The organism is Shimia marina (genome assembly GCF_001458175.1).
GTDB classification, from domain to species: domain Bacteria; phylum Pseudomonadota; class Alphaproteobacteria; order Rhodobacterales; family Rhodobacteraceae; genus Shimia; species Shimia marina.
Genome location: NZ_CYPW01000006.1, coordinates 1 through 111,147, shown reverse-complemented (window position 1 = coordinate 111,147; position 111,147 = coordinate 1). Strand labels below are relative to the sequence as shown.

Below are 111,147 nucleotides of genomic sequence, written 5' to 3'. Positions count from 1 at the left end.
GTCACACCTTTGCCCCAACCCGCGTCTTCGGCAAAATCGATGGTGGTGTCGATGGCCTCTTGGCCGGTGGCCTCGTCTAGACCGGCAAAATGGTTCACCCATTTCACCTTTTCCTCCTTGCCGGGCACAAAGGCGGTGTTTTCCACCGGCACCTCATTGCCAAGCGCAAAGAAGGTGTCTGTGACGGGCAGATCATATTTGCGGCAGAAATCCAAATCGCGCTGGTCATGCGCCGGGCAGGCAAAAATCGCGCCGGTGCCGTAATCCATCAGAATGAAGTTCGCGATCCAGACCGGCAGCTCCCACTCCGGGTTCAGCGGATGTTTCACCTTGATACCCGTGTCAAAGCCAAGCTTTTCGCCGGTTTCAATCGCTTCTTCGGTGGTGCCGCCCTTACGGCACTCCGCCACAAAAGCTGCAACCTCGGGGTTTGAGGCTTCCAGCTCTTTGGCAATCGGGTGATCTGGCGAGATGCCAACAAAAGACGCGCCCATCAGCGTGTCGGGGCGGGTGGTGTAAACGGTGATCGCCTCGCCGCCATCCACACGCTCAAAGCCGAATTCAAGCCCGCGCGACTTGCCGATCCAGTTCTCCTGCATCAGACGCACTTTGGCAGGCCAGTTCTCCAGCCCGTCGAGCGCGGTCAGCAGCTCATCGGAATAGTCGGAAATCTTGAAGAACCACTGAGTCAGCTCGCGCCGCTCCACCAGCGCACCAGAGCGCCAGCCACGGCCGTTTTCCACCTGCTCATTGGCCAGAACGGTCATGTCGACCGGATCCCAGTTCACCACAGCGTTCTTACGGTAGACGAGACCTTTCTCAAGGAAATCCAAGAACAGCGCCTGCTGCTGGCCGTAATAATCCTCATCACAGGTGGCAAACATGCGCGACCAATCCAGCGACAGGCCCAGCGGCTTCATCTGCTCGACCATCGTGTCGATGTTGGCATAGGTCCAGTCTTTGGGGTGGCCACCACTCGCCATCGCCGCGTTTTCCGCAGGCATGCCAAAGGCGTCAAAGCCCATCGGGTGCAACACATTGTGCCCGGTGGAGATTTTGTAGCGCGCGATCACATCCCCCATGGTGTAGTTGCGCACATGCCCCATATGCAGCTTGCCCGACGGGTAGGGGAACATCTCAAGCACATAGTACTTGGGTTTGCTGGTGTCCCGAACGGCCTTGAAGGTTTCGGTCTTGGCCCAGGCATCCTGCCAGCGGGCTTCAATCTCTGCGGGGCTATAGCGCGACATGCTCTGGCACCTTTTTGTTGCTGGTCTCGGCCACCCAATGCGTGGCGCAGTTTGCGCAAGGTGATAGGCCGACAGGCCCCCGTGGTCCAGTGAGAAGCGTCTCAATTTGACCTATGCACCGGCTTAACACGGCCAATTTCTGCGCTATACAGATCAAAAGAGCAGTTTTTACAGGTGCATTGGCGTGAAGATCCTATTCATACACCAGAATTTCCCCGGTCAGTTCAAACATCTTGCCCCCGCTTTGGTCGCGCGTGGCCATGATGTGCGCTCCATCACGCTGCGCGTCAAAGAGGCTGGTGACTGGAAAGGGGTGAAGCTCTACCCATATGCGATCAAGCGCAAGCCGGCGCAGGGGCTGCATCCTTGGCTGGTGGATTTTGAGACCAAGATGCTGCGGGCCGAATCCTGTTATGCGGCGGCGCGTCAGCTGCGTGATCAAGAAGGTTACACGCCAGATGTGATTGTCGCGCATCCGGGCTGGGGGGAGTCGATGTTCCTGCGCGATCTCTGGCCAACGGCGCGCATCGGCCTTTATGCGGAACTTTACTACACGCTCAATGACACGGATACCGGTTTTGATCCGGAGTTTCCCAAGCCCAACGCAGATACCGAATCCATCCGGCTGCGCCTGAAGAACATCAACAATATGATGCACCGGCAGAGCGCGGATCTGGCGATCAGCCCGACCCGCTTTCAGGCGGAGACGTTTCCCGATGATTATCAAGACATCATCAGCGTGATTCACGATGGTATCGATACCGCGCAGGTCGCGCCCAATGCAGACGCCAACCTGACACTGCCTGACGGTACGATTCTTACACGTGAGGATGAAGTCATCACATTTGTTAATCGCAATCTGGAGCCCTATCGCGGCTATCATGTGTTCATGCGCGCGCTGCCGGATTTGTTAAAGGCGCGGCCCAATGCACGTGTGCTCATGGTCGGCGGCGATGACGTGAGCTATGGCGCGCCGCCGCCACAGGGCAAAACCTGGAAACAGATATACATCGACGAAGTGCGCGGCAAAATCCCGACCCCCAACTGGGAGCGTGTGCATTTCCTCGGCAAAGTGCCGTATGATCAGTTCCTCTCAATGCTACAGATCAGTCGCGCTCACGTCTATCTGACCTATCCCTTCGTGCTCAGCTGGTCCCTGCTTGAAGCCATGGCCATTGGCGCGCCCATCATCGCCAGCGATACCGCCCCGGTAAAAGAGGTGATCACGCATGGCGAAACCGGCCGCCTGTTTCCCTTCTTTGATGGCGCGCGCATGGTTGAGGAAATCTGCACCGTGCTTGAGTCACCAAAGATGCGTGAAGACATGGCCACCGCCTCCCGTAACTTTGCGGTCACGCATTATGATCTGGAAACCGTGTGTTTGCCCAAACAACTCGAATGGATTGACCGGCTGTTTGACATGGCACCGGGGGCCCTGCGCAGTTAGGTCCACGGTCTCCAGCATGCAGAGACAGCGCAAAAGAAAAGCCGCGACATTTCTGGCGCGGCTGAAGCAAAGTCAAAACCTGTTTAGATCAGAATTTGCGATCTTCAATCCGCAACTGACGCGCGCGTGTCATAATGGCGTCTTCCACAGCGCGGGCTGTGCTCTCCGGAACAGCCCGTCCGCCATTTGATTGCAGCGCCACATTCAAAGAGCGCGCATCAAGCGCCGTGTCACGGATGTAAATCGTCGCGCGATAAGACCGCCCGCCACCCGGTGGTGTGCCATATCCGGTTGAGATCACCCCGCTGAAAGGATCCACAGTCTGAACCGGTAGGAAATCGAGAACTTCAAGAGAGGCCGCCCAAAGATATTTGTTCACCCGCACCGTTTCATCAGACTTGTCGGGGGCAAAGGCGTCCCAGATGGTCTCTCTTTCCTGGCTGAATTCGGTTGTGCGGCCATCCACGAGCAACCCGGTCGGGTTCTTATCGCGGTTTCCGCAGGCCGTGAGCGTAAGCGCAGCCAAGAGAGCGGCCAGCATGACAGGGCGACGTAGAAGTTCCATAAAACTGCCTCAAGACGTGGTTTGTAACCGTCCTAGCCAAGCCGGGCCTGTTGAGCAAGGCCCTTGCAAACCTGCGTGATCAAAGGTGAACGCGGCCTGCCGTGCAATAAGGGGGCATTATGTGCAGCGGATCGGCAGTAATCTGACGCCGAAATCAAACTGTGGCATGTCTGCACCATGTCTGGGTCACTTTCTCTTAAAGCTTTTCGCTGCGCTTGCCAAAACACCCCCAAAAGAGCGAGAGACTACGGCATACCCAATTTCGGATTCTCCGGATTGGGCGCATGAATTGGAAATCCGAGGGAAAAATCATGAAAAAGATTCTCATCGCGACAACTGCACTGGCGGCAACTGCTTCCATGGCTGCAGCTGAAGTAAACTTCGGCGGTTACGCCCGCTTCGGCCTGCTGTACAACGAAGGTGCTGCAGAAGAAACACGCATCGAACAGCGTTTCCGTCTGAACATCTCCGCATCCACCGAAACCGATGGTGGCGTGGAGTTCGGCGGTCGTATCCGTATCGAAACCGAAGACAACGCTGACGGCACTGCACGTGGCGAAGGCCCAGGTTCCGCAGAATTCAACGTAAGCACCGGCGGTTTCCGTCTGGACGTTGGTAACACCTCCGACGCTCTGGATTCCGGCGACGTAGTTGACTTCTACGGCTACGGTCTGGGTCTGACTGCATTCCTGGAGCACGACGCATCTTTCGACTCCGGCTTCACCGCAGACGGCTTTGGTGCACATGACGGCAACGCACAGCAGCGTGTGAAAGCACGTTACAACATCGAAAACTTCACTGTGAACGCATCTTACGCTCCAGAAGTGGACGGCGGCGCTGATGAAGTTGCTCAGATCGGTCTGGGCTACGCCATCGGCGACCACAATGTTGGTGTGGTATACGGCGACAACCAAACCACCGAGAATGACTTCTGGGTCGTCGGCGTAAACGGTTCCTTCGCTGATTTCTCCTACTCCGTGATCGTGGGTGAAGGCGAAGATGACTCCGCAGACACTTCCTGGGGTCTGTCCGGTGCATATGCTGTTTCCGCAGCGACCGAGATCCGCGCACTCGTAACCGGTGGTGGTCTTGCTGACAACGAAGCATACGGTATCGGCTTCCGTCACTCCCTGGGCGGCGGCGTGTCCCTGCGCGGTGGTGTTGGTCAAGACACAGCTGAAGACACCGTTGGTGATCTGGGTGTGATCTTCAGCTTCTAATAGCTGAAAGACATCATGTCTTTTGGGGCGGGCTCGCAAGAGCCTGCCCCTTTCTTTTTGTGCAAATCCATGGTTTCTGCGGGACAGTTCCAAAAGAAGGTCTGCACATGTCGCTCTCCGAGATTCAAAGCCACATCGCCAAAGCAGAAGTCGCCGCCGGTCGCCCTGCCGGGGCCACGCAGTTGATCGCCGTCAGCAAACGCCAACCAGATGATCGTGTTCTGGAGGTTCTGGAGCAGGGGCAACAGCTTTTTGGGGAAAATCAGGTACAGGAAGCTGCGGGGAAATGGCCCGCGTTTCGCGCACGCTATCCTGAGGCCAAGGTCCACCTCCTAGGACCACTCCAAACTAACAAAGCCCGACAAGCCATGGGCCTGTTTGACGCCATTCATTCGCTGGATCGCCCAAAGCTTGCCAACACGCTGGCCCGTCTGGCACAGGAAGAGGGCCATTGCCCCGATCTCTTTGTGCAAGTGAACACCGGCGAAGAAGAGCAGAAATCCGGCATCTTGCCTGCAGACGCCGATGCTTTTGTGGCGGAGTGCCGCGCGCTTGATCTGCCAATTGTGGGGCTGATGTGCATCCCCCCTGTTGATGAAGAGCCCAGCCTGCATTTTGCATTGCTGGCCAAAATCGCCGCACGTAATGGGCTGGAAGGTATCTCCATGGGAATGAGTGGCGATTATGAGCGTGCCGTGGCTCTGGGCGCGACCCATGTGCGCGTCGGCTCCGCCATCTTTGGCGCGCGCGCCAGCTAGCGCTATATCGTAGAAGATAAAACTTATGAAGAACCAGCTCTTGAGGGAGTGAGGCAAGCTATCTTTGCTGCGCCTAAACGCCCTTTTCGGGCACAGATGAGCGACATATGTTCAATGAGTCCGTTGGATTATGATGTCATTACATACGATTCTGTCTTGGAGATTTAGATGCGCTTTGTTTCGATGATTGCTTGTATGCTGTGCTTTGCGGCTCCCGTTTCTGCTGAGTTCCGGCTCGCATTCAAAGGTTGGGGGGATATCCCCTCGTGCACGTCCGGTCGCCCCAACGTCGTCGGAAACCCGGAATTTTCCCTCACAGGTGTGCCATCAGGCACTACGACTATTCAGTTCAAGATCAAAGATCTGGATGTTCCCAATTACAATCATGGCGGCAGCAAGAAGTTAAAGATCAACACGGATGGCCAGGTCGCTGCAGGGACATTTAAATATAAAAGCCCTTGTCCTCCGAATGGGGCGCATACCTATCAATGGACTGCCACGGCACGCAAAGGTGGTAAGATTTTGGCTCGGGCCACAGCTGCACGTAAATATCCAGAGTAACGCGCTTAAGCGACAATCAGCCGTGTGCCCGGAGCGGCACGTGCGGCGAGCCAAAGCAGGTCTTGCCGCGCGAAAGCGATGCAGCCCTCTGTCGGGTAGCCGCGTCGACGCCATTGATGCAGAAAAATGGCAGATCCAGCGCCGGGCTGTGCCTTTGGCCAATTCCAGTCGGTCAGCAGGATCAGATCATAAAGCGGATCTGCGCGGCGCAGCTTTTCATGGCTGGGCGCATAGGGCGCTGTGACCCATTGATTATAGTCGGCATCCGCACTGTCATCAGACCATAGATCATCTTTGCCAATGGGCAGGGCCCATGGCGCAGGCTGTGCCATGCGATCAGCCCGATAAAGCGTGCCAACGATGTGATGCACCCCATAAGGTGTGGCGCCATCCCCTTCACGTTTGTCATGGCTGAGACCGCCCTTGCCAATGCTACAGGGCAGGCAGCGCCCGCCGAAGCGCAGGCCGCGCGGTGTCAGCACAAGGTCACAAGGCGTTGCGGCACTCATAGCATATGGCCGGATTTGCGGGCCTTTGTTGCCAGATAGGCCTGATTGTGGGCGTTTTCCCCAACTTTCAGGGCAACCCGTTCAGACACGGAAACCCCCGCGTTTTCCATCATGTCAATCTTGCGCGGATTGTTGGTCAGCAGGCGCACCTGCGAGAATCCCATTTCCTGAAGGATTTTGGCACCGATGCGGAAATCCCGCTCATCATCCTCAAAGCCCAGCCGGTGATTGGCCTCCACCGTGTCAAAGCCCTGATCCTGAAGCGCATAGGCGCGCATTTTATTGGCCAGTCCGATGCCCCGTCCTTCCTGATTGAGGTAGAGCAGGATGCCTTCGCCCTCTGTGCCCATCTGCCCCAAAGCCGCATCTAGTTGCGGGCCGCAGTCACATTTCAGGCTGCCCAGCACATCCCCGGTGAAACAGGCGGAATGCAGACGTGTCAGCACCGGCACATCGCGCGACGGGCGGCCGATTTCGATCGCGTAATGTTCCGCGCCGCCATCTTCGGGGCGGAAGATATGCAGGCGACCGGCATCCGCCGCCGCCATGGGCAGGCGGGCATGCACCACGGAATGCAGCGGGCTTGTGGCGCTCAGATGCGGCGTAGCCAGCTCTGCAGGAATAACGGTCAACCCATGTTCCAGCGCAAATACGGCTGCGTCCGTGGGGGTGGCTGTGACCGCAGCGGGCAGCAATTGCGCAGACTTCACAATCTGCGTGGCCATACGGTGCAGGCGCGCATCGCCATCACGTTCCGTGTGCAGAGGACCTTTCATCGGGTTGCGCAGATCATCCTCGGGGGCGGCAATGCTATGGATCCAGCGCAGCCCGGCGTCGCCTGGAAGACGCACACGGGCGACATCGCCATCATAGGCCCGCGCCTTCAGCGTTTCCGCCCGCCGCCCGGTGATCACCAGAATCGGCGTGTCCTGTTGCTGGCGCAGCGCGCTCAACCGGTTCTGCGTGAGGGTCTCCACGGCCAGCACCAAAAGCGGTGCCATACCCTCTGCGGTCAGCACAATTGGCACCCCCATGCGCAGATCGGCACGGGCGCGGGCAAGACGTTCAAGGATATCTGGCGCAAAACTCATGAGATTTTAGTCGATCCTCAACCATTGGGCTGCTCACATGTAGCCTCGATTGCAGCAATATGAAACATTTGACCATGCTGAAACACGAGGGCGTGAGACTTTTGCAGCAAATCTTGTCGCAGACGCGAGACCACCTCAAATGGATGACAAGCAACCAAGACGCGGAGAGGACGAATGGCACAATTGAAGAAAATCTTGCTGGTAGATGACGACGAAGACCTGCGTGAGGCTTTGTCTGAACAATTGGTCATGACCGAAGACTTCGACGTCTTTGAGGCGGGCAACGGCTCTGAGGCCATGGCACGGGTCAAAGAGGGGCTCTACGACATCATCATCCTTGATGTGGGCCTACCAGACACGGATGGCCGCGAGCTGTGCCGATTGATGCGCAAACAGGGGGTGAAGAGCCCGATCCTGATGCTGACTGGGCATGACAGCGACGCAGACACAATTCTGGGCCTGGATTCAGGCGCAAATGACTATGTCACCAAGCCGTTTAAGTTCCCGGTTCTGCTGGCGCGGATTCGTGCTCAGCTGCGCCAGCATGAGCAATCTGAAGACGCAGTATTTCAGCTTGGGCCATATACGTTCAAACCCTCGATGAAACTTCTGACCACGGAAGATGATCGCAAGATCCGCCTAACGGAGAAAGAGACCAACATTCTGAAGTTCCTCTATCGCGCCACGGAAGGTGTTGTGGCGCGCGATGTACTGCTCCACGAGGTCTGGGGGTATAACGCGGGCGTAACCACCCATACGCTGGAGACGCATATCTACCGCCTGCGGCAGAAAATTGAGCCTGATCCCTCCAATGCGCGTCTGCTGATCACCGAAAGTGGCGGCTACCGGTTGGTGGCATGATTTCGCCGATCTGTCGCAGAAACACTTCTGAAACAGATTGTGGATAAGAAATGTGATAAGGCTGTGTGATTGAAAGTCTTTCAGACACACACCATTTGCAAAGATCTAAGTGTTCCCGTGCATGTCCGGGTTATGACATGAACCTCCCTGTTGGACTGGCCCGGGCTTCGGCTCGGGCCTTTTTTCATGCGCTTTCATGTCCGCCTCAGTTCTGGCGTTGCTGCTCAAGCTGCCTCTTTGGCCAAATCGCGGGTTTTCGCATTGGCAGGGGCGGGCCCCAAAGGTAGGGTCGCTCCCAGACCAATTTGGGCCAAATCGGGAGCGTCTCATGTCCTTCACCCTCGCCACCTGGAATATCAACTCCGTGCGTTTGCGTGAGCCGATTGTACAACAGCTCATGCAGGAAGAAGCCCCGGATGTTCTGTGCCTGCAGGAATGTAAAAGCCCTGTGGATAAGATCCCAACCGAGGGGTTTGCTGCGCTTGGCTATACCCACATGGTGGCGCGCGGTCAGAAGGGCTACAACGGTGTCGCGATTTTCTCCAAAATCCCGATGGTCGAAGCGGGCAGTGAAGATTTTGCCGATCTCGGCCATGCCCGCCATATCGCAGGCACATTGGAAAATGGCGTGACCATTCACAATTTCTATGTGCCCGCCGGGGGAGATGTGCCGGATCGCGAGAAAAACGAAAAATTCGGTCAGAAACTCGACTACCTTGCCGATATGCGGGATTTCTTCCGCCGCGAGGCGCTCACGAAATCCATCATGGTGGGAGATCTCAATATTGCGCCACGCGAAGATGACGTCTGGGATCACAAGAAACTTCTGAAAGTGGTGAGCCACACGCCGATTGAAGTGGAGAAACTGGCCGAAACGCAGGATGCAGGCAACTGGGTGGATATCACCCGTCAGGACATTCCCGAAGGCAATCTCTACAGCTGGTGGTCTTATCGCGCCCGCGATTGGGACGCGGCGGACAAAGGGCGTCGGCTTGATCATATCTGGGCCACCTCTGATATTTCCAATGCGGGCCATTCCAGCCGGGTGCTGCGCGCGGCGCGGGGCTGGGAGAAACCGTCAGATCACGCCCCTGTTTTTGCCAGTTTCGATCTCTGAGCAGAGAAAACAAACGCTCCCGCCCCCAAAGACCCCATCAAAGATGCGGCTTTGCGGTTGGGCCCGGCGCCGCGCGATGCGCGGCGCGGTGGCGTATCACGCAGGCGCTGTGCGATACCCCTTGGTTTCTGAGCCCGGCCCCGCCATATAGAGGGCAACGTCCAGACGGAGACCAAAATGATGGATATTCTTGGCCAAGGTGCCGCAACCGCGTCGGCAGCAGATGATGTGATCAAAGACGTGTCAGAGGCCACTTTCATGGCTGATGTTGTGGATGCTTCCATGACCGTACCGGTGATTGTGGATTTCTGGGCCCCCTGGTGTGGCCCCTGCAAAACCCTGGGCCCGGCGCTTGAGGCGGCGGTGACCGCTGCTGGCGGTGCCGTGAAAATGGCCAAGGTCAATGTTGATGAAAACCAGATGATTGCCGGCCAGATGCGTGTCCAGTCCATTCCGACGGTCTATGCCTTCTGGCAGGGGCAGCCAGTGGATGGCTTCCAGGGCGCGCTGCCGCCAAGTGAAATCGAGGCTTTTGTGGCCCGTGTGGTGGAAGCCGGTGGCGGCGCCATGCCCGATGGTGGGCTCGCCGATGCGCTGATTGCTGCGGAAGAGATGCTGGCGGAAGGAGATGCGGCCTCCGCTGTTGAGACTTTTGCCGCCATCGCAGAGCAGGATCCAGAGAATGCCGAAGCCTTTGGCGGGCTGGCACGCTCTTATCTGGCGTTGGCGCAGGTGGATCAGGCCGAAGCGGTGATCAATGGCGTGCCGGAGGCGATTTCGGCAGCCGCAGAGATCGAGGCCGTGCGTGCGCAGATTGAGCTGGCGCGTCAGGCGGAAAACGCCGGGCCGGTGGCCGAGCTGCGCGCCGCCGTTGAGGCAGACCCTGACAATCATCAGGCGCGTCTTGATTTGGCGCAGGCCCTGCATGGGGCGGATCAGCTCGAAGAGGCGGTCAATGAACTGTTGGAGCTGTTCCGTCGCGATCGCGAATGGAACGAGGGCGCGGCCAAGACCCAGCTGTTCACCATCTTTGAGGCCCTCAAGCCCAATGATCCGGTGGTGCTCAATGGGCGGCGCAAGCTCAGCTCTATGATCTTTGCCTGATTGGGGCCTGATCTGGCTTTGCCCGACATGGAAAGCAGAGTAGGCTGGTGGCCATGATCAAAGCTGCTGATTTGCCGGAGACCCTTTCGGTGTTTCCTTTGCCCGGGGCGCTCTTGCTGCCCCGTGCGCGCCTGCCTCTGCATATTTTTGAGCCGCGCTATCTGGCGATGCTGGATGACGCGCTCAAGACACCGGAGCGATTGATCGGCATGGTGGCGCCCAATGAGGTGCCCGGCCGCGAAGGGCCGGGGCTGCATGTGATTGGCTGCGCGGGGCGGATCACGCAGTTTTCTGAAACCGATGACAACCGCTATCTGATCACCTTGTCCGGCGTGTCGCGCTTTCGCATCCTGAGCGAAGTGGAGGGGTTTACCCCCTACCGGCGCTGTCATGTGAGCTGGGACGGGTTTGACCGGGATCTGGGGCGCGGCGAAAAAGACAGCGCCTTTCAGCGTCCGGCATTTATGGATCTGCTGCGCCGCTACTTTGAACAGCTGGAGCTCTCCACCGATTGGGAGACGCTGAAAGAAGCGGATGATGAGCTGTTGATCAATTCGCTGTCGATGCTGCTGGACTTTACCGCCGAAGACAAGCAAGCCCTGCTGGAGGCCCCGTCGCTCAGCACGCGTCGGGAGACCTTGGTTACATTGCTGGAATTTGCGCTGCGCGGCGGCACAGGAGAGGATTTGATTCAATGACGCAAGCCACACCAGAAACGGGCGCAGCGGGCCCGGTGTTTGATCGGCGCATGTTGGAAGCGCTGATCTGTCCTCAGACCCGCGGGCGTCTGGAGTATGACGCTGCGGCGCAAGAGCTGATTTCACGCGCGGCCAATCTGGCCTTTCCAATCCGCGCCGGGATCCCTGTGATGCTGATTGACGAGGCACGCAGTCTGGACTGACCTCTGGTTTTGGAAACCGAAGGGGAGGGGCCAGCCCCTTTTGGCCTGTCGGCCAATTCACGCTGGGATATTTTCAGTCAAATGAAGCGGAGGTGCGCGCCGTGAAAGCGTCGGCGCGCGTGCTCTAGCGCTATTTCATCAACTGCGGCAATTCCCCGTTGAGGCCAGCCGCTTCGCGCATGAAGCCCCGGCGCAGGGCCGGCATGCTGCCCACCAGTCCCATGCCCAGATCGCGCGCGGCGCGCAGCAGAGGGTTGTCGTTGGAAAAGAGCTTGTTTGTCAGGTCTGTCGCCGCCACCAGCGTGGCCGTGTCAAAGCGCCGCCACTCCTGATAGCGCCCGAGCACCAGAGGGGAGGCAATGTCTTCACCACGTTGCCGCGCATTCTGTAGCACCTGCGTGAGGGCGGCAACATCGCGCAGCCCGGCGTTCAGCCCCTGACCGGCAATTGGGTGCATGCCATGGGCGGCATCCCCCACCAGAGCCACGCGCTCCGCGACAAAATCATTGGCTACCGAGAGGCTCAGCGGATAGGTGAAGCGGTTGCCCGCGAGAGTGATCTCGCCAAGAAAATCCCCGAAGCGTGGCCGCAGCACAGCCATGTAATCCTCATCAGAAAGCGCCTGAATGGCCGCCGCTGTATCGTCTCTTTCTGACCAGACAATCGAACACATATTGCCGGGCAGCGGCAGGATGGCCAGCGGACCCGGAGGCATGAAAAACTGATGGGCAATGCCATTGTGGGGATGTTCATGCGCAATCGCGCAGACCAGAGCAGTTTGCCCATAGCCCCAGCCTGTACGTGAAATGCCAGCCCGTTTGGCCACGCCACTCTGGCGCCCGTCACAGCCCACCAAAAGCCGTGCGCGGCAGGTGTCGCCGGTGCTTAATGTGGTTGTGACACCGCCGGCATCGATGGACTGATCACGTACTTCAGTGCCTGAGATCAATGTGATGTTGGGCGCGTCTTCCATCGCAGACAAAAAGGCGCGGTACAAAAAACGATCTTCAAGCATGAAGCCCATCGGGCCTTCTTCGATTTCACGATGATCAAAATGCAGGAAAAACGGCGCTGGCCCTTCGCCTGCGCGCCCATCAGAGACTTTGATCTCCCGCATGGGTTCGGCATGTTCGGCCACGCTCTCCCAGATGCCGATATTGTCCAGCAGCCGTTTGGAAGCCAGCGCAAGCGCATAGCCACGCCCGTCGAAGTTGCCTGCGGCGCGGGCAGGGGCGGGGCGGGCATCCACCACGGTCACGGAAAAGCCGGAATGTGCCAGTGCCAAGGCCAGAGCAGGCCCGTTGAGCCCGCCGCCTGCAATCAGAATATCGGTGTCATAGGTCATGGCGCCAATATGGGGTGTGCTTCGGGATTGTCCATGCGCGATTGCGCCGCTACCGTCTGGCGAAAGTAAAAGCGGAGACCAAGATGCTGAATTGGCAGGAAATGAGCGCGGCGGCGCTGGGGCGGGGCATCGAGCGTGGGGAAATTGATCCCGTGGCGCTGACGCAGGCCTATCTGGGGGCGATTGAGAGCCACGACGCCAAAGATCGTATCTATTCGGCGGTCACCAAAGAGCGTGCCCTTGCAGAGGCGCAGGCGGCAGCAGAGCGTGCCCGAGCGGATCAGCGCCTGTCGTTGTTGGATGGGGTGCCGATCAGCTGGAAAGACCTGTTTGACAGCGCGCATGTGGCCACTGAAGCGGGCTCAGAACTTTTGAAGGGGCGTGTGCCCACTCAGGATGCAGAGGTGCTGGCCAATGCAACCGCGCTGGGGCTGGTCTGTCTGGGCAAGACTCACATGAGCGAGCTGGCGTTTTCCGGGTTGGGGCTAAACCCAATCACGGCCACGCCGCCCTGTGTCAATGACCCGGATGCCGTGCCGGGAGGGTCTTCGTCGGGCGCCGGCGCCTCGGTGGCCTTCGGCCTTGCGGCCGCAGGGATTGGCTCTGACACCGGCGGGTCCGTGCGCATCCCGGCCGCGTGGAATGACCTTGTAGGTTTGAAAACCACCGCGGGGCGCATCTCCACCAAAGGTGTGGTGCCGCTGTGCCGCAGTTTTGATACGGTCGGTCCGCTGACCCGAACGGTGGAAGACGCGGCGCTGTTTCTGGCGGTTCTGGAAGGGGGGCGCCCGGTGGATTTGCGCGGCGCGTCTCTCAAGGGGGCGCGGTTTGCGGTGCTGGAAACAATGGCGCTGGATCAGGTGCGTGAAGCGCCCATGGCGGCATTTGAGCGTGCGTTGCACCGTTTGCAGGATGCGGGGGCCACGCTGGAGTTTCTGCGCGCGGATGAGGTGGTGGAGGCAATGGACCTCGCCGGGCCGCTTTACACGGTCGAAGCTTATGGAGAATGGGAGGCCACGATTGAGGCCGCGCCTGACAAAATGTTTGATCAGATTCTGGAGCGTTTCCGCGCAGGTGCAGGCGTCACGGGCCCGCAGTTTACACAGGCCTGGACCAAATTGCACGCGCTGCGCGCAACCTGGGAGGCTCGGATTGCGGGCTATGATGCGGTGCTGATGCCCACAACCCCAATCCTGCCGCCCAATCTGGAGCGTTTGATGACGGATCAGGAGTATTACGTCACCGAAAACCTTCTGGGTTTGCGCAACACGCGTATTGGCAACCTCATGGGCAGCGCCGCCATTACCCTGCCCACCGGGGTGCCCTCCTGTGGGTTGATGATGTTGGGGCAGGCAGGCAGTGAAGAACGCCTGTTGCGTCTGGCTGCAGCGGCAGAGTTTCTTCTGCCTTGACCTGATTTGATCTGCCCAGTGCACATGCCAGCCACCCGGGTCTGCGATTGTCTCTCGCCGCTGCCGCTTAGACAGTTTAAAGAGCCCGCATGGAACACAGCGCAAAAAAGTTTGAGATCTTCGTGGTCACCGCGCCGGGGCTGGAAAAGCCTCTGGCCGCTGAAATGACAGAGGCGGGCTTCAAAAAGCCTAAGATGATGCCCGGCGGCGTGCGCTTTCGCGGCAATTGGCAGGATGTCTGGCGTGCCAACCTGAGCCTGCGGGGCGCGGTGCGTGTGTTGGCGCGGGTCGACAGTTTTCAGGCCATGCATCTCGATCAACTGGAACGTCTGATCGCCGATATGCCATGGAGGGGTTATCTGCGCACGGATGTGCCGCTGAAGGTGGATGTGACCACCCAGAAATCCAAGATCTACCACGCAGGCGCAGCCAAGGAGCGCATTGAGCGTGGTCTGGCAACCGCTGTCGGCGCGCCTATCTCTTCAGAGGCTGACGTGGTGGTGAAGGCGCGGATCGACAACAACATGATGACGCTGTCGCTCGACACCTCGGGAGAAAGCCTGCACAAGCGGGGCCACAAATCCGCCGTCGCCAAGGCCCCCATGCGCGAAAACATGGCCGCCATGTTCCTGCGCCAGCTTGGTTTTGATGGCAGTCAACCGGTTTATGATCCCATGTGTGGCTCCGGCACCTTTGTGATCGAAGCGGCCGAGATCGCCGCAGGGCTTTTGCCGGGCCGCTCCCGCAGTTTTGCCTTTCAGCAGTTCGCCAATTTTGATGCCGCCGCGTTTGATGCGCTGCGCGCTGCGGAGGCAACAGCTCCCAGCACGCTTTATTATGGTTCTGACAAAGACGCCGGTGCGATTCGCATGGCAGGTGAAAACGCCAGCCGCGCAGGGGTGGCGGACTGGGCAAGCTTCAACCAGAAAAGCGCAGGCGACATCACTCCGCCCTCTGACGTACCGGGCATCGTGGTGGTTAATCCACCGTACGGCGCGCGGATTGGTGACAAAAAGGGGTTGTTTGCGCTCTATGCAAGTTTTGGCAAAGCGCTCTCGCAGCATTTCTCCGGCTGGACCGTGGGGATTGTCACCACTGACACGGGGCTCGCCCGCGCCACGGGCTTGCCGCTGGAAGCCCCCTTTGCCACCGTGGCGCATGGCGGGCTGAAGGTGCAGCTTTACACCTGTGAGGTGCCCTAGGCTCAGGTCCACTGAGCGCGCAGGCGGGGACATGTTCTGGCTTTCTGCTGGCAGCAAGAGCCGGAACACGCCCGCCAACTTGCGGAGGAGTTGCGTGGGTATTGAACTGTGAAATCCGCGCAACGCCCGTTGTATTAACATTTTTTCCGGCCGAAATTTCACACCGACGCGATACAGCCGCAATACAGACGCGATACCGACGTCGCATTTCATGGTTAACGCAGCTTTTGGCTTGCGCAACACAGGTGAAGACCGTGTGAAAAAGTGCTTTGAAATTTCACCAACCTGAGGCAACGTGAAATTTCAGGAAAAAATTTCACGACAGGAATCACGCTTTATGCTGCACGACGTGCTCCAGAACCCTCAGACGCTTGGCGCGGATCTGCGCGCTCTGCGTAAGGCGCGCGGGTTGACGTTGACAGATATGGCTGAAGCACTGGAACGTTCTGTCGGGTGGTTGAGCCAAGTGGAACGCGACAAATCAGAGCCCACGATTTCTGATTTGCGCCGGATCGCCAAAGTGTTGGAAGTGCCCATGTCGATGCTGTTTGGGCATTCTGCGGCGCCGGAGGATGAGCAGGGGTACATCGTGCGCGCAGGCGCCCGCCGCCAGATCGGTGCGAGCGAAGGGGGATTGATTGAAGAGCTGCTGTCTCCAGATCTCACAGATGATTTTGAGGTCGTGCATTCTACCTTCGCGCCCGGCGCAACCATCCAGGAAATCACCACGCGACCAACACAAGAGGTCGCTTATATTGTGTCGGGGCGATTGGATCTGCGGATTGGAGAGCAGGCGTTTTCTGTAGGACCAGGTGACAGCTTTCGTATTCGCGGAGAGGCGCATCATTGGGCCAACCCTTATGATGAACCTTGTGTGGCAATCTGGGTGATTGCCCCGCCGGTTTATTGAGGAGATGGACATGCTTGAAGGATCATGTCTCTGCGGAGATATTACATTTCAAACGTCGGCAGCACCTCAAGGAGCTTCGATGTGCCATTGCACTCAATGCCGCAAGCAATCTGGTGGAATATGGGCCTCTGCCTATGTTGAAGATCATGCGCTTCATATCTCAGGGGCTGTTCACTGGTTTGAAGCCAGCCCAGTGGCCAAGCGCGGGATATGTGCCACATGTGGCTCATTCCTTTTTTGGAAAGCCCATGATGAGTCCACCACGAGCTTTGCATTAGGTGCTTTGGATGGTCCTACGGGCCTCATGATCGAAAAGCACATCTTCGTAGCGAACAAAGGTGATTATTACGACATCGCCGACAGTTTGCCGCAGAAGGACTGATGATGTTCGAGACTTTTATGCAGATGGACAGCGTCACGCTCTGGGCTTTTATGGCTGCATCATTGGTGATGTACCTCACGCCTGGTGCGGACATGATGTTCACGATCGCCAGTGGTATTTCCGGAGGTCCTAAAGCAGGATTCGCGGCGACTGTGGGCGTAACGCTTGGACTTGTGGTTCACATAACCTTGGCAGCTGCAGGGCTGGCTGTTTTGGTCGCCGCGTCGCCCACAGCGCTTATGGTGATCCGATATGCAGGGGCAGCCTATCTTGCTGTGCTTGCTTATCAAGCTTGGACAGCCAAACCGATGTCAGAGAATGCTGAGGGGCGTTCCGACGTGCTGCGTGCGGTTCGACGGGGGTTTCTCACCAATATGCTCAACCCCAAAATTATTCTGTTTATCCTGGCCTTCTTGCCACAATTCACCACCCCGGAGGTCGGCCCGATTTGGCAGCAGATTGCCATATTGGGAGCGATGTTTGCTTCCGGCGGATTTGTGGTGGTTTCAGTGATCGGCATTTCAGCCGGTGTCGTTGGCGCAAAGCTGGCACAGGCCACGGGTATTCTCAACAAAATCGCTGCTACGCTCTTTGGGGGACTGGCAGCCAAACTTGTACTCGACTGAGGGAGACGCTGATGTCTGATTTTCCAACCAAGGCCCGCGTGGTCATTATCGGCGGTGGTGTCGTTGGCACCTCCAGTCTGTATCACCTTGCCAAGAAGGGCTGGACCGATTGTGTTCTGCTGGAAAAGAATGAGCTGACCGCAGGATCCACATGGCATGCCGCCGGAAATGTGCCCACGTTTTCAAATTCTTGGGCGATCATGAATATGCAGCGCTACTCCACCGAGTTGTACGCCCGTCTGGGGGAAGAGGTGGATTACCCGATGAACTATCATCAGTCCGGCTCGATCCGGCTGGCGCACACTAAAGAGCGAGTGCAGGAGTTTGAACGCGCCATGTCCATGGCCCGCTATCAGGGTATTCCAATGGAGATGTGGACCGCGGAAGAGGCCAAGGAACGCTATCCTTTCCTTGAGACCCATGATCTCATGGGGGTGCTCTATGATCCCACCGATGGCGACATTGACCCGGCCCAGCTGACTCAGGCACTTGCCAAAGGCGCGCGGGACATGGGCCAAAAGATCATTCGCTTCTGTCCTGCCACCGGCGTGACCCAGCAGGAAGACAAAAGCTGGGTTGTGCACACGGAAAAAGGCGACATCGCCTGTGATTATGTCGTGAATGCAGCGGGTTACTATGCGCAGCGTGTGGGAGAATGGTTCAAGCCCTATGGTGGTCGCTCCGTGCCGATGATGGTGATGAGCCACCAGTATCTGCTGACCGAAGAAATCCCTGAGGTCGAGGAATGGTCCAAAGCCAACGGTGGTGTGAAGCTGCCGCTGCTGCGCGACGTGGATATCTCCTACTACCTGCGCCAAGAGAAACACGGCTACAACCTCGGCCCTTATGAGCCCAACTGTAAGGCCCATTGGGACACAGACGCCGACCCGATGCCCGATGATTTCTCCTTCCAGCTCTGGTCTGACGATCTGGACCGGATCGAGGACATCGTGACCGACGCCATGGAGCGGGTGCCGCTGATGGCCACCTCCGGCATCAGCCGTGTAATCAACGGCCCAATCCCCTATGCGCCAGACGGTTTGCCTCTGATTGGCCCGATGCCCGGTGTGGAAAATGCGTTTGAAAACTGCGTGTTCACCTTTGGCATCGCGCAGGGCGGCGGCGCCGGTAAGGTGCTGGCAGAGTGGATCGTGGATGGCCATACCGAGTGGGACATGTGGGCTGTCGATCCACGCCGCTACACTGACTACACCGATCATGATTACTGCGTGAAGAAAGGCATGGAGGTTTACGGCAACGAATACGCCATGCATTTCCCGCATCATGAATGGCCCGCCGCGCGCGACAAGAAGCTCTCCCCCGTCCATGACCGGGTGGTTGCACAAGGCGGCGTTATGGGGGCCTACAACGGCTGGGAGAGGGCCAACTGGTTCGCCAAAGACGGCGATGACACCTCGCTCGCTGCTACCCACACCTGGGGGCGTTCCGGCCCTTGGGAGCAGCGCATCAAAGAAGAGTGCGAAGCTGTGCGTGATCACTGTGGTGTACTTGATTTGCCTGGCTTTTCTCGCTTCATGGTCAAAGGCACGGGCGCGGCAGAGGCGCTGCGTGGCCTGGTCACAGGCGGCCTTCCAAAAGTTGGCAGAATGAACCTTGTTTATGTGTCCGATGACCGGGGCCGTATCCTGACAGAGATGTCCTGTATCCGTTTGGGTGAGGATGAATTTGTGATGATCACAGCGGCCACCGCACAATGGCATGACCGCGACATTCTGATGAAAGTCATGCCAACAGGTGTGACCGTTGAAGATGTCACCACCACCCATGACACGTTGATTGTCACGGGGCCAAAATCCCGTGAGATTCTGGCGAGCCTGACAGATGCGGATCTGGAAAGCGGTTGGCTCACCCACCAGGGTGCTACCGTCGCAGGGCAACCGGCGCATCTGATCCGGGTGTCCTTTGCGGGTGAGCTGGGTTGGGAAGTGCATGCGCTGAATGCGGATATGCCTGCCATTTATGACGCCATTATCGCCGCTGGCGCGACGCCATTTGGCATGTATGCGCTGAATTCCCTGCGTCTTGAAAAAGGTTACCGCGCGTGGAAAGGTGATCTCTCCACGGACTACTCTTTGCTAGAAGGTGGCCTTGGCCGCTTTGTGAAGCTCGACAAACCGCAGGCGTTCCCCGGTAAGGCAGCGATCCAGAGCGAGTTGCAACAAGGCGTCAAAAAGTCTTTTGTGACCTTGGTGGTAGACGCGGATGACGCTGATGCGCCTTACATGTCTTGCATCTGGCATGGCGATCAGATTGTGGGGGAAACCACATCTGGCGGCTGGGGGCATCGTGTGAATGCTTCTATCGCGCTGGGTATGGTGCAGGCGGATCTGGCGAAGCCCGGTACAGAGCTTGAGGTTGAGATCTACGGCGAGAAATACCGCGCCGTGGTGCAAGAGGATCAACCTCTCTGGGATCCTGCCAACGAACGCCTGCGCGCATGAGCGAAGTGATTTTAAAAGATGGCGGCGCGGGGCAGGAACTCCTGTCCCGATCCGCAATGCCTGCTCATCCGCTTTGGTCCACCAAAGTGATGATGGAAGAGCCGGAGATCGTGCAGGCGGTGCATGCAGATTTCATACGGGCCGGGGCGCGTCTGATCACGCTCAATACCTATTCCGCCACGCCAGAGCGGCTTGCGCGGGAAGGTGTCGGCGACATGTTTCAGCCTCTCCAGCAACAGGCGATTGATCTTGCCAATGCTGCACGGGATGAGGTGGGTGAGGATGGCGTCAAACTGGCCGCTTGCTTGCCACCTCTGCACGGGTCTTACCGCCCGGATATGTCGCGCAGCCATGCGGATCTGTTGCCAGCCTATCAGGAGATTGCGCAGGCGCAGGCAGCGGCCTGTGATGTGATCCTGTGTGAGACACTCTCCAGTGTTGCAGAAGCCACAGCCGCAACTCAGGCGGGTATTGAAACGGGCAAGCCAACTTGGGTGTTTGTCACGCTGAAGGATGACAGCAGCACAGAGCTGCGCTCTGGCGAGACTCTCTCCGCTGCGCTGGAAGCGCTTACGGATTTTGAGGTTGCAGGTATCGGATTGAATTGTTCCAAACCTGAGGTGGTTTCCCAAGGGTTGCCGATGCTCCTGTCAACGGGCCGCCCGACCGGAGCCTATGCAAACGGGTTTGAGGGTATTGATGCGTTGGATATTGGTGGCACAGTAGATGGGCTGCGGGCGCGCACCGATGTCACACCCGGAAATTACGCCGATTTTGCAATGCAATGGGTTGCTGGTGGGGCAAGATTTGTTGGCGGCTGCTGTGAGGTTGGCCCTGCCCATATCGCGGAACTTGCAACGCGCCTGAAAGAGGCCGGCCACAGCCTGGTGGGGGCCTGAGGCCTGCGTTTCATTATTCTTGGGGGCAGAGGAAAGCCCTCCTGACAGACGCAGGCTGTGTCTGCGCAACACCTGAAAGGACATCATGATGGCTGATCTTCCAAACAAAGCACGCGTGGTGATTATTGGCGGCGGCGTTGTGGGATGCTCTGTTGCTTATCACCTCACCAAACTTGGCTGGAAAGATGTTGTGCTGCTGGAGCGCAAACAGCTCACATCAGGCACCACATGGCACGCCGCTGGCCTGATTGCACAGCTACGGGCAACCGCAAATATGACCAAGCTCGCCAAGTATTCCCAAGAGCTTTATGGCAATCTTGAAGCGGAAACCGGTGTGGCCACAGGCTTTAAGCGGTGCGGCTCAATCACGGTGGCTTTGACCGAAGAGCGCAAAGAAGAGATCTATCGTCAGGCGGCCATGGCACGGGCCTTTGGGGTTGAGGTCGAAGAGATTTCGCCTTCCGAGGTAAAAGCGCGCTATGAGCACCTCAACATCGAAGACGTGAAAGCGGGCGTCTGGTTGCCGCTGGATGGTCAGGGCGATCCGGCCAATATCGCGCTGGCCTTGGCCAAAGGCGCGCGACAGGGCGGTGCGATCGTTAAAGAGCGCATCAAAGTCACCAATATCGCCAAATCCGGCCGCAAGGTGACGGGGGTGGATTGGGTCTCTGATGATGGCAATTCACAAGGTCACATTGCCTGTGATATGATCGTCAACTGTGCGGGGATGTGGGGCCATGAAGTGGGGCGCATGGCGGGCGTGAATGTGCCGCTGCATGCCTGCGAGCACTTCTATATCGTGACAGAGGGCATTCAGGGGCTGACACAGATGCCGGTGCTGCGCGTGCCAGATGAATGCGCCTACTATAAGGAAGACGCAGGGAAAATCCTGTTGGGCGCCTTTGAGCCCAACGCCAAGCCATGGGCGATGAACGGCATTCCCGACAGCTTTGAGTTTGATCAGCTGCCAGAGGATTTTGACCACTTTGAACCGATTCTGGAGGCGGCGTGCAATCGGGTGCCGATGCTCGCGGAAGCGGGCATTCACACCTTCTTCAATGGGCCGGAAAGCTTCTCGCCGGATGATGCCTATCATCTGGGATTGGCCCCGGAGATGGACAATGTCTGGGTGGCGGCGGGCTTCAACTCGATTGGCATTCAGTCCGCGGGCGGGGCCGGCATGGCGCTGGCGCAATGGATGACGGATGGGGAAAGACCGTTTGATCTGGGCGATGTGGACATCAGTCGTATGCAGCCGTTTCAGGGCAACAAAACCTACCTGTTTGAGCGCTCCAAAGAAACGCTGGGCCTGCTTTATGCAGATCACTTCCCTTATCGTCAGAAGGCCACCGCGCGCGGCGTGCGGCGCACACCGTTCCATCATCACCTGAAAGAACAAGGCGCAGTCTTTGGGGAACTTGCAGGCTGGGAGCGGGCCAACTGGTTTGCCAATGAAGGTCAGGAGCGCGAATACCAGTACACTTGGAAGCGCCAGAATTGGTTTGAAAACTCCGCTGCTGAACACCGCGCTGTGCGTGAAAATGTCGGCATGTATGACATGTCGTCTTTTGGCAAAATTCGCGTAGAAGGCCCGGATGCCGAAGCCTTTATGAACTATGTTGGCGGTGGCGATTATTCGGTGCCCAATGGCAAGATCGTTTATACGCAATTCCTCAACCGCAATGGCGGTATTGAGGCGGATGTAACGGTGACGCGGCTGACAGAAACCGCATATCTCGTGGTTACCCCTGCTGCGACGCGACTTGCGGATCAGACATGGATGCAGCGCCACAGAGGCAATTTCAATGTGGTGATCACCGATGTCACCGCGGGTGAGGGTGTTCTGGCCATCATGGGGCCAAACGCGCGCAAGCTTCTTGAAAAAGCGTCTCCGGCGGATTTCTCCAATGCGGTCAACCCGTTTGGTACGGCGCAGGAGATTGAGTTGGGCATGGGCCTCGCGCGGGCACATCGTGTGACCTATGTGGGGGAGCTTGGTTGGGAAATCTATGTGTCCTCGGACATGGCTGGGCATGCTTTTGAAACGCTCTGGGACGCAGGTCAGGACATGGGGCTGAAGCTTTGTGGCATGCATATGATGGACAGCTGCCGGATTGAAAAAGGCTTCCGCCATTTCGGGCACGACATTACCAGCGAAGATCACGTTGTGGATGCAGGGCTTGGCTTTGCTGTGAAAACCCAGAAGGACGACTTCATCGGCAAAGAAGCGGTTTTGAAGCGGAAAGAAACAGGCCCGCAAAGTCGGCTACTGCAATTTAAGCTGACGGATCCAGAGCCGCTTTTGTTTCACAATGAACCGATCCTGCGAGACGGTGAGTATGTTGGATATCTGTGTTCAGGAAACTATGGGCACACTCTGGGGGCTGCCATCGGCATGGGCTATGTGCCTTGCGCAAATGAGAGCGCAGCGGATGTGCTAAACTCAACCTATGAGATTGATGTGATGGGAACGCGCGTTCGCGCAGAAGCATCTTTGCGTCCCCTGTACGACCCTAAGTCGGAACGCGTTAAAGTGTGATCCATTCAATGCGGTCAGGCATCACAAATCGTGATGGCTGACCGCACGATTTACTGTGTTTCCTTCCATGGGTCCCACCGCTAACAAGAAGCGTCGTGGTGGAGGAGAGACAGATGGCAGATGCGGCACGCACATCAGAAAATGTAGACACGCCAAAGGGGCTTGCCTTCGCAATGACCGCCTATCTCCTGTGGGGGTTTTTGCCGCTTTACATGAAAGCTGTGTCTCATATGCCAGCACTTGAGGTGGTTGCGCATCGCGTGATTTGGTCTGTGCCGGTTGCGGGTGTGGTTTTGATGTACCTCGGTCGCACGGGCGACCTGTTCGCCGCGGTGCGCAGCCCGCGTACACTTTTGATGGGATGTCTCACGGCCGCGCTTATCACTGTAAACTGGGGCGTCTATGTCTGGTCGATTGCTACGGACCGCGCGCTCGATGCGGCTTTGGGGTACTATATCAATCCCCTGTTTAGCATTGCCCTGGCTGCTGTTTTGCTGGGTGAGAAATTGTCCAGGCTGCAATGGGTCGCTGTGGGCCTTGCTGCCGCGGCGGTTGGGGTTCTCTGGATTGATGCAGGCGCACTGCCATGGCCTGCGTTGACGCTTACGATCTCTTGGGGGTTTTATGCGTTCTTCAAGAAATCCTTGCCGGTTGGGCCCAATCAGGGGTTTCTCCTTGAAGTGCTGATCCTGACCATCCCGGCCACCGGCTTTCTGATCTGGCAAGCCGTCAATGGAGGATCTCACTTTGGAAGTGAGGTGAGTGATACGCTGCTTCTGTTGGGATGTGGGATCGTGACAGCCGTGCCTTTGCTGTTTTATGCCAATGGGGCCAAGCTTATGCGTCTGTCGACAATCGGTATCATGCAATATATTGCGCCAACTTTGATTTTCCTGATGGCTGTGCTGGTGTTTGATGAACCTTTCGGCAAAGCGCGTATGATCGCCTTCCCGATGATTTGGTCGGCCTTGATTGTCTATTCAATTCCTATGATCCAAGACGTTCGAAATGCGCGAAAATAGGCGTATTCTATAGATGTTTGCGTATGTGCTCTGTGAGCAGAGTTGCCCAAAGAGCGTAAGCTTCTTCTGATGGGTGATAGCCATCGGAGGCCTGATAGCGGGGCTCAAACGGGACATCGAGCGGCATATGCGACAAGATCGGATGTTTGGCGCAGAGTGCGGCAAGCCCCTGATCCAGGCGGTTGGCCTGTTGTCCCAGGATCCAGCGCAGGGGCTGTGGTAACTTCGGGTACATGCCCATAGGCGGAAGACCGGAGGCAACAATCAGATGGGCATTGAAGCGGGTTGCAAGCACCTGTGCCAGACGGTCTTGATTGTGCGTCCATCTCGCGCGGCTGAACCCACGCGTGACATCATTCACACCAAGCGCAGACACGACGATGTCTGCGGGCTGCGTGTCGATGTGTTCCAGCTTTTGCAGGATGGTTTTGGTGGTTGCCCCAGTTTCCGCAATCAGACGCCAGTGCACTTGAAAGTGTTCAGAAAGTCTTGCAGTCAACTGGCCTGATAGCGCCTGTGATTGTGTGCCTGCTCCGACGCCAGCTGCAGAGCTGTCACCGATAATCAGAAGGTTGAGCTCTGGCCCTGTACCACAAGTTCCGGAGCGGTTTCCTGGAGGTTCCGGGAGTTGATTGGCCCTTTTGCGCACTCCAAGAGCTTGCACCAAGAGCAATGGTGCAAGCGGGATACGCAAGAGTTGATCAATTCCGTAGGGCATAGGCGTGTCAGCTCATGGCGTCTTTGAATTTGAGGAAGCGTGCATCGGTCATCACACGTTGCATAATGGCATCGCGCAGCGCTCCCACGGTTTTATAGGGGCGCATGACCACTTCGAAATGCTGAATTTCATCCGCGTCGTTCAAGGTGATCAAATCAACGCCGACGCAATCGAGATCTCCGACCTTGCATTGAAATTCCAGAGCCCAGTCCTTGCCGTCACCCATGATGCGGCGGTAGCGAAAATCCGTGAAGATTTGACCAACATGCCCCAACACGGCTGCCACGGGTTCACGCCCGGTCCATGTGGCCCAATACGTCGGCGGCTGAAAGGTAACGTCTTCTGCCAGAAGGGATTTGATATCGTCTTCATTGCCCTTGGCAACGACTTCCTGCATTCTCTTAATGGTTGCGTGCATGTGGTGTGTCCTCCCTCAAAATTGGTGTGTAGCCTGCGCATTTGAGCGCCTGACTCAAGGCTGACGTTGGGTTGCTCGGCAGGCACAGAGGGCTTATGTGCGAGGCATGACAGAAATCACGCCCTATGACCCGCCCAATGATCCTCTCGTAATTCTGCATGAGGACATTGATATTGTCGTGGTGGATAAGCCTTCGGGGCTTCTCTCTGTTCCCGGACGTGGTGCCCATCTTGCAGACTGCTTGCTGCATCGGGTGCAGGCTGCTTTTCCTACGGCACTTCTTGTGCACCGTCTGGATCGGGATACTTCAGGGGTGATGGTGTTTGCATTGACCCCCCATGCGCAGCGCAACCTTTCCATGCAGTTTGAAAAGCGGAAAACCAAAAAGACCTATGTCGCGCGGGTTTGGGGGAAAGTATCTGAGAAAACAGGGACTGTGGATCTTCCCTTGATGGTAGATTGGCCCAATCGCCCACGCCAGATGGTAGATCATGAAAATGGCAAACCGGCGGTTACGGATTGGCGCGCTTTGAAGGTTGGAGAGAGTGAAACACGGGTCCGGCTCTTTCCCAAAACGGGCCGAAGTCACCAATTGCGCGTGCATATGCTGGCGCTGGGTCACGTGATTTTGGGGGATCCGTTATATGCAGAAGGCGCAGCCTTAGCATTCCCTCGGCTGATGCTGCATTCAGAGGAATTGCGCATCAGCCATCCGGAAAGCGGCAAAGGCATGGCTTTTCGGGCAAAAGCCCCTTTCTGAAGGTCAGGCCGCGTCTTTGAAGGTCACGGCCAGAATAGCCCCCAGTTGCTCAGCGTCCTCTTGGGTGAAGGCATTGGGTTGGTCGCTGTCGATGTCAAAAACGCCAAGCAGCACCCCTTTGCCGTTCCAGACAGGCAGGACGAGCTCTGAACGTGTGCTGCTGGCACAGGCGATGTGGCCGGGGAAAGCATCCACATCGGCGACGAGTTGTGTTTCACCTGTGCGGGCCGCTGCACCGCATACACCGCGCGCAAACGGGATCACCAGACATCCATGCCCTCCCTGGTACGGGCCGATTTTCAAAAGCTCCGGGCCGACCACCCGGTAGAAACCTGTCCAATCGAAGCGCGCGTCAGCATGGTGAACCTCGCAGGCGAGTGTGGCCATTAGCGAAACTGTGTCGGTCTCACCTTCTGTCAGGGAGGCGACGGTGGTTGCGAGTGTTTTATAGTCCAGCGACATAGGAGATCCTGAAAGAAACGCCGCGCCTGACCGAGGTAAGGCGCGGCTTTGGTTGGTGATCAGATGCCAGCGTCAACGATGGCTTGTGCCAGGATTGGAACCGAATTTTTGTTCAGGCCGGCAATGTTCATGCGACTGTCGCCAACCATGTAGATCGCATTGTCCACGCGCAGTTTTTCAACCATGTCTGGCGTGGTGCCGAGCTGGCTGAACATGCCGCGGTGCTGTGCAAGGAATCCAAACCGATCTGATCCAGAAAGCCGTTGAAGTTCGCTTGCGAGCTGCTCACGCAGGGCGAGCATGCCCAAACGGGTTTCTTCCAGTTCTGCCATCCAATCTGCTTTCAGCGTGTCATCTGTCAAGATCGTGGCGACAACACGTGCGCCATGATCAGGCGGGAAAGAAAAGTTCTGACGGTTGAGGTGGTTCAGGTTGCCCTGCGCGATGGCGGTGTTTTCCGCTTTTTCGCTCATCGCAATCAGCAGCCCTGTGCGCTCCCGGTAGATGCCAAAGTTCTTAGAACAAGACGCCGCAATCAGGAGTTCTGGCACGGAGGATGCAACAAGACGGGTTGCCGCGGCATCTTCTTCAAGACCGTCACCAAAGCCTTGGTAGGCGATGTCGATCATAGGCAGGCAGGCTTTATCGTTGATCAGGTCAATCACGCTCTGCCACTGGGTCAAGTTCAGGTTGGCACCGGTGGGGTTGTGACAGCAGCCGTGCAGCAAAACCACGTCGTCGCCGGTCACTTCGGCGAGATCTTCCATCATGCCGTCAAAGTTCACACCACGGGTTTCTGCATCAAAGTAGCGATACTTTACCATCTCAATGCCAAGATGATTCAGGATGCTGACGTGGTTGGGCCAGGTTGGATCAGAGACAAACACACGGGCTTTGGGGTTGGCTGTTTTGATCAGCTCAAATGCTTGGCGAATGGCACCCGTGCCGCCCGGAGTGGCCACAGCTGCGAGTCGTGCCTTGTCCACGCTTTGAGCCAAAAGCATGTCGATCATGGCTTCAGAATAAACCGGATCACCGGCCAGCCCTGTATAGGCCTTGGTGATTTGCTCTTCGACAATCTTGCGTTCTGCAGTTTTCACGGCCCGCATCACGGGGGTAACGCCTTCTGCATTCTTGTATACGCCCACGCCAAGGTCCACTTTGGTCTGGCGGGGATCCTCGCGATACATGGCCATGAGGCCGAGGATTTTGTCTTTAGGCTGCTCTTTGAGATTGGTGAGCATCAAGCTTCTCCGGTTGCTACGGGCAATGTGGGAAAGGCCCCCCATTCTGCCCATGATCCATCATAAAGGGAGTGGTCGGTCTTGCCGAACCGTTCCATGGCGAGGCACAGCACTGCTGCGGTCACACCGGATCCGCAGGAGGTGATGGCTGGCTTGGAGAGATCCACGCCGGCGGCCTCAAAAACTTGGCGCAAGGCGTCGGGTGATTTCATTGTGCCGTCTTTATTCAGCACGCTGGTATAGGGCACGTTCTTGGACCCTGGAATATGTCCTGCGCGTAGCCCGGCGCGCGGTTCATCTGCTTCGCCACGAAAACGGGCGGCGGCGCGGGCGTCGATGATTTCATGATCTCCAAGCTTTGCCGCATGCGAAACCTGCGTCACATCACGCACCATCTGATTTTGCCGGCGCACGGTCATATGCCGGTCACGGATGATCGGCGAAAGGTCGTCGATTGGGTGGCCATCCTGTATCCATTTGGGCAGCCCGCCATCCAAAACGGCGACATTGTTCTGGCCCATCAATTTGAAGAGCCACCACACACGCGCCGCCGAGAACAATCCAGCGCTGTCGTATATCACGACCTGATGGCCGTCACCGACACCCATGGCGCGCAGGCGCGACATAAACTTTTCGACAGGGGGCGCCATGTGAGGAAGATCGCTTCGGCCGTCTGACACATCATCGATGTCAAAGTAACGCGCACCGGGTATGTGGCGTTCTTGGTATTCGAGACCAGCGGTGTTTTCCGTGCCCGCAGGGGACATGGAAGCATCCAGAATGCGTAGATCCGGATCTTTAAGATGAGCTGCCAGCCAATCAGTGGAAACCAGTGTCTTCGGATCGTCAGCCATGTAACCCTCACTTAGAAAGCTCGAAATACTGCCTACATCCCGTACTTAAAAGAGGCAAGCGCTGTGGGTTGTATAAAGCGTCTATCCTGAAAGATCTGAAAGGACACTGCTGGCGTATTGAGGCAGGGCAGGTAAGCACAATCGTGTTGAAGGGGGTAATGTGGCAGATGTGGTTTTAATATTGGGCAGCGGCCCAAATGCTGTGAGCGCAAAAGATTGGCCACGGAGCGTTTTTGACGCGGTCGTCTCAATCAACAACGCATGGCGCATACGGAATGATTGGACACATCTCATTCACCCGGAGGACTTTCCCGAAGATCGCCGGCCCAATGATTTGCAACCCACGCAGAAGCGTGTGCAACATACTGAATACGTACCGCAAAACAACGCGTTTGGAGGGGTGCTTTTTGCTGGAGGGACAATGGCCTTTACGGCAGGGTATTGGGCTCTTGGCGCGCTAAAGCCCAAGGTCATGGCTTTTATTGGCTGTGATATGGTCTACCCGAAATCCGGGCAAACCCATTTTTATGGAAAAGGCGCAGCAGACCCTTTGCGGGCGGATGTCTCGTTGCAAAGTTTGGAAGGTAAAGCGGCACGGTTAGGGTTGATTGCCGCCCGAAGTGAATGCCGTGTTGTCAACCTCTCGGTTGAAGAGAGCCGCCTTGTGTTCCCCAGAGCAACAATTGATACGATCGAGGCTGTCGCGCCGCGCGCCCCTTGTCCGGTTGAGGAGGTGTACGCCTTGCGCAGGGAAGAAAACGCTTTGGGCTATGATGCCCCGAGTGGACGCTATTGGGAGATTCTTGATCGCATCAAGCCATGCAAATTGGCTGCGATTGACGCGCAGTGGCTTGCGTTGTGGGAGCAGACTTATTCGCCGTGACGCAGCAGGCGTTGTTTCTGGCGCCCCCAGTCTCTCTTGGCATCACTGGCCCGCTTGTCGTGTAGCTTTTTACCTTTAGCGACGCCCATTTTCATTTTCACCAAGCCTTTATGGTTGAAATACATCACCATAGGAACAAGGGTCATGCCTTTGCGCTGTGTTGCGGACCAGAAGTCAGATAGCTGTTTCTTGCTGACCAGAAGTTTGCGTTTGCGGCGTTCCAAATGCTTGAACATGGCGCGCTCGTATGGTGCGATATAGGAGTTGACGAGCCAGAGCTCTCCCTCTTCAACCGCAGCATAGCTCTCAGCAATATTGGCCGATTTTTCGCGCAGAGATTTGACCTCTGAGCCGTGCAGAACAATGCCAACTTCGATCTCTTCTTCGATGGCGTAATCAAAGCGCGCGCGCCGATTTTCGGCGATCACTTTGTAATTCGGGTCTGCATTTTTTTGTTTTTTGGCCATAGTGGCAGTGGATAGCGTGCGGGCGTCAAAGTGTCCATCCTGCCTGATGCTGGTGGGCATTGGCAGGGTGGCGCGAAGGACACAAGCCCATAGAAGAGCGGCATTTTAGTGGACGCCCTTCGTGCCTTTGGCTAGTTTGGTCTCAAACGGGGCGCAATGATCCCGAACCTGAGGCAGTTGAATATGAATTTTCCCGAGCGGTTCTCGAACCTACCGGCGTACGCATTTCCGCGTCTTCGCACCCTTTTGGACCATTTGGAGCCGGGTGGCCCAGTGGTGCATATGACCATTGGTGAGCCAAAGCATGCATTTCCCAGTTGGGTGACCGACGAGATCGTTGCGCATGCGGACGGATTTAAAAACTATCCTCCCAATGATGGTGCGCCTGAATTGCAAGAGGCAATCGCAGGGTGGATATCTACGCGCTATGGTGTCGAGGTGGATGCGGCGACACAGGTTATGGCGCTGAATGGCACGCGCGAGGGGCTTTACAACGCCGCTATGGCGCTTTGCCCTGAGGAAAAAAATGGCGAGCAGCCTCTGATCCTCACGCCAAACCCATTTTACCAAGTCTATGCGGTTGCCGCTGCATCGGTTGGCGCAGAAGCCCGCTTTGTCCCGGCGACGGCGGAATCGGGTCATCTTCCCGACTTTGATGCGCTGTCTGAGCAAGATCTGGCACGTGTTGCTATTGCCTATGTTTGCTCTCCGGCCAATCCACAGGGTGCGATCGCTGATCGCGACTATTGGCAGCGTCTGATCCAGTTGGCTGAGATTTATGATTTTAAGATTTTTGCCGACGAGTGTTATTCCGAAATCTATCGGAAGGATCCGCCAGTCGGTGCTTTGCAGGTTGCAAAGGAAATGGGAGTGGACCCTGAGCGGGTTTTGATTTTCCACTCCTTGAGCAAGCGCAGTAATCTCGCGGGGCTTCGGTCTGGTTTCGTTGCCAGTGGTCCAGAGAATCTGCGTCGCGTAAAACAGCTGCGCGCCTATTCAGGTGCGCCTTTGCCGCTGCCTTTGCAGATGGCTGCGATCAAAGTGTGGCAAGACGAAGAGCACGTGATTGAGAACCGACGCCTCTATAGCGAGAAGTTCGACATGGCGGATGAAATTTTCGCAGATGTGCCCGGCTATAAAAGCCCGGATGCAGGGTTCTTTCTTTGGCTGCCTGTCTCGGATGGTGAACAGGCCGCAGTAAAACTTTGGACGGAAACTGGTGTGCGGGTTTTGCCGGGAGCGTATCTCAGCCGTGATGCAGATGGCAGTAACCCTGGCAAAGGATACATCCGGGTCGCGTTGGTGGCTCCTGCGGATGAGGTGGCAGGCGCGTTGGTGAAGCTGCGCGACTGTATCTACGGACAATCGGGTTGAGGTAAACATGGCGTATCAAGCACGAGGACGTGGACCATTGTTGGACAGCAGCACACAGGCGGCTGTAGAAAAGCGTGGCAAGGAACTCATCGGCATAGTGCTGATTGTCTTGGCTGTCATGTCGGCGGCCATGATTTTGTCCTACTCACCGAATGACCCGAGCTGGATTTCCGTAACGGATGCGCCAGTGCAAAACGTTTTGGGTCGGTTTGGTGCTTCTATTGCTGCGCCGCTGTTCATCATCATTGGGTGGGGTAGCCTTGGTGTGGCGCTGTTGCTGGGCGTCTGGGGGGCGCGTTTTGCGTTCCACATTGGAGAAGAGCGGGCGCAAAGTCGGGTGATTTTCGCGCCGATAATGCTGGCTATGGGGGCAATCTATGCCTCAACTCTGACGCCGAGTACCGATTGGAGCCATGCTTTTGGTATGGGTGGGCTTTTCGGTGACACTGTGACAGGGGCTTTGCTGACCATTTTGCCGATCGGTGCTCAATCCGGGGTAAAGGTCATGTCACTGTTTGCTGGCATCGCATTTATTGGGATCTCAGCTTTTGTGCTGGGCTTCACGAAATTGGAGCTCTCGCGTTTGGCGCGTACATTCGTTGTTGGGTTGGTGCTCAGCTATGATTTCTTGATGAGGCTTTTGGGAAAAGGGGCGACGGGAGCGGTGCAGGCGGCGAAGGCTGCGCAAGAGCGTCGTGTTGAACGGCGCGCGGTGTCTGGTGATGAGGCGGCCCACGCCTATGTTACTGAAGAGCATTGGGATGAGAATGTTTTTGACGAAGAAGACAGCTATCCTACGCCCGAGACGATTGAGAAACCCAAGCCACGTTTGAGAATGCCTGCGCTTATTAAACGCGCGGAGCCGGAACCTGAGACACTTCCCGAGCCGGAACTGGTCGATAATCTATTTACGAGTGAGTGGAATGACGCTCTGGAAGCGGATCGTATTAGCGCCAAAATTGCAGATGTGATGCGCACACGAGCGCGTCGAGGTGAAGCGGTTTCGCCACCAGAGCTCCACCCGGATAAACCTTTGACGAAGGGGCGGGGGCGAGGCCCTGATCCTCTTCTTCTCGACATGACCGGACCGCAAGAAGCTACCCATGCTCCAGCCAGTGCTGCGCCACTGGTGGTTGGCGCTCGTCAGGAGCCGCCGCTGTCGTCTGATCCAATGATGGTTATTGAGGCGCCAGAGGTCGAGACCTTTGGGCAACCTCAGGAAATTGAGGTGGGGACGCCGGTGGTAGATCAGCATGCACCTGTGAACGAATCCGTTCCTGTGTCAGCAGTTCCAAGTGATGCTTACGTTTCCGCACCAATTCCAGTGGCGGCACCCAAAAAAGTTGTTCAGCCACGAGTGCACAAAGCTGTGGCACCCTCCGCACGTGCAAAGGCTGAAGCACAGCCTTCATTGGCGTTTGAGGAGAGTGGCACGGAGTATGAGTTGCCACCTCTTGGTCTCTTGGAAAATCCGCTTGATGTCAGCCGTCACCACCTCAGTGATGAGGCATTGGAAGAAAACGCCAGAATGCTAGAGACTGTTCTGGATGATTATGGCGTCAAAGGAGAAATCGTCAGCGTTCGTCCAGGCCCTGTGGTGACCATGTATGAACTCGAACCAGCACCGGGTCTCAAAGCCAGCCGTGTGATTGGTTTGGCCGATGACATCGCCCGCTCCATGTCCGCTTTGTCTGCTCGTGTGTCGACTGTGCCGGGGCGGAGTGTGATTGGCATCGAACTGCCCAATGAGCATCGCGAAAAGGTGGTGTTGCGTGAAATTCTTGCTGCCCGTGATTTTGGCGACAGCAACATGAAGCTCCCACTTGCGTTGGGCAAAGATATCGGTGGCGATCCCATTGTGGCCAATCTGGCAAAGATGCCGCATTTGTTGATCGCCGGTACGACAGGGTCGGGCAAATCCGTTGCGATCAACACCATGATCTTGTCGCTGCTGTATCGCCTTACGCCAGAAGACTGCCGCTTGATCATGATCGACCCCAAGATGTTGGAACTGTCGGTCTATGACGGCATCCCGCATCTGCTTTCGCCCGTTGTGACAGACCCGAAGAAGGCGGTTGTTGCGCTCAAGTGGGTCGTGGGCGAGATGGAGGATCGCTATCGTAAAATGTCCAAGATGGGCGTGCGTAACATCGACGGCTACAATAGCCGCGTGACGGATGCGCTTTCTAAAGGGGAGACTTTCAGTCGGACGGTGCAGACCGGTTTTGATGAGGAGACGGGTGAGCCCGTTTTCGAAACCGAAGAAATTTTGCCTGAGAAAATGCCCTATATCGTCGTGATCGTCGACGAAATGGCAGACCTTATGATGGTGGCAGGTAAAGAAATCGAAGCCTGCATTCAACGCCTTGCGCAAATGGCACGTGCTTCAGGTATCCATCTTATTATGGCCACACAACGTCCTTCTGTGGATGTGATCACAGGCACAATCAAAGCCAACTTTCCGACACGCATCTCGTTTCAGGTAACCTCCAAAGTCGATAGCCGCACCATTCTTGGTGAGATGGGGGCGGAGCAACTTCTGGGGATGGGGGATATGCTCTATATGGCTGGGGGTGCAAAAATCACCCGTTGCCATGGCCCGTTTGTCAGCGACGAAGAGGTCGAAGAGATTGTGAATCATCTCAAGAGCTATGGGCCGCCTGAATACATAGGTGGTGTCGTCGAGGGGCCTGATGAGGGCAAATCTGAGGGCATTGACGCTGTTTTGGGGTTGAGCACCGGCGGCAATACCAATGGCGAGGACGCGCTCTATGACTCTGCCGTTGCGATTGTCATTCAGGATCGCAAGTGCTCAACATCCTACATTCAGCGTAAGCTGGCGATTGGGTACAACAAGGCCGCACGTTTGGTCGAGCAAATGGAAGAGGAAGGGCTGGTGAGCCCGGCCAACCACGTTGGTAAGCGCGAAATTTTGGTACCTGAGCAATAGGTTCAGGTGCCAATGCATAAAGTTTTTGTGCGCGCTGCCGCAATTTAACCATTCACACCTATATCAAGTGCATGACCAGTTTTAGATCTATCGTCCTCGCTACCGTAGCCGCCCTTGTGGCCGCTCTTCCCGCTTCCGCGCAAAAATCCTCCCTGCAGGCTTTGAGCGATTACCTGAACAGCCTCAAAACAGTGGAGGCTGAGTTTATTCAGGTGTCAGACGATGGCTCAGTGCAAACCGGTACGCTCTTCATTCAACGACCGGGCAAAATGCGATTTGAATATGACCCGCCGCAAAAATCGCTCGTGCTGGCCAGCAATAATGCGGTAGCCATTTTTGACGGACGCGCAACTGGGCGACCCGAAATATACCCGTTGCGTCGCACACCTCTGTCGTTGATTTTGGCCAGAAATGTGAACTTAGGCGCTGCCAATATGGTTGTAGGTCACAGCTTTGATGGTAAGCATACAATCGTCACTGCTCAGGATCCTAAAGAACCTGAGACAGGTCAGCTTCAAATGAAGTTTTTGGGCGACCCGATTATACTCCAAGAGTGGGTGATCCAAGATGCAACAGGTGCTCAAACGACAATTCGCCTGAAAGATGTGGAAACGGGTATGAGTTTTCCACGCTCGCTTTTTAACATCGACACCGAAGTCGGAAAGAGGTCGCGCTGAAGCACGCCAATGTGAAGCTTTTCTAAGCGATTATGTCCGGGGTCAATCGGTCTTCGATACGTGCAATCATGTCTTTGAGACGAAGTTTCTGCTTTTTCAAACGCTGAATGGTCAGTTGATCACCGGTGCCGCTCTGAACAAGCGCAGTGATTGCTTGGTCCAAGTCCCTGTGCTCTTGTTTGAAAACGGCTAACTCAACCCGCAAAACATCGTCAGTTTTCATTGACAGGTCTGTGGTGGCATTCATCGCTGCATCCTCGGTTAGCTGCGAGAACTTACAGTACAGGCATTGTTGCGCAGTGAAAAGTATCTGCATCGATACAAGGTGAATTCCACATATATGAGAGTGGTTAGAACCCTTGCGCAGGGTCAATACCTTCACCATATTGAAGTCAGAGCTGGTCGCCAGAAAGGGGCCAGCCGCTGGACTGTCGCTTACTGAAGGACGTGTCGATGACCAAACTTACTTTGGGGTCTTATCCCCATCTTCTCGGTTTTGAGCAGTTGGAGCGTCTGCTGGAACGCACTGCCAAAACTGGTGCTGAAGGCTACCCTCCATTTAATATTGAGCAGACTTCAGATTATTCATATCGGATAACACTGGCGGTTGCAGGTTTCCGTGATGGTGATCTGAGTATTACGGTTGAGGATAGGCAGCTTGTGATCCGTGGACGTCAAGCCGATGACTTGGGGGAACGCGTCTTTTTGCATCGTGGTATCGCTGCTCGTCAATTCCAGCGAAGCTTTGTTCTGGCTGACGGCGTCGAAGTGGGCGAGGCCATAATGGAGAATGGCCTTCTTCATGTGGACCTGACGCAAGCCAAGCCAGAAGCCATTGTTCAGACCATTCAGATCAAGAAAGGATAACGTCATGCAGACCGACTTTGATGCACATCCAATTGATGAGCGCACCGTATACGTGCGCGAGGTCGCTGTTTCGGATTTGCCAGAAGAAGTTCAAGATCAAGCGGAAGGTGCGGAAACACTCTTTGCTGTGCACGCGGTAGATGGCGAGCGTTTGGCTTTGGTGAAAGAGCGCAAGCTGGCGTTTGTCTTGGCAAGACAGAACAATTATACGCCTGTCACTGTGCATTGAATTTTGAGGCATTGACCTCGCAGAAGGCGCCAGTGGCGCCTTTATTGTTTCAAATCGACTTTGGTTGTGTCTTCTGACCAGCCGTCGACACTGCATTTGCTTCTAACAAACACACGGGTGATTTCAGGCGGGATCCAGATGCGTGATAGGCTTCTGGTGAAGGGCTGTTCATGGACATGTGGGTGTGCCAGTACGCGTGTGGCAAGCACTTGCCCATCCTCAGTTTCAACGCGCCATCCATCAGCATAGTGGTCCCAGCCGGTGTCAGGATGAGACAAGGTGACATCAAAGCGCCATCCGTCTGCGCTTTGGGTTGTTGAGACACGCAGGATGTCTGCCGGGTCTGCGTTGGCTGCAGAACAGATCAGGGCGAGTGCGAAGACATAGTTTTCATGACGCGAGACTAGCAACATGTCAGGCATTTGTCGCGAGAATATCGAATGCAAAAAAGCCCGGACCAATAGGTCCGGGCTTAACTTTTGTTTGATGCGTATTCCGATTAGCCCTTGGAGAACTCTGGATAGGCTTCCATGCCCAATTCGGACATGTCCAGACCGTTGATCTCGGTTTCTTCGTCGACACGCAGGCCCATTGTCACTTTCAGAACAAACCACACGACTGCCGACACAACCACTGTGAAGATGCCCACCACTGCGATTGCATAAAGCTGTGTACCAAGGCTTGCATCGCTGTTGGTGAAGACCACGGCGATTGTGCCCCAGATGCCTGCGATCAGGTGAACTGGGATGGCGCCGACCACGTCGTCGATTTTCAGCTTGTCCAGGAATGGAACTGCAAAGACGACAATCACACCGCCCACGGCACCAATGAGAGTTGCTGCGCCCAGTGTTGGGGTCAGTGGCTCCGCAGTGATCGAAACGAGGCCAGCAAGCGCACCATTCAGAACCATGGTCAGGTCTGGCTTTTTATACATGATCTGGGTCAGGATCAGTGCTGCAATGGCGCCACCCGCGGCTGCGGTGTTGGTGTTGGCAAAGATGCGGGACACATCGGCCACGTCACCCACGGTGCCCATCGCCAGCTGAGAGCCGCCGTTGAAGCCGAACCAGCCGAGCCACAGGATGAAAGTACCCAAAGTGGCGAGGGTCAGGTTGGAGCCCGGGATTGGAACGGTTTTTCCGTCTTTGTTGTATTTGCCGATACGTGGGCCGAGGATGATGGCACCGGTCAGAGCGGCCCAGCCACCTACGGAGTGCACAACAGTCGATCCGGCGAAGTCCAGGAAGCCAGCTGCATCCAAGAAACCACCACCCCATTTCCAGGAGGCTTGCAGCGGATAAATCACCGCGGTCAGAGCGATCGTGAAGATCAGGAAGGGCCACAGTTTGATGCGCTCAGCCAGCGTGCCGGAGACAATGGACGCGGTGGTCGCACAGAACATCAACTGGAAGAAGAAATCGGAACCAGTGGAGGCATACCCGTAGTCATCTGCGCCATCACGGCCAACGCCCACAGCTTCCAGAACACCTGGGCCCCAAACGCCGGACAGGATGCCGTCAACGGACCATGTGCCCAGCGGGTACATCAAGTTGTAGCCGATCAGGTAGTAGAAGATCGCCGCGAGTGAGAACAAAGAGATGTTCTTGATGAGCTGCATGGTCACGTTCTTGGAGCGCACCAAGCCGGCTTCCAGCATGGCAAAACCAGCTGCCATCCAGAAGACAAGGAAGCCGCCAATCAGGAAAAGCAGCGAGTTAAAGATGAAGATCGCGTCGGAAGACGCATCGACGCCAGGAACGGCATCCTCGGCAAAGCCCAGCGTTGGCAACGCAGTCAGCGCACCAGCCAGGGCAATTTTCGTCATGGTTTTCATAAGTGTATTCCTTCCCTTGTGCGCCTTAGATGGCGTCTGCGTCTGTTTCGCCAGTGCGCACGCGAATGGCTTGCTGCACGTCCAGCACAAAGATTTTGCCGTCGCCGATTTTTCCGGTCTGGGCTGTCTTGGTGATGGTCTCCACAACCTGATCTGCCATATTGGCAGCAACCACGAGTTCCAGCTTAACTTTGGGCACGAAGTTCACGGCGTACTCTGCGCCGCGATAGATTTCTGTGTGCCCAGACTGAGAACCGAAGCCTTTGATTTCAGTGACCATCATGCCGCGCACGCCAATATCAGTCAGCGCCTCGCGGACCTCCTCCAGCTTGAACGGTTTGATCGTTGCAATAATGAGTTTCACCTTGTTCCCCTTTTGGCGGTGCGGGGTCTGCCCGCTAATTTGCGTCTGCAGAAAAACGCAGCAGAGCGCCGAAAACGAAGGCTGGAGCCTGTGAAAGCGGCATCTTTCAAGGTGATGTGTCTAAAATATGTGCGAAATATCGTGTGTGCGTATTATTTCAGCTTAATAAGAACTAAATCTGGACGACCGATGGCTCAACAAGCGCGCTGAGGCGCGCTAAAATGACCGAAAAGAAATCCAAGGCAGTTGAGCAGAGATGAGTGATTCAGGTCGGAGAAAGCCGCCTCTTGTGGCGGACAAGCGCTATGGGCGTGTAGGGGCCAGGCCCGCCCGGAAACCCGTTTCCAAGAAGCCGAAGCCTCGAAAGACCAAAATGCAGCGTCCACGAAAAAAGGCTGCAGCCAAGCGTAATCCTATTGTTGCCTTCTTCCTATCGATACTCAGTTGGGTGTTGCGCCTCATCTGGTCGATTGTTTGGCGCACATCTGTTGTGGTGGGTTTGCTGGTCGGGCTCGCCGTTAGCTATGTGTATCTAACACTGCCAGACGTGGATGAGTTACTGGACGGTCGAGCACGTGGATCCGTCACGCTTTTAGATCGCGATGATCAAGTGTTTGCTTGGCGCGGAGATCAGTTCGGTGGTGTGGTCACGGCAGAAACGGTCTCTAAGCATCTCAAAAATGCTGTGATCGCCACGGAAGATAAACGGTTTTATCGGCACTTTGGGGTGAGCCCGCGTGGCGTCGCCAGTGCCATACGCATCAACTTGAGTGAAGGGCGTGGCCCGCTGTCTGGGCATGGTGGCTCAACGCTGACCCAACAGACTGCAAAGCTGCTTTGCCTCGGCGTTGGATATGTGCCGGAGGATTGGGAAAGTGAAAGCGCCTATGTGCAAGATTGTAGGCGTGGGTCGCTGGGCCGGAAGGTTAAAGAGGCAGTCTATGCCATGGCGATGGAGGTCAAATACAGCAAGGATGAGATCCTATCCGTCTATTTGAACCGAGCTTATATGGGAGGCGGTGCCTATGGCGCAGAAGCTGCCGCGCAAAGATATTTTTCAAAGCCCTCCGCCAATTTGTCGCCTGCCGAAGGGGCAATGATTGCCGGTCTGCTCACGGCGCCTTCCTCAATGGCTCCAACAGCCAATTTGCAACGGTCTCAGGACCGCGCGGCGACGGTTCTGCGGTTGATGAATGAGCAGGGGTATCTGTCGGACAAAGATACGCTATTTTATCAGAATAACCCGGCGACGTTGTCTGAAGCTGCTGAAGCCAAGTCAGGCGGGTATTTTGCTGATTGGGTTATGTCGTCAGGTCCGGAATTCTTTACCCGAAACACCACAGAAGATGTGATCCTTAAAACAACCCTCGACCCTCGCATCCAAAGTGCAGCTGAGGAGGGGCTTCGGTGGGTGTTCGAAAACAAGGTGCGTGAAGGTTCAAAAGCGCAGGCGGCTATCGTTGTAATGTCAGCTGATGGTGCTGTGCGGGCAATGGTTGGGGGACGTCAAACCAAAGTGTCGGGCGCATTTAACCGAGCAACCCAAGCAAAGCGGCAAACAGGCAGCGCGTTCAAACCTTTTGTCTATGCGACTGCGTTGGAGCGTGGCGGGCACTATGACGATATGGTTTTGGATGAGCACTATTGTTTGAATGTTCCGGGTTCTGGAAAATGGTGCCCCAAAAACTACACTGGCAAACACTATGGCAATGTGTCTCTGACCTTCGCATTGCAGAATTCGCTCAACGTGCCCGCTGTTAAGGTTTCTGAGAAGGCAGGGCGTGAAAATGTGCGCACGGTTGCCGGTATGTTTGGAATTGAAAGTGATTTGGCGGCAGGGCCCGCTTTGGCGCTTGGTGCCTCAGAGAGCAGCCTTTTGGAAATGACCGGCGCCTATGCGGGTATTCTGAATGGCGGCTCGTCCGTAACGCCTTATGGGCTGATCGAGTTGCGGTTGCTTGGGGATGATGCCCCTCTTATGGGCACTGGCGGTGGTATTGGCGAACGTGTCATTTCTGATGCCGCTGCCCGGGAGCTCATCTGGATGATGGAAAAAGTGGTCAGCGAAGGGACTGGTGCGCGGGCTCAGTTGCCCGGATGGCAGGTGGCGGGCAAGACAGGCACGACACAGGCGGCACGCGACGCTTGGTTCATCGGTTTCACAAGTGACTATGTGGCCGGTGTCTGGATGGGATATGATGATAACACGCCTTTGACAGGTGTCACCGGCGGCGGACTGCCCGCGGAGATCTGGCGCGAAACCATGGTGCGTGTGCATGAGGGGCTAGATCCCAAGCCATTGCCAGCCTTTGTTCCCCCACCAAAAAGCAAACCATCGCCGAGGCCGCAGCGGCAGAGAGGTAAGGGAATTGATGATGTTGTGAATGGTATTCTGAATGATATCTTTGGTCGAAATTAGAGCGATAACATCTAAGAATGGCGACGCGATATGCGCCGCCCCCAGGACCTTAAGATCGCTTGGCTTAGCCTGCCGATTTTAGATCTTGGATGAGCAAGTTGATGTCGCCTTTGCGCCGATCAAGCATGGCACCGATTTCTGCCTTTTCAGATAGGCGCAGGCTGATGCCTTCGATGATCATGTCGAAAAATTTATTCCTGCCTGATTTATCGGACACCAAGAAGTTTACTTGAAATGGCGCTTGGCCGCGCAAGGTCACTGTCGAGTTCACTTCATAGAAGCTTTTGACTGCACGTGCGCCAACCACTTCAACTTTACCGCCCTCAAACTCGTTGAACCTCTTGCCGTATTTGCGAGAAATATACCCTTGGAAAGCCTTGGTGTAGGCTTTCAGCTGGCTTTTGGACAAGGCGCGCGCGTCAGGGCCGAGGGCAGAGCGTGCGATGATGTCGACGTCGCCATACTTGACGAAGATGCGCTCAAAATCTTTGATCATCGCATCTAGAGATTTGCCCGATGAGATCACCTTGTTGATGTCCGCAACGGCTTTGTCGATGAGGCTTTTTGCTTGTGCATCATTGAGCGCGAGTCCAGGAGACGCCAGGATCGCGGCCAGCGAGGTCGCAGCAGTCAGAGAGATAAATTTCCGTCTGTTCACATTAGAAATCGGCATAAGGATCCTCATAGGGGTCAAATTCCGGATCGACATAGGCGTTGCCGTCGGTCATTCCAAGGTCGAACCGGCGGTTCTGCAGGTAAATAAGTCGCGCTTGAGCGTAGCTGTCGGCGCTGTCGTACAAAATGGAATCGATGGTTTCATCAAAGTCGTAGCGATTCCCCATGGCGTTGATCACATAGGCCACACCGCCGATGTATTTTGTGGGTTCGCGTGTCACTACGAAAAACGGGTCTAGGACAATGTCGACGGCCAACCCATAGGCATCTCGGGTGGTGGATGGGCCAAAGAAGGGAATTTCAGTATACGCCCCTTCGCCTGCCCCCCAAACATGGAGTGTCTCTCCAAAATCGGTATCAAAACGTTCCATACCTGTATTACCTGCAACATCAAAGATCCCGGCGACACCAAAGAAGGTGTTGATCATGAAACGGGCGACAGTTGAGGACGCTTCATGGAAGTTCCCCTGAAGTGTGTTGTTAATGATGTCGTTTGGCAGAGACAGGTGATCTGCAAAGTTTGAGACACCGCCTCGTACGTTCTTCGGGATAACGGTGCCGTAACCGGTCGATGCAGGCGACAAAAGTGCTTTATCAACAGATTTGTTGAAGGCATGAATTCGGCGGTTTGCTGCCTCGTTGGGGTCATTGATGCCTGAGGCAGGGTTTGGAGCTTTGCCTGTGCATGCCGCCAATGCAGCTACAGCCAAGCTCAACAGGAGTACGGCTTTTAGACGGTGGAGAAGGTTAAGCGGTGGGGGCACGTGGTGTTTCTCTTTATACTCAGCAACTTTGGCGCATTTGGATTGATAGATACGCTGGCCCAATGCCAGCCATAGATACTATAAGACCTTGAAGTGCGCGATTAAGGCATTTTCGATACTTAAGTGTATACCGGTGAATGATCCAGTGGGATCACAATAGTAACAGAAGAGATGGTTCCATGCCGCAAACTGCGACAGACAAGGGTTACGAAGAATTGAGGCGCGCGCGACGCGCGAGCAGAGGTCTTTATTGGGCGGTCGGTCTGTTCAGTGTGTTTGTGAACCTCCTGATGCTCACAGGCCCTCTTTATATGCTTCAAGTCTATGATCGTGTGTTGGGGAGCGGGTCCGAAGAAACTCTTGTCGCGTTGTCTTTGTTGGTTGTTTTTCTGTTTACCTTGATGGGCATTCTCGATTTTACCCGTGGTCGCGTGATGGCGCGGGTAGGGGCTCGGTTTCAGGACGGTCTCGACTATCGCGTCTTTGAAGCGGCTTTGCGACGTGCAACGGTTGGGCGCACGTCCACGACACAGACGGCTTTGTCTGATTTGGAGTCTGTTCAGAGATTTATGACGTCACCTGTGTTGACCGCTTTTTTTGACGCTCCTTGGACACCGCTTTTTCTGATGGGCATTGCATTGTTTCACCCATGGTTGGGGCTTCTGGCGATAGTTGGTGGCGGTATTCTGATCATCGCGGCTGTACTCAACCAAGTTGTTTCCAAGAAACCTTTGGAGCAAATGACTCTGGCGTCGTACTCGGCAAATCAGTTGTCGTCACAGCTGCAGGCTGAGGCCGAAATGGTGAGTGCGCTTGGTATGCGTGAAGCGGCCTTTTTGCGTTGGCAGCAGGCGCGCGAGAAATCGCTAGAGGCAACCGTGACGGCTTCCGATGTCGGGGGGATATTCACGACGGGAACCAAGACATTCCGCTTGTTCTTGCAATCGGCCATGCTGGGTTTGGGGGCCTATCTTGCTCTCAAAGGAGAGATTACGCCCGGTGCCATGATCGCAGGGTCCATTTTGCTCGGGCGTGCGCTGGCTCCGGTGGAAATGGCCGTGAATCAATGGGCGGTTGTACAGCGTGCGCGGCGTGGATGGCACAGTTTGGCGGAGCTTCTCGGCGAGGTGCCGCCCGAGGGACGCCGGACAAAGCTGCCAGAGCCTGCCGCGCGTTTGCATGTTCAGCAGGCGACAATTGTGCCTCCGGGTGAATCTCAAGCTTCTTTGCGTATGATTTCGTTTGAGGTCGAACCAGGAGAGGCCGTGGGTGTCATCGGATCTTCCGGGGCTGGGAAGTCGACACTGGCGAAGGCGATCACGGGGGTGTGGCGCACTGCTGGTGGTAAGGTCCGTTTGGATGGTGCTGCTTTAGAGCAATATGATCCCACGGATCTGGGAAATTACATCGGGTATCTGCCACAGCGCGTGGAGCTCTTCGACGGGACGATTGCAGAGAATATTTCGCGATTGGCGGCGACGCCGGATGCTGAAAAAGTAGTCGCGGCAGCGCAGGCTGCAGATGCGCACGATATGATTCTGAAGCTGCCGGAAGGCTATGACACACAGGTAACATCGCAAGGCGGGCGCTTGTCTGGCGGTCAAATTCAAAGGATTGGTCTGGCGCGGGCCATGTATGGCGATCCTGTGATTTTGGTGTTGGATGAACCGAATTCTAACCTCGACAACGAAGGGTCAATGGCTCTCAACTCTGCGATCCGTGTTATGAAATCCAAAGGGTGCAGCGTGTTGATCATGGCCCATCGGCCAGCAGCTATTCAAGAATGCGACAAGCTCTTGGTGCTGGATCAAGGAGCACGTCGCGCCTTTGGGCCGCGTGACGCGGTTTTGAAAGAAGTGTTGCAGAACTATTCCGAAGTGAAAGGCTCCAATGCTCCGGGAGGTGTGCAATGAGTGAGAAACAACGTTGGGGAGCAGGTGCCGCGCTGGGTGTCGGACTTGGGGCGCTATTGATTTTGGTGCTTGGCTTTGGAATTTGGGCCGTCGGTACACAAATTGCGGGTGCGATTGTGGCGAGTGGTCGGGTCGAAGTGGATCGCAATCGTCAAGTTGTGCAGCACATTGATGGTGGTGTTGTGACCGAGATTGCTGTGGATGAAGGAGATAGCGTGTCTCATGGGCAGTTGCTTTTGCGGCTGGACGACTCTGATCTCCTATCTGAGCTGATTGTCACTGAAGGGCAGCTTTGGGAGCTGATGGCGCGCCGGGGGCGCTTGGAAGCTGAGCGTGACGGTGCGAACGGCGTTGTGTTTGATCCTGAACTGGTCGCCATCTCCGAAGAAAATGAAAGTGTTGTTGGGTTCATGGAGGGGCAGGTGCGCTTGTTCCATGCCCGCAATGACAGCCTCGAAAAGAATGTTGACCAGCTGCGGAAACGCATTGCTCAGATCGAGAGCCAGGTGGAAGGTGTCGACGCACAGAGCGCGGCGTTGCAGCGTCAGCTTGAGCTCATCCAAGATGAATTGGCCGATCAACAACAGCTTCTGGAGAAAGGGCTTGCGCAAGCGGCGCGCGTGCTTGGGTTGCAGCGCGAAGAAGCCTCTTTGTCAGGTCAGGTGGGGGAGCTTCTGGCCAGTCGCGCGCAGGCTGAGGGCCGTATTACCGAAATCGAAATTGAGCTTCTGAAGTTGGAAACAACGCGCCGCGAAGAAGCGATCACCACCCTGCGCGACCTCCGGTATCGGGAGCTGGAGCTTGCGGAGCGGCGCAGACAGCTGCTTCAGAAACTGGACCGGCTTATGATCCGTGCCCCGGTTTCTGGCGTGGTTTATGGGCTGAGTGTTTATACGTTGCAATCCGTAATTCGCCCTGCCGAGCCGCTCTTGTTTATTGTGCCTCAAGATCGGCCTTTGGTGGCTGCGGTTCAGGTGCCGACCATTCACGTTGATCAAGTTTTCCCGGGTCAGGATGTTTCGCTACGGTTCTCCGCGTTTGACCAACGCGTGACGCCGGAATTGCGCGGGCATGTGGTGCATCTGTCGGCGGATGCGTTCCAAAACGACCAGACCGGCGAGACGTTTTACAAAGCAGAGATCGAGCTGGCAGAGGGGGAGGTTGAAAAGCTGCCTTCCAACGTATCGTTGCTGCCCGGGATGCCGGTGGATGCGTATCTGCGCACGCAGGATCAAAGCCCTCTGGCTTATTTGACGCGTCCTTTGACAGATTATTTTGTCAAAGCCTTCCGTGAAAGCTGACATCAAAGCTGTGCTGGGGGACTTTTCAAATGTTTCGTGCGGGGCTAGCGTCGCGCGAAACATCTCTCATGGGAGCAAAAGAATGAGTGCAATTGAAACCCGTTTGAAAGAGCTGGGCGTTACCCTGCCGGACGTTGCCACGCCAGCGGCAAACTATGTCCCCTATGTTGTGGTTGGGGACATGGTTTATGTGTCTGGGCAGATCTCCATGAACGAGGATGGGCTCATTTTGGGTAAAGTTGGCCAAGACCTGTCCACCGAAGAGGGAGCTGCCGCCGCCAAAACTTGTGCGATCAGCCTGCTGGCGGCTCTAAAATCCGCTTGCGATGGGGACATTGATCGCCTTCTTCGTGTCGTTAAGCTTGTGGGGTTTGTGAATTCTACGCCGGATTACACAGAGCAGCCAAAAGTGATCAACGGAGCCTCTGATTTCTTCGTCGAGGCCTTGGGAGACAAAGGGCGCCATGCGCGGTCTGCGGTCTCTGCCGGGGCGCTGCCGTTGGGTGTGGCGGTTGAGATCGAGGCGATCTTCCAGATCGCTTAAGCACCGCAGAATAAGCAGATTGCCAAGCTATTGATCGTATTGGCAATCTGCACAGAAAGGTGATGGCGCAGGTGATGAATTGCGCTTTTGATCCTCGATTATCTTTTTAACGTACCATACATGAACCCCTTCAGGAGGGATGTGAATGGACGGAAGTCAGCTGACCGTCGAAGTGCACAGCACGTTGGATGTGCTGTCAGAACAGGAATGGGATGCCTGCGCGGGGGGCACTGCATCAGGTCAGAGTGCAAACCCATTTGTCACTCACCGCTTTCTTTCAGCGCTTGAAAAAAGTGGTTCTGTTGGATCTGGCACAGGGTGGCACCCTCGCTATCTCGCCGTATATTCAGAAGGGGAGCTGGTGGCTGTCGCGCCGACCTACGTTAAAGAGCACAGTCAGGGAGAATACGTCTTTGATCATAACTGGGCGCATGCCTATGAGCGCGCCGGTGGTGAGTATTATCCCAAGCTTCAGGTGGCCGTTCCCTTCACCCCAGTCACTGGTCCGCGTTTCTTGGCGAAGCCGGGGTGGGAACAGATCGGGGTTCAGGCGTTGACGCAGGCCATGGTGCAAGTCGCTTCTGACAATGAACTGAGCAGTCTCCACATTACATTTTGTACGCCGCAGGAGGCCGAGGCTGGTGCCCAAATGGGCTTACTTCAGCGCACCGGACAGCAGTTTCACTGGACCAACGAAGCCTATCAGGATTTTGAGGGGTTCCTGTCACGTCTGTCTTCCCGAAAGCGAAAAAACATCAAGAAGGAACGCGCGAAAGCGCAGTCCTTTGGCGGCGATATTGTGCTGTTGACGGGACAAGACATAGAGCCTTCTCACTGGGACGCCATGTGGCGCTTTTATCAAGACACGGGCGCGCGCAAATGGGGGACACCTTACCTGACACGCCGCTTCTTTGATCTCATGCATGAGACGATGCGGGAGGATATTCTATTAGCGTTCGCGCTGCGCAACGGAGAGCCGATTGCTGGCGCGATGAACTTCATCGGCCAAGATGTTTTGTTTGGGCGCTATTGGGGATGTGTAGAAGATCACCCGTGTTTGCATTTCGAGTTGTGCTATTATCAGGCTATGGACTGGGCCATTGCGCATGGTTTGCAGGCGGTCGAAGCGGGGGCACAAGGGGAGCATAAGCTGGCGCGCGGCTATCTGCCTGTCACAACCCATTCGCTGCATTGGATCCGGGATGCGGGTTTTAGAGAGGCTGTGGAAACCTATTTGCAGTCGGAGCGTGAGGCGGTGTCGCAAGATATCGAAGTTCTGACATCTTGGGGCCCGTTCAAACAGTCACAGGGGGAGGATCATGAATGACCGAAAAACTCAGCGCTGCTGCGCGGGATGCTGTGCTTACGCCTTTGTTGGAAAACGATTGGCAATTAGATGGCGATAGAGATGCCTTGGTGAAGACATTTCACTTTGAAAGCTTCGTGGACGCTTTTGGCTGGATGACCCGGGCAGCAATCTGGGCGGAAAAGTGGAACCATCACCCTGAATGGCTCAATGTCTACAACCGCGTAGATGTGGTCTTAACCACGCATGACGTAGGAGGGCTCTCATCACTTGATGCGAAACTGGCCCGCAAGTTGGACACGCTTTAAAGCGCGGAACTTGAAAGACAGGCCGCACATCGGCGAAAAACCAGTGTGCGACCCGAGGTGTTACATAGCGTTGAGAAGTGTCTCGCCCGCGCTGATCTCGCAGGCGCCAGGAGACTCTTCCAAGTTCAACACTTTGACCACACCATCTTCGATCAGTGCCGAGTACCGCTGAGAGCGATTGTTGAAGCCGATTTCTGGCACATTGAACTCCAGTCCCATTGCAACCGTAACGTCGCCATTTGGATCTGCCAGAAGCGATACTCCGGCCTCAGAGGCTTTGGTGTCTTTGTCCCACGCGTCCATCACAAATGGGTCGTTGACTGACAGGCAAATGATGTCTTCCACACCTTTGTCTTTGAAGGCTTCGGCCGTGCGCATGAAGCTTGGCAAATGGGCGCTCGAACATGTGGAAGTAAACGCGCCCGGCAATCCGAACAGCACGATCTTTTTCCCTTTTGACAGGCTCTCGATGCTAACGGGTTCGGGGCCGTTTTCGCCGACCTTCATCAAGGTGCCAGCCGGCAGTGTATCTCCAACAGAAATTGTCATTGTTCTATTCTCTTCATTGCGTTTCCCTGAATTGACGATATAGGCTCCGCGGCGATTGAGGCAATGGCAGTTGGGGGAATGAACATGACACATGTCGTCGTGGTTGGTGCAGGTCAGGCCGGAGCCGCCTGTGTGGCGAAACTTCGGGCCCTTGGTTTTGAAGGCCAGATCACTTTGGTTGGTGCCGAGGCTGTGCCGCCATATCAGCGCCCACCGTTGTCCAAGAAATATCTTCTTGGTGAGATGGATGTGGAGCGCTTGTTCTTGCGTCCGGAGAGTTTCTACGCAGAACAGAACATTGATCTGAGACTGAACTCTGAAGTCACCTCAATTGATCCCGCGGCAAAGTCCCTGTCGATTGGCGAGGATGTGTTGGCGTATGACGAACTCGTTCTTGCAACTGGCGCTTCTCCCAACCGCTTGCCTGACAGCATCGGTGGCAATCTAGCGGGCGTCTATGTGGTGCGGGACCTAGACGATGTAGATGCGATGGCCCCGGAATTTTCTGAAGGCAAGCGTGTGCTGATTGTCGGAGGTGGTTACATCGGGCTCGAAGCCGCAGCGGTGGCTGCTTCGAAAGGTCTGGAGGTGACACTTGTGGAAATGTCCGATCGCATTTTGCAGAGGGTTGCAGCGCCTGAGACCAGTGATTTTTTCCGGGATTTGCATCGCAAGCACGGAGTGAGGATTGTTGAGGGCGTTGGCTTGCAACAGCTTGACGGAACTGGCCGCGTTGAAGCTGCCAGACTGACCAACGGCGAAACACTGGCAGTGGACTTTGTAATTGTTGGCGTTGGGGTGCAGCCGAACGTGGGGCTGGCGAGTGCGATTGGTGCTGAATTGGAAAATGGCATTCAAACTGACGCCTTCGGCCGAACCTCTGTTGCACATGTTTGGTCTGCTGGCGACTGCGCCTCCTTTCCTTACAAGGGCACGCAAATCCGCTTGGAAAGCGTGCCAAATGCGATTGAGCAGTCCGAAGTGGTTGCCGAAAATATTCTGGGGGCGGAAAAATCCTATATCGCCAAGCCGTGGTTTTGGTCGGATCAATACGATGTGAAATTGCAGATTGCGGGCTGGAACGCGGGCTACGATCGCGTTGTGACGCGGAGCACGTCAGACAGTGTAAAGTCTTTTTGGTACTATACGGGAGAAACCCTAGTGGCGGTGGATGCGGCCAATGCGCCGAGGGACTACATGGTGGGCAAGCGATTGATTGAAAGTGGCAAGTCCCCAAGTTCTGATTTGGTTCAGGATCTGACTGTCGATATCAAAGATCTGTTGCGCGCGTGAGGATTATTGCAGGCAAATGGCGTGGTACGGCGCTCACCGCCGTGGGCAAAGGGGACGCTGGTATGCACCTGCGGCCCACCACGGATCGTGTGCGTGAAAGCCTTTTTAATGTTTTGGTTGGGGGCAAATTTGGCAATCCAATCACAGGCGCGCATGTGCTTGACCTGTTTGCGGGTACTGGCGCACTCGGGTTGGAGGCGCTCTCTCGTGGCGCAAAGTCTGCCACATTGGTGGATGAGGGGCGCGTTGCTGGCCGATTGATTGGTGACAACATCAAACGCTTGGGTGCAAAATCTGACGCCAGCTTGGTGAAATGCGATGCCACCCGTTTGCGGGACAATCCGGGCGTGGCATGTGATTTGGTGTTTCTGGATCCGCCCTATGGCAAGACACTAGGTGCGCGCGCATTGCAAAGCGCACAGGTCAAAGGGTGGCTTGCTCCAGATGCGCTCATCGTATGGGAAGAAGCAGCGCCCCAATTGGCGCCGCTAGGGTTTCAGCAGTTGGATGCGCGCAGATATGGTGACACGCATGTCACCTTCCTGCGGCTTGTTTCTCCGCCGTAGGCTAGCCCCATGTCGGGTGGAAGAGGCCCTTTTCCGATAAGGTGAAGATGTCCACCCCATTTGAGGTGACCCCCACAGAGTGCTCAAACTGAGCAGAGAGTGACTTATCTCGCGTGACGGCTGTCCAGTCATCGGCAAGCACTTTTGTCTCAGGTCTGCCAAGGTTCACCATCGGTTCGATGGTGAAGAACATGCCTTCCTCAAGAATGGGGCCGCTGCCTGCGCGCCCATAGTGCAACACGTTGGGAGGCGCGTGAAACACCAGTCCAAGACCGTGGCCACAAAAATCACGCACCACGGACATCCGTTGGCGCTCCACATAGGTCTGGATGGCATTGCCGATATCACCAAAGGTGTTGCCTGGCTTGACGGTTTCAATTCCGATCATCAGGGCATCATGCGTGACCTGAATGAGCTTCTTTGCAAAGGCTTTGGGTTTGCCTGCCACATACATCCGGCTTGTATCCCCAAACCAGCCATCTACGATGACGGTGACATCAATATTGAGAATATCGCCGTCCTGTAGCTTGTCATTGGCGCGCATTGGGTCTTCTTTTTGTGCGCTGGTTTCCTTCTTCCATTTCGGAATCGGACTTCCGGGAATGCCATGGCACACAACGTGATTAACGCTGATACAGCTCGCATGTTGATAGCCGCGATACCCGATCGTTGCGGACTCCGCGCCTGCGGCGCGCACTTTGCCCTCAATCAGTCGATCGAGTTCTTCCGTGGTCTGCCCCGGAAACACATGTTCTGCAATCTCATCCAAAATCTGTGCCGCAAGAGCACCGGCTTTGTGCATGCCAGCATGATCTTCCGGTGAATAGATGCGAATGTCATCGCGTGTTTTGCGGCCTCTGCCGATCATGAGAACTGCTCCATCGCATTGTGTCCGAGGCTATGTAGGAGAATTTGCATCGAAGTACTAGAGGCACCTCAGTTCAGGTGTGCGTATTGCGACTATTCTTCGAATGGTAGACGTACACCGATTGTGATGGATTGAGGCGATATAACGCAACTGTAGGCAAGCACTTCTACTCCGGCTTTACGCGCAGCCTTAAAGGTGGTCGCATAGGTCGGGTCTATGTCTGCGGCCAAAGATACGCGCGCGGCGTCTGTGCGCTGAACGAGATAAAACATGGTTGCATCGTGCCCCTGAGCTTTCATGGTTGAGAGCTCGGAGAGGTGCTTTGCGCCTCGGGCGGTGACACTGTCGGGAAATTCAGCCAGCCCTTCCTGGCGCGACAGCGTGACGGATTTTACTTCAACGTAATGGTCTGGTTTGCCCTGTGAGGTCAGTAGAAAGTCGATCCTGCTATTGGTGCCGTATTTCACCTCAGGGCGGATGTCGTCATAGGCGGCAAATTCTGCGATCTCTTTATTTTGAAGGGCGGCTTTCAGCGCGCGATTTGGCACGGATGTGTCCACGCCTGTGAAATGTCCGCCATCGTGCTCAACAAGCCGCCAGCCGAACTTGAGCTTTTTCTTTGGATCATCGTTGGGCTCAAGCCATATGCGGTTCCCGGGAATGGCCAATCCCATCATGGAGCCAGGGTTGGCACAATGGGCGGTGATTTCGGTGCCATCTGATAAAATGGCATCAGCCAGAAAGCGTTTGTAGCGACGTTTGAGCTCAGCGGGGATAAGAGGGGTTTGAAAGCGCATCCCTCAGCCCTATACCTGCGGTAGACTTCTGACAAGGAAAGCACTTATGGCAAATCCAACCGCTGCAATGCTCGTGATTGGCGATGAAATCCTCTCTGGCAGAACGCGTGATGCGAATATGCATTATTTGGCCGGTGAATTGACCAAACATGGGATCTCACTGGCAGAAGTCCGTATCGTTCCTGATGTCGCTTCAAAAATTGTCGAGACCGTACAGGGTCTTTCTCGCGAATATGGCAGTGTTTTTACCTCTGGCGGTATTGGGCCAACACATGATGATATTACCGCGGACTGCATTGCAGAGGCCTTTGGGAAGACCATCGGCGTGCGTGATGATGCAAGAGCTTTGCTACAGGCCCATTATGATAAATCCGGACAAGAATTTAACGAAGCCCGTCAACGCATGGCGCGCATTCCAGAGGGCGCCACGCTGATCGAGAACCCTGTGTCCGTTGCTCCGGGCTTCGTCTTGGAAAATGTCTATGTGATGGCGGGCGTCCCTTCGGTGTTTCAAGCCATGGTTGCCAGCATTATGCCGACGCTGACAGGTGGTGATCCGGTTTTGAGTCAAACGCTTCGGATTGAGCGTGGGGAAGGGGAGATCGCTGGGCCGCTGGCTGAGCTTGCAGCGACTTACTCGGATCTTTCTGTTGGATCCTATCCCTATCAACAGAATGGGGCCTATGGTGCGAATGTGGTCATTCGGGGGACGGATGGGCAGCGAGTTGATGAAGCCATGGCGCGTTTGGCTGAGTTATTTGCGTGATGGCGTTGCCTAGCTCCTCAGAGTTGTTTGATGTTCTTGATGCAACATGGCCTGCCGCCGAAAAGTTTGAAGTGGCGGAATTTGTTATTCGGGATGGTCAGGGCGGTGGAAAAAGAGCATCCGCTGCGACCAGTAAGACACACAATTGCCTCTCTAACGTTGATCTGGCGGAAGCTGCGATGGTGCGGCTGGGACAAACGCCTCTTTTCCAACTGCGTGATGAGGAAGATCAACTCGATCAAGCGCTTGAGGCACTGGGGTACACTATTGTCGATCCAGTGGTGATGTACGCGATTCCCGTCACAGATTTGCTTGAACCTACTCCTCCGCGCACGGCTGCGATCCCTGCATGGGAGCCACTGCGCATCATGGAAGAAATTTGGGCACATGGCGGCATCGGTCCTGAGCGTGTCGAGGTGATGAAACGTGTTCTTGGCCCTAAAACAGGACTGATTTCGCGATGGCAGGATAAACCCGCCGGCGCTGCTTTTCTTGGGTTGCATAAAGGTGTGGGTATGGTGCACGCCTTGGAAATCCTACCGTTTCAACGCCGCCAGGGCGTTGCTCGGTTTTTGATGCAGAGGGCTGCAATATGGACTGCTCAGCAGGGTGGTACCCATCTGGCGGTTGTTTGTACTCGCGCTAACGAGGCCGCGAATGCGCTATATTCAGGCCTCGGAATGACCGCGGTGGGTGCCTATCGTTACAGGCAAAAAATCAAGACTTGAGGGAGGTAAGTATGACGACAGTTAAAGAACCTACGGCTCTGGATATTCCTATGATGGATCCTCTGCCAGCTGAAACCCAGCGCTATTTTGAAATCTGTCAGGACAAATTGGGCTTGGTGCCCAATGTGCTGAAGGCCTACGCGATTGATGCCGCCAAACTGAATGCCTTTACTGCCCTCTACAATGATTTGATGCTGGCGGAGAGCGGCCTGTCCAAACTGGAACGCGAAATGATTGCAGTTGCGGTCAGTTCGATCAACAAATGCTTCTATTGCCTCGTCGCACATGGTGCTGCAGTGCGGGAGCTTTCAGGTGACCCTGCACTTGGTGAGAAAATGGTCATGAACTGGCGTGTCGCAGATCTGGATGAGCGACAGTATGCGATGCTTGCGTTCTCTGAGAAGATGACTGTGGCCTCCAGCACCATTGAGGAGCAGGATAGACAGGCTTTGCGCGATGTCGGTTTCTCAGATCGCGATATTTGGGACATTGCCAATGTTGCAGGGTTTTACAATATGTCCAACCGCGTAGCTTCGGCGACAAAGATGGCGCCCAATGAAGAGTATCACGCGCTCCACAGATGAACTTTGCGCGCATCATAGGCTTTGTCGCGGTATTGCCCGGGGCAGCTTGGGCCTTTGAGCCTGATCTGAGTGATGCTGCTCAGATGGTTTATGGTGCGAGCAAGCCACAAACAGTCCTTGCGCTACCCACAGGGAGATTTGAAGAAGGCGGTGTTCCGACGATGCCGGTCACGGGGCTCGTGAAGCAGCAGACGTGGCGTGTGTCGAGCGGTTTTGTCGGCACCGCTGCGCTCGCGGAGACATTGGCGAAACAGGCGACGGCGCAGGACTATGAAGTTCTTTTGTCCTGCGATGATGTGGGTTGTGGAGGATTTGACTTCAGATTCAGTCTTGATGTCTTGTTGCCGCCCAACATGTTTGTGGATCTCTCTGACTACTATTTTGTTTCTGCGAAGCGGGAAACGAATAAGGGTCCAGAAGGTGTCACGATTCTTGTGAGTCGCACGGTACAGGCCGGAATGGTTCAAATTGACACTGTTTCCCAAAGCGTGCTGCAAGACCAGGCGGCAGCAGCATCGGATGCGGCTATTGATCCTTCTGAACGCGCGCAGGATCACACTCCAAAATCATCCGATCAAACCATGCCTCGTGTTGGATACGTCTCGCACTTAGAGGAATATGGCCATGTGGTGCTGGATGATTTGGCCTTTGCCACAGGAGCCTCTAGATTATCGAATACATCCGTCGCGTCTCTGAAGGCTCTGGCCTCATTTTTGAATGCGGACGCTAGAAGGCGTGTTGCATTGGTTGGGCACACCGATACAGAAGGCAGCTTGTCGGCCAATGTAAGTGTTTCGCAGCGTCGTGCCTCGGCCGTAAGGCGCGTGTTGATTGAAACTTATGGCGTTGCGGCAACGCAGCTCGAGGCGCATGGTGCAGGCTATCTTTCTCCGATAGCGTCTAATGCTACTGAAGCCGGACGGATGGAAAACCGCCGTGTTGAGGCTGTTTTGCTAGGTGGCGGCAGTTAGTAGCAGACAAGTGTACCGCCCGTGGCGTCGTTAAGCCCAATCCTGCTCAGTTCATAGGACTGTTGCACCCCGAATCACCCTGCAATAGAATCAGGGCATGGCGACCTGCATTTTATACAAACCCTCTCGCACCACGGGCCCGCGCTACTATCGTGTCGAGCTTGCGATGAATCTCTTTGAGGAAGTGTCGGTTATGCGCGAATGGGGGGTCTCTGGCGGAAAAGGGCGCACCATGATCCGTATTTTCGGCAATTTGCGCGAAGCCTCCTTGGCCGCTGATGGGTACCGCAGGCGGGCGTTGCGCCGTGGATACGCGCGCGGTTGAGTAGCCTGTTTCCACGTCACAAGAGGCACGGCCTATAGCGTTGCGTACCTCGTGGCATTTTTGCTTTTCCTGTGATGGAAGCTTGGTTAGGCATCTTATGAATATTTGAGTGAGCGAACCCTAATGCCGCATATTTCTCTTGTACGTCACGGGCAGGCCAATACCGAGGCCAGAGATGAAGTCAGCTATGATAGGCTTTCCGATCTCGGACACCAACAGGCCGCATGGCTCGGAGATCACATGCGCGATAGTGGCGAACACTTTCAACGTGTCTTCACAGGCAGTATGCGGCGGCATCGAGAAACCGCCATCAGCATGAGAGCCGATCGCTTTGCAGATATCGTGGAAGACCCAAGGCTGAATGAGTTTGCTTACTTTGATCTATCTCGGTTGATGGAGACGCAATTTGGGCTGGAGGTTCCGACGGATCGCGAAGGATTTGTTCGCCATATGCCGCAGGTTCTAGACGCTTGGAAAAACGGAGCCATTCAAGGGGCTCCGGAGACATTTGACACCTTTGAGGCGCGAGTCAGGGCTGCGATGGAAGACATTGCCGCCGGCGAGGGGCGTGCGCTGGTCGTCACATCTGGGGGATTGATTGGCGCCGTGTTGCGGCAAACACTCAATCTCGACGTCGCCGGTTGGGCGCAGATGTGTCTGGCAATTCAAAACACTTCTGTGCATCGGTGGCAGATGGTGCTGGGCAAACCGCTTTTGGTGCAGTTCAACTCGGTCGCACACCTAGAAGCACCTGAGCGACACCACGCCCAAACACACCTTTGAACGCAGGATGAAAAAGCGCCGCTAATAGCGGCGCTTCCTGTTTAGTGTCTCGTTGGCAGCTTTAGGCTTGCGCCGTTTCGAAATCCTTATGGACAAACTTACAGTCACAATAGGGGCATTCCACCCAGCCATGTTCATTGGGAATCTGTAGCCAAACACGCGGGTGACCAAGGGCACCTTCGCCGCCGTCACAAGAGACGCGGTAGCTGTCGACAACTTTGGTTTCAGGCGCTGCGATGGTCATGCGCGATGTTCCTTCGGCTTAGTCAGGCGGTATCTGACGGTTGGCTATAGTAGGGCGCGGTTGTAGTACGCGTCCATATTGGTTAGGGCCAAATAATAGGCATTGCGCAGCAGGGAGCAAGAGTGGCCATGACCCAGAATGCGATCGAAATCCGAGGGTTGCATAAGACCTACAAGGGCGGCCGTGGTGAACCACAGAAAAAGGCGCTGAAAGGGGTTGATCTCGCGATCCCAGCCGGATGCATATTTGGGCTGCTGGGTCCTAATGGGGCCGGAAAATCCACTATGATCAATATTATGGCGGGGCTTGTGACCAAATCGGCGGGGTCTGTAAGAATTTGGGGATTTGATCAAGACGAGAACCCCAGACAGTCGCGCGCGGCAATTGGTGTTATGCCCCAAGAGTTGAACCTAGATCCTTTTTTCACCCCACGTGGGGCATTGGAGGTGCAGGCAGGGCTTTACGGTGTTCCAAAAGCGCAAAGACGCAGCGATGAAATCCTTGAACTCATTGGGCTGGAGGATAAAGCGGAGGCCTACGCGCGTACTCTGTCAGGCGGCATGCGGCGCCGGCTCTTGCTCGGTAAGGCCCTTGTTCATAGCCCGCAGGTCTTGGTTCTGGATGAGCCGACTGCAGGTGTGGATATTGAGTTGCGTCAGATGCTGTGGCGCAATGTGCGTCGATTGAATGAAGAGCATGGCACGACCATCATTCTGACGACACATTACCTCGAGGAGGCCGAAGAAATGTGTGACGAGATCGCGATCATCAATCAAGGCAGTCTTGTAGCGCAGGACAGCACTTCAAATTTGCTGGGTCAAATTGATGGAAAATGCATGGTGATACAGCCTGCTGATGATGTGCAGGCGCTGCCTTCGGCAGAAGGGCTCTCTGTGGAGCGCCGTGCGGATGGGGCTCTGGCCATATCGTATCAGACCAAGACCACCTCTGCAGAAGATGTTCTTAACGCAGTGCGCGCTGCGGGCATCACAATACAAGATGTTAAAACCGAGCAAGCTGATCTCGAAGACGTTTTCCTGGAGCTGACCAAGGCGCGCTAAGGCGCGCCAATTGGTGTTAAAGCGCTTCGAGGTAACTGTGAGGCATTAAGTAGACCGCCAAAGGCTTTAATCGCTGAAGAGATAGTTGGTCTGCGCGATTTCACGGGCCTTTTCTTCATCGATGCTCAAAAAGGACATGATCGAAGCTACGTGCTCGGCTTCTGGAGCGCTTTGGCTCATTCGGCCAAGGTTTTCAAATCCAGCGTCTCTGATGCGATCACTTTCATTGAATATGTCGCGTCGAATGGTAGGCAGTAGGCGCTCCAATGTGTCCCTGGGCGTTTGATCTCCTGCAAGACCGATGCGAATGGCATGTCCGGTCAGGTATTCGTCAGTGAAGTCGCATTGAATTTCCAACATGCGAGTCATGGATCGATCACTGAAGAAGTCCTGCATAAACTCCAGCGCGCTCGGGTCCAGACAGATCACAAGCCGATCCGTGTTGTAATAGTCAAACAACATGCGCATCAACGCCCTGCGGTGGCGGGTACGTTTGCCAAGCGTCGACTGAATGCCGCCCAAATCAGGCAATGCCGTGCCTTCTTCATTGAAGAGGTAAGCGATGGTCGGAATGTCAGTGACTTCGCCAATTTTGCCCAATAGCCGTTTGGCAACGTGCCATTTCTTACAGACAAGCAGCATCAGTTCACGGTCGCGCCCCAAGGTACTTTCTGCTTCCCAAAAGCGACTTGCAAAACGTTTGCCGATGCGTCCGCGACCTGTGAGGAACTTGAAGAGGCTTGGACCCTCTGCGGAGATCTGAAATGAAACGCCCTTTTCAGCGTAAAGCTGGCCGAGGCGTTCTTTTAACTCAATTGCATCCGGGCTGATTTTTCGCGCGAAGAGAAAGTCCTGACTCAAGAGCAGGTCATAGTGATCATTGTAGAATGTGAGCGGCATTCCATAGTCCGTAAACATTAGGAATGTCAGGGTGCGCGAACGGATTTCGGGCGTGGGTACAAGATGTCTCACCAAGGTTTGAAAAAACGTCTCGTCTGGAATCCATGTGGTACGGAAAAAGCGCATCACATCGCGCCGCGTTCTTGTGAAATCCAAAACAGCCTCAATGGTCTGGCGGCGCAGGCACCACCATTGGCTACCAATCATCACTTGGATGTCAGCAGGAATTTCACGGGTGAAGCCGAGCTTCTTTTGAAGGTTAAAGGTTGCGTAGAAGCGGCGTTTTTGCGTGCGCTCGTTGAACCAGTGCCGATAGATCAGGCGCTCGGCTTTCATGCCGGTTTTGATCCAGTCGCTTTCAAAGAAGTCGAAGCTTTCGATGAAATCCACATCGTTGTCATCCAGAAAGTTATGGATGTACTCTGACGATTTGATCACCATACAGTCGCCGGACAGCATGTAGAAGTGTGAGGCACGCGGGAAGCGTTTTACGGCTGTCTCAACGGCATAGAGTGTCGCTTCTACGAGAGACCACTCGCCCCAGCCACATTTGATTCGCTTTTCCGCGAAGGCAACGTTTGGGTTGTGACCCAAAGCCTCTCGAAGCATGCGAAAATGTTCCGGCTTTGCGCGCGCGTCAAAGTGAATAGAAATATAGTCGCCAGTCGCTGTCAGGCGCTCTGCCTGCATAATGATCGCTTCGGGATCTTTGTGGCACAGAAGAATATACGCAATTCTTGCCATCTGTTGTCCTTGATCCCCACTTTGACGTTTTGACGTTATCCATTTAAAGAGGAAACGGCATTGAATAAACAGGCTTTGTTCGGAATTTTTCGATACGCATCAAGACTGTGGCAGAGAAACGAGCCATGGTGACTACGGAGGCAGACTATGGGTTTTCCCGGCACTTGGATGACTGAAAGCGAAAGCGTTGTGTATCGGGTTGTTCCGAAATGCGCCTGTTCGACCATTGGGCAAATCATGTTCTATTCGGATCATGGTGAATTTTTCGATGGGGATATCCATGATGCACAAGGGGGCATGCACAAATGGGCGCTTGAGGGCAGCCATCAGCCGATTACCAATAACGTGCGTGAACACCGCTCTTATGCTTTCACATGTGTGAGAAACCCCTACACGCGTATCCTTTCTTCCTTCTTCGATAAAATCTGCGGCATTCAGCGCAATGGGAAGCGCTATCGCGGAAACCTTGTGCCGATGCTGATTCAGAAGTACGGCATTGAGGTCGGCGGCGACGACGGCAAGCAGGAGTTCGACCAGATTCAGAGTTTCAGACGGTTTTTGTTGTTTGCACGTGACACCATCCGTTGGCGCCGGCCGATGGATCCCGACATTCACTGGTCTGCGATGTCTGGACACATTTCTACGTTTATTGTGAACGGTGGTACCTACAACAAGATCTTTTGGACTGAACAGTTCAATGATGGCATGCAGCAAGTGCTTGATAGTATTCAAACGCCACACTGCGTCGACCTGAATGCGATTCCCCGTTTTAACGAATCGGAGGGGCATGGCCCTAAGCGTGCACACCCTGTAGAGGACTACTTCGACGATCTGTCCATGCATCTCGTCTATGAAATCTACAAACGCGACTTCCAGCTTTTCAAATACGATTTTGAGAACCCGGGGAACAAAATGCCCGTGGGAGAGATCGATTTGGATGAGGTGCACGCAAAGCTGGGAGATTAACGGCGCACTCTTTTGGGGCGCTGCACTTCCAAAGCGTCGCAGCCGGGGCCTCTTCGTTACGTGCCCGATTTAAGAGATGGTGGGCTTCCTTTGCCTTTGGAAACCGATCGTTTCTGTGTTTCCGCGTCGCAAACGATCTAAGCAAAACCCCGATATTGTCCGGCCTCTGCCCATATCCTGCCCGATTTCGGGGGCATCTCTTGTGTCCAAGGAAGACATTAGAGGACATCAAGATGGATCGCCTGACCGAAATGGAAGCTTTTGCCACCGTCGTGGATCAGGGCGGATTTACGGATGCCGCAAAGAAGATGGGCATCTCCAAGTCGGCGGTATCCAAACATGTATCCTCTCTTGAAGCGCGTCTTGGTGCGCGACTTCTCAACCGGACAACGCGCCGAGTTTCGCCAACTGAAATTGGGCTGGCTTATTATGATCGGGCGCGGCGTGTGCTGAACGATGCCGGCGAAGCCGATGCGCTGGTCACATCCATGCAATCCGCGCCCTCTGGTCTTCTGCGTATTTCGGTGGCGACGGACTTTGGGGTGAACCACCTCTCACCTGTATTGGGAGAGTTTCTCAGTGAGTTCCCTGAAATCACAGTGAATATGGAGCTGAACAATCGCTATGTGGAGCTGATTTCCGAAGGCTTTGACATGGCTATTCGGATCGGAGAGCTTGAAGACAGCACATTGCGCGCTCGCAAGCTGACAGAGACAACGCGACGTATGATTGCCAGTCCGGCCTATTTCGAAAAATACGGTCGCCCTGAGAAGATTGATGATCTCAATCATCACAAGCTCTTGCATTACTCCAGCCAGTCCAACGGCGCCGTGTGGAAGCTGACCGCCCCCTCCGGTGAAAAGCGGCAGGTGCGTACTGCGGGGTGGCTTTCTGTAAACGATGGGCAGTCGCTTTTGAACGCGGCGCAAGCTGGCCTTGGCATCGCTTACCTGCCAAGTTTTCTTTATGCGGATGCGTTGGAAGAGGGTCTGGTGGAAGAAGCGATTCCTGATCTTCCAGTTGAGACGCAGGGCATCTATGCGGTCTATCCTCCCGGACGGTTTACGCAGCCTAAGGTGCGGGCATTTATAGACTTTCTCGTGCATGCCTTTGCTGAGAAAGGCCCGACCAACTGGTAACGGATTTTTGAACTTTCCCTAGCTTTCCTTGAAAGCACCTTGACCCGGTACAGAAGTGTCCGGGTCTCTTTTTTGCGTTTGTGACCGCAATGAAAAAGGAGCGCCAAGGCGCTCCTTTCATCGTCGCATATTTCTACCACTCAGAATGTGGCGGCCAGACGTGTGCCCTGATTGATGGCACGCTTCGCATCAAGCTCTGCGGCCACATCGGCACCGCCAATCACATGACAGGTAACACCCTCCGCTTCCAACGCATCGGCAAGGGTTCGATCAGGGAGTTGGCCTGCGCAGATCACCACATTGTCCACAGCGATCACGCGGGGGTTTTCACGCGCTTCGCCAAAGGAGATATGTAGGCCGTCGTCGTCAATGCGCTCGTAGTTGACGCCTCCGATCATTTCGACGTTCTTCATTTTCAATGCGGCGCGGTGAATCCAACCCGTTGTTTTTCCGAGGCCTTTTCCCAGTGCCTTGGCTTTGCGCTGCATCAGGGTGACTTGGCGGGCTGGCGCGTGGGGTTGTGGGCCTTCTGGGGCAAGACCGCCGCGGTGCTCTGCAGGGTCAGAGACACCCCATTCTACCATCCATTCGGGCAGGTTCTCTGTGAGGCTCTCACCTTCGTGCACAAGAAACTCGGAAACATCAAAGCCGATGCCGCCTGCACCGATTACGGCAACCCGTTTACCAACCGGTTTTTTGTCACGCAGCACATCCAGATAAGACAGGACTTCGGGGCGATCCTGCCCTGGAATGCCTGGATCACGTGGGACGATACCGGTCGCGATCACCACTTCATCGTAGCCTGCTAGCAGCTCGGCGGTTGCTTCCGTGTTGAGTCTAACCTCAATTTCGAGCTCGGCAATCATGGCTTCATACCAGTCCACAAGCCCCCAGAACTCTTCCTTGCCGGGGATCTGCTTGGCCACATTCAGTTGGCCGCCCAATTTGTCTGACCGGTCGATCAATGTGACCTTGTGGCCGCGCTGCGCTGCGGTCATTGCGGTTGCAAGGCCAGCTGGGCCAGCGCCGACGATGGCAATCGACTTTACATCAGAGGTCGCCAGAATGGGGAGCTCAGTTTCGTGACAAGCTCTTGGATTCACAAGACAAGATGTGAGTTTTCCGCCAAATGTGTGATCCAGACAAGCCTGATTGCAGCCGATACAGGGAGCGATATGGGCGGCTTTGCCGTTGGCGGCTTTGTTCACGAAATCGCTGTCTGCGAGGAAGGGGCGCGCCATGGAAATCATGTCCGCGCAGCCCTCCGCCAGCACCTCTTCGGCCACTTCCGGCGTGTTGATGCGGTTGGAAGTGATGACGGGGATGCCGACTTTGCCCATCAGCTTTTTGGTGACCCAGGCAAAGGCGCGGCGGGGCACGGAGGTGGCGATGGTTGGGATGCGCGCTTCGTGCCAGCCGATACCGGTGTTGATGATGGTTGCGCCTGCTTTTTCGATCTCTTGTGCCAGCTGCACCACTTCTTCGTGGGTGGAGCCATTGGGCACCAGATCAATCATCGACAGGCGGTAGATGATGATGAAATCTTCGCCCACAGCCTCGCGACAGCGGCGCACCACTTCGATGGGCAGGCGGATGCGGTTTTCATAAGAGCCGCCCCAGCGGTCGGTGCGTTTGTTCACATGGCTGCAGATGAACTGATTGAGGAAGTAGCCTTCGCTGCCCATGATCTCCACGCCGTCATATCCAGCTTCACGCGCGCGGACTGTAGCTGTGACAAAGTCTTGAATTTGCTTCTCAATTCCCTCTTCGTCCAGCTCTTTTGGTGGGAAGGGAGAGATCGGAGATTTGATTGCGGAGGCGGAGACGCAGTTGGGCCCGTAGGCATAGCGGCCCGCATGCAGGATCTGCATTGCGATCTTGCCGCCAGCTTCATGCACGCGGTCTGTGACGACCCTGTGATTGGTGATGTCCTGCTCTGTAAACAGGCCCGCAGCACCGGGGAAAACGCCGCCTTCCATTGAGGGTGCCATCCCGCCGGTCACGATCAGCGCGACGCCGCCACGGGCGCGTTCGGCGTAAAATTCTGCAACGCGATTCCAGTCCTTGGTTTCCTCAAGTCCTGTGTGCATGGAGCCCATCAGGACTCGGTTTTTCAAAGTGGTAAAGCCCAGATCCAACGGGGCGAGCATATGTGGGTATGTGGTCATAGGTGCCTCCAGGGTGCCTCCTCATATTGTGCTTGACCAAAACGTAAACCTGTAGGGCTGTCACCCCCGAACGCCGCGTCAGATGTCAAATCCCGGCGTCGGGCTGTTGCGTGTTCTGGGGGGCGTTAACTCGCAAATGGCGCGTCGGTATTGGGTCAGTAATACGGTGGTATCACGTCGGTGAATGTTTGCTGTGGCGCAGAAAGGTTAAACGGGCGTGCGCTCCGGGATGCGCTTGCCACAGGCGCAAGCAATATCAGGAGGGCACCACGCTTAGGCTCAAGGCGTAGCCTTGAGCCATGCCCAACGCCGACCAAGCGGCCCTAGTCGCCGCGCCGGGTCTGGCGGCGGGAGGTGTTGCTCGCCGGGTTTAGACCTCTTCGACGGCCATCACCCCTTCCACGGATTTCAGCGCGCTTTTGATCTGGGGATTCACCGGGAAGCCCGCGCCCGCGTCAATTTCCACTTCACCGGGCAGCTCCATATTGGTGAGGCAGAACCAGATCGGCCCCTTGGGCATGTTCTTCATAGTCTGTTTGGCGCCTTCCAGAATATTGGCCACCGGTCCCACGGCGCTGGCGTCATCCAGATAGATCTTGAGACCAGAATTACCTGCATCTGCCACAATGGTTTCCACGGGGGTCATGGATTGCGCCAGCAGCTTGAGCTGATCGCTCTCCATTTCCGCTTTCACCGTCACAACAACTTTGGAGCCCACTTCCAGATATTCGCGGCACTTCTCCAAGGTGTCAGAGAAGATGGTGACCTCGTAGGCCCCTGTGGGATCAGACAGCTGCGCAAAAGCAAAACGGTTGCCGCGTGCAGATTTGCGCTCTTGGCGGCCAGAAACCCGCCCGGCCAGTTTGGCAATACAGGGACCACCGCGCGCTTTATCGGTGAGCTCGTCCAGCGTCATCACCTGCTTGCGCTTCAGCGGGGCCATATAATCTTCCAGAGGGTGACCTGACAGGAAAAAGCCAATTGCTTTGGCCTCCTCATCCAGCCGCTCTGCCTGCAGCCAGTCGCCGGCAGGGGAGAGCCGGGGTTCCGGCAGGTCGTCGCCCGCTTCGCCAAAGAGCGAGACCTGATTGGAACTTTTCTGCTCATGGATGGCGGCGGAGTAGTTCACCAGCCCGTCGAGGCTTTCCATCACCCGACGGCGATTGCCATCAAGCTGATCAAAGGCACCGGAACGTGCGAGCATTTCCAGCGGGCGCTTACCCACTTTCTTGAGATCCACCCGGCGGGCAAAATCAAACAGCGTGGCAAAAGGCTTGTCGATGCCATCAACCTTGCGCCCCTCGGTCACCAATTTCATGGCTTCCAAACCGACGTTCTTCAGTGCTCCAAGCGCATAGACAAGCGCACCATCGACCACCTTGAATGTCGCATCAGAGCGGTTGACGCAGGGGGGCACATAGGGCAGTTTCAGCGCCTTTTTGACTTCTTCAAAATAGATGGCAAGTTTGTCTGTGAGGTGGATATCGCAGTTCATCACCCCGGCCATAAATTCCACCGGGTGGTTGGCCTTCAGCCAGGCAGTCTGATAGCTCACCACCGCATAGGCGGCGGCGTGGGATTTGTTAAAGCCGTAGTTGGCGAATTTTTCCAGAAGGTCGAAAACCTCGCTGGCTTTCTTGGCGGGAACGCCGTTTTCGGCCGCGCCTTTTTCGAACTTGGGCCGCTCGGCGTCCATCGCCTCTTTGATTTTCTTACCCATGGCGCGGCGCAACAGGTCCGCACCGCCAAGGGAGTAGCCGGCCATGACCTGCGCGATCTGCATCACCTGTTCCTGATAAACGATGATGCCCTGTGTTTCCTCAAGGATGTGGTCGATCAGCGGGTGGACCGATTGAATCTCGCGCAGCCCGTTTTTGACTTCACAATAGACCGGAATGTTTTCCATCGGGCCCGGACGATAGAGCGCCACAAGCGCAACGATGTCCTCGATACAGGTGGGTTTCATGCGCTTGAGCGCATCCATCATGCCGGTGGATTCCACCTGAAACACGGCCACGGTTTTGGCGGCGGAATAGAGATCATAGGTGGGTTTGTCATCCAGCGGGATGGCGTTGATCTGGTTTTCGGCACCCTCTGCAGGCTCATAAAGCTGCGTGCCATCGGCGGCCACATGCAGCGGGCGGTTTGAGCTGTGGATCTGCTCAATGGCGTTTTGAATGACTGTCAGAGTTTTCAGGCCCAAGAAGTCGAACTTCACCAGACCGGCCTGTTCGACCCATTTCATATTGAACTGGGTGGCGGGCATGTCAGAACGCGGATCCTGATAGAGCGGCACCAGCGCGTCCAGCGGGCGGTCGCCAATCACCACACCAGCGGCGTGGGTTGAGGCGTTGCGCAACAGCCCCTCAACCTGCTGGCCATAGGTCAAGAGCCGGTTCACCACCTCTTCTTTCTGCGCCTCCTCGCGCAGACGTGGTTCTTCTTTGAGGCTGTCGGCGATGGACATGGGCTTTACGCCCTCCACCGGGATCAGCTTGGAGAGGCGATCCACCTGCCCATAGGGCATTTGCAGCACGCGTCCGATGTCGCGCACGGCGGCTTTGGACAGGAGTGCACCAAAGGTGATGATTTGCCCCACTTTGTCGCGGCCGTATTTCTGCTGCACATATTTGATGACCTCCTCGCGGCGATCCATGCAGAAGTCGATGTCAAAGTCGGGCATCGACACCCGTTCCGGGTTGAGGAAGCGCTCAAACAGCAGGGAATAACGCAGCGGGTCAAGGTCGGTGATGGTCAGCGCATAGGCCACAAGGGATCCCGCACCAGAGCCCCGCCCGGGGCCCACCGGAATATTGTGATCTTTGCCCCATTGAATGAAGTCCGCAACAATCAGGAAGTAGCCGGGAAAGCCCATGCCTTCGATGATGCCCAGCTCAAACTCTAGCCGTTCCTGATATTCCTCTACACTGACCGCATGGGGGATCACCGCCAGCCGTTTCTGCAGGCCTTCGTTGGCGATGCGGCGCAGCTCTGCCACCTCGTCATCGGCAAATTTCGGCAGAATCGGATCACGGCGATAAGTGGCAAAGGCACAGCGTTTTGCGATTTCCACTGTGTTTTCAATGGCCTCAGGTAAATCCACAAAGAGCGTGATCATCTCTTCTTGGGATTTGAAATAATGCTGTGGGGTCAGGCGGCGGCGGCCGTCCTGTTGATCCACATAGGCGCCTTCTGAAATACAGATCAGCGCATCATGCGCCTCATACATATTGGTGGTGGGGAAATAAACATCATTGGTGGCCACCAGTGGGATCCCCATGGCATAGGCCATCTCCACAAAGCCCCGCTCTGTCAGCCGCTCAGCTTCGGGTTTGCCATCCTCACCGGGGTGGCGTTGCAACTCCACATACAGCCGGTCGGCAAAGATCTCCTTGAAGCGCGCCATCATGGTTTCTGCTGCGGCGCGTTGCCCGTCGCGCATCATCCGTCCCATGGGGCCATCCGGCCCACCAGTGAGACAGATCAACCCCTCTGAGCGCTCCGCCAGCTCCTCAAGCGTGACTTGCGGCAGCTGGCCTCCTTTGTCCACATAGAGACAGGAGGAGAGCTTCATGAGGTTTTCATAGCCCTGCTCAGTCTGACTCAGCAGCACGATGGGTGCCGGTTTTGGCGCTTGTGTGCGTCCGCTCGGATCGTCATGGGGCATATGCAGATCCACCTGACACCCCACGATGGGCTGAATGCCCGCGCCTTGGGCGGTCACCGAGAATTCCAGCGCCGCAAAAAGACTGTTGGTGTCGGTGATTGCCACCGCCGGCATGCCCATATCGGTGCAAAGGCCGGGCAGTTTCTTGGCGCGCACGGCCCCTTCAAGCAGGGAGTATTCCGTGTGCACACGCAGGTGAATGAATCGAGGATCTGTGGTCATTGCGCCAAGCTATCTTAGCGCGCAGGGCGAGGAAACCGCAGAGGCTTCATTTGGTCAAAAATATCCCGGGGTGGCCACATCACAGATGTGGCAGGGGCAGCGCCCCTTCAGGCTCAGCGCAGCTGAGCCACCGAAAGGCATTTTCACCGGGGTATTGCCTCTTAGTAGTGCGGCGGGCGCTCATCTCCCATGACCACGCCGCCACCGCCGTCGCTTTCACGGCTGGCTTCGCGCTCCATGAGCATTTGTACGCGGCGGGTCAGTAGGGCAATTTCACTGTCCTGACGGGCCACCACATCGCTGAGCTCTTCCACGGTGCGGGTCAAATGGGCAATCTGTTCTTCAAGCTGTTCCATAAGGCGGCATAGGCGCGAAGGGTGCGGAAGGTCAAGCGATCCGCGCCGCTCACTCCTTGGTTGGTTTTGCCGAGGCTGGGGCTTGGTTTGGGTCTTGGGGGCGGTGTTTCCAGAAGTCGGAGGGCATGTCGTGCAAAAGCTCTGCGGTTTTGTCATCCACCCAGTCTTGCTGTTCATCGGCAGGCCATGTGGCAAAATCGGGCTCCTGCAAGGCCAGCATCTGTGCCGTGGCGCAGGCCTGATGATACTTCAGGCGTTCCACCGGTTCCTTGGGGACAATGGCATAGACAAAGCGTCCGCCCATGGCTTCTGCAAGGCGCTGCATCTGCTTGAGGGAGACCGCGCCGTCCACTTCGTTGCGTTCCGCCTGATAGACCGCGTTGCGGCTGACGCCTTTGCGTTGCGCCACCTGATCTGCGGACATGCCAAGCGCGCGGCGCATCGTGGCAATCCAGCCGCCTTCCGGCATGGGCCAGCTTTCCGTCTGCGCGGCGGCCTGATCCAATAGGCGAGACAGTTTGCGGCGGCGTATGAAATCGCCCATGCGTGGGACCTCATGATCGTGGCCCCCCCATGGTGGAGCTAAAAAACTACATTTTCAATATGGTTTTTACACAAATATCATATCTTAACATTGAAAATATTGTGACCTATGCACATATATAGATTAACAAAAATATCGAAATGAGGGAATTTTAGTGAGATGTAAACATGTTTAGCGTGTTTTTGGATCCCGGATCTTTGCCTTTTTCGGTGGCGTTGACGGTTGTTGCAGCTCTGTTTGCTTTGGAGTTGATCGGCTCTTTGATCGGTTTGTCCTTTATGGGGGCGGGCGCAGAGGGGGCGGATATGGACTTCGATGTGGATGCAGATTTTGATCTGACCACCGGGGTCGATATTGATCTGGATGCGCCGGATGTGGATATGGCGGCCGATCTTGAAGCGGGGGATGCCGTAGAGGTTGGGCCTTCTGCTGTGCTTGGGTGGTTGGGCATGCGTGGCGTGCCATTTCTGATCTGGTTTGTCTCTCTGCTGACCCTGTTTGGCCTGAGCGGATTGATCTTGCAGGGCACACTTGCAGCGCTGTTTGGCAAGGGGATATCCCCACTTGCCGCTTCAGCCCTGGCCATGTTCCCTGCGCTGGCGGGCACGCGCGTGTTGTCCAACTGGGTGGCTTTGTTGATGCCCAAGACGGAAACCACGGCGCTGCGGGCGCGCCATCTGGGCGGCTATAGCGGTGTGATCACCCAAGGAGTGGCGGCGCGGGGGCGCCCGGCGGAGGCCAAGATCAAAGATCGCCACGGCAACACGCATTACCTGCGCGTGGAGCCTCTGGAGGAGGACGCAAGCTTTGCCCAAGGCAGTGACGTCACCATCATTCGTAAGCGCGGCGACAAGTTCTTTGTGATCTGAGCGCCGTGCCAATCAAAAAACAACACTTTAAGGAGTTGAAATATGCTTTCAGCGATTATGCTCATTTTGACCATTGCTGTGATCATTGTCTGTCTGCTGCTGTTTATTGGCCTGATCATGGCGCGGCTTTATAAACGAGCCACCCGTGAGACCTCGCTTGTGAAAACCGGATCCGGTGGGCGCAAGGTTGTGATGGATGGGGGCACGGTGGTTGTGCCATTCCTGCATGAGATTTCCGAGGTCAATATGAAGACCTTGCGGCTGGAAGTGAGCCGTGTGAATGATCAGTCCCTGATCACCAAAGACCGCATGCGTGTGGATGTTGGCGTCGAATTCTATGTGTCGGTGAATGCCACCGAAGATGGGATCTCGCGCGCAGCGCAGACGCTTGGGGATCGCACGTTCAATGTGGACCAGCTGCGCGAGATGATCGAAGGGAAACTGGTGGATGGTCTGCGGGCGGTTGCCGCGCAGATGACCATGGATGAGCTGCATGAAAACCGCGCCAGTTTTGTGCAGGAAGTGCAAAACGCCATTTCTGAGGATCTGCTCAAAAACGGTCTCGAGCTGGAAGCTGTGTCTTTGACCGCGCTAGATCAGACGCCGTTTGAAAGTCTGGATGAGAACAATGCCTTTAACGCGGTGGGGATGCAGAAGCTGGCGGCGGTGATTGCCACCTCGCGCAAGACCCGTGCGGAGATCGTGGCGGAGGCGGATGTGTCAGTGGCGCGCTCTGAGATGGAGGCGGAGAAGCGCAAATATGAGATTGAGCGGGAGCAGAAAGAAGCCTCGATCAATCAGGAGCGTGAAATTCAGATGATGCAGGCGGCGCAGGAAGCAGAGATTGCGCGCAAACAGGAAGAGTCGGATCGCTCCAAAGAAGAAGCGCGGATTGAGCGTGAGCGCGCGGTGCGCTCAGCGGAGATTGAGCGGGAGCGGACCATCCGCGAAAGCGAGATCGCCAAAGAGCGTGAGCTTGAAGTGGCCGATCAGGAACGTCAGATCATCGTGGCGCGCAAATCTGAGGAAGAAAGCCAGGCGCGTGCATCGGCGGATGCGGCGCGGGCAGAAGCCAAGAAAGCCAGCGAGGCCATTGAAACGGCCCGTGCGGTTGCCGAGGCAGAGCGTCAGAAGCAGATTGCCATCATCGAAGCCAAGAAAGAGGCGGAGCGCCAGGCCACCGCGATCCGTCTGGCGGCAGAAGCTGAGAAAGACGCGGCAAGCGACCGGGCCGCAGCACGTATGGAAGAGGCGCAGGCGGATGCGGATGCGCTGACCATTCGGGCGGCGGCGAAGAAGGCGGATCTGCTGGCAACAGCGGAAGGTCAGACCGCGATTGCCAACTCAGAAAACGAACTGAGCCGCGACATCATTGAGATGAAGCTGCGTCTGGCGATGCTGGAAGCGATGCCACAGATTGTGGAGCAGATGGTGAAACCTGCCGAGAAGATCGACAGCATTAAGATTCATCAGGTCACAGGCATGAATGGCGCGCAGAGCGGAGGCACCGGTGAGGCGGGCACGCCCGTCAATCAGGCGCTCGACTCTGTGTTGGGTATGGCGCTGCAGATGCCGGCCATGCAGGCGCTGGGCAAGGAGCTTGGCATCAGTTTGGAAGACGGCCTTTCTGGTGTGACCAATGGTTTGGTTGCGCCCAAAGCCAGCCAGCCTGCGGTAGAGGGGGCTGCGGAAGGCGGCGCGGAGGCAGCGGAACCCGAAGCGCTTCAGTAAGCGGCTCTCTGAAAGAAGCCTATTGCCCCCGGTCTTTGGTCGGGGGTTTTTGTTTGCTGGCGTTTGCAGTGGTGCGCAGGGACTGCGCACCCTACGGCGTCTGGTTGTTACAAAGCCTTTCCTTGCTCCTTTGCACCCCTTTCGGTAAAGGCACAGGCGTAATTATTTCACAGGGACCATAGCGATGGCCAAGCAGAAGAAAGCCCCCCGCCCCAAGGCAGTCACGCCAAAGGGCTTCCGCGACTATTTTGGTGTGGAGGTGACCGAGCGCACCGAGATGCTGCATCAGATCGCCGGGGTTTATCATCGCTACGGATTTGAGGCGCTGGAAAGCAGCGCGGTGGAGACCGTTGAGGCGCTGGGCAAGTTTCTGCCGGATGTGGATCGCCCCAATGAAGGTGTCTTTGCCTGGCAGGAATTTGATGAGAAAGATCAGGGCGACTGGATGGCGCTGCGCTATGATCTGACCGCGCCTTTGGCGCGGGTCTATGCGCAGCACCGCAATGATCTGCCGAACCCTTATCGCCGTTATGCGATGGGCCCAGTGTGGCGCAATGAAAAGCCCGGCCCCGGGCGCTATCGCCAGTTTTATCAATGTGATGCGGATACTGTCGGCACGGCGAGCATGGCGGCAGATGCGGAAATTTGCGCGATGCTGTCTGACACGCTGGAGACCGTTGGCATTCCGCGCGGGGATTTCCTTGTGCGGGTGAACAACCGCAAGGTCATGAACGGCGTGTTGGAAGTGATGGGGCTTGGTGAAGATCAGACGGCAAAAGATAACGTGCTGCGCACCATCGACAAATTCGACAAGGTGGGCGAGAGCGGCGTGCGCGAGTTGCTTGGCAAAGGTCGGTTGGATGCCTCTGGTGCTTATATCGACGGTGTGGGTCTGTCTGAGGGTCAGATCGAGCCGGTGATTGCCTTCCTGACCTCCAAAGCGGACGATGTGGCAAAGACCTTTGACAATCTGCGCGGCGCGGTTGGCGCGTCTAAAGTGGGGGCTGAGGGCATTGCCGAGCTGGAACAGATTGGCGAGCTGCTGGCCGCTGGTGGCTATGGCCGTGACCGGATTGAGATCGACCCCTCCATTGTGCGCGGTCTGGGTTACTACACCGGGCCGGTGTTTGAGGCCGAGCTGACTTTTGAAATTCTCGATGAAAAGGGCCGTAAACGGCAATTTGGCTCTGTGTCCGGCGGTGGTCGTTACGATGGTCTGGTGAAGCGGTTCACGGGTCAGGAAGTGCCTGCGGTTGGGGTTTCCATCGGGGTGGATCGCCTGCTGGCGGCGCTGCGCGAAAAGGGCCGGATGGGTGGCGTGGCCACGGGGCCGGTGGTGGTGACCGTGATGGATCGCGACCGGATGGCGGATTATCAGGCCATGGTGGCTGAGCTGCGCAATGCGGGCATTCGCGCCGAGGTCTATCTTGGCAATCCGAAGAACTTCGGCAACCAGCTGAAATACGCAGACAAGCGCAATAGCCCTGTGGCCGTGATCGAAGGCGGGGATGAGAAAGCCAACGGTGTGGTGCAGCTCAAAGACCTGATTTTGGGCGCAAAAATTGCCGAGAGCGCCACATTGGAAGAGTGGAAGGAACGCCCAAGCCAGTTTGAGGTGCCCCGTGGGGATCTGGTGGCGAAAGTGCGCGAGATTCTGGCATCTCAAAGCGAAGAACAGGCAGGCTGATGACGCAGAAATCCAAGATCCGTGCGCGGGCGGCGGCTTTGGCTGCTGGCTTTGAAGCGGCGGGGGCGGTGCCGGTGGAAACACCTGTGCTTTTGCCAGCCGAAGCCTTGCTCGACCTTTATGGCGAAGACATTCGCGGGCGCGCCTATGTGACCTCCGATGCGTTGCGGGGGGAGCAGATGCTGCGCCCCGATTTTACGGTGCCCGTGGTGCAAATGCATATGGCCCATGGGGCTGAGCCTGCACGCTATACCTACGCCGGTGAGGTGTTCCGGCGCCAAGAAGATGATGCCGCGCGGGCCAATGAATATATGCAGGTCGGCTATGAGGTGTTTGATCGCGAGAACCCTGCGGCGAGTGATGCCGAGGTGTTTGCGGTGATTGAACGTGCCCTCAAGGGTGTCGAGTTGCGTGCGGCCACCGGGGATATGGGTATTCTGGCAGCCGCCGTGGCGGGGCTGGATACCACCGAGGCGCGCAAAGCGGCACTGGCGCGTCACATTTGGCGACCTCGTAAATTCAAAGCGCTGCTGGATCGTTTTGCAGGGCGCAGCGAGATGCCTGCGCGTCGCGCGGCTTTGCTGGCGCAAGAAGATCCGATGACGCATGGTTTTCCTGATATTGGTCTGCGCTCGCAAGCTGAGGTGGCTGCGCGGGTTGCAGCTCTGAGCGAAGATTCAGAGGCTGCACCGATTTCACCTTTGCAGGTGGAACTGATTGAGGCGCTTCTGAACATTCGTGAAACCCTGCCCAATGCGTTGGAGCAGGTGCGGGACCTGGCGGTGGATCTGCCGGCGATCACAGAAGCGGCGTTTCGGTTGCGCGACCGGATTGATGCGCTTGCGGCGCGGGGCGTGGATGTGGAGAACCTTGAGTTTGAAGCCAGCTATGGCCGCACCTCGATGGAATATTACGACGGGTTTGTCTTTGGCTTCTATGTGCCCGGTCGGGCCGATCTGCCGCCAGTGGCCACGGGCGGACGCTATGATGCGCTTACCCAAGTGTTGGGACAGGGACGTGAAATTCCAGCGGTGGGCGGCGTGATCCGCCCCGGCATTCTGGTGGATCTGGAGGAGGCGGCATGACCATCAAATTGGGTGTGCCCTCCAAAGGGCGTCTGATGGAGAAAACCTTTGACTGGTTCGGTGCGCGCGGCGTGCAATTGAGCCGGACGGGGTCGGACCGGGAATATGCCGGTGCCGTTGAGGGCGTTGAGGGCGTTGAACTTGTGCTGCTCTCTGCTGGAGAAATCCCTCGCGAGCTGGCGGCTGGACGGATCCACCTTGGCGTGACTGGCACCGATCTGGTGCGCGAAAAGCTGGGCCAATGGGAGCAGCAGGTGCAGGAGATGGCGGAGCTTGGCTTTGGCCATGCGGATCTGATCATTGCCGTGCCGGGCTGCTGGGTGGATGTGAATACGCTGGAAGATCTGGATGCGGCGGCGGCGGCCTTTCGGGCCACACATGGCTTCCGCATGCGGATTGCCACCAAATATCACCGGCTGATCCGAGAATTTCTGCGCGACAATGGTGTGGCGGATTATCAGCTTGTGGACAGCCAAGGCGCCACCGAAGGCACGATCAAGAATATGACGGCGGAGGGCGTGGCCGATATCACCTCAACGGGGGATACGCTGCGGGCCAACCATCTGAAAATTCTGGATGATGCCTTGGTTCTGAAATCGCAGGCCACATTGTTCAGAAGCCGCAAGACGGCCATGGATGACGAGGAACGCAAGGTGATGGCCGGGCTTCTTGTCAAGCTTGGTCTGGACGACTGAGCCGCTGAACCCTAAGAGCCCCAGCCGATGATGGGTGGGGCGCGGTTTTGCGGCGGTGTTTTCGGCGCATTTCTTCTCAGCAGGGCAATCCGCACTTGGCCCTGACGCGGGCAATGCTAAGAAGGGTCTCCCAAGGCTTTGAGGAGACCCCCCCGTGGACACAAGCACCCGCATTTTCCGCACCATTGCAGGCGAGATCGCTGCCAAACAAGATCAGGTTGGCGCGGCTGTGAAGCTTTTGGATGAAGGCGCGACGGTGCCTTTTGTGGCGCGCTACCGCAAAGAGGTGACCGGGGGCTTGGACGACAGTCAGCTTCGGACATTAGCGGATCGGCTGGCCTATCTGCGGGAGCTGGAAGCGCGGCGAGAAACCGTGGCGGCCTCTATCACCGAACAGGGTAAGATGACCGATGCCTTGGCTAAGGCCATTGTAGGTGCTGAGACCAAAGCGGCGCTGGAAGATATTTACCTGCCATACAAACCCAAGCGCCGCACCAAGGCGATGATTGCACGCGAGAACGGGCTGGCCCCATTGGCAGAGGCCATTTTAGCGGATCGGACTGCCGATCCGGAGGTGCTGGCGGCGGGCTATATCTCTGACAACGTGGCGGATGTGAAAGCGGCACTGGATGGCGCGCGCGATATCGTCGCCGAAGGGCTGACAGAGAACGCCACGCTTTTGGGCGAGCTGCGCAGCTTCTTGCAGAAAGAGGCGATTGTGGCGGCGAAGGTGATTTCTGGCCAAGAACAGGCGGGCGCGAAGTTTTCGGATTACTTTGAGCATTCTGAGCCATGGTCCAAAGTGCCAAGCCACCGGGCGTTGGCGATGATGCGGGCCTCCAAGGAAGGCGTGATCACGCTGGACATTGGCCCGGATGCGGAGGGGGGCAAAGAGCGCGCCGAAGAAATGGTGGCCAGCTATCTGGACACACGCAGCGATGCACCCGGCGATAAATGGCTGCGCAAGATCGCGGGCTGGACATGGCGGGTGAAGTTGAGCCTGAGCATGACGGTGGATTTGATGGGCGAGCTGCGCGCGCGGGCGCAGGAAGAGGCCATTGCCGTGTTCGCGCGTAACCTGAAAGATCTGCTGCTGGCGGCACCGGCGGGGGCAAAGGCCACCTTGGGGCTGGATCCGGGCATTCGCACGGGATGTAAAGTGGCGGTTGTGGATGCCACCGGCAAGCTTTTGGATACGGCCACGATTTATCCGTTTCAGCCTAAGAACGATGTACGGGGGGCTGAGGCAACCCTGATGGCCTTGATTGCCAAACATGGCGTGGAGTTGATCGCGATTGGCAACGGCACCGCAAGCCGGGAGAGTGAAAAGCTTGTGGGCGAGGTGCTGAAACTGTTGCCCAAAGGGGTGAAACAGCCCACCAAAGTGGTGGTAAGTGAAGCAGGGGCCTCGGTCTATTCCGCAAGTGAGCTGGCGGCACGGGAGTTCCCGGAGTTGGATGTGTCTTTGCGTGGGGCGGTGTCGATTGCGCGGCGCTTGCAGGATCCATTGGCGGAGTTGGTGAAGATTGAGCCGAAATCCATCGGGGTTGGTCAGTATCAGCATGATGTGGATCAGCATCGCCTGAGCAAATCGCTGGAAGCGGTGGTGGAAGATGCGGTGAACGCGGTTGGCGTGGATCTCAATATGGCGTCGGCCCCCTTGCTGGCACATGTGTCCGGTCTTGGGCCCGGTCTGGCAGAGGCAATTGTGGCGCATCGGGATGCAAATGGCGCCTTTGGTTCGCGCAAGGAGCTGTTGAAAGTGGCGCGGCTTGGGCCGGTGGCCTTTGAACAATGTGCCGGGTTTTTGCGGATCAGCGAAGGGGATGAGCCGCTTGATGTCAGTGCGGTACACCCGGAAGCCTATGATGTGGCGCGCAAGATTGTTTCGGCTTGTGGCCGGGATGTGCGCAGCCTGATGGGGGATGGCGCGGCGCTGAAGCGGCTGCGGGCGGAGGAGTTTGTCTCCGAGAAGTTTGGTCTGCCAACGGTGCGCGATATTCTGAGCGAGTTGGAGAAGCCGGGGCGGGATCCGCGCCCGACGTTCAAGACCGCGACTTTTGCGGATGGGGTGGAAGAGATTTCAGACCTCAAGCCCGGCATGGTGCTGGAAGGCACGGTGACCAATGTGGCGGCCTTTGGGGCCTTTGTGGATGTGGGCGTGCATCAGGATGGTCTGGTGCATGTGAGCCAGCTGGCTGATCGTTTTGTGAAAGACCCACATGAGGTGGTGAAAGCCGGGGATGTGGTGAAGGTGACGGTGACCGAGGTGGATGTGCCGCGCAAACGCATTGGCCTGTCCATGCGCAAGGATGGCGGGGCCTCAGCGAAGGAAGACCGCAATGCGCGGGCCGGGTTTGGCGGTAAGGGCCGCGGTGGGCCTGCTGGCGGCGGTGGCGGGCCCCGCGGCAAGGGACCGCGCGGTGGTGGCAATTACAGTGCCAAGCCCAAGCAACAGGACGGCGGCAATGGTGCGCTGGGCGCGGCGCTGTTGGATGCGATGCGCAAGAAGTGAGCTAACTGAGGGACGCGCCCGACCCTGGGTGGGCGCGCCCAGACTTCGCAGGGCGCGGGGTGGATCGGATCACGCGCTCGGGTTCATCCATATGTGACAGTGCAGTACGCCCTCCCGTGGGGAGAGGCGGGCACGTCCCGTGCCTGCAGCACGTGACCTAGCAGGATCAGCCCAGTAGCGTGCCCATACGGCGCATGGCCAGCGCGTAGCCTTCCACGCCGAAACCCGCAATCACGCCTTCGGCGCGGGCAGACACATAGGAATGATGCCGGAAGGCCTCACGTTTGTGGATGTTGGAGATATGCACCTCCAGCACCGGGCCTTCAAAGGTGTTGAGCGCATCAAGAATGGCCACGGAGGTGTGGCTGTAGGCGGCCGGATTGATGATGATCCCGGCGCCTTGCGTGCGCGCCTCATGTATCCAGTCGACCAGTTCGCCTTCGTGATTGGATTGCAGCAGCTTGACCGACAGGCCAAGGGGCGCGCCGACTGCGGCGCAGGAGGTTTCGACATCGGCCAGCGTGTCGTGGCCGTAAATCTCCGGCTCGCGTTTGCCCAGAAGGTTCAGGTTGGGGCCGTTGAGGATGTAGATTGTGCTGCTCATCTGCGGTCTGCCTTTTGTGATGCTTATGACTTAGCGGGAAAGCGGACCATGTCACAAGAGGGTGTGTCGTGGCCGAAAAAACGAAGCCCGGATGGTGATCCATCCGGGCTTCTAGAATTCTTGGTGGCGGTACAGGGACTTGAACCCCGGACACGCGGATTATGATTCCGCTGCTCTAACCAACTGAGCTATACCGCCGTAAGTGGGGTGCGATTTAGGGTGTTCGCGCGGCAGGGTCAAGAGAGAAATCGACATGGCATGCCGGGTTTTTTAAATTGCGTTGGTTTGTCAGCATTTCTGACAGATGCGGTTGTCGTGAGGCGGCCACTGCTAGGCTTGTCTGGGTGGTTTGGACCGGTTCGTCTGGGGGGCAGGTCAATTTGGCGGCCTATGTAGCTATGTAGCTCAGACCGAGTCGTGACAGGTTTTTGGCAAAGGTATTGAGTAAGTCTTGCTTCGTTACACAACCTTCATTGAATCGACATTTAAGGTTTGAATTCGGCTTGTAGCTCTCGCCCCGCATTAGACGTGGGGACAAACCGTGCTGAATATCGAGAATCTGACCAAGGCCTTTGGCCCGAATGTGGCGGTGGATGCAGCAAACATCACCGTGGACAAGCCGGCCATGATTGGGATCATCGGGCGCTCTGGCGCAGGGAAATCCACATTGTTGCGGATGCTCAATCGTCTGTCCGATGCCACCAGTGGCCGCATTGCTTTTGAGGGCAGTGATGTGACCGCGCTACAGGGCGCTGCCAAGCGCCGCTGGCAAAGCGAATGCGCGATGATCTTTCAGCAGTTCAACCTCGTGCCGCGTCTGGATGTGGTGTCCAATGTGCTGCATGGCACGCTGAACCGTCGCAACGCGCTGGCAACGATGTTCAATCTTTATCCCAATGCGGACATCCATCGCGCGATCGACATTCTGGACCGTCTGGGCATTGCCGAACATGCCGCCAAACGCGCCGAAGCGCTTTCCGGTGGGCAACAGCAGCGTGTGGCGATTGCCCGTGCGCTGATGCAAGACCCCAAGATCATTCTGGCCGATGAGCCGATTGCCTCGCTGGATCCGATGAACGCACAGGTGGTGATGCAATCCCTGCGTCAGATCCACGAAGAAGATGGCCGTATGGTCATTGCCAACCTGCACACTTTGGACACCGCACGGCGCTATTGCGACCGTGTGATCGGCATGCGCGATGGGCGCATCGTGTTTGACGGCACGCCCGCGCAGCTGACCACCGGTGTGGCGCGCGACATCTATGGTGCCGATGCCTCCTTTAGCGAAGCGGCCACCTCGACCGAGATCGAGACGCTGGACCGTCCGGAAGGCTTCAAGCCTGCCGCCGCCGCTTCCCCCGAACTTGCCTGACTTTCATCACACCCCACGCGACGGATGCGTGGGGTTTTTACCAACTGGAGAGAAAACGATGAAAAAACTGCTTGCTGCCATTCTGGCGACCACCGCTCTGACAACGCCTGTTTTCGCGGAAGAAATCAGCGAATTCCGCATTGGTCTGCTGGGGGGCGAAAACGCTCAGGACCGTCTGAACAACAACGAGTGCCTGCGCGCGAAAACCGAAGAAGTGCTGGGCGTGCCCACCAAACTGTTCGCTCCTGCGGATTACAACGGTGTGATCCAGGGCCTGCTGGGCGGCACCATCGACATGGCATGGCTGGGCGCATCCGGCTACGCAAAGACCTATCTGTCTGACCCGGAAGCGGTTGAGCCGATCCTGGTGAAAGTGAACGTGGATGGCGGCTATGGCTACTACTCCATCGGTTTTGCTCGCAAAGACAGCGGCATCACCTCTCTGGAAGACATGAAGGGCAAGACCTTTGGCTTTGGCGACCCGAACTCCACCTCCGGCTTCCTGATCCCATCCATCGAAATCCCAGAAGTGACCGGCTCCACCATGACCTCTGGGGACTACTTCGGCGAAGTGAAATTCTCCGGTGGCCACGAGCAGACCATCGTTGGCGTGAACAACGGCGACTTTGACGGCGGTGTGACTTGGGCCGACGGTCTGGGCGAGTGGGAAGACGGCTACAACTCCGGCGCGCTGCGTCGTGCGGTTGACGCGGGTCTCGTGGACATGAACGAACTGGTCAAAATCTGGCAGTCCAAGCCGATCCCAGAAGGTCCAATCGTTCTGCGTAAAGCGCTTCCTGAAGACGTAAAAGTGAAGTTCACCGCGCTGATGGCCTCCCTGCCATCCATCGACCCAGACTGCGCCTATGGCGTGCTGTCCGGTGAGGCCAAAGGTGTTCAGCCGATTGGTCATGATGCTTACGAAGTGATCATCGAAGCACGTAAACTGAAGTCCAACTAAAGCGACTTCACCATTTTGAGCAGGCCCTGCGTATCCGCAGGGCCTGTTTCCTGACTGAGGGGCTCTCATGACAGATATGACCGGCATGTCCCGCGATGCGGGCGGCATTCGTGCAGACTACATGGCGCAGGTGCGACGCAAACGCATGATGGATGGCATCATCCTGATTGTCTTTGTCACTTTGATGGTGACGGGGTTTATGGTTGCGGATGACCGCAATGCCGGCGGATTCTGGGAGGGTCTGCACAGGTTGTTTGATTTCCCCAAGGAAGTTCTTGGGGAGGCTTTTGAGAAAGTGGGAGAGCTGCCCGCGCATCTCTGGAAATTCCTGCCTTCGTTGATTGAAACGATCAATATCGCGGCGGCCTCCACGCTGATTGGCACGATGCTGGGAATGGTGTTGTCGCTGCTGTCCACACGTGGCATGGCCAAATGGCCGCGCCTCATTCCGCTGTTTCGCCGGATCATGGACATCATGCGCGCCATGCCGGAAATCGTGATCGCGCTGGTTCTGATCTTTGTGATGGGCGGCGGGCCGGTGCCGGCCATGGTGGCGATTGCCTTCCACACCGCAGGTGCGATGGGCAAGCTGTTCTCCGAGGTCAATGAAAACGCCTCACTCAAGCCTGTGGAGGGGCTGCAATCTGTCGGTGCAAGCTGGACCCAGCGCATGTGGCTGGGGGTGATTCCACAGGTGGCGCCAAACTACTTCAGCTACGCCCTGTTGCGCTTTGAGGTGAACATCCGCGCCTCTGCCATCCTCGGCTTCGTAGGGGCGGGCGGCATCGGCTATGAGCTGCGCAATGCGATGAGCTGGGGCAAAGGCCAATATGATGAGGCCGCGGCGATCTTCATTCTGCTGTTTGCCACCATTGTGGTGGTGGATCAGCTTTCCTCTCTGGTGCGTGAGCGCCTGACACACGGCAAAACTGAGCGCAAACTTGAGAAGGCCTCGGCATGAGTATCACAGCCAATGAAACCGACTTTCTGAAGATCCAGGCGGATCGCCACTTCGCCAAGAAAAAGCTGATGAGTTTTGGGCTGCCTGTGTTGGTGGTGGCCTATCTGACCTATATCTTCTTTGCGTTCGATATTTTGGGGTTGGCGCAGCGCTTTGAGGCTGACAATGCTCGCGCGCTGGTGGCAGACAGCTACAGCTACAAAACCCATGTGACACGCGACAACCGGTCAGGCGATGTCTCCGTGGCGATCGAGGGGGAGCGCAAGGGCACCTATCCGAAGGGCACCTCTCCTGAGTGGGTCACGCTTGGGGACACCGATACGGTGATTGATCTGGGTGATGGCCATGTGGTGACATTTGGGGCGGATAATTTCGTCAGCTATGATGTGCCGGAGTATGGCGTGATCACGGCGCAGCCAAGCCGCGCCAAAGGGGTACAGGCAGTTTTGCCGGAAGGCGAAATGCCGGAATGGATCAATGCCTCCAAGAACCGCATGACCATCACCACCGAAGCCGGGCGGCTGACCATCACTCGCAACCGCACCGAGGTGTTCCGGTATTTTACTGGCTGGGAGCTCTTCTTCTTCACGCTCGATAGCCCCTATCACGGTCTGCCTGTGGGAGAGGTGATGGCGCGCGCGCTGGGCGGTGAGGCCTCTGCGATCTGGCAGGATTTCTGGACCAATAAGATGTGGCGCCATCAGGATGTGGCTTGGGCGATTTTTGAGACCATTCTGATGGCCTTCCTTGGCACGATGGGCGCGGCCATGGTCGCATTACCGCTGGCCTTTTTGGCGGCCAAAAACTTCACTCCGCTGGTGGTTGTGCGCCAAATCACCCGCCGCTTTTTTGACTTTTTCCGTGGTGTGGATGCTCTGATCTGGACCATTGTTCTGGCCCGTGCTTTTGGCCCCGGCCCTCTGACAGGCGCTCTGGCCATCCTGATCACAGATACGGGCTCCTTTGGCAAAATGTTCTCTGAAGCTCTGGAGAATGTGGATCAGAAACAGATCGAAGGGGTGCAGTCCACCGGGGCAAAGCCGATCCAGCGCTATCGCTTTGGGGTGATCCCTCAGGTGACGCCGGTTCTGATGAGCCAGGTGCTGTATTTCCTGGAATCCAACACCCGCAGCGCGACCATCATTGGCGCGATCACCGGCGGCGGCATTGGCCTGATGCTGACACAGGCGATGATCACCCAGAAGGACTGGGAAGAGGTGACCTATTACATCGTGCTGATCATCCTGATGGTTATGGTGATGGACTGGTTCTCTGGCTGGCTGCGCCGCAAGCTGATCACAGGAGACGAGAGCGGACATTGATCCGCCCCGTTTTTAAAGATGCCTTCGGCGAGAGTATTTCCAGTCAGAAGAAGCGGGCGGCGGCGTGCTTCTTCTGACCTTAAATATTCCCGCCGGAGGCAAAAAGTTTAAAGGCAACAGGAGCCGCCCATGCCCAGACTTTCGGCAGAGCACCCCACCATCCACGCAGATTGTATTCTGCATGAGGCGACGTTTGGGCGGTATGTGGAGATCGGGCAGGGCAGCCGGATTATTTCAGCGCATTTTGACGACTATTCCTATTGTGATCGCATGGCCGAAGTGGCCAATGCGCAGATTGGTAAATTTGCCAATATCGCGGCCTTCACACGGATTGGCGCCACGGATCATCCGATGGAGACGGCTTCGCTGCACCATTTTCTATACCGATCTGATGATTATTTTGAGGGGACAGAACCGGATCACGCCTTCTTTGAGCAGCGTAGTCAGCGCGTGGCCTCAATTGGCCATGACACCTGGATTGGGCATGGGGCGATGATCAAGCCCGAGGTCACTTTGGGCCATGGCAGCATCGTGGCGAGCGGGGCTGTGGTGACCAAAGATGTGCCGCCTTACATGATTGTGGCGGGCATGCCTGCGACACCGTTGCGCGCGCGATTTAGCCCGGCCGTGGCGGATCGGCTGCTGGCGCTGGCTTGGTGGGACTGGCCCCATGAGGATTTGCACGCAGCGCTGATGGATTTTCGTGCGCTGTCTGCCGAAGCTTTTCTGGAAAAATACAACGGGTGATCCGCTTTGACAGTCGAGGCCTGTTGAAGACCATGTGGATCGTGAGGGCGTACAGCTCGCGGCGGATCACTCCGCAGCGAGTTGCGCGCCTTGCAGGGCTGAGAAAAACCGTCGTGCCGCCGTGCCTGTCAGATGCGTGATGTGGCCGGCCACGATGGTGCCTTCGATGGCGTGGGTGACAGGGTGCACGATGGCAATATCTGCGCGTTTGCCAAGGTCCAGCGACCCCCGGTCCTCCAAATCCATGATGGTCGCAGGATTGGATGAGATCATCGCCCATGCTTGCGGCAGATCACAGAGCCCGTCTTCCACCAGACGAAATGCGGCTTTGGACAGCGCTGGGTAGTGGTAGTCTGACACAAGAGCATCACAGAGGCCGTCGGCTACCAGGCGTGCGGCCTGGATATTGCCAGCCTGACTGCCGCCGCGCACGATGTTGGGGGCGCCCATGATCACGTGATCGCCCACGGCCTTGGCAACGGCGGCCGGACCGCGGGTTGTGGGGAATTCGCAAATCCGCGCCCCCAGCACCGAATAGCGCTCGCGCGTGTCGCCATCCGGGTCATCATGGCTGCCATAGCGCACACCGATCCGGTCAAACTGTTCTGCCAGAGAGCAGAGATAGCGCGGCACCCGTGGGCTTTCATCAAAGGCCGCCCGAACCAGCGCCATATGTTCTTCTGCTGTGCGCCCGGCCTTTTTGGCCCAGAGCGCGATTTCTTCAGGCTTTTCACGCGCCAGCATCAGGGCTTCTTCGAGGTGGTTGTTAAACACCACATAGTCGATCTCATGCGCTTTGATTGCGGTGAGAAGCCGGTCATGGGTTTCTGTTGTGTGGGTTTCACAGCGAATTTGAATGCGCAGGTCTGTATGGGCGTGCGCGCGGTAGCGATCCAGCGCCGCCATCAGGCTTTCGGCGGCCTCTGGCCCGCGATGGCCGCCTTCCCAGCTCCAGCTTTGGGCCAGCCAGGCGGTTGTGACACCATTGGCGGCAGCGTCGCGATCTGTGGCACGCAACCCCATTTCCATGGGGAACGGGGCGGAGGGGCGTGGCGCAATATGTCTTTCAAACGCGTCACCATGCAGATCGATGATGCCCGGCAGCAACAGATATTCAGAGAGATCCACCTCCGGCAGGGCCGCATCTGTGATTTTTCCGGCGTGAAAGGCCAGTGGGCGCTCTTGTAGAGCGCCGTTGCACAAGACTTTTGCACCGGTCAGGCGCAGGGAGGGTTCGAAGCTGGACATAGGGATGCTCAATCTGATTTTGAGCCTCTTCTATGGGGGTTTTATGTCGTCTGCGTGACGGTCCGTGCTCTGGAAAACCGGAGGTTGGATTATTCGGCCATGGTCAGGGTGACGCGATCTCCGGCAAACCACGTGGTGCCAAATTCCACCGGTGTCTGTGTTGTGTCCACATTCACGGCAACGGTGCGCAGGATCGGATCACCTTCGGCAATTTTTAAATGCAGCGCCTGTGTTGCGCTGGCCCGTTTTGCGCTCATGCGGGTGGAGGCGCGGGTGTAGTCTGCAACGCCGTGTTCCTTGAGGGCTTCGGTGACAGAGCGCAGTCGATCGAGGTCTTGAAGCAGACTGGGAAAGCGCTTGGACGGGAAGGCGCTGCGAAACAGAGCAATCGGGTTGTCATCCACCAGCGAGAGCCCGTCGTAGACATGCACCTGTGAACCGGGAGGCAGGTCGAGGGCGCGGCATTCCTTCTCATCAGCGCTGCGGGTTTCCAAATGCAGGACGGCTTTGCCGGGCAGGCGGCCCGCCTGTGTGATATTGCGATGAAAGCGGACACGTTTGCCAATGGCGTAGTCGGTGGGCACCTGCGCGACATAAACACCGGCACCGCGGCGTGCATGTACGAGGCGGTTCTCGGCGAGAGACTTCAGGGCATGTCGCACTGTGTGGCGATTGACGCCAAAGCGTGCGGAGAGCTCTGCCTCTGTTGGCAGTTTGTCCCCCGGGCCATAGCGGCCTTCGGCAATGTCTTCGGTCAGGGTGTTAGCGATGGAGTGCCAGATCGGTGTGCGTTTGCGGGTCATGGATGGGCCTGTGTCATGAAAACTTCATGCGGTGATGGATTGCGCGACTCGCGTCGCAAAGCTAACATTTGTCTAGTTGTATAGATTAATAGACAAATCGACAAGGTGTCTAGATGACCGCAGAGAATAACAGGCGCACATGGATGTCGCTGTTGGCCAAGGCGCCGGCAGAGCGGCTTAAGGCGCTTTGGCAGGCGTATGGCGCGGATCCCGCCTTTCACTGGCTGCGCACGCCAGAAATTGGCGCAACCATGGTGCGTGGACGCCTTGGGGGCACTGGGGCCCCTTTCAATCTTGGGGAAATGACGCTGACCCGTTGTGCCTTGCAGTTGGAGAGCGGCGAAGTGGGCCACGGCTATGTGCAGGGTCGTGACAAGCAGCAGGCTGAAGTGGCCGCGCTTGTGGATGCTTTGATGCAGGGGCCAGCGGCAGAGGCTGTGGAGACGGCGATCCTGACACCGCTTGCAGCGGAAATGATGGCGGCCAAAACCACCCGCGCACAGAAGGCTGCGGCGACGAAGGTGGATTTCTTCACCATGGTGCGGGGAGAAGACTGATGGACGCTGATGTATTGAAAGGCGGTTTCGCCAATGCCCCTGTGGATGCCGCACGGGCGTTTCGGGGGCTCATGACTGTGATGGCGCGTCCCGGTAAGTTGGAAACCCTGCAGGGCGCGCAACCACCGGCACCGGTCTCCGTCGCAGCGGGCACGGTGATCTTGACGTTATGTGATCCGGATACCCCGCTGCATCTGGCGGGCGACTGGGACTGCACGGCCATGCGCGATTGGGTGGCTTTCCATGTGGGGGCGCCAATTGTTGCGGCGGAGCAGGCCATGTTTGCGATTGGGCGTTGGGAAGATCTGGCGCCTTTGAGCCGCTTTGCCATTGGCACGCCGGAATATCCGGACCGCTCCGCTACATTGATTGTGGAGCGTGAGGTGCTTGCTTCCGCCGGAGCAACCCTGCGTGGCCCGGGCATCAAAGAGACGGCTGAGATGGCGCTGCCGGAAACAGAGGCCTTTCAGATGAACGCGCTGCTGTTCCCGCTGGGGCTAGACTTCTTCTTCACCTGCGGGGATCAGGTCTCCGCGCTGCCAAGAACAACGAAAGTGGAGGCGGCCTGATGTATGTTGCAGTGAAAGGCGGCGAGCGCGCGATTGATAATGCGCATGCCTGGCTGGCCGAAGAGCGCCGGGGTGATTTGAATGTGGCGGAGCTGTCCGTGGCGCAGATCCGTGAGCAGCTGGCATTGGCGGTGAACCGGGTGATGGCGGAAGGCTCGCTTTATGACCCTGATCTTGCCGCGCTGGCTATCAAGCAGGCGCGCGGCGACATGATTGAGGCGATTTTCCTCATTCGGGCCTATCGCACCACTTTGCCGCGCTTTGGCGTATCCTTACCGGTGAAGACAGAAGACATGGCCTGTGACCGTCGGGTATCGGCCACCTTCAAGGACGCGCCCGGCGGGCAGATTCTAGGGCCGACGTTTGACTACACCCACCGCCTGCTCGATTTTGCGCTGGCGGCAGAGGGCGAGACGCCTGTGGTTGAGCGTGGCGAAGCGCGCACGGAGCCGACGCCGCATATCACCGAGTTTCTTAACAAAGAGGGGCTGATCCAGACGGAAGTGGCCTCTGAGGAAACACCCGGTGATTTGACGCGTGAACCGCTGGAGCTGCCCGCAAACCGTCCGCTGCGCCTGCAGGCGCTGACGCGGGGGGATGAGGGGTTTGTGCTGTCGATGGCCTACTCCACGCAGCGGGGTTATGCGCGCAACCACGCCTTTGTGGGGGAACTGCGCATCGGCAAAGTGGCGGTGGAGATGGAAATCCCGGAGCTGGGCTTTGCCATCGAGATTGGCGAGATCGAGCTGACCGAATGTGAAACGGTGAACCAATTTCAGGGCTCCAAAACCGAGCCGCCGCAGTTCACGCGCGGCTATGGGCTGGTGTTTGGCCAGTCTGAGCGCAAGTCTATTTCCATGGCGCTCGTAGACCGTGCGCTGCGCTGGAAAGAGCTGGGTGAAGATAACCTTGGCGCGCCAGCGCAGGATGAGGAGTTTGTGCTTTATCACTCCGACAATATTCAGGCGACGGGGTTCTTGGAGCACATCAAACTGCCGCACTATGTGGATTTCCAGTCTGAGCTGGAGCTGATCCGCAAGCTGCGCCGTGAGGCGGCAGAGAACCTTGCTGCGGGTGAGACATCTGTGCAGGAGGCGGCGGAATGAGCGCCCTTGCTTTGGCTGTGAGAGAGGTGTTGCTGAGATCGTTTCCTGGCGATCAGTGGTTCGAGTTAAACGACCCCGCTCATGGGGAGCGAGCCAAGTTTTTGAAAGAACCCATAGTTCATCACAAGCATATGAGTGCGGCGGAGGGAGCGCTTAACGCTCTGGCTCAATTTGAATTGTGTGAACCCCTTTCCGGACTGTCGCCGCTTTGGATCTTGGCTCCAGAAGCAACGTTTTCTGCTTCTAAGATTACGCCTGCAGGTAACGCAATATTGGCCGGTGCTCTTATGGGGTTCAACGATGTGTTGGGCTTGAGTGACCAGCTTTGGGAGCCGATGCGAATCCCAAGTGAACTGACGTTGGCGTTTGAAGAAATTTGGGCACTTGGTGTGCTCGACAAAACTGATGGAGGCTTGATGTGGAACGACGAAGCCGCAGCAATCCTATATGCACGTGAGGGCATATCATGAGCGACTATAACTTTGCCTATCTGGATGAGCAGACCAAGCGGATGATCCGCCGTGCTATCCTGAAGGGGCTGGCCATTCCCGGCTATCAGGTGCCTTTTGCCAGCCGCGAGATGCCGATGCCTTATGGCTGGGGCACGGGGGGCGTGCAGGTCTCTGCCGCCACGCTGACGCCTGAAGACACGCTGAAGGTGATCGACCAGGGCGCGGATGACACCACCAATGCGGTGTCGATCCGCAAGTTCTTTGAGAAGACCGCCGGTGTGGCCACCACTGAGGAAACCGCACAGGCCAGTGTCATTCAGACCCGCCACCGTATTCCCGAAGAAGCGCTGCGTGAGGATCAGATTTTGGTCTATCAGGTGCCGATCCCAGAGCCGCTGCGCTTTCTGGAGCCGTCTGAGGTGGAAACCCGCAAGATGCACAGCCTTGAGGAATATGGCCTCATGCATGTGAAACTCTATGAGGACATTGCCAAACACGGCGCGATTGCCACTTCTTATGCCTATCCGGTGAAGGTGGAGGGCCGTTATGTGATGGATCCGAGCCCGATCCCGAAGTTTGACAATCCGAAGATGGAAATGGCGGCGATCCAGCTGTTTGGTGCGGGCCGTGAGCAACGGATCTATGCGCTGCCGCCTTACTGTCAGGTGGTGAGCCTTGATTTTGAGGATTTCCCGTTTGAGGCCAGCAAAGCCGAGCACCCTTGTGACATGTGTGGCGCAGAGGACAGCTATCTGGATGAGGTGATCATGGATGATGCAGGCAGCAGGATGTTTGTTTGCTCTGACACCGATTATTGCGCCAGCCGCCGTGCGGCCGGACATGTGGGGGCGCAGGCCGCAGCACTTGAGGAGACAGCCGCATGACGCCGCTTCTGAAAGTTGAGAATATCAGCAAATACTATGGCCAGCGAATTGGCTGCCAAGACGTCAATTTTGATCTCTACCCCGGAGAGGTCATGGGGATTGTTGGGGAGAGTGGGTCAGGCAAGTCGACTCTGCTCAACTGCCTCGCCGGTCATCTGACCCCAGAAACCGGCGAGGTGCTGTTTGAAATGCGCGACGGCGCGATGCGGGACACGGTCACCATGAGTGAGCCGGAGCGCCGCATGTTGAGCCGCACCGACTGGGCCTTTGTGCATCAGCATGCCCGCGATGGGCTGCGCATGAATGTGAGCGCTGGGGGCAACGTGGGCGAGCGGCTGATGGCCGTGGGCGCGCGCCATTATGGCAACATCCGCGCAGAGGCGGTTGACTGGCTGGGCCGGGTGGAGATCAGCGAGAGCCGCGTGGATGACCGCCCGACGCAGTTTTCCGGCGGGATGCAGCAGCGCCTGCAGATTGCGCGCAATCTGGTGACGGGGCCGCGGCTGGTGTTCATGGATGAGCCCACAGGGGGCCTTGATGTGTCCGTGCAGGCGCGTCTTCTGGATCTGTTGCGGGGGTTGGTGCGTGAAATGGGGCTGAGCGCCATCATCGTGACCCATGATCTGGCGGTGGTGCGCCTGCTCGCGGATCGGTTGATGGTGATGAAAGACGGCCATGTGGTGGAGACCGGCCTGACCGATCAGGTGCTGGATGATCCGCAGCATGCCTATACGCAGCTGCTGGTCAGTTCCGTTCTGCAAGTTTGACAGGTTGGGGGCTGTCTGCCCCCAAACCCCCGAGGATATTTGGGAATGAGAAATCAGATGATTGAGATTAGAGATCTGAGCAAGACCTTCACCCTGCACAATCAGGGCAGCGCGGTGATCCCGGTGATGGATGGGGCCAACCTGAGTGTGGCGCGCGGGGAATGTGTGGCGCTGACCGGGGCGTCTGGTGCTGGCAAATCCACTCTGATGCGGATGATCTATGGCAATTACCTGGCCGCAGGTGGGTCGATCGTCGTGGATGGCGTGGATGTGGTGCAGGCCGAGCCGCGCGAAATCCTGGCACTGCGGCGTGAGGTGCTGGGCTATGTGAGCCAGTTTCTGCGGGTTGTGCCACGGGTGCCGACACTGGATGTGGTGGCAGAGCCACTGCTGGCGGTGGGCGTGGAGGCCGAGGCGGCGCGGGAGCGTGCGCGGGATCTGCTGACCCAGCTGCGTATTCCAGAGCGGTTGTGGCAGCTGAGCCCGACGTCGTTTTCTGGCGGGGAGCAGCAGCGGGTGAACATTGCGCGCGGCTTTGCCCATAGCTATCCGGCGATGCTTTTGGATGAGCCGACAGCCTCGCTGGATGCGACCAACCGCGCCACGGTGCTGGGGTTGATTGAAGAGGCTAAGGCGCGCGGGGCGGCGATTGTCGGGATTTTCCACGATGAGGCGGCACGCGATCAGGTCTGTGACCGGGAGATTGATGTGTCTGTTTTCACGCCCGGCCTGCAGGGGGCGGCGTGATGGGCAACGCTGCGCTGCCAGCGCGGGTTGTGGGGGTCGTGGGGCCTTCCGGCGTGGGCAAGGACACGGTGATGGAGGCCATGGCGGCGGCGCGCGCCGATGTGGTTTTGGCGCGACGCGTGATCACGCGGGCGGCGGGCGCTGGTGGGGAGAATTCCATCGGGGCCACGGATGCAGAGTTTGATGCGCTGGTGGCCGAAGGCTCTTTTGCGCTGTGGTGGGCGGCCCATGGGCTGCGCTATGGCGTGCCGCGCAAGGCATTGCAACAAGCAGGTGCGCGGATTGTGCTGGTGAACCTGTCCCGTGGTGTGCTCGATCAGGCGCGGGCGGCGTTTGAGGATTTTGCCGTGCTTTCGCTGACCGCAGATGTGCAGACGCTGGCGCAGCGGCTGGCGGCGCGAGGACGGGAGAGCGAGGCGGAGATAGCTGCGCGTCTGGCCCGTGCTGGCGTGTCGCGCCCGGCGGGCGAAGATGTGGTGGAAGTGGCCAATGATGGGGCGCTGGCGGCCACGGTGGCCGCCGCGCTTGAGGCGCTTCAGCCGGTGAGGGCGTAGCGGTGGATTTCGTGAAACATCTGGCTGTCGTCTTCGCCCACCAGGGTCAGGCTGCTCACCACAAAGGGCTGTGGCAAGAGCGCTGTGATGTGGGGCAGAAGCGCGGCTTGGGTTTGTTCGGCATCTTTGCCAAGGCGGCCTGTGAGGGTGATGTGGAAGCGAAATTCCTCCATCACATAGGGGTATCCCCACTCTGCCAGCAGCGCTTCCTGCGCAGGCGACAGATTGGCCTGACGGCGGCGCGCCAGCTCCGCTTCAGAGGGCGGGCGGCGGAACATGTCGAGCTCGGTGACAGCGCGCGCGGCCAGTGCGGCCAGTGGTGTTTGATCGCCGTCGATTTTCAGCGCCAGAAAACTGCCGAGGCGGGACAGCGTCAGGCCGGGAAGTGTGACGGGGGGCAGTGTGACGCAGAGCCCGGCCAGCGCCTTTTGCAGCGCTTCTGGGCTTTGGTTATCTGCCAGAAAAAACGGCGGTTTGATGGTGCCGTGCAACCCGTATTTGCGCGGCGTGGTCGTGATCTCTTCCACAGGGCGCGGAAGATCTGCAATCTCCGGATGGGGGCAATGTTTGGCCGCGACAGGATCCCAGCCCAGCCATTGGGCGCCAAAATCGGCCAGAGCGCCGGGCTCTGGCGTGTAATAAATGCCGTATCTTCTGAACTGCATGTTGCCTCTTTCAACCTTTTGACAGCGAATGCCAAAAATGCGTGACACTCACATGACACAAGAGATGATCCTTGCAAATGCCACCCTTGTTTTGCCGACGGAGACCGTGACCGGATCTGTTGTTGTGCGGGACGGGGTGATTGCAGAGATGGATCAGGGAAGATCCGTGCCTCAGGGTTCGGTAGATTGCGCTGGCGATTTTATTGCGCCGGGCCTGATTGAGCTGCATACCGACAATCTGGAGCGGCATATGAGCCCGCGGCCCAAGGTCAACTGGCCGCATCAGGCGGCGATTGTGGCCCATGATGCGGAACTGGCGAGTGTCGGGATCACCACGGTGTTTGATGCGCTGCGGGTCGGGTCGATCCTGACGGATGGGCGGCGTGATTACGGCAAATATGCCCGTGCCGTGGCCGATGAGATCCTGTCGATGCGCGACAGTGGTGGGCTGCGGATCAGCCACCATATCCATCTGCGGGCGGAGACCTGTTCTGAAACCTTGGTGGATGAGCTGGCCGAGTTCGGGCCGGAAGATCGCATTGGCATTGTGAGCCTGATGGATCACACGCCCGGGCAGCGTCAGTTCACGGATCTCTCCAAATTCGAAGGCTATCTGCGCGGAAAATATGCGATGGATCCGGCGGCGTTTGAGGCCTATGTGCAGTTTCTCTATGGGCTGCATGACAAATTTGGCAAGCGCCATGAAGAGGCTACGGTGGCCGCTGCCAAGAGGTTTGGTGCGGTTCTGGCGAGTCATGATGACAGCACGCAGGCACAGGTGATGACCTCGGCGGGCTATGGCATTCATCTGGCGGAGTTTCCGACCACGGTTGAGGCGGCGCGCGCCAACCATAAGCACGGCATCGCCAATATCATGGGCGGGCCGAACCTTGTGCGGGGCGGCAGCCACTCCGGCAACGTGGCAGCGATGGATCTGGCGGACCAAGGCCTGCTGGACATCATTTCCTCCGATTATGTGCCGTCATCGCTGCTTTTGGGGGCAGTGATGCTGGGCAATGTCTGGGGGGATATGGCCAAGGGGCTGCACACGGTGACCGCAGCGCCGGCACGTTACACCAACCTGCAGGATCGCGGGCGACTCGAGGTGGGTTTGCAGGCGGATATGATCCGGTTCCGGCTGACCGAGGGCGTGCCCTCATTGCGGGCGGCGTGGCACAAGGGGGGGCGCTCTGCTTAGGCGAGCAGCTGTCTGGGGGGGCTTTGGCCGCCCTGAAATCTGCTGGTGACGCAATGGTGCGCAGGGACTGCGCACCCTACGAGGTGGTTGTGAAGAGGGCGAGCTTGTTGCCTTGGGGATCGCGCAGATAGGCGACGAAGAAATTGTCGCTGTAGGCCTCGCGAAAGCCCGGGGCACCCGCGTCTGCGCCACCTGCTAAGAGCGCGGCGGCGTGCAGATCGCGCACCTGCTGTTGGTTGTCTGCCTGAAAGGCCACCATGCTGCCGTTGCCTGCGGAAGCGGGCGCACCGTTGAAGGGGGCTTTGACATAGAAATCTGGGGAGGTTGGCGGCGTGCCGGGCGGGATGTAGCTGAGATCGCCATGATAGTGCTCAAGCCGGTAGCCGAGAGCGGGCAGGAAGGCTGAGTAGAAACGCTCTGCGGCGAGGATGTCGTCTGCGCCGACGGTGACATAAGCGATCATGTTGTGCTTCCTTTCAAGGGAAGCATAACAAGCAAATCAAGCACCGTATGCAAAAAAGCCCCGCGCAGGTGGCACGGGGCTTTTAAGTATAGCTGTTGAAGGGCTTAGCCGATGGCGGCGGCTTTCACGTCTGCGTCGATGTAAGGCAGATATTGCTCGAAGTTGTCGGCAAACATGCCCACCAGCTTGGCGGCTTGGGCGTCATAGGCGTCTTTGTCCGCCCAGGTGCCGCGTGGGTCGAGCAGGCTGTCATCTACACCCGGCACAGATACAGGCACTTCGAAGCCGAAGTTTGGATCCTTGCGGAATTCGACGTTGTTCAGGGAGCCGTCGAGGGCTGCGGTCAGCAGGCCACGGGTGGCTTTGATCGGCATGCGGTTGCCGGTGCCGTAGGCGCCGCCAGTCCAGCCGGTGTTGACCAGCCAGCAGGTGGTGCCGAATTCTGCGATCTTTTTGCGCAGCAGGGCGCCGTAGACTTCTGGACGGCGAGGCATGAACGGCGCACCATAGCAGGTAGAGAACGCCGGGGTTGGCTCGGTCAGGCCACGCTCGGTGCCTGCCATTTTGGCAGTGAAGCCGGACAAGAAGTGGTATTCTGCCTGCGCCGGGGTCAGACGTGCGATCGGAGGCAGGATGCCGAAGGCGTCGCAGGTCAGCATGATCACGTTTTTGGGGTGACCGCCAAGACCGTTGTCGGACGCGTTCGGGATCGACTCCAGCGGGTAGGCGCAGCGCATGTTTTCGGTGAGGCTCTTATCCTCGAAATCGAGCTCTTTGGTCTCTTCGTCATAGACCATGTTCTCGATCACGGTGCCAAACATCTTGGTGGTGGCATAGATCTCTGGCTCTGCCTCTGGGTTCAGGCCGATGGTTTTTGCGTAGCAGCCGCCTTCAAAGTTGAAAGTGCCACGGTCAGACCAGCCATGCTCGTCATCGCCAATCAGCGTGCGGTTTGGATCTGCAGAGAGCGTGGTTTTGCCCGTGCCGGAGAGGCCGAAGAAGATCGCCGCATCCACAGGGTTGTCTTTGGCGTGGTTGGCGGAGCAGTGCATCGGCATGATGCCTTTTTCCGGCAGCAGGTAGTTCAGCAGACCAAAGACGGATTTCTTGTTTTCACCAGCGTATTCGGTGTTGCCGATCAGGATCATCTTTTTCTCGATGTTGACCGCGATCACGGTCTCGGAGCGGCAGCCGTGCTTGGCCGGGTCGGCCTTGAAGCTTGGGCAGTTGATGATGGTGAAGTCTGATACGAAGCTGTCCAGCGCGTCGCGGTCAGGGCGGCGCAGCAGGTGGCGGATAAAGAGGTTGTGCCACGCCAGTTCGTTGACAACGCGCACGTTGATGGCATGAGCGGGATCCGCACCTGCGGTGAGATCCTGCACGAAGTAGTCGCGGCCCTTCATATGCTCCAGCATGTCGGCATGCAGGCGGTCGAAAGCATCGCTTTCCATCTCGTGGTTGTTTTCCCACCAGATGGTGCCTTCGGTCATCGGCGTGCGGACTGTGAACTTGTCTTTGGGAGAGCGGCCGGTGAATTCACCGGTGCTGACCAGGAAAGTCCCACCGTTGCCCAGCGTGCCTTCGTTGCGCTTCAGCGCAGACTCAATGAGGGCGGGCTCCATAAAGTTGTAATAGACATTGCCCAGACCTTCGATCCCTTGATCTTCGAGGCGGAACTGCGGGTTGACCCGTCCAAATGTCATTATCTTACTCCTGTAGCCGCGTGTGCTGTGGCGGCGGTCTTTGATTGTCCTCGGAACGAAATTTTCTTGCGCATGGGCAGATTCCGAGAGGCGACAGGGCGGTCTTAACATGCCGATTATTAAGAAGAACAGGAGGGTTTCCATCAGTTAGCGCAACCAAATGCAGGTTAGCGCAATCAAGTTTTCCGATGGGAAAGATCTTGCCGATTGTGCAGGCGAAAGTGAGGCAATTTAGCCATTGCTTAGCGAAATTGTGGCCAAATATGTCCGGTTTGCGACCCGAATCGCACTTTTACATTGATTGCCTGGGCTTTGAATGCGCATAATGCTTCAAAAAAACAGGCACATAATAAGAGCAGAATAAGGAACCGTCCGATGTCGAAAATCGCCCTCGTGGATGACGACAGGAATATCCTGACGTCGGTTTCCATTACCCTTGAGGCTGAAGGGTTTGAAGTCGAGACCTACAACGACGGCCAGCAAGCGCTGGACGCATTTAATAAGAAACTCCCGGATATGGCTGTGCTGGACATTAAGATGCCCCGCATGGATGGCATGGACTTGTTGCAGCGTCTGCGCCAGAAAACCAGTATGCCGGTGATCTTCCTGACCTCCAAAGATGATGAGATCGACGAAGTGCTCGGTCTGCGCATGGGGGCCGATGATTATGTTAAGAAACCGTTTTCCCAACGTCTTCTGGTAGAACGCATTCGTGCGCTCCTGCGCCGCCAAGAGGCTGTGGACAGTGATATCGTTGGAGAAACCGAAGATACGAAGATCATGGAACGCGGTGAGCTGACCATGGATCCGCTGCGCCATTCGGTGAGCTGGAAAGGGCAGGATGTGACGCTGACCGTCACAGAGTTCCTTTTGTTGCAGGCACTGGCACAGCGTCCCGGGTTTGTGAAATCGCGCGATCAGTTGATGGACGTGGCCTATGATGATCAGGTCTATGTCGATGACCGCACCATTGACAGCCATATCAAACGCCTGCGGAAAAAGATGCGTAGTGCAGACCCGGAGTTCTCGGCGATTGAGACGCTCTATGGCATCGGCTATAGATACAATGAAGAATAACGACGCATAGTCACATTAGGCCGGAAGGACCAACGTGCAGGACATGGCCCAAGGGAGGGATGGGGACGTTGTTTTGGGCGATGATTGGGTCGCACCGGAAGCCAACGTCCAGAAAGAGCTCAGGGGCCGGCGTGAACGACGCCGGCTTTTGCCGCTTTCGAAGTCCCCGCTGACCCGAAAAATCATAACTTTCAATTTGATCGCGCTTCTCGTGCTGGTCACGGGTATTCTGTTTCTCAACAGCGCCCGCGACAGTTTTGCGGTGCAGCGCGCCGCAGGGCTCGTGACCGAGGCCCGGCTGATTGCCGGAGCGTTTGAAGCGCAGTTGCCTGCTGGGGCGCCTGTCAATCTGGCAACTGGTGACGGCATTGATGTGGCGGCCACATTGGAAAAGCTGCCGCTTCAGATTGGCACCAGCGTTTCGGTTTTTGACGGCTCCCCCACTGTGGTGGGCGCAAAAGAAGGTGTGGCCTCTGCGGAAGCGGCCGAAACTCTGGCCGAAAGGCCGGAAGGCACGCCCTTGACCTCTAGTCTCAACCGAGTGTGGGATGCCATTGCCGGCTCTGGAGGGGACGCGCAATTGGCGGTCCCTGATTTGGCGGATCAACTTGCGGATCTGGCCGCAGATGCCGTATCAGGCATGGAGACGCTCGATACGCTGACCGATGCCTCCGGGGATCGAGTTTTTGCCATGGCAGTGCCCATTCAGCAGGGCGAGCGGGTGATTGGGGCAGTTGTGTTGACCAGCGCGGCGGGCGAACTTGATCAGATGGTCCGTTCTGAGCGGGAGCGGGTCTTGCAGATGTTCCTGATTGCCACTGTGGTTTCTGTTGGCCTGTCCATGGTGCTGGCCTCGACGATTTCCAATCCACTGTCTGACTTGGCCGCGGCGGCAGAACTGGGCCGGGACAGCGACAGCCGCAAGGTAAACCCAGGGCGCGTGCGCATTCCTGATCTGACGGCGCGGCCAGATGAGATTGGGCGGCTGTCAGGGGCGTTGCGCGGCATGGTGTCCGCACTTTATGAGCGCATCGACAGCAACGAACAATTCGCTGCAGATGTGGCGCATGAGATCAAGAATCCATTGGCGTCGCTGCGCTCTGCCGTGGGCTCGCTACGGCTGGTCAAGAAAGAAGAGCATCGTACAAAACTACTGGATGTGATTGAGCATGATGTGCGGCGGCTGGATCGGCTGGTCAGTGATATTTCCAATGCATCGCGTCTGGACAGTGAGTTGGTGAAGGAAGAAGAAGAGAACTTCGATCTGTTGTCCATGATTGGCAATCTGGCGCAGTATCTGGGCGAGGATGCACAGGGCAAAGGCATTGATTTCATTTCTGACCTTCCGGATGATCCCATCGAAATCAATGGGCTGGAAGCGCGGCTGGCGCAGGTGTTTGTCAATCTGATCACCAATGCGATCAGCTTCTGTGAAGAAGGGGATGCGATCCGGGTTTGGGCGCGCAAGCGGGAAAACCGGGTGTTGGTTGTTGTTGAAGACACGGGCCCCGGTATTCCGGAGCAGTCGCTTAACAAGATCTTCAATCGTTTCTATTCACACCGGCCTGAATCTCAGTTCGGCAATAACTCCGGTCTTGGATTGGCGATTTCCAAGCAGATTGTCGAGGCCCATGGCGGTGTGATCTGGGCCGAGAATATCCGTCCGACGGATGCGGATGTCACGTCTGAGCCGCTGGGTGCCCGCTTCGTTGTTGGCTTGCCGGTGTGACCTATGACAGGCGCAAAGGATCTTTTCTCCTCTGCGCCTGACGCTAACGCGGTGTCCTCTGATGACGATGCGCTGTTTCTGCATGCCTCCTGTGTGGCGGACAATGGGCGCGCGGTTCTGATCCGGGGAGCTTCGGGGCGGGGCAAGTCTTCGCTGGCACTTCAGATGATGGGGTATGGCGCGGATCTGGTTGCGGATGATCAAACCATCGTGTGCCGCAAGGGTGCATCGCTTTATGTGCGCGCGCCAGACACCACGCGCGGATTGATCGAAGCGCGGGGGGTGGGCATTCTGAAAGCCAGCCCGGTGGGTGAGGCGCAGCTGCATCTGGTGGTGGATTTGGATGGGCGCGAAGAGGATCGCCTGCCACATCCGCGTGAAACCCGCATTTTGGGCTGTGTCGTGCCTTTGCTTCTGGGCGTGGATGCCGCATATTTCGCAGCAGCGATATTGCAGTTTCTACGCCATGGAAGGAATGCATAGATGCCTACGTCTACATCCGCCCCCCAAAAGACCCCTCTGGTTCTCCTGACCGGCCCATCCGGGGCAGGGCGCACCACGGCGATCAAGGCGCTCGAAGATGTGGGATATGAGACCATAGACAATCTTCCGCTGGGACTATTGCAGCGCCTGTTGTCTGGTCAGCCACTCAAGCAGCCCATGGCTCTTGGGTTGGATGTGCGGAACCGGGACTTTTCTCCTCAGGCGCTTTTGGCGGCGATGAAATTGGCCAATGCGTTGCCGGATACCGCTGCGGAGTTGTTGTATCTGGATTGTCGTGCGGATGTGCTGCGTCGGCGCTACAATGAGACGCGGCGCAACCACCCGATGGCCCGTCAGGAGGATCCTACCGAAGGCATCCAGCGCGAGTTGTCCCTGTTGCAGGGGGTGCGTGGGCATGCTGATGTGCTGATTGATACCTCTGAATTGAGCCCGCATGAGCTGCGTCAAGCGGTGTCCACGCGATTTGCGCCGTCGCAGGATCAGGCGATTGGGCTGACGGTGCAGTCTTTCAGCTACAAACGCGGGCTGCCGCAGGGGGCGGACATCGTTATGGATTGTCGCTTTTTGCATAATCCGCATTGGCAGCCGGAGTTGCGGGATATGGACGGCGGGGATGCGCCTGTGGGCGCCTATGTGGCGCGGGATCCGGGCTATGCGCCTTTCATCGCGGGGCTGGAAAACATGCTGACGCATCTTTTGCCGGGCTATATCCGGGAAGGGCGCAGCCACCTGCTGATTGCATTTGGCTGTACCGGGGGCAAACACCGCTCAGTCTTTGTGACTGAGACCTTGGCCGAATCCCTTGCAAATAGGGGCTGGCAGGTGTCTATAAGACACCGCGAGCTCAACCGGTTTGCCTCTTTGTCGGGGCAACGGCCGGCCAGCGCAGAGGATGGGGAACAGTCAGCTTGATCGGGATAGTGATCGTGGCACATGGCGGGTTGGCCAAGGAATACCTGGCCGCCATGGAGCATGTTGTGGGGGCACAGGGCAGCGTACAGGCCATCACGATTGAGGCCGAACATGACCGTCCTCAGAAACAACGCGAAATTTGTGAGGCCGCCGATCAGGTGGATCAGGGCGATGGCGTTGTCGTCGTGACAGATATGTTTGGTGGATCTCCCTCGAATTTAAGCCTGCGGGCCTGTGCGCCGGTCAACCGCCGTATTCTGTATGGCGCCAATTTGCCGATGTTGATCAAATTGGCCAAGAGCCGGCATTTGCCGGTGGCCGATGCGGTGAGCGCTGCGCTGGACGCCGGGCGCAAATACATTGACAGTCAAAATATTCAAACAGGGTAGACATATGAGCGACATCGTCCACCGTACGCTGCAGATCGTGAATGAAAAGGGACTGCACGCAAGAGCTTCTGCCAAGCTGGTTGAAGTGGTTGAGGGTTTTGACGCCTCTGCAGAAGTGTCAAAGGATGGCTTGAGTGCGGGCGGTGACAGTATTATGGGTTTGCTGATGTTGGCCGCTTCCAAAGGTACCAGCATTGACGTTGCAACCAGCGGGCCGGATGCGCCAGCCTTGGCCGATGCCATTGAGGCACTTGTTTCAGACAAGTTCGGCGAGGGCTTTTGAGTTCGGCTTGAGCGGGACAGGAAAGAACAGTTGGTAGATACGGTGCCAGAGGCGCAGGTGACAGAGCCTGCAAATGAGACGGATGGTCAGATCTATGACCGCCGTACGCTGACCTATGCCAACTCCTTTGACGACCGCTGGACCGCGTTGGCCATTCGCGCAATCGAATGGTGCACGGGTAAGTTGACCGTGCTGCGTATGGTCAACAAGTTTGAGCGCGACAATGAGCAATACCGTGGTCAGAAGTTCTGGCGTGGGGCGCTCAATGTCATGGGGATCGAGCTGCAGACCCCGGTTGAACAACTGGAGAACATTCCGACAGACGGTCCTGTTGTGGTGGTGGCGAACCACCCACACGGGATGGTGGACGGCATGATCTTTGCCGATCTCATTGGTCGCCGCCGTCAGGATTATCGCATTCTGACACGCTCTGTTTTGACCGGACTGGACGAAGCCGCCTCCAGTTTCATGATTCCGGTGCCTTTCCCTCATGATCCAGACGCGCAACGCAAGATGGTGGAGATGCGTGGAAAGGCCATGGCGCATCTGAAAGAGGGGGGCGTTGTTGCACTGTTCCCGTCGGGGGTTGTGATGAGCTCTGAAACATGGTTCGGCCCTGCCATTGAGCAGGAGTGGAATGTGTTCACTGCGCAGATGATCCGCCGGTCTGGTGCGCGCGTGGTGCCGATCTTCTATCCAGGACAGAACAGCCGAGCCTATCAGATTGCCAATAAGCTGTCCCCTATTCTGCGCCAGGGGCTTTTGTTGCATGAAATCGTGCGCTCTTGTCACAAGCCACAGAAACCTGTGGTGGGCGCTCCTTTGACGGATGAGCAGATGGCGCGTCTGCAGACCGATCCAAGAGGTTTTATGGCTTGGCTGCGCCAGCATACGCTGGATCTGGGCAAAGAGAGTTAAGCTTCACACCCCATAATGGGGCCTGCTCTAAAGGCGACCTGATCTCTGTGGAGTGTGTTTTACAGATTTTGAGAGGTGAAAGGCGGAGTAAGTCCCCGCCTTCGCTGTGTATGTTTAGCGGGTCGGAACAGGCACATCGCCGCGGTAGTCATAGAAACCCCGTTTGGTTTTGCGGCCCAGCCAGCCAGCCTCGACATATTTGGTCAACAGCGGGCAGGGGCGATACTTGGTATCTGCCAAACCGTCATGTAGGACGTTCATGATCGCCAGACAGGTGTCCAGCCCGATGAAATCTGCCAGTTCCAGCGGCCCCATCGGATGGTTCGCACCCAGTTTCATGGCGTTGTCGATTGAAGCCACGTTACCCACCCCTTCATAGAGCGTGTAGCAGGCCTCGTTGATCATTGGGATCAGGATACGGTTCACGATAAAGGCCGGGAAGTCCTCGGCGCTGGCCGCGGTTTTACCGAGGCGTTCCACAATGTTCAGGCAGGTCTGATAGGTTGGCTCATCTGTGGCAATGCCGCGGATCAGTTCAACCAGCTTCATCATGGGCACCGGGTTCATGAAGTGAAAGCCCATGAAGCGCTCGGGGTGGTCGGTGCGGCTGGCCAGACGGGTGATGGAGATGGAAGATGTATTAGACGTGAGGATCGTGTCTGGGCCGAGATGGGGTTTGAGCGTGTCAAAGATTTGATGTTTGATTTCTTCGCGCTCGGTTGCAGCTTCGATCACCAAATCTGTGGTTCCCAGATCCGGGAGTTTCAACGTGGTGTTGATGCGGGCCATCGCCTCTGCCTTCGCCTCAGCAGAAATCTTTTCACGGCTCACCTGACGTTCCAGGTTTTTGTCGATTCGGCCAACAGCGGCATCAAGGGCGTCTTGGCTGATGTCATTCAAAAGCACATCATATCCGGCCAGTGCCATCACATGGGCAATGCCATTTCCCATCTGGCCCGCGCCGACGACGCCAATTGTGTTGATGTCCATCTTTTTAACCCTCTCAGACGTTTGAGCTGACCTTATGCCCGGGGGTGGTTGAGCTGCAAGAGGGGGCAGAGGCTAAAAATTAGCTCAAAAGCCCGCATTAGCCTTTTCGCAACGGCTTTGCGCGACTCTCTCTAGTGGGTGAGAAAATTAGGGTGAGAAAATGTCTTACGAAAAGATGGTTGGCGAGGAGCTCAATTACGAGCCCTGCCAATACGGAGAGTCGCGGCTGACATTCCGCGGCCCTCAGAAAAGTCTCGAGGCGCCATATATCGCGTTTCTGGGTGGCACGGAAACTTACGGGAAATTTGTCCCGCAACCGTTTGTGGAAATTCTCGATGAGGCAATGGAACAAACCTGTGTTAATCTGGGGTATCTGAATGCCGGGATCGACGCGTTTCTGTCTGAGCCGGCGATATTGGAAATTGCGCAGCAGTCTGAGGTGACGGTCGTTCAGATCATGGGCGCGCAGAATATGTCCAATCGCTATTATAAAGTGCATCCTCGGCGCAATGACCGCTTTATTGGGGCGTCCAATATGATGCAGATGGTTTTCAATGAGGTCGACTTCAGCGAATTCCATTTTACACGCCACATGCTGGGCACATTATGCGCGCGTACACCGGATCGTTATGCGATGGTACGTGACGAGCTGCGCATGGCGTGGAGTGCGCGCATGAAGCTGTTGTTGAACACAATTGGCGGCAAGATTGTGCTGCTTTGGGTGGCGGATCATGCGCCGGACACGGCTTTGGGGACCAGCGGTCTTGGCCCGGATCCACTGTTTGTGGATCGGCTGATGATCGAAGAACTGCGCCCGCTGGTGGCCGATGTGGTGGAAGTGGTGGCCAGTCAGACGGCGCTTTCCCAAGGGGTGGAGGGCATGCAGTTCACGGATCTGGAGCGGGTGGCGGCGCAGCGGATGCTCGGGGTGCAGGCCCATGTCGAGGCGGCGCAGGCCTTGTCCAAAAGTCTTGAGGCTGTGTTGAGCGGCACCTGAAGGTCGCTCCACACTGCTTAAGTCACGCAAAAAGGCCCGCCGATGTGGCGGGCCTTTTGTTTTTTGTGGTTTGAAGCAAGCGCTGTGGCTTAGCCGAGTTTCTCGGTCAGGGCTGGGACGGCCTCAAAGAGGTCGGCTACCAGACCGTAGTCAGCCACCTGGAAGATGGGCGCTTCTTCGTCTTTGTTGATCGCAACGATGATCTTGGAGTCTTTCATGCCCGCAAGGTGCTGAATGGCGCCGGAGATCCCTGCTGCGATGTAAAGCTCAGGAGCCACAACCTTACCGGTCTGACCCACCTGCCAGTCGTTTGGTGCGTAACCGGAGTCCACCGCAGCGCGCGAGGCCCCAACAGCGGCACCCAGCTTGTCGGCCAGCGCTTCGATGATTTTGAAGTCTTCCTCGGAGCCAACACCGCGGCCACCGGAGACTACCACGCCAGCGGAGGTCAGCTCAGGACGGTCACTTTCGGCAACCTTGTCCTCAACCCACTCAGACAGGCCGGGGTTTTCGGCTGCGCCCGCGGTTTCAACGGAGGCTGCGCCGCCTTCGCCCGCTGCGTCAAAGCTTGCGGTCCGGAAGGTGATGACCTTCTTGGCGTCAGAAGATTTCACGGTCTGGATCGCGTTGCCCGCGTAGATCGGGCGCTCAAAGGTGTCGCCGTCCACAACGCCGGTCACATCCGACAGCACCATCACGTCCAACAGCGCCGCCACACGTGGCAGGATGTTTTTGGCGTCAGTGGTGGCGGGCGCTACGATGTGGCTGTAGTCGCCTGCGAGGGACACGATCAGCGCAGCAGTTGGCTCGGCCATACGGTGGCCAAGGGACGCATCCTCAGCAACCAGAACCTTGGCAACACCATCGATTTTCGCGGCAGCTTCGCCCGCGGCCGCGGCGGATGCGCCTGCGGCCAGAACGGTCACATCACCCAGCGCTTTGGCCGCAGTGACAGCTTTGGCGGTGGCGTCCAGCGCCAGTTCGCCATTGGTTACTTCTGCGAGAAGAAGAACAGCCATTATACAGCCCCCGCTTCTTTGAGTTTCTCAACCAGCTCATCCACGGAGCCGACCATGATGCCTGCGGCACGCTCAGAAGGCTCAGAGGTTTTCACGATTTCCAGACGCGGGGAGGTATCGACGCCGTAGTCGGCAGCGGTTTTCTCATCCAGCGGCTTTTTCTTGGCCTTCATGATGTTTGGCAGAGACGCATAGCGCGGCTCGTTCAGACGCAGGTCGACCGAGATGATGGTTGGGGTGTTGACTTTGATGGTCTGCAGACCGCCGTCCACCTCGCGGGTCACCACGGCTTTGTCGCCGTCGATGTCCACTTCAGAAGCGAAGGTCGCCTGGGACCAGCCCAGAAGCGCCGACAGCATCTGACCGGTGGCGTTCATGTCGTTGTCGATCGCCTGTTTGCCGCAGAGCACGAGGCCCGGCTGCTCTTCTTCGACAACTTTGGCCAGGATCTTGGCCACGGCCAGCGGCTCGATGTCCTGATGCACATCTTCTGCGGCCACAACCAGAATGGCGCGGTCCGCGCCCATCGCCAGCGCGGTGCGCAGCGTTTCCTGGGCTTGTTTCACACCGATGGAGACCGCGACGATTTCGTCGGCCTTACCGGCTTCTTTCAAACGGATGGCCTCTTCGACTGCAATCTCATCGAATGGGTTCATCGACATTTTGACGTTCGCGAGATCGACACCGGTCCCGTCCGCTTTCACACGAACTTTCACGTTGTAGTCAATCACGCGCTTGACAGGTACTAGTACCTTCATGGGCGTTGGACTCCTCAAAGTTTGTCAAAGCCGCCAGAGGCAGCTCATCCGGATGCTCTCACCGTGTTGATATATATTTGCGCCCGGCGAAAACAGAGCAAAATCGTCACGTTTTGGCGCAACGACGTCGCGTATGGAGCTTTTCACGCGACGTTCTTTGCAAGAATGTTTCCGCGTTGCAGAAAGTTTACGTAAGGAGAGATCGCGTCAACTTATGTGTTAGCGCAACCCCATGCTGTTTTCGCCAAAACCGATTCGGAGGGAACGCCGCCGGTGCTTAGCGATTGGCGCCGGGCACCCAGAGCACATCATCCGCACCGTTGTTGTTGGCCACGCGGGAGGCCACAAAAAACCAGTCACTCAATCGGTTAAGATAGGTGACCGCGTCTGCATTCACATCTTCAGTCTGCGCCAGTTCCACGGAGAGACGTTCGGCGCGGCGTGCCACAGTGCGGCAGATATGCAGGTGGGCGGCCAATGCGGATCCGCCGGGCAGAACGAAGCTGCGCAGAGGGGTCAAATTGGCATTCATCGCATCAATTTCATCTTCCAGACGGGTGACTTGACTGTCGGTCATGCGCAGCGGCGGGTACTCGGCTTGGGCGTCTTTGGCCATATCCGGGCGGCACAGGTCCGCGCCCAAATCAAAGAGATCGTTCTGAATACGCATCAGAGCCGCATCCATTTCGCCTGCGGCATGCAGGCGTGCTACGCCCAGTGCGGCGTTGAGTTCATCAGAGGTGCCATAGGCGGCCACGCGGCCATCGTATTTGGCAACGCGCGCGCCATTGCCCAGAGCGGTGGTGCCCTTGTCACCGGTGCGGGTGTAAATCTTGTTGAGTACGACCATGGTCAGCCCTTTTTATATGCGTTTCAGCGCAGCCAGACGAAGGCGAGGATCAGGAGCACCGCCACAAATTGCGCGCCGATTCGGAGGCGCATGATTTTGTTTGCGTGTTTGCGGTTAAACTCGCCACCTTTGGCGAACCCGCCGACGCCGATCATCAAAATGATCAGCACGCCAACACAGGCTGCTGCGGCAACCCAAAAAAGGGGATCATTGGCCATTCGTCTGCTCCGTTTTGCTGAGGTGGGTTGGGTTTAGCCCGAAGGCGATCCAAACTGAACCACAATTGGCTCTACGTTGTGTCATCCTTTTGCGATCACCCAATCCAAGATTTCTGTCGGTAGGGTGCGGCGCAGCACATTCATGAAGTGAGCAGGCTTGGTCACCCGGTACCTTGCGCGGGGACGGGGGGCCTCCAGTGCATGAATGAGTTTGTTGCACACTGCGCTGGCGGGCAACTCAAAGGGATCAAGGCTGGAATTCTTTTGGGAGAATCGCTTGAGCAGTCCGGTGCGGTAGGCCTCTGCATGGGGAGAGTTTTCCCAGTCGATCCAGTGAAAGAACTGGGTCGCATTGTTGCGCCGCATGGCCGAGGTGATGGGGCCGGGCTGGATCAGAGAAACATGGAGAGGTGTGTCACGCAGCTCCAGGCGCAGGCAGTCGCTCCAGCCTTCAAGCGCGTGCTTTGACGCCACATAGGCACCTCGATAGCGCAGGGAGACATAGCCCAGAACTGAGGAGTTGTTGACGATGCGGCCGTGTCCCTGTTGGCGCATGACGGGCAGCACCTGTTGGGTCAGATCATGCCAGCCGATCAGGTTGCTTTCCATGAGGGTGCGCAATCCGGCGGCGGGTAAGTCTTCAACCGCGCCGGGCAGACCGCGGGCACCATTGTTAAAAAGCGCATCCAAGGTGCCGCCAGTGGCCTCCAACACATCCTTTAGGCCGGAGCGGATCGTGTCAGGCGCGCAGTAGTCAATCAAGGGGCTTTCAAAGCCCTGTTTGATCAGGCGCTTGCAGTCTTTTTGACTGCGGCAGCTTGCAAAGACACGCCACCCGCGATCACGCATGGTTTGTGCTGCGGCAAGTCCTATGCCGCTGGAGCAGCCCGTGATCAGGAGGGATTTTTGTGACATTGGTTGCCCTGCGGTATGCACGTTTGTTTGCAGGGCAGACTACGGGGAAGAGGAGAGGGCGCAAACCCCTATTGAGAGCGAGCGGCCTGTCAGTTTGCCGCAGTGATCATCTTTGCAGACATCCATCCGATCTGACCGGACTCTTCGTCGCGCAATTTGACCCAGCCGTTTCCGTTTTCGCGCAGCACTTGCACTTCTTGTCCGCGTGCCAGAACCGTGAGTATGCCAAAAGACGTGCCGGGGCCGCCACGCATGTTCACGCGGCTTCCGCGCACAAGGCGCATATCGGGTTTGGGGGGCTGCACTGCGGCGGAGGCTGGGACCACCTCGGATTGCGATTCGGCTGGGGCGTTGAGCGAGAGGAGGGGGGCGCCCGGCGTAGCAAAAGCGGCGGCGCCATTGGCGAGGGAGGCCACAACGATTTCCGCGCCATCGGTCGACGGAGAATAGAGGGTTGCCGGTTGCGTGACCTGCGTCGGCTGCGCACTTGCAGCAGCGGCTTGTACAAGCGGCACGGTTGTTGTGTCCGAAGGTGTGCTTGCGGTGGATGCGGCGGGAGTCGCCTGCGCCACGGTTTGGGATGCCACGCGCGATTTTGGTTCAAAGTCTGATCCGCCGCTGAGTTCCCAGAAAACCCAACCCATAAAGCCAAAGCTGATTAAAATGAATTTGTTCACAACAATACCCTCGCGATACTCAATTCGCTCAAACGACTCGATGTCATTTAAAGCGTGTGAGGGGTTAACATGGACCTCACTATAGCACGGCGGGGAAAAAACGGCGATAGTTCCCGCGCATGCGCTTTACCGTCGCGACGCCAAAAGCTATCACCCTGTGTATGACAGACCTGATCGATGACGACGAGCTCCCCACCCAGAACGTAACGGAACCGCTGCGGCGCGCCATTGGCGACCGCTACCTGACTTATGCGCTGAGTACGATCATGCACCGCGCTTTGCCTGATGCGCGGGACGGGTTGAAGCCGGTCCACCGGCGAATCCTTTATGCGATGCGAGAGTTGAAGCTTTCGGCCACCGGGGGCTTCCGTAAATCAGCCAAGATTTCTGGCGACGTTATGGGGAACTATCACCCACACGGCGATGCCGCGATTTATGATGCGATGGCGCGTCTGGCGCAGGATTTCAACGTGCGTTACCCGTTGGTGGACGGGCAGGGTAACTTCGGTAACATCGACGGGGATAATCCTGCGGCGAGCCGATATACCGAGGCCCGCATGACCTCTGTCGCGGAAGCGCTGTTGGAAGGTCTGAACGAGGATGCTGTTGATTTTCGGGAGAATTACGACGGCACGTTGAGTGAGCCTGTGGTGCTTCCGGCGACCTTCCCGAATCTCTTGGCCAATGGGGCCAGCGGGATTGCCGTGGGGATGGCGACAAACATTCCGCCGCACAATATCAGTGAGCTGTGCGACGCCTGTCTGCATATGATTAAGACGCCGGATGTGCGCGAAGATACGTTGCTCAATTATGTGCCGGGGCCGGATTTTCCGACCGGTGGCGTGATTGTGGAACCTGCTGAAAACATCGCGCAGGCTTACCGCACGGGGCGTGGGTCTTTCCGGCTGCGCTGTAAATGGGAGAAGGAGGATCTGGGGCGGGGTCAGTGGCAGATTGTGGTCACGGAGATCCCCTATCAGGTGCAAAAATCCAAGCTGATCGAGAAGCTCGCTGAGCTGATCCAAACCAAGAAAGTGCCCATTCTGGCGGATGTGCGTGATGAATCCGCCGATGACATCCGCTTGGTGCTGGAGCCACGCAGCAAGAATGTCGAGCCGGATGTTCTGATGAACATGCTCTATCGCAGCAGTGATCTTGAGATTCGATTCTCTCTCAATATGAACGTCTTGATTGATGGCGTGACCCCCAAGGTCTGCTCCATGAAAGAGGTTCTGCGCGCGTTTCTGGATTTCCGCCGTGAGGTGCTGATCCGCCGCTCCAAGCACCGGATGGAGAAAATCGACCACCGTCTGGAAGTGTTGGAAGGCTTCATCATTGCCTTCCTCAACCTGGATCGGGTGATCGACATCATCCGCTATGATGATGCGCCCAAACAGGCGTTGATGGCGGAGAACTGGGATCTGGATCACGCGCGGGCCACCAGTGAGAAGGATTATAAGTCTCCGCTGCCGAGCAGTGGTGTAAGCCAACTTACCGAGGTGCAATCTGAGGCGATCCTCAACATGCGCCTGCGCAGTTTGCGTCGTCTGGAAGAGTTGGAGCTGATCCGGGAGCGGGATGCGCTGCAGGAAGAGCGCGCGGGCATCGTTGCGCTTTTGGGCAGTGAAGACATGCAGTGGGAGCGCATTTCTGACCAGCTCAAAGAGGCCAAGAAGACGTTTGGCAAAGGCTATGAAGGTGGCGCGCGGCGCACCGTCTTCGCCGAAGCTGCCGAGGTCGAAGAAGTGCCGATTGAGGCGATGATTGACCGCGAGCCCGTGACGATTGTCTGCTCCCAGATGGGCTGGATCCGGGCCATGTCCGGCCACATCGATCTGACTCGCGAACTCAAATTCAAGGATGGCGACGGGCCGCGGTTTATCTTCCATGCAGAGACCACGGATCGTTTGCTGATGTTTGGCAGCAACGGGCGGTTTTACACCCTGAGTGCGGCTAATCTGCCCGGTGGGCGCGGCATGGGAGAACCTGTGCGCCTGATGGTGGATTTGCCAAATGAAGCCGAGATCGTCGATATTTTTGTGCATAAGCCGGAGGGGCGTCTGCTTGTGGCGTCAACCGCTGGTGACGGGTTTGTGGTGCCGCAGAAGGATGTGATTGCCCAGACACGCACCGGTAAACAGGTGCTCAACGTCAAAGACGATGTGAAAGCGATGATCTGTAAACCGGTGGCGGGCGATCACGTGGCTGTGGTGTCCAAGAATGGCCGGTTCCTTGTCTTCCCCGTTGAGGAGCTTCCAGAACTTGGGCGCGGCAAAGGGGTGCGCATTCAGAAGTACAATATGGCACGCGGGCGTCAGGGCACGCTTGAGCTGGATGGCGGGCTGTCTGACATCACCACCTTTAAGTGGGAAGAGGGGCTCACCTGGTCCATGGGCAACAGCGGTAAGACGCGCCATGAGCAAGATCTCTCGGACTGGTTGGCCAAACGCGCAAGCGTCGGGAAGAAGCCGCCCTATGGCTTTCCCAAAGACAATAAGTTCAAATGAGTTTCGGGGGCCGTTTGGCCCCCGTGTCTTATGTGAGGGCCGCAGGTGTTTTTGACCTGAGCGGCTTCGCAGTCAGCCAAACCCCGCCTTCTGGTCTGAGCGTGAGGATCATGACCGGTTTTGGCGGCCGGCCGGAGACCTCTTCAAATTGAAACCGCCGCAGCAGGGTTGCGAGGATGATCACAGCTTCCTGAATGGCAAAATTCGCGCCGATACAGATGCGGGGGCCGTCGCCGAAGGGCAGGTAGGCGTAGCGGTCAATTGACTTGCGATCGGCAAAGCGGTCCGGATCGAAACTGTCTGGATTGTTCCAGAGTTGGTGGTGGCGACCAAGCGCATAGATCGGGATCATTACGGTGTCGCCGGGTCGAATCTCACGCGCACAGAGCCTATCTGCTTTCTGCGCTGTGCGCGATATGATGCCCGCCGGAGGATAGAGGCGCAGCGTCTCTTCCACGATCTGGCGCAGGTAGGCGAGCTGGGCCACATGCGCTCCGGTGATGGGGGCGTTGCCACATATGTTGGCAATCTCTGCGCGGGCTTTGCTCTGCACCTGCTGATCAAATGCACAGAGATAGAGCGCCCATGCCAATGTGAGCGCGGTGGTTTCATGGCCGGCAACGATGAAGGTCAGCAGGTTGTCGCGCAACTCTGCGGTGTTCATGCGTTTCTTGGTCTCAGGATCTTCACCCGCCAGCAACAGATCAAGCAAATCAGGTAAGCCTTTGCTACCCCGCTGGCGCCGGGCCTCAATCGCGGCGTCGGCGACTTTTTTCATGCCTCCCACGGCGTGGCCCGACATCATGCGCCCCGGGCGGGGCACCCAATCGGGCACCCCCAGCATATCAAGCAGAGAGATTTTGCCGGCTTCCGCGATATAGGCGTCGATGGCGCGATGCACCCCGTCGCTGTCAAAACTGCCATCGCCAGAAAATGTCACCTCCGAAATCACGTCAAAGGTGGTGGCAACCATCTCCTCAAGCAGGTCCACCGCGCGCGGCCCTGCGGCGGCGATGCGATCGGCTGCGCGGTCGGCGGCCGCGGCCATGGTCGGTGTCAGATTGGCAATATTGCGATGGGAGAAGACCGGGGCAGCCGCGCGACGCTGCCAGCGCCAATGGGCGCCTTCGGCAATAAAAAGACTGTCACCGATGGCCGGGCGCAGGATGTTTTTGGTGGCTTTGGATTTGGGGTAATCCTCAACTTTGGTGAGCAGCATCTGACGGATGGCACCGGGGTCCATCACCATATGCCAGCGCAGGCCAGTGCGTCCGGAGACCATAGGTTGGCGTACAGCGATCTCTGGCAGGATGTTGAGCAGATTGCTGCGGGCCGCTTTCAAAGATCCAAAGAGTCCCAAAGGCTCAGTGGCAAGCTGAGCGCGCACAGGAACGGCGGGGTGGTCGTGGCTAAGAGGTGAAGCAGGCTGCGACATCATGAACTCCTTACGGATCAGGATAAGCGGGAGATCACTACCCGCAAAGCCCACGATTGCGCGATTGAGGGGCATCGGCTATGTCAGCGTTCAAAGAAGAACGACGAGCGGTTGGGAATTTCGCCTATGTTGAGACTGGTTATGGGCCTTGTGGCGCTGGCTGCACTGGTGGCCTGCACGACGCCCACCAAGAATGTCACCGACGAGACGCTGGATCTTGGGGATTTTGTGCTGGGGCACAATATCGTCGTCGCGCGGGACATCCAAAAAGGAGTTTTGTCGCGGGAAGCGGATACCGATGCGTTTATTGCCTCGATGAAAAACGCCATTGATGCCCGCATGGGGGCGAGCCGCTATGACGGCACGCGGCTTGTGCATTTTGGCGTGAACATCAATGGCTATGTCTTGGCCCAGAAAGGGGTGCCAATTGTGTTGCAGCCCAGGTCAGGGCTGATCATCTCCGTGACCGCATGGGATGACCGCGCCGGTGGCAAATTCAACGAAGAGGCCAAGGAGATCTTTGTGCTGGAAACCTTCACTGGCGGCTCCTTGATCGCGTCCAGCGGTTTCAGCATGACGGCGCAGGAGCAGATGGACAACCTGACGTATAATGCGGCCCGCCAGATCGAGAAGTGGATGCATGAGAATGCGGCCTGTCTGGTGGATGACGTGCCGGCGGATGTGCTTGCGGCCTGTTGGCAGGACAACCGCAATGAGGAAATGCGCCAGAAGCTGGCAGAACAACAGAAGTGATTAAGCGAAAGTAAGCTTGATTTTTTGCGCGCAACGCAATATGTCGCGCGCGGTAGAGGAAAACGGGCCAATATCGGCCCACACCAAAGTAGAAGGCGCCCGAGATGGCAAAGGAAAAGTTTGAGCGCAGTAAACCGCACTGCAACATCGGCACCATTGGTCACGTTGACCACGGTAAAACCACACTGACAGCTGC

Annotated in this window: 113 protein-coding genes and 1 tRNA gene (1 of these 114 only partly in view); 73 read left to right on the top strand and 41 right to left on the bottom strand. The window is 56.9% G+C overall.

What is annotated here, in order from left to right:
* Positions 1 to 1,250 carry the beginning of a leucine--tRNA ligase gene (gene leuS, locus SHM7688_RS02445; RefSeq protein WP_058238433.1) on the bottom strand. 1,324 nt of this gene lie to the left of the window's left edge, so the window shows 1,250 of its 2,574 coding nt (coding positions 1-1,250); the start codon lies at positions 1,248 to 1,250; its stop codon lies beyond the left edge, outside the window.
* Between the two features lie 184 nt (positions 1,251 to 1,434).
* Between leuS and SHM7688_RS02440 the strand changes: the two genes are divergently transcribed.
* A complete protein-coding gene (locus tag SHM7688_RS02440; RefSeq protein ID WP_058238432.1) occupies positions 1,435 to 2,697 on the top strand; it encodes a glycosyltransferase family 4 protein in 1,263 nt (420 codons plus the stop codon).
* Positions 2,698 to 2,785: 88 nt separating this feature from the next.
* Here the strand turns inward: SHM7688_RS02440 and SHM7688_RS02435 are convergent, their stop codons facing one another.
* On the bottom strand, positions 2,786 to 3,262 hold the full coding sequence (locus SHM7688_RS02435) for a DUF3576 domain-containing protein (protein ID WP_058238431.1): 477 nt from the start codon (positions 3,260 to 3,262) through the stop codon (positions 2,786 to 2,788).
* A gap of 284 nt (positions 3,263 to 3,546) precedes the next feature.
* Between SHM7688_RS02435 and SHM7688_RS02430 the strand changes: the two genes are divergently transcribed.
* From SHM7688_RS02430 to SHM7688_RS02420, 3 genes are all read left to right on the top strand, one after another.
* On the top strand, positions 3,547 to 4,482 hold the full coding sequence (locus tag SHM7688_RS02430) for a porin (protein ID WP_306341250.1): 936 nt from the start codon (positions 3,547 to 3,549) through the stop codon (positions 4,480 to 4,482).
* A gap of 107 nt (positions 4,483 to 4,589) precedes the next feature.
* Positions 4,590 to 5,240 carry a YggS family pyridoxal phosphate-dependent enzyme gene (locus tag SHM7688_RS02425; RefSeq protein WP_058238429.1) on the top strand — a complete coding sequence of 217 codons (651 nt, stop codon included), beginning with the start codon at positions 4,590 to 4,592 and terminating at the stop codon, positions 5,238 to 5,240.
* A gap of 168 nt (positions 5,241 to 5,408) precedes the next feature.
* Positions 5,409 to 5,801: a YbhB/YbcL family Raf kinase inhibitor-like protein gene (locus SHM7688_RS02420; protein ID WP_058238428.1), complete on the top strand. Its 393-nt coding sequence runs from the start codon at positions 5,409 to 5,411 to the stop codon at positions 5,799 to 5,801.
* Positions 5,802 to 5,806: 5 nt separating this feature from the next.
* Here SHM7688_RS02420 and SHM7688_RS02415 read toward each other — a convergent pair whose 3' ends face one another.
* A complete protein-coding gene (locus SHM7688_RS02415) occupies positions 5,807 to 6,310 on the bottom strand; it encodes a L,D-transpeptidase family protein (RefSeq protein WP_058238427.1) in 504 nt (167 codons plus the stop codon).
* On the bottom strand, positions 6,307 to 7,401 hold the full coding sequence (gene ribA / locus SHM7688_RS02410) for a GTP cyclohydrolase II (protein ID WP_058238426.1): 1,095 nt from the start codon (positions 7,399 to 7,401) through the stop codon (positions 6,307 to 6,309). Before ribA ends, SHM7688_RS02415 begins: the two co-directional genes overlap by 4 nt.
* A 174-nt stretch (positions 7,402 to 7,575) precedes the next feature.
* Between ribA and SHM7688_RS02405 the strand changes: the two genes are divergently transcribed.
* The 5 genes from SHM7688_RS02405 (at position 7,576) to SHM7688_RS02385 (ending at position 11,384) form a co-directional block, all read left to right on the top strand.
* The gene (locus SHM7688_RS02405; protein ID WP_058238425.1) at positions 7,576 to 8,262 is read left to right on the top strand and encodes a response regulator transcription factor; all 687 of its coding nucleotides are present in this window, start codon (positions 7,576 to 7,578) and stop codon (positions 8,260 to 8,262) included.
* Positions 8,263 to 8,590: 328 nt separating this feature from the next.
* Entirely contained in the window at positions 8,591 to 9,379 is a 789-nt protein-coding gene (locus tag SHM7688_RS02400; RefSeq protein ID WP_058238424.1) for an exodeoxyribonuclease III, read from the top strand.
* Positions 9,380 to 9,556: 177 nt separating this feature from the next.
* Entirely contained in the window at positions 9,557 to 10,483 is a 927-nt protein-coding gene (locus tag SHM7688_RS02395) for a thioredoxin family protein (RefSeq protein WP_058238423.1), read from the top strand.
* Positions 10,484 to 10,536: 53 nt separating this feature from the next.
* A complete protein-coding gene (locus SHM7688_RS02390; protein ID WP_058238422.1) occupies positions 10,537 to 11,181 on the top strand; it encodes an LON peptidase substrate-binding domain-containing protein in 645 nt (214 codons plus the stop codon).
* On the top strand, positions 11,178 to 11,384 hold the full coding sequence (locus tag SHM7688_RS02385) for a Trm112 family protein (protein ID WP_058238421.1): 207 nt from the start codon (positions 11,178 to 11,180) through the stop codon (positions 11,382 to 11,384). The genes SHM7688_RS02390 and SHM7688_RS02385 overlap by 4 nt, the downstream gene beginning before the upstream one ends.
* Before the next feature lie 130 nt (positions 11,385 to 11,514).
* Here the strand turns inward: SHM7688_RS02385 and SHM7688_RS02380 are convergent, their stop codons facing one another.
* Positions 11,515 to 12,729 carry a UbiH/UbiF/VisC/COQ6 family ubiquinone biosynthesis hydroxylase gene (locus SHM7688_RS02380; protein WP_058238420.1) on the bottom strand — a complete coding sequence of 405 codons (1,215 nt, stop codon included), beginning with the start codon at positions 12,727 to 12,729 and terminating at the stop codon, positions 11,515 to 11,517.
* Between the two features lie 83 nt (positions 12,730 to 12,812).
* Here SHM7688_RS02380 and SHM7688_RS02375 point away from each other — a divergent pair, with 83 nt between their 5' ends.
* The 9 genes from SHM7688_RS02375 (at position 12,813) to rarD (ending at position 24,183) form a co-directional block, all read left to right on the top strand.
* Positions 12,813 to 14,141, top strand: a complete 1,329-nt coding sequence (locus SHM7688_RS02375; protein ID WP_144432468.1) for an amidase — start codon at positions 12,813 to 12,815, stop codon at positions 14,139 to 14,141.
* Between the two features lie 89 nt (positions 14,142 to 14,230).
* Entirely contained in the window at positions 14,231 to 15,343 is a 1,113-nt protein-coding gene (locus SHM7688_RS02370; protein WP_058238419.1) for a THUMP domain-containing class I SAM-dependent RNA methyltransferase, read from the top strand.
* Between the two features lie 337 nt (positions 15,344 to 15,680).
* On the top strand, positions 15,681 to 16,253 hold the full coding sequence (locus tag SHM7688_RS02365) for a helix-turn-helix domain-containing protein (RefSeq protein ID WP_058238955.1): 573 nt from the start codon (positions 15,681 to 15,683) through the stop codon (positions 16,251 to 16,253).
* A gap of 10 nt (positions 16,254 to 16,263) precedes the next feature.
* Positions 16,264 to 16,635: a GFA family protein gene (locus SHM7688_RS02360; protein ID WP_083498869.1), complete on the top strand. Its 372-nt coding sequence runs from the start codon at positions 16,264 to 16,266 to the stop codon at positions 16,633 to 16,635.
* A 2-nt stretch (positions 16,636 to 16,637) separates the two neighbouring features.
* Entirely contained in the window at positions 16,638 to 17,261 is a 624-nt protein-coding gene (locus tag SHM7688_RS02355; RefSeq protein WP_083498941.1) for a LysE family translocator, read from the top strand.
* An 11-nt stretch (positions 17,262 to 17,272) separates the two neighbouring features.
* The gene (locus SHM7688_RS02350) at positions 17,273 to 19,723 is read left to right on the top strand and encodes a GcvT family protein (RefSeq protein WP_058238417.1); all 2,451 of its coding nucleotides are present in this window, start codon (positions 17,273 to 17,275) and stop codon (positions 19,721 to 19,723) included.
* Positions 19,720 to 20,622 (top strand): homocysteine S-methyltransferase family protein, encoded by a 903-nt coding sequence (locus tag SHM7688_RS02345; RefSeq protein WP_058238416.1) that lies wholly within the window; start codon positions 19,720 to 19,722, stop codon positions 20,620 to 20,622. Before SHM7688_RS02350 ends, SHM7688_RS02345 begins: the two co-directional genes overlap by 4 nt.
* Before the next feature lie 88 nt (positions 20,623 to 20,710).
* Entirely contained in the window at positions 20,711 to 23,161 is a 2,451-nt protein-coding gene (locus tag SHM7688_RS02340; RefSeq protein WP_058238953.1) for a GcvT family protein, read from the top strand.
* Between the two features lie 113 nt (positions 23,162 to 23,274).
* Entirely contained in the window at positions 23,275 to 24,183 is a 909-nt protein-coding gene (rarD, locus tag SHM7688_RS02335) for an EamA family transporter RarD (RefSeq protein WP_058238415.1), read from the top strand.
* A 7-nt stretch (positions 24,184 to 24,190) separates the two neighbouring features.
* Here rarD and SHM7688_RS02330 read toward each other — a convergent pair whose 3' ends face one another.
* A complete protein-coding gene (locus SHM7688_RS02330) occupies positions 24,191 to 24,901 on the bottom strand; it encodes an SGNH/GDSL hydrolase family protein (RefSeq protein ID WP_058238414.1) in 711 nt (236 codons plus the stop codon).
* Between the two features lie 7 nt (positions 24,902 to 24,908).
* Positions 24,909 to 25,319: a nuclear transport factor 2 family protein gene (locus SHM7688_RS02325; RefSeq protein WP_058238413.1), complete on the bottom strand. Its 411-nt coding sequence runs from the start codon at positions 25,317 to 25,319 to the stop codon at positions 24,909 to 24,911.
* Positions 25,320 to 25,425: 106 nt separating this feature from the next.
* Between SHM7688_RS02325 and SHM7688_RS02320 the strand changes: the two genes are divergently transcribed.
* The gene (locus SHM7688_RS02320) at positions 25,426 to 26,079 is read left to right on the top strand and encodes an RluA family pseudouridine synthase (protein WP_188128094.1); all 654 of its coding nucleotides are present in this window, start codon (positions 25,426 to 25,428) and stop codon (positions 26,077 to 26,079) included.
* Positions 26,080 to 26,082: 3 nt separating this feature from the next.
* Here SHM7688_RS02320 and msrC read toward each other — a convergent pair whose 3' ends face one another.
* The 3 genes from msrC to sseA are packed head-to-tail and all read right to left on the bottom strand — an operon-like array spanning position 26,083 to position 28,639.
* Entirely contained in the window at positions 26,083 to 26,541 is a 459-nt protein-coding gene (gene msrC / locus SHM7688_RS02315) for a free L-methionine (R)-S-oxide reductase MsrC (protein WP_058238412.1), read from the bottom strand.
* A gap of 59 nt (positions 26,542 to 26,600) precedes the next feature.
* On the bottom strand, positions 26,601 to 27,785 hold the full coding sequence (locus SHM7688_RS02310; RefSeq protein WP_058238411.1) for an amino acid aminotransferase: 1,185 nt from the start codon (positions 27,783 to 27,785) through the stop codon (positions 26,601 to 26,603).
* The gene (gene sseA / locus SHM7688_RS02305; RefSeq protein ID WP_058238410.1) at positions 27,785 to 28,639 is read right to left on the bottom strand and encodes a 3-mercaptopyruvate sulfurtransferase; all 855 of its coding nucleotides are present in this window, start codon (positions 28,637 to 28,639) and stop codon (positions 27,785 to 27,787) included. The genes SHM7688_RS02310 and sseA overlap by 1 nt, the downstream gene beginning before the upstream one ends.
* A 160-nt stretch (positions 28,640 to 28,799) precedes the next feature.
* Here sseA and SHM7688_RS02300 point away from each other — a divergent pair, with 160 nt between their 5' ends.
* Positions 28,800 to 29,522: a hypothetical protein gene (locus SHM7688_RS02300; protein WP_058238409.1), complete on the top strand. Its 723-nt coding sequence runs from the start codon at positions 28,800 to 28,802 to the stop codon at positions 29,520 to 29,522.
* On the opposite strand, the gene smpB is transcribed toward SHM7688_RS02300, so the two are convergent.
* Positions 29,510 to 29,989, bottom strand: coding sequence for an SsrA-binding protein SmpB (gene smpB / locus SHM7688_RS02295; RefSeq protein ID WP_058238408.1), 480 nt, complete (start codon positions 29,987 to 29,989; stop codon positions 29,510 to 29,512). The two genes, SHM7688_RS02300 and smpB, sit on opposite strands and share 13 nt — an antisense overlap.
* 183 nt (positions 29,990 to 30,172) lie before the next feature.
* On the opposite strand from smpB, the gene SHM7688_RS02290 reads away from it, so the two are divergent.
* The 3 genes from SHM7688_RS02290 to SHM7688_RS02280 all read left to right on the top strand — a co-directional run bounded on the left by SHM7688_RS02290 (position 30,173) and on the right by SHM7688_RS02280 (position 34,990).
* On the top strand, positions 30,173 to 31,363 hold the full coding sequence (locus tag SHM7688_RS02290) for an aminotransferase class I/II-fold pyridoxal phosphate-dependent enzyme (protein WP_058238407.1): 1,191 nt from the start codon (positions 30,173 to 30,175) through the stop codon (positions 31,361 to 31,363).
* A gap of 7 nt (positions 31,364 to 31,370) precedes the next feature.
* The gene (locus SHM7688_RS02285; protein WP_058238406.1) at positions 31,371 to 34,313 is read left to right on the top strand and encodes a DNA translocase FtsK; all 2,943 of its coding nucleotides are present in this window, start codon (positions 31,371 to 31,373) and stop codon (positions 34,311 to 34,313) included.
* Positions 34,314 to 34,384: 71 nt separating this feature from the next.
* Positions 34,385 to 34,990 carry a LolA family protein gene (locus tag SHM7688_RS02280; RefSeq protein ID WP_083498842.1) on the top strand — a complete coding sequence of 202 codons (606 nt, stop codon included), beginning with the start codon at positions 34,385 to 34,387 and terminating at the stop codon, positions 34,988 to 34,990.
* A gap of 22 nt (positions 34,991 to 35,012) precedes the next feature.
* On the opposite strand, the gene SHM7688_RS02275 is transcribed toward SHM7688_RS02280, so the two are convergent.
* Positions 35,013 to 35,237, bottom strand: coding sequence for a YdcH family protein (locus SHM7688_RS02275; protein WP_058238950.1), 225 nt, complete (start codon positions 35,235 to 35,237; stop codon positions 35,013 to 35,015).
* A gap of 206 nt (positions 35,238 to 35,443) precedes the next feature.
* Here SHM7688_RS02275 and SHM7688_RS02270 point away from each other — a divergent pair, with 206 nt between their 5' ends.
* Together SHM7688_RS02270 and SHM7688_RS02265 are read left to right on the top strand one after the other, a co-directional pair.
* The gene (locus tag SHM7688_RS02270; RefSeq protein ID WP_058238405.1) at positions 35,444 to 35,857 is read left to right on the top strand and encodes an Hsp20 family protein; all 414 of its coding nucleotides are present in this window, start codon (positions 35,444 to 35,446) and stop codon (positions 35,855 to 35,857) included.
* 4 nt (positions 35,858 to 35,861) lie between these two features.
* On the top strand, positions 35,862 to 36,086 hold the full coding sequence (locus SHM7688_RS02265; protein WP_058238404.1) for a DUF1150 family protein: 225 nt from the start codon (positions 35,862 to 35,864) through the stop codon (positions 36,084 to 36,086).
* Positions 36,087 to 36,127: 41 nt separating this feature from the next.
* On the opposite strand, the gene SHM7688_RS02260 is transcribed toward SHM7688_RS02265, so the two are convergent.
* The 3 genes from SHM7688_RS02260 to SHM7688_RS02250 form a co-directional block, all read right to left on the bottom strand.
* Complete coding sequence (locus SHM7688_RS02260) at positions 36,128 to 36,499, bottom strand: hypothetical protein (protein WP_058238403.1); 372 nt, start codon at positions 36,497 to 36,499, stop codon at positions 36,128 to 36,130.
* Positions 36,500 to 36,585: 86 nt separating this feature from the next.
* Entirely contained in the window at positions 36,586 to 37,920 is a 1,335-nt protein-coding gene (locus tag SHM7688_RS02255) for an ammonium transporter AmtB (RefSeq protein WP_058238402.1), read from the bottom strand.
* A gap of 25 nt (positions 37,921 to 37,945) precedes the next feature.
* On the bottom strand, positions 37,946 to 38,284 hold the full coding sequence (locus SHM7688_RS02250; protein WP_058238401.1) for a P-II family nitrogen regulator: 339 nt from the start codon (positions 38,282 to 38,284) through the stop codon (positions 37,946 to 37,948).
* A gap of 256 nt (positions 38,285 to 38,540) precedes the next feature.
* Here SHM7688_RS02250 and SHM7688_RS02245 point away from each other — a divergent pair, with 256 nt between their 5' ends.
* A complete protein-coding gene (locus tag SHM7688_RS02245) occupies positions 38,541 to 40,703 on the top strand; it encodes a transglycosylase domain-containing protein (protein ID WP_058238400.1) in 2,163 nt (720 codons plus the stop codon).
* A 64-nt stretch (positions 40,704 to 40,767) separates the two neighbouring features.
* On the opposite strand, the gene SHM7688_RS02240 is transcribed toward SHM7688_RS02245, so the two are convergent.
* The gene (locus tag SHM7688_RS02240; protein ID WP_058238399.1) at positions 40,768 to 41,376 is read right to left on the bottom strand and encodes an MlaC/ttg2D family ABC transporter substrate-binding protein; all 609 of its coding nucleotides are present in this window, start codon (positions 41,374 to 41,376) and stop codon (positions 40,768 to 40,770) included.
* Positions 41,363 to 42,205 (bottom strand): MlaA family lipoprotein, encoded by an 843-nt coding sequence (locus SHM7688_RS02235; RefSeq protein ID WP_223229168.1) that lies wholly within the window; start codon positions 42,203 to 42,205, stop codon positions 41,363 to 41,365. The genes SHM7688_RS02240 and SHM7688_RS02235 overlap by 14 nt, the downstream gene beginning before the upstream one ends.
* Positions 42,206 to 42,321: 116 nt before the next feature.
* Here SHM7688_RS02235 and SHM7688_RS02230 point away from each other — a divergent pair, with 116 nt between their 5' ends.
* The 5 genes from SHM7688_RS02230 to SHM7688_RS02210 all read left to right on the top strand — a co-directional run bounded on the left by SHM7688_RS02230 (position 42,322) and on the right by SHM7688_RS02210 (position 47,514).
* Positions 42,322 to 44,055, top strand: coding sequence for a type I secretion system permease/ATPase (locus tag SHM7688_RS02230; protein ID WP_058238398.1), 1,734 nt, complete (start codon positions 42,322 to 42,324; stop codon positions 44,053 to 44,055).
* Entirely contained in the window at positions 44,052 to 45,356 is a 1,305-nt protein-coding gene (locus SHM7688_RS02225) for an HlyD family type I secretion periplasmic adaptor subunit (protein ID WP_058238397.1), read from the top strand. Before SHM7688_RS02230 ends, SHM7688_RS02225 begins: the two co-directional genes overlap by 4 nt.
* Before the next feature lie 82 nt (positions 45,357 to 45,438).
* Positions 45,439 to 45,900, top strand: a complete 462-nt coding sequence (locus tag SHM7688_RS02220) for a RidA family protein (RefSeq protein WP_058238396.1) — start codon at positions 45,439 to 45,441, stop codon at positions 45,898 to 45,900.
* A 145-nt stretch (positions 45,901 to 46,045) separates the two neighbouring features.
* The gene (locus SHM7688_RS02215) at positions 46,046 to 47,227 is read left to right on the top strand and encodes a GNAT family N-acetyltransferase (protein ID WP_058238395.1); all 1,182 of its coding nucleotides are present in this window, start codon (positions 46,046 to 46,048) and stop codon (positions 47,225 to 47,227) included.
* Positions 47,224 to 47,514, top strand: a complete 291-nt coding sequence (locus tag SHM7688_RS02210; protein WP_058238394.1) for a 4a-hydroxytetrahydrobiopterin dehydratase — start codon at positions 47,224 to 47,226, stop codon at positions 47,512 to 47,514. Before SHM7688_RS02215 ends, SHM7688_RS02210 begins: the two co-directional genes overlap by 4 nt.
* A gap of 60 nt (positions 47,515 to 47,574) precedes the next feature.
* Here SHM7688_RS02210 and SHM7688_RS02205 read toward each other — a convergent pair whose 3' ends face one another.
* Positions 47,575 to 48,063 carry a peroxiredoxin gene (locus SHM7688_RS02205; RefSeq protein WP_058238393.1) on the bottom strand — a complete coding sequence of 163 codons (489 nt, stop codon included), beginning with the start codon at positions 48,061 to 48,063 and terminating at the stop codon, positions 47,575 to 47,577.
* A gap of 84 nt (positions 48,064 to 48,147) precedes the next feature.
* Here SHM7688_RS02205 and SHM7688_RS02200 point away from each other — a divergent pair, with 84 nt between their 5' ends.
* The gene (locus tag SHM7688_RS02200; RefSeq protein ID WP_058238948.1) at positions 48,148 to 49,356 is read left to right on the top strand and encodes an NAD(P)/FAD-dependent oxidoreductase; all 1,209 of its coding nucleotides are present in this window, start codon (positions 48,148 to 48,150) and stop codon (positions 49,354 to 49,356) included.
* Positions 49,353 to 49,922, top strand: coding sequence for a 16S rRNA (guanine(966)-N(2))-methyltransferase RsmD (gene rsmD, locus SHM7688_RS02195; protein WP_058238392.1), 570 nt, complete (start codon positions 49,353 to 49,355; stop codon positions 49,920 to 49,922). Before SHM7688_RS02200 ends, rsmD begins: the two co-directional genes overlap by 4 nt.
* Position 49,923: 1 nt before the next feature.
* On the opposite strand, the gene map is transcribed toward rsmD, so the two are convergent.
* On the bottom strand, positions 49,924 to 50,790 hold the full coding sequence (gene map, locus SHM7688_RS02190; protein WP_058238391.1) for a type I methionyl aminopeptidase: 867 nt from the start codon (positions 50,788 to 50,790) through the stop codon (positions 49,924 to 49,926).
* A gap of 92 nt (positions 50,791 to 50,882) precedes the next feature.
* On the bottom strand, positions 50,883 to 51,587 hold the full coding sequence (sfsA, locus tag SHM7688_RS02185; RefSeq protein WP_058238390.1) for a DNA/RNA nuclease SfsA: 705 nt from the start codon (positions 51,585 to 51,587) through the stop codon (positions 50,883 to 50,885).
* Between the two features lie 46 nt (positions 51,588 to 51,633).
* On the opposite strand from sfsA, the gene SHM7688_RS02180 reads away from it, so the two are divergent.
* From SHM7688_RS02180 to SHM7688_RS02155, 6 genes are all read left to right on the top strand, one after another.
* Entirely contained in the window at positions 51,634 to 52,353 is a 720-nt protein-coding gene (locus SHM7688_RS02180) for a competence/damage-inducible protein A (protein ID WP_058238389.1), read from the top strand.
* Positions 52,353 to 53,081: a GNAT family N-acetyltransferase gene (locus SHM7688_RS02175; protein WP_058238388.1), complete on the top strand. Its 729-nt coding sequence runs from the start codon at positions 52,353 to 52,355 to the stop codon at positions 53,079 to 53,081. Before SHM7688_RS02180 ends, SHM7688_RS02175 begins: the two co-directional genes overlap by 1 nt.
* 11 nt (positions 53,082 to 53,092) lie before the next feature.
* A complete protein-coding gene (locus SHM7688_RS02170; RefSeq protein ID WP_058238387.1) occupies positions 53,093 to 53,665 on the top strand; it encodes a peroxidase-related enzyme in 573 nt (190 codons plus the stop codon).
* Complete coding sequence (locus tag SHM7688_RS02165; protein WP_058238386.1) at positions 53,662 to 54,636, top strand: OmpA family protein; 975 nt, start codon at positions 53,662 to 53,664, stop codon at positions 54,634 to 54,636. Before SHM7688_RS02170 ends, SHM7688_RS02165 begins: the two co-directional genes overlap by 4 nt.
* A 97-nt stretch (positions 54,637 to 54,733) precedes the next feature.
* Positions 54,734 to 54,961 (top strand): WGR domain-containing protein, encoded by a 228-nt coding sequence (locus tag SHM7688_RS02160; protein WP_058238385.1) that lies wholly within the window; start codon positions 54,734 to 54,736, stop codon positions 54,959 to 54,961.
* Positions 54,962 to 55,084: 123 nt separating this feature from the next.
* Positions 55,085 to 55,744 (top strand): histidine phosphatase family protein, encoded by a 660-nt coding sequence (locus tag SHM7688_RS02155; protein ID WP_058238384.1) that lies wholly within the window; start codon positions 55,085 to 55,087, stop codon positions 55,742 to 55,744.
* 61 nt (positions 55,745 to 55,805) lie between these two features.
* On the opposite strand, the gene SHM7688_RS02150 is transcribed toward SHM7688_RS02155, so the two are convergent.
* Entirely contained in the window at positions 55,806 to 55,988 is a 183-nt protein-coding gene (locus tag SHM7688_RS02150) for a zinc-finger domain-containing protein (protein WP_058238383.1), read from the bottom strand.
* Positions 55,989 to 56,116: 128 nt separating this feature from the next.
* On the opposite strand from SHM7688_RS02150, the gene SHM7688_RS02145 reads away from it, so the two are divergent.
* Positions 56,117 to 57,049, top strand: a complete 933-nt coding sequence (locus SHM7688_RS02145; RefSeq protein WP_058238382.1) for an ABC transporter ATP-binding protein — start codon at positions 56,117 to 56,119, stop codon at positions 57,047 to 57,049.
* Between the two features lie 66 nt (positions 57,050 to 57,115).
* On the opposite strand, the gene SHM7688_RS02140 is transcribed toward SHM7688_RS02145, so the two are convergent.
* Positions 57,116 to 58,693: a DUF5928 domain-containing protein gene (locus SHM7688_RS02140; RefSeq protein WP_058238381.1), complete on the bottom strand. Its 1,578-nt coding sequence runs from the start codon at positions 58,691 to 58,693 to the stop codon at positions 57,116 to 57,118.
* Between the two features lie 147 nt (positions 58,694 to 58,840).
* Here SHM7688_RS02140 and SHM7688_RS02135 point away from each other — a divergent pair, with 147 nt between their 5' ends.
* The gene (locus tag SHM7688_RS02135) at positions 58,841 to 59,659 is read left to right on the top strand and encodes a sulfotransferase family protein (RefSeq protein ID WP_058238380.1); all 819 of its coding nucleotides are present in this window, start codon (positions 58,841 to 58,843) and stop codon (positions 59,657 to 59,659) included.
* A 233-nt stretch (positions 59,660 to 59,892) separates the two neighbouring features.
* Positions 59,893 to 60,798 (top strand): LysR family transcriptional regulator, encoded by a 906-nt coding sequence (locus SHM7688_RS02130; RefSeq protein WP_058238379.1) that lies wholly within the window; start codon positions 59,893 to 59,895, stop codon positions 60,796 to 60,798.
* 140 nt (positions 60,799 to 60,938) lie between these two features.
* Here SHM7688_RS02130 and SHM7688_RS02125 read toward each other — a convergent pair whose 3' ends face one another.
* The 4 genes from SHM7688_RS02125 to SHM7688_RS02110 all read right to left on the bottom strand — a co-directional run bounded on the left by SHM7688_RS02125 (position 60,939) and on the right by SHM7688_RS02110 (position 67,755).
* Entirely contained in the window at positions 60,939 to 62,966 is a 2,028-nt protein-coding gene (locus SHM7688_RS02125; RefSeq protein WP_058238378.1) for an NADPH-dependent 2,4-dienoyl-CoA reductase, read from the bottom strand.
* 370 nt (positions 62,967 to 63,336) lie between these two features.
* Entirely contained in the window at positions 63,337 to 66,855 is a 3,519-nt protein-coding gene (gene dnaE, locus SHM7688_RS02120; protein WP_058238377.1) for a DNA polymerase III subunit alpha, read from the bottom strand.
* A 161-nt stretch (positions 66,856 to 67,016) separates the two neighbouring features.
* Positions 67,017 to 67,211: a SlyX family protein gene (locus tag SHM7688_RS02115; RefSeq protein WP_058238376.1), complete on the bottom strand. Its 195-nt coding sequence runs from the start codon at positions 67,209 to 67,211 to the stop codon at positions 67,017 to 67,019.
* A 49-nt stretch (positions 67,212 to 67,260) separates the two neighbouring features.
* Positions 67,261 to 67,755 (bottom strand): helix-turn-helix domain-containing protein, encoded by a 495-nt coding sequence (locus SHM7688_RS02110; RefSeq protein ID WP_058238375.1) that lies wholly within the window; start codon positions 67,753 to 67,755, stop codon positions 67,261 to 67,263.
* Between the two features lie 167 nt (positions 67,756 to 67,922).
* Here SHM7688_RS02110 and SHM7688_RS02105 point away from each other — a divergent pair, with 167 nt between their 5' ends.
* The 6 genes from SHM7688_RS02105 (at position 67,923) to SHM7688_RS02080 (ending at position 76,337) form a co-directional block, all read left to right on the top strand.
* Positions 67,923 to 68,624 carry a YqiJ family protein gene (locus tag SHM7688_RS02105; protein ID WP_058238374.1) on the top strand — a complete coding sequence of 234 codons (702 nt, stop codon included), beginning with the start codon at positions 67,923 to 67,925 and terminating at the stop codon, positions 68,622 to 68,624.
* Between the two features lie 42 nt (positions 68,625 to 68,666).
* Positions 68,667 to 70,355 carry a flotillin family protein gene (locus SHM7688_RS02100; RefSeq protein ID WP_058238373.1) on the top strand — a complete coding sequence of 563 codons (1,689 nt, stop codon included), beginning with the start codon at positions 68,667 to 68,669 and terminating at the stop codon, positions 70,353 to 70,355.
* Between the two features lie 184 nt (positions 70,356 to 70,539).
* The gene (gene hisS, locus SHM7688_RS02095) at positions 70,540 to 72,042 is read left to right on the top strand and encodes a histidine--tRNA ligase (protein ID WP_058238372.1); all 1,503 of its coding nucleotides are present in this window, start codon (positions 70,540 to 70,542) and stop codon (positions 72,040 to 72,042) included.
* Positions 72,042 to 73,127 carry an ATP phosphoribosyltransferase regulatory subunit gene (locus SHM7688_RS02090; RefSeq protein WP_058238371.1) on the top strand — a complete coding sequence of 362 codons (1,086 nt, stop codon included), beginning with the start codon at positions 72,042 to 72,044 and terminating at the stop codon, positions 73,125 to 73,127. The genes hisS and SHM7688_RS02090 overlap by 1 nt, the downstream gene beginning before the upstream one ends.
* Positions 73,124 to 73,822 (top strand): ATP phosphoribosyltransferase, encoded by a 699-nt coding sequence (gene hisG / locus SHM7688_RS02085; protein WP_058238370.1) that lies wholly within the window; start codon positions 73,124 to 73,126, stop codon positions 73,820 to 73,822. The genes SHM7688_RS02090 and hisG overlap by 4 nt, the downstream gene beginning before the upstream one ends.
* A 154-nt stretch (positions 73,823 to 73,976) precedes the next feature.
* On the top strand, positions 73,977 to 76,337 hold the full coding sequence (locus SHM7688_RS02080) for a Tex family protein (RefSeq protein ID WP_058238369.1): 2,361 nt from the start codon (positions 73,977 to 73,979) through the stop codon (positions 76,335 to 76,337).
* A 166-nt stretch (positions 76,338 to 76,503) separates the two neighbouring features.
* Here the strand turns inward: SHM7688_RS02080 and aroQ are convergent, their stop codons facing one another.
* The gene (aroQ, locus tag SHM7688_RS02075; RefSeq protein ID WP_058238368.1) at positions 76,504 to 76,941 is read right to left on the bottom strand and encodes a type II 3-dehydroquinate dehydratase; all 438 of its coding nucleotides are present in this window, start codon (positions 76,939 to 76,941) and stop codon (positions 76,504 to 76,506) included.
* 121 nt (positions 76,942 to 77,062) lie between these two features.
* Positions 77,063 to 77,139, bottom strand: a tRNA-Met gene (locus SHM7688_RS02070).
* Between the two features lie 343 nt (positions 77,140 to 77,482).
* Here SHM7688_RS02070 and phnC point away from each other — a divergent pair.
* The 5 genes from phnC (at position 77,483) to SHM7688_RS02045 (ending at position 82,304) form a co-directional block, all read left to right on the top strand.
* Positions 77,483 to 78,313 carry a phosphonate ABC transporter ATP-binding protein gene (gene phnC / locus SHM7688_RS02065; protein ID WP_058238367.1) on the top strand — a complete coding sequence of 277 codons (831 nt, stop codon included), beginning with the start codon at positions 77,483 to 77,485 and terminating at the stop codon, positions 78,311 to 78,313.
* Positions 78,314 to 78,371: 58 nt separating this feature from the next.
* Positions 78,372 to 79,274, top strand: coding sequence for a phosphonate ABC transporter substrate-binding protein (phnD, locus tag SHM7688_RS02060; protein WP_058238366.1), 903 nt, complete (start codon positions 78,372 to 78,374; stop codon positions 79,272 to 79,274).
* A 67-nt stretch (positions 79,275 to 79,341) separates the two neighbouring features.
* Positions 79,342 to 80,235, top strand: a complete 894-nt coding sequence (gene phnE, locus SHM7688_RS02055; protein ID WP_058238365.1) for a phosphonate ABC transporter, permease protein PhnE — start codon at positions 79,342 to 79,344, stop codon at positions 80,233 to 80,235.
* Positions 80,232 to 81,557 (top strand): phosphonate ABC transporter, permease protein PhnE, encoded by a 1,326-nt coding sequence (gene phnE / locus SHM7688_RS02050; RefSeq protein ID WP_058238364.1) that lies wholly within the window; start codon positions 80,232 to 80,234, stop codon positions 81,555 to 81,557. Before phnE (SHM7688_RS02055) ends, phnE (SHM7688_RS02050) begins: the two co-directional genes overlap by 4 nt.
* 129 nt (positions 81,558 to 81,686) lie before the next feature.
* Positions 81,687 to 82,304, top strand: a complete 618-nt coding sequence (locus SHM7688_RS02045) for an LbetaH domain-containing protein (RefSeq protein ID WP_058238363.1) — start codon at positions 81,687 to 81,689, stop codon at positions 82,302 to 82,304.
* A 66-nt stretch (positions 82,305 to 82,370) separates the two neighbouring features.
* Here the strand turns inward: SHM7688_RS02045 and SHM7688_RS02040 are convergent, their stop codons facing one another.
* Both SHM7688_RS02040 and phnF read right to left on the bottom strand, forming a co-directional pair.
* Positions 82,371 to 83,552: an alpha-D-ribose 1-methylphosphonate 5-triphosphate diphosphatase gene (locus SHM7688_RS02040; RefSeq protein ID WP_058238362.1), complete on the bottom strand. Its 1,182-nt coding sequence runs from the start codon at positions 83,550 to 83,552 to the stop codon at positions 82,371 to 82,373.
* A gap of 89 nt (positions 83,553 to 83,641) precedes the next feature.
* Complete coding sequence (gene phnF, locus SHM7688_RS02035; RefSeq protein WP_058238361.1) at positions 83,642 to 84,355, bottom strand: phosphonate metabolism transcriptional regulator PhnF; 714 nt, start codon at positions 84,353 to 84,355, stop codon at positions 83,642 to 83,644.
* Positions 84,356 to 84,468: 113 nt separating this feature from the next.
* Between phnF and phnG the strand changes: the two genes are divergently transcribed.
* Genes phnG through phnN form a run of 8 tightly spaced genes read left to right on the top strand, consistent with a single transcriptional unit; the run spans position 84,469 to position 89,991 of the window.
* Positions 84,469 to 84,912 carry a phosphonate C-P lyase system protein PhnG gene (gene phnG / locus SHM7688_RS02030; RefSeq protein ID WP_058238360.1) on the top strand — a complete coding sequence of 148 codons (444 nt, stop codon included), beginning with the start codon at positions 84,469 to 84,471 and terminating at the stop codon, positions 84,910 to 84,912.
* Positions 84,912 to 85,481 carry a phosphonate C-P lyase system protein PhnH gene (gene phnH, locus SHM7688_RS02025; RefSeq protein ID WP_058238359.1) on the top strand — a complete coding sequence of 190 codons (570 nt, stop codon included), beginning with the start codon at positions 84,912 to 84,914 and terminating at the stop codon, positions 85,479 to 85,481. Before phnG ends, phnH begins: the two co-directional genes overlap by 1 nt.
* Positions 85,481 to 86,587, top strand: a complete 1,107-nt coding sequence (locus tag SHM7688_RS02020) for a carbon-phosphorus lyase complex subunit (protein ID WP_058238358.1) — start codon at positions 85,481 to 85,483, stop codon at positions 86,585 to 86,587. The genes phnH and SHM7688_RS02020 overlap by 1 nt, the downstream gene beginning before the upstream one ends.
* On the top strand, positions 86,584 to 87,057 hold the full coding sequence (locus tag SHM7688_RS02015; RefSeq protein WP_058238357.1) for a hypothetical protein: 474 nt from the start codon (positions 86,584 to 86,586) through the stop codon (positions 87,055 to 87,057). The genes SHM7688_RS02020 and SHM7688_RS02015 overlap by 4 nt, the downstream gene beginning before the upstream one ends.
* A complete protein-coding gene (locus SHM7688_RS02010) occupies positions 87,054 to 87,923 on the top strand; it encodes an alpha-D-ribose 1-methylphosphonate 5-phosphate C-P-lyase PhnJ (protein WP_058238356.1) in 870 nt (289 codons plus the stop codon). Before SHM7688_RS02015 ends, SHM7688_RS02010 begins: the two co-directional genes overlap by 4 nt.
* Positions 87,920 to 88,690, top strand: a complete 771-nt coding sequence (gene phnK, locus SHM7688_RS02005) for a phosphonate C-P lyase system protein PhnK (RefSeq protein WP_058238355.1) — start codon at positions 87,920 to 87,922, stop codon at positions 88,688 to 88,690. Before SHM7688_RS02010 ends, phnK begins: the two co-directional genes overlap by 4 nt.
* Before the next feature lie 57 nt (positions 88,691 to 88,747).
* Positions 88,748 to 89,437 (top strand): phosphonate C-P lyase system protein PhnL, encoded by a 690-nt coding sequence (phnL, locus tag SHM7688_RS02000; protein ID WP_058238354.1) that lies wholly within the window; start codon positions 88,748 to 88,750, stop codon positions 89,435 to 89,437.
* Entirely contained in the window at positions 89,437 to 89,991 is a 555-nt protein-coding gene (phnN, locus tag SHM7688_RS01995) for a phosphonate metabolism protein/1,5-bisphosphokinase (PRPP-forming) PhnN (protein ID WP_058238353.1), read from the top strand. The genes phnL and phnN overlap by 1 nt, the downstream gene beginning before the upstream one ends.
* On the opposite strand, the gene SHM7688_RS01990 is transcribed toward phnN, so the two are convergent.
* Positions 89,973 to 90,656 (bottom strand): DUF1045 domain-containing protein, encoded by a 684-nt coding sequence (locus tag SHM7688_RS01990; protein ID WP_058238352.1) that lies wholly within the window; start codon positions 90,654 to 90,656, stop codon positions 89,973 to 89,975. The two genes, phnN and SHM7688_RS01990, sit on opposite strands and share 19 nt — an antisense overlap.
* A 52-nt stretch (positions 90,657 to 90,708) precedes the next feature.
* Between SHM7688_RS01990 and SHM7688_RS01985 the strand changes: the two genes are divergently transcribed.
* A complete protein-coding gene (locus tag SHM7688_RS01985; RefSeq protein ID WP_058238947.1) occupies positions 90,709 to 91,854 on the top strand; it encodes an alpha-D-ribose 1-methylphosphonate 5-triphosphate diphosphatase in 1,146 nt (381 codons plus the stop codon).
* 76 nt (positions 91,855 to 91,930) lie between these two features.
* Here the strand turns inward: SHM7688_RS01985 and SHM7688_RS01980 are convergent, their stop codons facing one another.
* Entirely contained in the window at positions 91,931 to 92,317 is a 387-nt protein-coding gene (locus tag SHM7688_RS01980; protein ID WP_058238351.1) for a VOC family protein, read from the bottom strand.
* Between the two features lie 104 nt (positions 92,318 to 92,421).
* Complete coding sequence (locus SHM7688_RS01975) at positions 92,422 to 94,020, bottom strand: phosphoenolpyruvate carboxykinase (RefSeq protein ID WP_058238350.1); 1,599 nt, start codon at positions 94,018 to 94,020, stop codon at positions 92,422 to 92,424.
* A gap of 375 nt (positions 94,021 to 94,395) precedes the next feature.
* Between SHM7688_RS01975 and SHM7688_RS01970 the strand changes: the two genes are divergently transcribed.
* From SHM7688_RS01970 to SHM7688_RS01940, 7 genes are read left to right on the top strand one after another with little or no spacing between them, the layout of a single operon-like run.
* Positions 94,396 to 95,097 carry a response regulator transcription factor gene (locus tag SHM7688_RS01970; protein WP_058238349.1) on the top strand — a complete coding sequence of 234 codons (702 nt, stop codon included), beginning with the start codon at positions 94,396 to 94,398 and terminating at the stop codon, positions 95,095 to 95,097.
* A 43-nt stretch (positions 95,098 to 95,140) separates the two neighbouring features.
* Complete coding sequence (locus tag SHM7688_RS01965) at positions 95,141 to 96,826, top strand: sensor histidine kinase (RefSeq protein ID WP_058238348.1); 1,686 nt, start codon at positions 95,141 to 95,143, stop codon at positions 96,824 to 96,826.
* A gap of 3 nt (positions 96,827 to 96,829) precedes the next feature.
* Positions 96,830 to 97,309: an HPr kinase/phosphorylase gene (locus SHM7688_RS01960; RefSeq protein WP_083498838.1), complete on the top strand. Its 480-nt coding sequence runs from the start codon at positions 96,830 to 96,832 to the stop codon at positions 97,307 to 97,309.
* Positions 97,310 to 98,242: an RNase adapter RapZ gene (rapZ, locus tag SHM7688_RS01955; RefSeq protein ID WP_058238347.1), complete on the top strand. Its 933-nt coding sequence runs from the start codon at positions 97,310 to 97,312 to the stop codon at positions 98,240 to 98,242.
* Positions 98,239 to 98,631 (top strand): PTS sugar transporter subunit IIA, encoded by a 393-nt coding sequence (locus SHM7688_RS01950; RefSeq protein ID WP_058238346.1) that lies wholly within the window; start codon positions 98,239 to 98,241, stop codon positions 98,629 to 98,631. Before rapZ ends, SHM7688_RS01950 begins: the two co-directional genes overlap by 4 nt.
* A 4-nt stretch (positions 98,632 to 98,635) precedes the next feature.
* The gene (locus tag SHM7688_RS01945) at positions 98,636 to 98,914 is read left to right on the top strand and encodes an HPr family phosphocarrier protein (RefSeq protein ID WP_058238345.1); all 279 of its coding nucleotides are present in this window, start codon (positions 98,636 to 98,638) and stop codon (positions 98,912 to 98,914) included.
* A gap of 30 nt (positions 98,915 to 98,944) precedes the next feature.
* Complete coding sequence (locus SHM7688_RS01940) at positions 98,945 to 99,832, top strand: lysophospholipid acyltransferase family protein (RefSeq protein WP_058238344.1); 888 nt, start codon at positions 98,945 to 98,947, stop codon at positions 99,830 to 99,832.
* Between the two features lie 114 nt (positions 99,833 to 99,946).
* On the opposite strand, the gene SHM7688_RS01935 is transcribed toward SHM7688_RS01940, so the two are convergent.
* On the bottom strand, positions 99,947 to 100,822 hold the full coding sequence (locus SHM7688_RS01935; RefSeq protein WP_058238343.1) for a 3-hydroxybutyryl-CoA dehydrogenase: 876 nt from the start codon (positions 100,820 to 100,822) through the stop codon (positions 99,947 to 99,949).
* Positions 100,823 to 100,982: 160 nt separating this feature from the next.
* Between SHM7688_RS01935 and SHM7688_RS01930 the strand changes: the two genes are divergently transcribed.
* Positions 100,983 to 101,819: a DUF6473 family protein gene (locus tag SHM7688_RS01930; RefSeq protein WP_058238342.1), complete on the top strand. Its 837-nt coding sequence runs from the start codon at positions 100,983 to 100,985 to the stop codon at positions 101,817 to 101,819.
* A gap of 89 nt (positions 101,820 to 101,908) precedes the next feature.
* Here SHM7688_RS01930 and SHM7688_RS01925 read toward each other — a convergent pair whose 3' ends face one another.
* From SHM7688_RS01925 to SHM7688_RS01900, 6 genes are all read right to left on the bottom strand, one after another.
* The gene (locus tag SHM7688_RS01925; RefSeq protein WP_058238341.1) at positions 101,909 to 102,838 is read right to left on the bottom strand and encodes an electron transfer flavoprotein subunit alpha/FixB family protein; all 930 of its coding nucleotides are present in this window, start codon (positions 102,836 to 102,838) and stop codon (positions 101,909 to 101,911) included.
* Positions 102,838 to 103,596: an electron transfer flavoprotein subunit beta/FixA family protein gene (locus SHM7688_RS01920; protein WP_058238340.1), complete on the bottom strand. Its 759-nt coding sequence runs from the start codon at positions 103,594 to 103,596 to the stop codon at positions 102,838 to 102,840. The genes SHM7688_RS01925 and SHM7688_RS01920 overlap by 1 nt, the downstream gene beginning before the upstream one ends.
* Positions 103,597 to 103,873: 277 nt before the next feature.
* Positions 103,874 to 104,446 carry a cob(I)yrinic acid a,c-diamide adenosyltransferase gene (locus tag SHM7688_RS01915; RefSeq protein ID WP_058238339.1) on the bottom strand — a complete coding sequence of 191 codons (573 nt, stop codon included), beginning with the start codon at positions 104,444 to 104,446 and terminating at the stop codon, positions 103,874 to 103,876.
* Positions 104,447 to 104,469: 23 nt separating this feature from the next.
* Positions 104,470 to 104,664, bottom strand: a complete 195-nt coding sequence (locus SHM7688_RS01910) for a twin transmembrane helix small protein (protein WP_058238338.1) — start codon at positions 104,662 to 104,664, stop codon at positions 104,470 to 104,472.
* Positions 104,665 to 104,745: 81 nt separating this feature from the next.
* Positions 104,746 to 105,579, bottom strand: a complete 834-nt coding sequence (locus tag SHM7688_RS01905) for an SDR family NAD(P)-dependent oxidoreductase (RefSeq protein ID WP_058238337.1) — start codon at positions 105,577 to 105,579, stop codon at positions 104,746 to 104,748.
* 89 nt (positions 105,580 to 105,668) lie between these two features.
* On the bottom strand, positions 105,669 to 106,256 hold the full coding sequence (locus SHM7688_RS01900) for an SH3 domain-containing protein (RefSeq protein WP_058238336.1): 588 nt from the start codon (positions 106,254 to 106,256) through the stop codon (positions 105,669 to 105,671).
* A gap of 161 nt (positions 106,257 to 106,417) precedes the next feature.
* Here SHM7688_RS01900 and parC point away from each other — a divergent pair, with 161 nt between their 5' ends.
* The gene (parC, locus tag SHM7688_RS01895) at positions 106,418 to 108,763 is read left to right on the top strand and encodes a DNA topoisomerase IV subunit A (RefSeq protein ID WP_058238945.1); all 2,346 of its coding nucleotides are present in this window, start codon (positions 106,418 to 106,420) and stop codon (positions 108,761 to 108,763) included.
* Between the two features lie 28 nt (positions 108,764 to 108,791).
* Here the strand turns inward: parC and SHM7688_RS01890 are convergent, their stop codons facing one another.
* Complete coding sequence (locus SHM7688_RS01890) at positions 108,792 to 110,198, bottom strand: cytochrome P450 (RefSeq protein ID WP_058238944.1); 1,407 nt, start codon at positions 110,196 to 110,198, stop codon at positions 108,792 to 108,794.
* 126 nt (positions 110,199 to 110,324) lie between these two features.
* Here SHM7688_RS01890 and SHM7688_RS01885 point away from each other — a divergent pair, with 126 nt between their 5' ends.
* Both SHM7688_RS01885 and SHM7688_RS01880 read left to right on the top strand, forming a co-directional pair.
* A complete protein-coding gene (locus SHM7688_RS01885; RefSeq protein ID WP_144432464.1) occupies positions 110,325 to 110,951 on the top strand; it encodes a hypothetical protein in 627 nt (208 codons plus the stop codon).
* A 104-nt stretch (positions 110,952 to 111,055) separates the two neighbouring features.
* A partial coding sequence (locus tag SHM7688_RS01880; RefSeq protein ID WP_131822069.1) for a GTP-binding protein occupies positions 111,056 to 111,147 on the top strand: 92 nt, incomplete at its 3' end.

Coding starts and splice junctions, on each gene's coding strand:
- SHM7688_RS02310 (WP_058238411.1), bottom strand. CDS start 27,785: ATGCTCACCAATCTCAAAGAGCAGCCTAAAGACAAAATCCTCGGCCTC.
- SHM7688_RS02225 (WP_058238397.1), top strand. CDS start 44,052: ATGAGTGAGAAACAACGTTGGGGAGCAGGTGCCGCGCTGGGTGTCGGA.
- SHM7688_RS02325 (WP_058238413.1), bottom strand. CDS start 25,319: ATGCACGCAACCATTAAGAGAATGCAGGAAGTCGTTGCCAAGGGCAAT.
- SHM7688_RS01970 (WP_058238349.1), top strand. CDS start 94,396: ATGTCGAAAATCGCCCTCGTGGATGACGACAGGAATATCCTGACGTCG.
- SHM7688_RS02280 (WP_083498842.1), top strand. CDS start 34,385: ATGACCAGTTTTAGATCTATCGTCCTCGCTACCGTAGCCGCCCTTGTG.
- map (WP_058238391.1), bottom strand. CDS start 50,790: ATGATCGGCAGAGGCCGCAAAACACGCGATGACATTCGCATCTATTCA.
- SHM7688_RS02405 (WP_058238425.1), top strand. CDS start 7,576: ATGGCACAATTGAAGAAAATCTTGCTGGTAGATGACGACGAAGACCTG.
- SHM7688_RS02105 (WP_058238374.1), top strand. CDS start 67,923: ATGTTTAGCGTGTTTTTGGATCCCGGATCTTTGCCTTTTTCGGTGGCG.
- SHM7688_RS02260 (WP_058238403.1), bottom strand. CDS start 36,499: ATGTTGCTAGTCTCGCGTCATGAAAACTATGTCTTCGCACTCGCCCTG.
- SHM7688_RS02010 (WP_058238356.1), top strand. CDS start 87,054: ATGAGCGACTATAACTTTGCCTATCTGGATGAGCAGACCAAGCGGATG.
- SHM7688_RS02255 (WP_058238402.1), bottom strand. CDS start 37,920: ATGAAAACCATGACGAAAATTGCCCTGGCTGGTGCGCTGACTGCGTTG.
- phnK (WP_058238355.1), top strand. CDS start 87,920: ATGACGCCGCTTCTGAAAGTTGAGAATATCAGCAAATACTATGGCCAG.
- SHM7688_RS01985 (WP_058238947.1), top strand. CDS start 90,709: ATGACACAAGAGATGATCCTTGCAAATGCCACCCTTGTTTTGCCGACG.
- SHM7688_RS02360 (WP_083498869.1), top strand. CDS start 16,264: ATGCTTGAAGGATCATGTCTCTGCGGAGATATTACATTTCAAACGTCG.
- SHM7688_RS02020 (WP_058238358.1), top strand. CDS start 85,481: ATGTATGTTGCAGTGAAAGGCGGCGAGCGCGCGATTGATAATGCGCAT.
- SHM7688_RS02245 (WP_058238400.1), top strand. CDS start 38,541: ATGAGTGATTCAGGTCGGAGAAAGCCGCCTCTTGTGGCGGACAAGCGC.
- phnF (WP_058238361.1), bottom strand. CDS start 84,355: ATGACCCGCAAACGCACACCGATCTGGCACTCCATCGCTAACACCCTG.
- phnN (WP_058238353.1), top strand. CDS start 89,437: ATGGGCAACGCTGCGCTGCCAGCGCGGGTTGTGGGGGTCGTGGGGCCT.
- SHM7688_RS01965 (WP_058238348.1), top strand. CDS start 95,141: ATGGCCCAAGGGAGGGATGGGGACGTTGTTTTGGGCGATGATTGGGTC.
- phnD (WP_058238366.1), top strand. CDS start 78,372: ATGAAAAAACTGCTTGCTGCCATTCTGGCGACCACCGCTCTGACAACG.
- rarD (WP_058238415.1), top strand. CDS start 23,275: ATGGCAGATGCGGCACGCACATCAGAAAATGTAGACACGCCAAAGGGG.
- parC (WP_058238945.1), top strand. CDS start 106,418: ATGACAGACCTGATCGATGACGACGAGCTCCCCACCCAGAACGTAACG.
- rapZ (WP_058238347.1), top strand. CDS start 97,310: ATGCCTACGTCTACATCCGCCCCCCAAAAGACCCCTCTGGTTCTCCTG.
- SHM7688_RS01930 (WP_058238342.1), top strand. CDS start 100,983: ATGTCTTACGAAAAGATGGTTGGCGAGGAGCTCAATTACGAGCCCTGC.
- SHM7688_RS02045 (WP_058238363.1), top strand. CDS start 81,687: ATGCCCAGACTTTCGGCAGAGCACCCCACCATCCACGCAGATTGTATT.
- SHM7688_RS02160 (WP_058238385.1), top strand. CDS start 54,734: ATGGCGACCTGCATTTTATACAAACCCTCTCGCACCACGGGCCCGCGC.
- SHM7688_RS02210 (WP_058238394.1), top strand. CDS start 47,224: ATGACCGAAAAACTCAGCGCTGCTGCGCGGGATGCTGTGCTTACGCCT.
- SHM7688_RS01890 (WP_058238944.1), bottom strand. CDS start 110,198: ATGTCGCAGCCTGCTTCACCTCTTAGCCACGACCACCCCGCCGTTCCT.
- sfsA (WP_058238390.1), bottom strand. CDS start 51,587: ATGCGCTTTCAAACCCCTCTTATCCCCGCTGAGCTCAAACGTCGCTAC.
- phnE (WP_058238365.1), top strand. CDS start 79,342: ATGACAGATATGACCGGCATGTCCCGCGATGCGGGCGGCATTCGTGCA.
- SHM7688_RS01920 (WP_058238340.1), bottom strand. CDS start 103,596: ATGAAGGTACTAGTACCTGTCAAGCGCGTGATTGACTACAACGTGAAA.
- SHM7688_RS02155 (WP_058238384.1), top strand. CDS start 55,085: ATGCCGCATATTTCTCTTGTACGTCACGGGCAGGCCAATACCGAGGCC.
- msrC (WP_058238412.1), bottom strand. CDS start 26,541: ATGTCGCTGGACTATAAAACACTCGCAACCACCGTCGCCTCCCTGACA.
- SHM7688_RS01910 (WP_058238338.1), bottom strand. CDS start 104,664: ATGGCCAATGATCCCCTTTTTTGGGTTGCCGCAGCAGCCTGTGTTGGC.
- SHM7688_RS02200 (WP_058238948.1), top strand. CDS start 48,148: ATGACACATGTCGTCGTGGTTGGTGCAGGTCAGGCCGGAGCCGCCTGT.
- SHM7688_RS02175 (WP_058238388.1), top strand. CDS start 52,353: ATGGCGTTGCCTAGCTCCTCAGAGTTGTTTGATGTTCTTGATGCAACA.
- SHM7688_RS02425 (WP_058238429.1), top strand. CDS start 4,590: ATGTCGCTCTCCGAGATTCAAAGCCACATCGCCAAAGCAGAAGTCGCC.
- SHM7688_RS02355 (WP_083498941.1), top strand. CDS start 16,638: ATGTTCGAGACTTTTATGCAGATGGACAGCGTCACGCTCTGGGCTTTT.
- SHM7688_RS02385 (WP_058238421.1), top strand. CDS start 11,178: ATGACGCAAGCCACACCAGAAACGGGCGCAGCGGGCCCGGTGTTTGAT.
- phnE (WP_058238364.1), top strand. CDS start 80,232: ATGAGTATCACAGCCAATGAAACCGACTTTCTGAAGATCCAGGCGGAT.
- SHM7688_RS01960 (WP_083498838.1), top strand. CDS start 96,830: ATGACAGGCGCAAAGGATCTTTTCTCCTCTGCGCCTGACGCTAACGCG.
- SHM7688_RS02130 (WP_058238379.1), top strand. CDS start 59,893: ATGGATCGCCTGACCGAAATGGAAGCTTTTGCCACCGTCGTGGATCAG.
- SHM7688_RS02390 (WP_058238422.1), top strand. CDS start 10,537: ATGATCAAAGCTGCTGATTTGCCGGAGACCCTTTCGGTGTTTCCTTTG.
- SHM7688_RS02330 (WP_058238414.1), bottom strand. CDS start 24,901: ATGCCCTACGGAATTGATCAACTCTTGCGTATCCCGCTTGCACCATTG.
- SHM7688_RS02090 (WP_058238371.1), top strand. CDS start 72,042: ATGACGCAGAAATCCAAGATCCGTGCGCGGGCGGCGGCTTTGGCTGCT.
- SHM7688_RS01905 (WP_058238337.1), bottom strand. CDS start 105,579: ATGTCACAAAAATCCCTCCTGATCACGGGCTGCTCCAGCGGCATAGGA.
- SHM7688_RS02230 (WP_058238398.1), top strand. CDS start 42,322: ATGCCGCAAACTGCGACAGACAAGGGTTACGAAGAATTGAGGCGCGCG.
- smpB (WP_058238408.1), bottom strand. CDS start 29,989: ATGGCCAAAAAACAAAAAAATGCAGACCCGAATTACAAAGTGATCGCC.
- SHM7688_RS02125 (WP_058238378.1), bottom strand. CDS start 62,966: ATGACCACATACCCACATATGCTCGCCCCGTTGGATCTGGGCTTTACC.
- phnH (WP_058238359.1), top strand. CDS start 84,912: ATGGACGCTGATGTATTGAAAGGCGGTTTCGCCAATGCCCCTGTGGAT.
- SHM7688_RS02370 (WP_058238419.1), top strand. CDS start 14,231: ATGGAACACAGCGCAAAAAAGTTTGAGATCTTCGTGGTCACCGCGCCG.
- SHM7688_RS02320 (WP_188128094.1), top strand. CDS start 25,426: ATGACAGAAATCACGCCCTATGACCCGCCCAATGATCCTCTCGTAATT.
- SHM7688_RS01925 (WP_058238341.1), bottom strand. CDS start 102,838: ATGGCTGTTCTTCTTCTCGCAGAAGTAACCAATGGCGAACTGGCGCTG.
- SHM7688_RS02395 (WP_058238423.1), top strand. CDS start 9,557: ATGATGGATATTCTTGGCCAAGGTGCCGCAACCGCGTCGGCAGCAGAT.
- SHM7688_RS02345 (WP_058238416.1), top strand. CDS start 19,720: ATGAGCGAAGTGATTTTAAAAGATGGCGGCGCGGGGCAGGAACTCCTG.
- aroQ (WP_058238368.1), bottom strand. CDS start 76,941: ATGAGCAGCACAATCTACATCCTCAACGGCCCCAACCTGAACCTTCTG.
- SHM7688_RS02165 (WP_058238386.1), top strand. CDS start 53,662: ATGAACTTTGCGCGCATCATAGGCTTTGTCGCGGTATTGCCCGGGGCA.
- SHM7688_RS02270 (WP_058238405.1), top strand. CDS start 35,444: ATGACCAAACTTACTTTGGGGTCTTATCCCCATCTTCTCGGTTTTGAG.
- SHM7688_RS02115 (WP_058238376.1), bottom strand. CDS start 67,211: ATGGAACAGCTTGAAGAACAGATTGCCCATTTGACCCGCACCGTGGAA.
- SHM7688_RS02365 (WP_058238955.1), top strand. CDS start 15,681: ATGCTGCACGACGTGCTCCAGAACCCTCAGACGCTTGGCGCGGATCTG.
- SHM7688_RS01935 (WP_058238343.1), bottom strand. CDS start 100,822: ATGGACATCAACACAATTGGCGTCGTCGGCGCGGGCCAGATGGGAAAT.
- SHM7688_RS02040 (WP_058238362.1), bottom strand. CDS start 83,552: ATGTCCAGCTTCGAACCCTCCCTGCGCCTGACCGGTGCAAAAGTCTTG.
- SHM7688_RS02110 (WP_058238375.1), bottom strand. CDS start 67,755: ATGGGCGATTTCATACGCCGCCGCAAACTGTCTCGCCTATTGGATCAG.
- SHM7688_RS02430 (WP_306341250.1), top strand. CDS start 3,547: ATGAATTGGAAATCCGAGGGAAAAATCATGAAAAAGATTCTCATCGCG.
- SHM7688_RS02145 (WP_058238382.1), top strand. CDS start 56,117: ATGACCCAGAATGCGATCGAAATCCGAGGGTTGCATAAGACCTACAAG.
- SHM7688_RS02265 (WP_058238404.1), top strand. CDS start 35,862: ATGCAGACCGACTTTGATGCACATCCAATTGATGAGCGCACCGTATAC.
- SHM7688_RS02015 (WP_058238357.1), top strand. CDS start 86,584: ATGAGCGCCCTTGCTTTGGCTGTGAGAGAGGTGTTGCTGAGATCGTTT.
- SHM7688_RS02220 (WP_058238396.1), top strand. CDS start 45,439: ATGAGTGCAATTGAAACCCGTTTGAAAGAGCTGGGCGTTACCCTGCCG.
- SHM7688_RS02180 (WP_058238389.1), top strand. CDS start 51,634: ATGGCAAATCCAACCGCTGCAATGCTCGTGATTGGCGATGAAATCCTC.
- SHM7688_RS01885 (WP_144432464.1), top strand. CDS start 110,325: ATGTTGAGACTGGTTATGGGCCTTGTGGCGCTGGCTGCACTGGTGGCC.
- SHM7688_RS02380 (WP_058238420.1), bottom strand. CDS start 12,729: ATGACCTATGACACCGATATTCTGATTGCAGGCGGCGGGCTCAACGGG.
- SHM7688_RS01915 (WP_058238339.1), bottom strand. CDS start 104,446: ATGGTCGTACTCAACAAGATTTACACCCGCACCGGTGACAAGGGCACC.
- SHM7688_RS02285 (WP_058238406.1), top strand. CDS start 31,371: ATGGCGTATCAAGCACGAGGACGTGGACCATTGTTGGACAGCAGCACA.
- SHM7688_RS02150 (WP_058238383.1), bottom strand. CDS start 55,988: ATGACCATCGCAGCGCCTGAAACCAAAGTTGTCGACAGCTACCGCGTC.
- hisS (WP_058238372.1), top strand. CDS start 70,540: ATGGCCAAGCAGAAGAAAGCCCCCCGCCCCAAGGCAGTCACGCCAAAG.
- SHM7688_RS01975 (WP_058238350.1), bottom strand. CDS start 94,020: ATGACATTTGGACGGGTCAACCCGCAGTTCCGCCTCGAAGATCAAGGG.
- SHM7688_RS02215 (WP_058238395.1), top strand. CDS start 46,046: ATGGACGGAAGTCAGCTGACCGTCGAAGTGCACAGCACGTTGGATGTG.
- SHM7688_RS02290 (WP_058238407.1), top strand. CDS start 30,173: ATGAATTTTCCCGAGCGGTTCTCGAACCTACCGGCGTACGCATTTCCG.
- SHM7688_RS02170 (WP_058238387.1), top strand. CDS start 53,093: ATGACGACAGTTAAAGAACCTACGGCTCTGGATATTCCTATGATGGAT.
- SHM7688_RS01945 (WP_058238345.1), top strand. CDS start 98,636: ATGAGCGACATCGTCCACCGTACGCTGCAGATCGTGAATGAAAAGGGA.
- SHM7688_RS02340 (WP_058238953.1), top strand. CDS start 20,711: ATGGCTGATCTTCCAAACAAAGCACGCGTGGTGATTATTGGCGGCGGC.
- SHM7688_RS02240 (WP_058238399.1), bottom strand. CDS start 41,376: ATGCCGATTTCTAATGTGAACAGACGGAAATTTATCTCTCTGACTGCT.
- SHM7688_RS02350 (WP_058238417.1), top strand. CDS start 17,273: ATGTCTGATTTTCCAACCAAGGCCCGCGTGGTCATTATCGGCGGTGGT.
- SHM7688_RS02420 (WP_058238428.1), top strand. CDS start 5,409: ATGCGCTTTGTTTCGATGATTGCTTGTATGCTGTGCTTTGCGGCTCCC.
- SHM7688_RS02100 (WP_058238373.1), top strand. CDS start 68,667: ATGCTTTCAGCGATTATGCTCATTTTGACCATTGCTGTGATCATTGTC.
- SHM7688_RS02205 (WP_058238393.1), bottom strand. CDS start 48,063: ATGACAATTTCTGTTGGAGATACACTGCCGGCTGGCACCTTGATGAAG.
- dnaE (WP_058238377.1), bottom strand. CDS start 66,855: ATGACCACAGATCCTCGATTCATTCACCTGCGTGTGCACACGGAATAC.
- phnL (WP_058238354.1), top strand. CDS start 88,748: ATGATTGAGATTAGAGATCTGAGCAAGACCTTCACCCTGCACAATCAG.
- phnG (WP_058238360.1), top strand. CDS start 84,469: ATGACCGCAGAGAATAACAGGCGCACATGGATGTCGCTGTTGGCCAAG.
- SHM7688_RS02400 (WP_058238424.1), top strand. CDS start 8,591: ATGTCCTTCACCCTCGCCACCTGGAATATCAACTCCGTGCGTTTGCGT.
- SHM7688_RS02275 (WP_058238950.1), bottom strand. CDS start 35,237: ATGAATGCCACCACAGACCTGTCAATGAAAACTGACGATGTTTTGCGG.
- ribA (WP_058238426.1), bottom strand. CDS start 7,401: ATGAGTTTTGCGCCAGATATCCTTGAACGTCTTGCCCGCGCCCGTGCC.
- SHM7688_RS02435 (WP_058238431.1), bottom strand. CDS start 3,262: ATGGAACTTCTACGTCGCCCTGTCATGCTGGCCGCTCTCTTGGCTGCG.
- hisG (WP_058238370.1), top strand. CDS start 73,124: ATGACCATCAAATTGGGTGTGCCCTCCAAAGGGCGTCTGATGGAGAAA.
- SHM7688_RS02140 (WP_058238381.1), bottom strand. CDS start 58,693: ATGGCAAGAATTGCGTATATTCTTCTGTGCCACAAAGATCCCGAAGCG.
- sseA (WP_058238410.1), bottom strand. CDS start 28,639: ATGGCTGACGATCCGAAGACACTGGTTTCCACTGATTGGCTGGCAGCT.
- SHM7688_RS01980 (WP_058238351.1), bottom strand. CDS start 92,317: ATGATCGCTTATGTCACCGTCGGCGCAGACGACATCCTCGCCGCAGAG.
- SHM7688_RS02415 (WP_058238427.1), bottom strand. CDS start 6,310: ATGAGTGCCGCAACGCCTTGTGACCTTGTGCTGACACCGCGCGGCCTG.
- SHM7688_RS01990 (WP_058238352.1), bottom strand. CDS start 90,656: ATGCAGTTCAGAAGATACGGCATTTATTACACGCCAGAGCCCGGCGCT.
- SHM7688_RS02375 (WP_144432468.1), top strand. CDS start 12,813: ATGCTGAATTGGCAGGAAATGAGCGCGGCGGCGCTGGGGCGGGGCATC.
- SHM7688_RS02135 (WP_058238380.1), top strand. CDS start 58,841: ATGGGTTTTCCCGGCACTTGGATGACTGAAAGCGAAAGCGTTGTGTAT.